The sequence below is a fragment of the Lysobacter sp. 2RAF19 genome (assembly GCF_052115395.1).
In the GTDB taxonomy this organism is placed as follows: domain Bacteria; phylum Pseudomonadota; class Gammaproteobacteria; order Xanthomonadales; family Xanthomonadaceae; genus Noviluteimonas.
Genome location: NZ_JBFRGO010000003.1, coordinates 53,520 through 166,132, shown reverse-complemented (window position 1 = coordinate 166,132; position 112,613 = coordinate 53,520). Strand labels below are relative to the sequence as shown.

At 67.3% G+C, this 112,613-nt stretch carries 102 protein-coding genes (2 of these 102 cut by a window edge); 38 read left to right on the top strand and 64 right to left on the bottom strand.

All coding sequences use genetic code 11. The features are described 5' to 3' along the window. Positions 1 to 1,878, top strand: partial view of a M2 family metallopeptidase gene (locus AB4059_RS12160; protein ID WP_498979247.1) — the 3' portion only. 102 nt of this gene lie to the left of the window's left edge; the window shows 1,878 of its 1,980 coding nt (coding positions 103-1,980); its start codon lies off the left edge, out of view; it ends in the stop codon at positions 1,876 to 1,878. 1 nt (position 1,879) lies between these two features. On the opposite strand, the gene AB4059_RS12155 is transcribed toward AB4059_RS12160, so the two are convergent. Further along, entirely contained in the window at positions 1,880 to 2,539 is a 660-nt protein-coding gene (locus tag AB4059_RS12155) for a protein-L-isoaspartate(D-aspartate) O-methyltransferase (RefSeq protein ID WP_498979246.1), read from the bottom strand. Positions 2,540 to 2,637: 98 nt separating this feature from the next. Between AB4059_RS12155 and AB4059_RS12150 the strand changes: the two genes are divergently transcribed. The 3 genes from AB4059_RS12150 (at position 2,638) to AB4059_RS12140 (ending at position 5,423) form a co-directional block, all read left to right on the top strand. Continuing rightward, positions 2,638 to 3,741 carry an aromatic ring-hydroxylating oxygenase subunit alpha gene (locus AB4059_RS12150; protein WP_498979244.1) on the top strand — a complete coding sequence of 368 codons (1,104 nt, stop codon included), beginning with the start codon at positions 2,638 to 2,640 and terminating at the stop codon, positions 3,739 to 3,741. A 126-nt stretch (positions 3,742 to 3,867) separates the two neighbouring features. Beyond that, positions 3,868 to 4,161, top strand: coding sequence for a hypothetical protein (locus AB4059_RS12145; protein ID WP_498979243.1), 294 nt, complete (start codon positions 3,868 to 3,870; stop codon positions 4,159 to 4,161). 2 nt (positions 4,162 to 4,163) lie between these two features. Continuing rightward, positions 4,164 to 5,423: a multidrug effflux MFS transporter gene (locus tag AB4059_RS12140; RefSeq protein WP_498979241.1), complete on the top strand. Its 1,260-nt coding sequence runs from the start codon at positions 4,164 to 4,166 to the stop codon at positions 5,421 to 5,423. 29 nt (positions 5,424 to 5,452) lie between these two features. On the opposite strand, the gene AB4059_RS12135 is transcribed toward AB4059_RS12140, so the two are convergent. The 19 genes from AB4059_RS12135 to rlmE form a co-directional block, all read right to left on the bottom strand. After that, the gene (locus tag AB4059_RS12135) at positions 5,453 to 7,534 is read right to left on the bottom strand and encodes a mechanosensitive ion channel family protein (RefSeq protein WP_498979240.1); all 2,082 of its coding nucleotides are present in this window, start codon (positions 7,532 to 7,534) and stop codon (positions 5,453 to 5,455) included. Between the two features lie 111 nt (positions 7,535 to 7,645). Beyond that, a complete protein-coding gene (locus AB4059_RS12130) occupies positions 7,646 to 10,303 on the bottom strand; it encodes a M1 family metallopeptidase (RefSeq protein ID WP_498979239.1) in 2,658 nt (885 codons plus the stop codon). A 126-nt stretch (positions 10,304 to 10,429) separates the two neighbouring features. Beyond that, positions 10,430 to 12,940: an excinuclease ABC subunit UvrA gene (gene uvrA / locus AB4059_RS12125; protein WP_498979238.1), complete on the bottom strand. Its 2,511-nt coding sequence runs from the start codon at positions 12,938 to 12,940 to the stop codon at positions 10,430 to 10,432. A gap of 45 nt (positions 12,941 to 12,985) precedes the next feature. After that, positions 12,986 to 13,783, bottom strand: a complete 798-nt coding sequence (locus AB4059_RS12120; RefSeq protein WP_498979237.1) for a hypothetical protein — start codon at positions 13,781 to 13,783, stop codon at positions 12,986 to 12,988. A 107-nt stretch (positions 13,784 to 13,890) separates the two neighbouring features. Beyond that, positions 13,891 to 14,424 (bottom strand): hypothetical protein, encoded by a 534-nt coding sequence (locus tag AB4059_RS12115; RefSeq protein ID WP_498979236.1) that lies wholly within the window; start codon positions 14,422 to 14,424, stop codon positions 13,891 to 13,893. A 122-nt stretch (positions 14,425 to 14,546) separates the two neighbouring features. Beyond that, on the bottom strand, positions 14,547 to 15,764 hold the full coding sequence (locus tag AB4059_RS12110; RefSeq protein WP_498979235.1) for an NAD(P)/FAD-dependent oxidoreductase: 1,218 nt from the start codon (positions 15,762 to 15,764) through the stop codon (positions 14,547 to 14,549). Between the two features lie 36 nt (positions 15,765 to 15,800). Beyond that, positions 15,801 to 17,093, bottom strand: a complete 1,293-nt coding sequence (locus AB4059_RS12105) for an adenylosuccinate synthase (RefSeq protein ID WP_498979234.1) — start codon at positions 17,091 to 17,093, stop codon at positions 15,801 to 15,803. Positions 17,094 to 17,220: 127 nt separating this feature from the next. Beyond that, positions 17,221 to 18,084: a protease modulator HflC gene (hflC, locus tag AB4059_RS12100; RefSeq protein ID WP_498979233.1), complete on the bottom strand. Its 864-nt coding sequence runs from the start codon at positions 18,082 to 18,084 to the stop codon at positions 17,221 to 17,223. Beyond that, positions 18,081 to 19,175 (bottom strand): FtsH protease activity modulator HflK, encoded by a 1,095-nt coding sequence (hflK, locus tag AB4059_RS12095; protein ID WP_498979232.1) that lies wholly within the window; start codon positions 19,173 to 19,175, stop codon positions 18,081 to 18,083. The genes hflC and hflK overlap by 4 nt, the downstream gene beginning before the upstream one ends. Positions 19,176 to 19,265: 90 nt before the next feature. Continuing rightward, positions 19,266 to 20,594, bottom strand: coding sequence for a ribosome rescue GTPase HflX (gene hflX, locus AB4059_RS12090; RefSeq protein ID WP_498979231.1), 1,329 nt, complete (start codon positions 20,592 to 20,594; stop codon positions 19,266 to 19,268). 42 nt (positions 20,595 to 20,636) lie between these two features. Continuing rightward, a complete protein-coding gene (gene hfq / locus AB4059_RS12085; protein WP_498964427.1) occupies positions 20,637 to 20,918 on the bottom strand; it encodes an RNA chaperone Hfq in 282 nt (93 codons plus the stop codon). 150 nt (positions 20,919 to 21,068) lie between these two features. Beyond that, positions 21,069 to 22,016 (bottom strand): tRNA (adenosine(37)-N6)-dimethylallyltransferase MiaA, encoded by a 948-nt coding sequence (gene miaA / locus AB4059_RS12080; RefSeq protein ID WP_498979230.1) that lies wholly within the window; start codon positions 22,014 to 22,016, stop codon positions 21,069 to 21,071. Positions 22,017 to 22,019: 3 nt separating this feature from the next. Beyond that, positions 22,020 to 23,525: a sodium/proline symporter PutP gene (gene putP, locus AB4059_RS12075; RefSeq protein ID WP_498979229.1), complete on the bottom strand. Its 1,506-nt coding sequence runs from the start codon at positions 23,523 to 23,525 to the stop codon at positions 22,020 to 22,022. 171 nt (positions 23,526 to 23,696) lie between these two features. Beyond that, positions 23,697 to 26,180, bottom strand: a complete 2,484-nt coding sequence (locus AB4059_RS12070; protein ID WP_498979228.1) for a TonB-dependent receptor — start codon at positions 26,178 to 26,180, stop codon at positions 23,697 to 23,699. 94 nt (positions 26,181 to 26,274) lie between these two features. Next, a complete protein-coding gene (locus AB4059_RS12065) occupies positions 26,275 to 28,302 on the bottom strand; it encodes a tetratricopeptide repeat-containing sulfotransferase family protein (RefSeq protein ID WP_498979227.1) in 2,028 nt (675 codons plus the stop codon). A gap of 102 nt (positions 28,303 to 28,404) precedes the next feature. After that, entirely contained in the window at positions 28,405 to 29,304 is a 900-nt protein-coding gene (folP, locus tag AB4059_RS12060; RefSeq protein WP_498979226.1) for a dihydropteroate synthase, read from the bottom strand. A gap of 17 nt (positions 29,305 to 29,321) precedes the next feature. Next, on the bottom strand, positions 29,322 to 30,962 hold the full coding sequence (locus AB4059_RS12055) for a TPR end-of-group domain-containing protein (RefSeq protein ID WP_498979225.1): 1,641 nt from the start codon (positions 30,960 to 30,962) through the stop codon (positions 29,322 to 29,324). A gap of 87 nt (positions 30,963 to 31,049) precedes the next feature. After that, positions 31,050 to 32,942, bottom strand: a complete 1,893-nt coding sequence (ftsH, locus tag AB4059_RS12050) for an ATP-dependent zinc metalloprotease FtsH (protein WP_498979223.1) — start codon at positions 32,940 to 32,942, stop codon at positions 31,050 to 31,052. A gap of 34 nt (positions 32,943 to 32,976) precedes the next feature. Continuing rightward, positions 32,977 to 33,639 (bottom strand): 23S rRNA (uridine(2552)-2'-O)-methyltransferase RlmE, encoded by a 663-nt coding sequence (rlmE, locus tag AB4059_RS12045; RefSeq protein WP_498979222.1) that lies wholly within the window; start codon positions 33,637 to 33,639, stop codon positions 32,977 to 32,979. 67 nt (positions 33,640 to 33,706) lie between these two features. On the opposite strand from rlmE, the gene yhbY reads away from it, so the two are divergent. Next, positions 33,707 to 34,018, top strand: a complete 312-nt coding sequence (yhbY, locus tag AB4059_RS12040) for a ribosome assembly RNA-binding protein YhbY (protein ID WP_498979221.1) — start codon at positions 33,707 to 33,709, stop codon at positions 34,016 to 34,018. Positions 34,019 to 34,035: 17 nt separating this feature from the next. Continuing rightward, positions 34,036 to 34,410 carry an Mth938-like domain-containing protein gene (locus tag AB4059_RS12035; protein WP_498979220.1) on the top strand — a complete coding sequence of 125 codons (375 nt, stop codon included), beginning with the start codon at positions 34,036 to 34,038 and terminating at the stop codon, positions 34,408 to 34,410. Between the two features lie 3 nt (positions 34,411 to 34,413). Here the strand turns inward: AB4059_RS12035 and AB4059_RS12030 are convergent, their stop codons facing one another. The 4 genes from AB4059_RS12030 to surE are packed head-to-tail and all read right to left on the bottom strand — an operon-like array spanning position 34,414 to position 37,273. Then, complete coding sequence (locus AB4059_RS12030) at positions 34,414 to 35,184, bottom strand: peptidoglycan DD-metalloendopeptidase family protein (protein ID WP_498979219.1); 771 nt, start codon at positions 35,182 to 35,184, stop codon at positions 34,414 to 34,416. Next, positions 35,181 to 35,795: a YqaA family protein gene (locus tag AB4059_RS12025; protein WP_498979218.1), complete on the bottom strand. Its 615-nt coding sequence runs from the start codon at positions 35,793 to 35,795 to the stop codon at positions 35,181 to 35,183. Before AB4059_RS12025 ends, AB4059_RS12030 begins: the two co-directional genes overlap by 4 nt. Before the next feature lie 3 nt (positions 35,796 to 35,798). Then, positions 35,799 to 36,494 (bottom strand): protein-L-isoaspartate(D-aspartate) O-methyltransferase, encoded by a 696-nt coding sequence (locus AB4059_RS12020; protein WP_498979217.1) that lies wholly within the window; start codon positions 36,492 to 36,494, stop codon positions 35,799 to 35,801. Next, a complete protein-coding gene (gene surE, locus AB4059_RS12015; protein WP_498979216.1) occupies positions 36,491 to 37,273 on the bottom strand; it encodes a 5'/3'-nucleotidase SurE in 783 nt (260 codons plus the stop codon). The genes AB4059_RS12020 and surE overlap by 4 nt, the downstream gene beginning before the upstream one ends. A 59-nt stretch (positions 37,274 to 37,332) precedes the next feature. On the opposite strand from surE, the gene AB4059_RS12010 reads away from it, so the two are divergent. Then, on the top strand, positions 37,333 to 37,890 hold the full coding sequence (locus tag AB4059_RS12010) for a Smr/MutS family protein (protein WP_498979215.1): 558 nt from the start codon (positions 37,333 to 37,335) through the stop codon (positions 37,888 to 37,890). On the opposite strand, the gene truD is transcribed toward AB4059_RS12010, so the two are convergent. From truD to pyrG, 7 genes are read right to left on the bottom strand one after another with little or no spacing between them, the layout of a single operon-like run. After that, positions 37,887 to 38,891, bottom strand: coding sequence for a tRNA pseudouridine(13) synthase TruD (gene truD, locus AB4059_RS12005; protein WP_498979213.1), 1,005 nt, complete (start codon positions 38,889 to 38,891; stop codon positions 37,887 to 37,889). The genes AB4059_RS12010 and truD overlap by 4 nt on opposite strands. Before the next feature lie 2 nt (positions 38,892 to 38,893). Continuing rightward, positions 38,894 to 39,373 (bottom strand): 2-C-methyl-D-erythritol 2,4-cyclodiphosphate synthase, encoded by a 480-nt coding sequence (gene ispF / locus AB4059_RS12000; RefSeq protein ID WP_498979212.1) that lies wholly within the window; start codon positions 39,371 to 39,373, stop codon positions 38,894 to 38,896. Then, on the bottom strand, positions 39,370 to 40,083 hold the full coding sequence (gene ispD, locus AB4059_RS11995) for a 2-C-methyl-D-erythritol 4-phosphate cytidylyltransferase (protein WP_498979211.1): 714 nt from the start codon (positions 40,081 to 40,083) through the stop codon (positions 39,370 to 39,372). Before ispD ends, ispF begins: the two co-directional genes overlap by 4 nt. Further along, positions 40,080 to 40,448, bottom strand: a complete 369-nt coding sequence (ftsB, locus tag AB4059_RS11990; RefSeq protein ID WP_498979209.1) for a cell division protein FtsB — start codon at positions 40,446 to 40,448, stop codon at positions 40,080 to 40,082. Before ftsB ends, ispD begins: the two co-directional genes overlap by 4 nt. A gap of 7 nt (positions 40,449 to 40,455) precedes the next feature. Then, complete coding sequence (gene eno, locus AB4059_RS11985; RefSeq protein WP_498979208.1) at positions 40,456 to 41,739, bottom strand: phosphopyruvate hydratase; 1,284 nt, start codon at positions 41,737 to 41,739, stop codon at positions 40,456 to 40,458. After that, positions 41,739 to 42,575 carry a 3-deoxy-8-phosphooctulonate synthase gene (gene kdsA, locus AB4059_RS11980; RefSeq protein ID WP_498979206.1) on the bottom strand — a complete coding sequence of 279 codons (837 nt, stop codon included), beginning with the start codon at positions 42,573 to 42,575 and terminating at the stop codon, positions 41,739 to 41,741. Before kdsA ends, eno begins: the two co-directional genes overlap by 1 nt. Next, positions 42,572 to 44,257 (bottom strand): CTP synthase, encoded by a 1,686-nt coding sequence (gene pyrG / locus AB4059_RS11975; protein WP_498979204.1) that lies wholly within the window; start codon positions 44,255 to 44,257, stop codon positions 42,572 to 42,574. The genes kdsA and pyrG overlap by 4 nt, the downstream gene beginning before the upstream one ends. Positions 44,258 to 44,378: 121 nt before the next feature. On the opposite strand from pyrG, the gene parE reads away from it, so the two are divergent. Beyond that, positions 44,379 to 46,277 (top strand): DNA topoisomerase IV subunit B, encoded by a 1,899-nt coding sequence (parE, locus tag AB4059_RS11970; protein WP_498979202.1) that lies wholly within the window; start codon positions 44,379 to 44,381, stop codon positions 46,275 to 46,277. A 98-nt stretch (positions 46,278 to 46,375) separates the two neighbouring features. Continuing rightward, positions 46,376 to 48,361 carry an alpha/beta hydrolase family protein gene (locus AB4059_RS11965; RefSeq protein ID WP_498979201.1) on the top strand — a complete coding sequence of 662 codons (1,986 nt, stop codon included), beginning with the start codon at positions 46,376 to 46,378 and terminating at the stop codon, positions 48,359 to 48,361. A gap of 344 nt (positions 48,362 to 48,705) precedes the next feature. Here the strand turns inward: AB4059_RS11965 and hutG are convergent, their stop codons facing one another. The 4 genes from hutG to AB4059_RS11945 form a co-directional block, all read right to left on the bottom strand. Next, positions 48,706 to 49,488 carry an N-formylglutamate deformylase gene (gene hutG / locus AB4059_RS11960; protein WP_498979199.1) on the bottom strand — a complete coding sequence of 261 codons (783 nt, stop codon included), beginning with the start codon at positions 49,486 to 49,488 and terminating at the stop codon, positions 48,706 to 48,708. 17 nt (positions 49,489 to 49,505) lie between these two features. After that, complete coding sequence (locus AB4059_RS11955; RefSeq protein ID WP_498979198.1) at positions 49,506 to 50,771, bottom strand: NAD(P)/FAD-dependent oxidoreductase; 1,266 nt, start codon at positions 50,769 to 50,771, stop codon at positions 49,506 to 49,508. Positions 50,772 to 50,845: 74 nt separating this feature from the next. Beyond that, entirely contained in the window at positions 50,846 to 52,315 is a 1,470-nt protein-coding gene (locus tag AB4059_RS11950; protein ID WP_498979197.1) for a DUF418 domain-containing protein, read from the bottom strand. Between the two features lie 86 nt (positions 52,316 to 52,401). Then, positions 52,402 to 52,896: an FKBP-type peptidyl-prolyl cis-trans isomerase gene (locus AB4059_RS11945; protein ID WP_498979196.1), complete on the bottom strand. Its 495-nt coding sequence runs from the start codon at positions 52,894 to 52,896 to the stop codon at positions 52,402 to 52,404. Positions 52,897 to 52,979: 83 nt separating this feature from the next. Between AB4059_RS11945 and AB4059_RS11940 the strand changes: the two genes are divergently transcribed. Both AB4059_RS11940 and AB4059_RS11935 read left to right on the top strand, forming a co-directional pair. Further along, positions 52,980 to 53,564, top strand: a complete 585-nt coding sequence (locus tag AB4059_RS11940) for a C40 family peptidase (protein WP_498979195.1) — start codon at positions 52,980 to 52,982, stop codon at positions 53,562 to 53,564. A 196-nt stretch (positions 53,565 to 53,760) separates the two neighbouring features. Then, positions 53,761 to 54,366 (top strand): C40 family peptidase, encoded by a 606-nt coding sequence (locus tag AB4059_RS11935; RefSeq protein WP_498979694.1) that lies wholly within the window; start codon positions 53,761 to 53,763, stop codon positions 54,364 to 54,366. Between the two features lie 51 nt (positions 54,367 to 54,417). Here AB4059_RS11935 and AB4059_RS11930 read toward each other — a convergent pair whose 3' ends face one another. Further along, on the bottom strand, positions 54,418 to 54,882 hold the full coding sequence (locus AB4059_RS11930; protein ID WP_498964367.1) for an acyl-CoA thioesterase: 465 nt from the start codon (positions 54,880 to 54,882) through the stop codon (positions 54,418 to 54,420). Positions 54,883 to 55,001: 119 nt separating this feature from the next. Here AB4059_RS11930 and AB4059_RS11925 point away from each other — a divergent pair, with 119 nt between their 5' ends. After that, positions 55,002 to 55,433, top strand: a complete 432-nt coding sequence (locus AB4059_RS11925; RefSeq protein WP_498979194.1) for a hypothetical protein — start codon at positions 55,002 to 55,004, stop codon at positions 55,431 to 55,433. An 11-nt stretch (positions 55,434 to 55,444) separates the two neighbouring features. Then, a complete protein-coding gene (gene bla, locus AB4059_RS11920; protein WP_498979193.1) occupies positions 55,445 to 56,341 on the top strand; it encodes a subclass B3 metallo-beta-lactamase in 897 nt (298 codons plus the stop codon). A gap of 412 nt (positions 56,342 to 56,753) precedes the next feature. Here bla and AB4059_RS11915 read toward each other — a convergent pair whose 3' ends face one another. Both AB4059_RS11915 and AB4059_RS11910 read right to left on the bottom strand, forming a co-directional pair. Then, complete coding sequence (locus tag AB4059_RS11915; RefSeq protein ID WP_498979192.1) at positions 56,754 to 57,200, bottom strand: GNAT family N-acetyltransferase; 447 nt, start codon at positions 57,198 to 57,200, stop codon at positions 56,754 to 56,756. Continuing rightward, complete coding sequence (locus AB4059_RS11910; RefSeq protein WP_498979191.1) at positions 57,197 to 58,525, bottom strand: dicarboxylate/amino acid:cation symporter; 1,329 nt, start codon at positions 58,523 to 58,525, stop codon at positions 57,197 to 57,199. Before AB4059_RS11910 ends, AB4059_RS11915 begins: the two co-directional genes overlap by 4 nt. Before the next feature lie 118 nt (positions 58,526 to 58,643). On the opposite strand from AB4059_RS11910, the gene AB4059_RS11905 reads away from it, so the two are divergent. Then, positions 58,644 to 60,266 (top strand): alkaline phosphatase, encoded by a 1,623-nt coding sequence (locus tag AB4059_RS11905; RefSeq protein ID WP_498979190.1) that lies wholly within the window; start codon positions 58,644 to 58,646, stop codon positions 60,264 to 60,266. A gap of 9 nt (positions 60,267 to 60,275) precedes the next feature. Here the strand turns inward: AB4059_RS11905 and AB4059_RS11900 are convergent, their stop codons facing one another. Continuing rightward, positions 60,276 to 60,866 carry a methyltransferase gene (locus AB4059_RS11900; RefSeq protein ID WP_498979189.1) on the bottom strand — a complete coding sequence of 197 codons (591 nt, stop codon included), beginning with the start codon at positions 60,864 to 60,866 and terminating at the stop codon, positions 60,276 to 60,278. 18 nt (positions 60,867 to 60,884) lie between these two features. Between AB4059_RS11900 and AB4059_RS11895 the strand changes: the two genes are divergently transcribed. Continuing rightward, positions 60,885 to 61,319: a CopD family protein gene (locus tag AB4059_RS11895; protein ID WP_498979188.1), complete on the top strand. Its 435-nt coding sequence runs from the start codon at positions 60,885 to 60,887 to the stop codon at positions 61,317 to 61,319. A 9-nt stretch (positions 61,320 to 61,328) separates the two neighbouring features. Here AB4059_RS11895 and AB4059_RS11890 read toward each other — a convergent pair whose 3' ends face one another. From AB4059_RS11890 to AB4059_RS11880, 3 genes are all read right to left on the bottom strand, one after another. Continuing rightward, positions 61,329 to 62,252, bottom strand: coding sequence for a sensor domain-containing protein (locus AB4059_RS11890; RefSeq protein WP_498979186.1), 924 nt, complete (start codon positions 62,250 to 62,252; stop codon positions 61,329 to 61,331). Continuing rightward, the gene (locus tag AB4059_RS11885) at positions 62,249 to 62,629 is read right to left on the bottom strand and encodes a PadR family transcriptional regulator (RefSeq protein WP_498979184.1); all 381 of its coding nucleotides are present in this window, start codon (positions 62,627 to 62,629) and stop codon (positions 62,249 to 62,251) included. Before AB4059_RS11885 ends, AB4059_RS11890 begins: the two co-directional genes overlap by 4 nt. A gap of 86 nt (positions 62,630 to 62,715) precedes the next feature. Then, positions 62,716 to 63,417: an arylesterase gene (locus AB4059_RS11880; protein WP_498979182.1), complete on the bottom strand. Its 702-nt coding sequence runs from the start codon at positions 63,415 to 63,417 to the stop codon at positions 62,716 to 62,718. Positions 63,418 to 63,484: 67 nt separating this feature from the next. On the opposite strand from AB4059_RS11880, the gene AB4059_RS11875 reads away from it, so the two are divergent. The 4 genes from AB4059_RS11875 (at position 63,485) to AB4059_RS11860 (ending at position 67,999) form a co-directional block, all read left to right on the top strand. Continuing rightward, entirely contained in the window at positions 63,485 to 64,168 is a 684-nt protein-coding gene (locus AB4059_RS11875) for an ABC transporter ATP-binding protein (protein WP_498979181.1), read from the top strand. Then, entirely contained in the window at positions 64,165 to 66,663 is a 2,499-nt protein-coding gene (locus AB4059_RS11870) for an ABC transporter permease (protein ID WP_498979180.1), read from the top strand. Before AB4059_RS11875 ends, AB4059_RS11870 begins: the two co-directional genes overlap by 4 nt. A 37-nt stretch (positions 66,664 to 66,700) precedes the next feature. Continuing rightward, positions 66,701 to 67,615, top strand: coding sequence for a peptidylprolyl isomerase (locus AB4059_RS11865; RefSeq protein WP_498979179.1), 915 nt, complete (start codon positions 66,701 to 66,703; stop codon positions 67,613 to 67,615). An 87-nt stretch (positions 67,616 to 67,702) separates the two neighbouring features. Beyond that, positions 67,703 to 67,999, top strand: coding sequence for a hypothetical protein (locus AB4059_RS11860; RefSeq protein WP_498964338.1), 297 nt, complete (start codon positions 67,703 to 67,705; stop codon positions 67,997 to 67,999). 3 nt (positions 68,000 to 68,002) lie between these two features. Here AB4059_RS11860 and AB4059_RS11855 read toward each other — a convergent pair whose 3' ends face one another. The 6 genes from AB4059_RS11855 to AB4059_RS11830 all read right to left on the bottom strand — a co-directional run bounded on the left by AB4059_RS11855 (position 68,003) and on the right by AB4059_RS11830 (position 72,734). Next, positions 68,003 to 68,842, bottom strand: coding sequence for a hypothetical protein (locus AB4059_RS11855; RefSeq protein ID WP_498979178.1), 840 nt, complete (start codon positions 68,840 to 68,842; stop codon positions 68,003 to 68,005). A gap of 11 nt (positions 68,843 to 68,853) precedes the next feature. Further along, positions 68,854 to 69,636, bottom strand: a complete 783-nt coding sequence (locus AB4059_RS11850; RefSeq protein WP_498979176.1) for a hypothetical protein — start codon at positions 69,634 to 69,636, stop codon at positions 68,854 to 68,856. Positions 69,637 to 69,703: 67 nt separating this feature from the next. Then, positions 69,704 to 70,552, bottom strand: coding sequence for a hypothetical protein (locus tag AB4059_RS11845; protein ID WP_498979175.1), 849 nt, complete (start codon positions 70,550 to 70,552; stop codon positions 69,704 to 69,706). Positions 70,553 to 70,563: 11 nt separating this feature from the next. Then, entirely contained in the window at positions 70,564 to 71,382 is an 819-nt protein-coding gene (locus AB4059_RS11840; protein ID WP_498979174.1) for a hypothetical protein, read from the bottom strand. Positions 71,383 to 71,405: 23 nt separating this feature from the next. After that, positions 71,406 to 71,747, bottom strand: coding sequence for a hypothetical protein (locus AB4059_RS11835; RefSeq protein WP_498979173.1), 342 nt, complete (start codon positions 71,745 to 71,747; stop codon positions 71,406 to 71,408). Positions 71,748 to 71,849: 102 nt separating this feature from the next. Further along, positions 71,850 to 72,734: a DUF2785 domain-containing protein gene (locus AB4059_RS11830; protein ID WP_498979172.1), complete on the bottom strand. Its 885-nt coding sequence runs from the start codon at positions 72,732 to 72,734 to the stop codon at positions 71,850 to 71,852. 95 nt (positions 72,735 to 72,829) lie between these two features. Here AB4059_RS11830 and AB4059_RS11825 point away from each other — a divergent pair, with 95 nt between their 5' ends. After that, positions 72,830 to 74,638, top strand: coding sequence for a DUF885 domain-containing protein (locus tag AB4059_RS11825; RefSeq protein ID WP_498979171.1), 1,809 nt, complete (start codon positions 72,830 to 72,832; stop codon positions 74,636 to 74,638). A 21-nt stretch (positions 74,639 to 74,659) separates the two neighbouring features. Here AB4059_RS11825 and AB4059_RS11820 read toward each other — a convergent pair whose 3' ends face one another. Together AB4059_RS11820 and AB4059_RS11815 are read right to left on the bottom strand one after the other, a co-directional pair. Further along, on the bottom strand, positions 74,660 to 77,617 hold the full coding sequence (locus tag AB4059_RS11820) for a DUF748 domain-containing protein (RefSeq protein WP_498979170.1): 2,958 nt from the start codon (positions 77,615 to 77,617) through the stop codon (positions 74,660 to 74,662). 82 nt (positions 77,618 to 77,699) lie between these two features. Continuing rightward, on the bottom strand, positions 77,700 to 79,337 hold the full coding sequence (locus AB4059_RS11815; RefSeq protein WP_498979169.1) for a serine hydrolase: 1,638 nt from the start codon (positions 79,335 to 79,337) through the stop codon (positions 77,700 to 77,702). Positions 79,338 to 79,427: 90 nt separating this feature from the next. Here AB4059_RS11815 and AB4059_RS11810 point away from each other — a divergent pair, with 90 nt between their 5' ends. The 3 genes from AB4059_RS11810 (at position 79,428) to AB4059_RS11800 (ending at position 84,303) form a co-directional block, all read left to right on the top strand. Further along, positions 79,428 to 80,270: a DUF72 domain-containing protein gene (locus AB4059_RS11810; RefSeq protein ID WP_498979167.1), complete on the top strand. Its 843-nt coding sequence runs from the start codon at positions 79,428 to 79,430 to the stop codon at positions 80,268 to 80,270. Between the two features lie 65 nt (positions 80,271 to 80,335). Continuing rightward, complete coding sequence (locus AB4059_RS11805; protein ID WP_498979166.1) at positions 80,336 to 82,951, top strand: DUF2339 domain-containing protein; 2,616 nt, start codon at positions 80,336 to 80,338, stop codon at positions 82,949 to 82,951. Further along, entirely contained in the window at positions 82,948 to 84,303 is a 1,356-nt protein-coding gene (locus AB4059_RS11800) for a DUF3999 family protein (protein ID WP_498979165.1), read from the top strand. Before AB4059_RS11805 ends, AB4059_RS11800 begins: the two co-directional genes overlap by 4 nt. Here AB4059_RS11800 and AB4059_RS11795 read toward each other — a convergent pair whose 3' ends face one another. Continuing rightward, positions 84,304 to 85,197 (bottom strand): DMT family transporter, encoded by an 894-nt coding sequence (locus AB4059_RS11795; RefSeq protein WP_498979163.1) that lies wholly within the window; start codon positions 85,195 to 85,197, stop codon positions 84,304 to 84,306. 111 nt (positions 85,198 to 85,308) lie between these two features. Between AB4059_RS11795 and AB4059_RS11790 the strand changes: the two genes are divergently transcribed. Beyond that, complete coding sequence (locus AB4059_RS11790) at positions 85,309 to 86,193, top strand: LysR substrate-binding domain-containing protein (RefSeq protein ID WP_498979162.1); 885 nt, start codon at positions 85,309 to 85,311, stop codon at positions 86,191 to 86,193. Here AB4059_RS11790 and AB4059_RS11785 read toward each other — a convergent pair. Then, positions 86,190 to 86,540: a TfoX/Sxy family protein gene (locus AB4059_RS11785; protein ID WP_498979161.1), complete on the bottom strand. Its 351-nt coding sequence runs from the start codon at positions 86,538 to 86,540 to the stop codon at positions 86,190 to 86,192. The genes AB4059_RS11790 and AB4059_RS11785 overlap by 4 nt on opposite strands. 17 nt (positions 86,541 to 86,557) lie before the next feature. On the opposite strand from AB4059_RS11785, the gene AB4059_RS11780 reads away from it, so the two are divergent. The 6 genes from AB4059_RS11780 to AB4059_RS11755 all read left to right on the top strand — a co-directional run bounded on the left by AB4059_RS11780 (position 86,558) and on the right by AB4059_RS11755 (position 93,581). Continuing rightward, a complete protein-coding gene (locus tag AB4059_RS11780; RefSeq protein ID WP_498979160.1) occupies positions 86,558 to 87,541 on the top strand; it encodes a DMT family transporter in 984 nt (327 codons plus the stop codon). A gap of 33 nt (positions 87,542 to 87,574) precedes the next feature. Further along, the gene (locus AB4059_RS11775; RefSeq protein ID WP_498979159.1) at positions 87,575 to 89,185 is read left to right on the top strand and encodes an AAA family ATPase; all 1,611 of its coding nucleotides are present in this window, start codon (positions 87,575 to 87,577) and stop codon (positions 89,183 to 89,185) included. A gap of 6 nt (positions 89,186 to 89,191) precedes the next feature. Beyond that, complete coding sequence (locus AB4059_RS11770) at positions 89,192 to 89,857, top strand: general secretion pathway protein GspB (RefSeq protein ID WP_498979158.1); 666 nt, start codon at positions 89,192 to 89,194, stop codon at positions 89,855 to 89,857. 131 nt (positions 89,858 to 89,988) lie between these two features. Continuing rightward, entirely contained in the window at positions 89,989 to 90,384 is a 396-nt protein-coding gene (locus AB4059_RS11765; protein ID WP_498979157.1) for a DoxX family protein, read from the top strand. Between the two features lie 12 nt (positions 90,385 to 90,396). Beyond that, positions 90,397 to 92,613, top strand: coding sequence for a M1 family metallopeptidase (locus tag AB4059_RS11760; protein ID WP_498979156.1), 2,217 nt, complete (start codon positions 90,397 to 90,399; stop codon positions 92,611 to 92,613). Then, positions 92,610 to 93,581 (top strand): hypothetical protein, encoded by a 972-nt coding sequence (locus AB4059_RS11755; RefSeq protein WP_498979155.1) that lies wholly within the window; start codon positions 92,610 to 92,612, stop codon positions 93,579 to 93,581. The genes AB4059_RS11760 and AB4059_RS11755 overlap by 4 nt, the downstream gene beginning before the upstream one ends. Positions 93,582 to 94,288: 707 nt before the next feature. On the opposite strand, the gene AB4059_RS11750 is transcribed toward AB4059_RS11755, so the two are convergent. Further along, a complete protein-coding gene (locus AB4059_RS11750) occupies positions 94,289 to 96,073 on the bottom strand; it encodes a DEAD/DEAH box helicase (RefSeq protein ID WP_498979154.1) in 1,785 nt (594 codons plus the stop codon). A 76-nt stretch (positions 96,074 to 96,149) separates the two neighbouring features. Between AB4059_RS11750 and AB4059_RS11745 the strand changes: the two genes are divergently transcribed. Beyond that, positions 96,150 to 96,368 (top strand): RNA-binding S4 domain-containing protein, encoded by a 219-nt coding sequence (locus AB4059_RS11745; protein WP_498979153.1) that lies wholly within the window; start codon positions 96,150 to 96,152, stop codon positions 96,366 to 96,368. 4 nt (positions 96,369 to 96,372) lie between these two features. Here AB4059_RS11745 and AB4059_RS11740 read toward each other — a convergent pair whose 3' ends face one another. Together AB4059_RS11740 and AB4059_RS11735 are read right to left on the bottom strand one after the other, a co-directional pair. After that, positions 96,373 to 97,827, bottom strand: coding sequence for a hypothetical protein (locus AB4059_RS11740; RefSeq protein WP_498979152.1), 1,455 nt, complete (start codon positions 97,825 to 97,827; stop codon positions 96,373 to 96,375). A 43-nt stretch (positions 97,828 to 97,870) separates the two neighbouring features. Then, a complete protein-coding gene (locus AB4059_RS11735; RefSeq protein ID WP_498979151.1) occupies positions 97,871 to 99,025 on the bottom strand; it encodes a COG3904 family protein in 1,155 nt (384 codons plus the stop codon). Between the two features lie 147 nt (positions 99,026 to 99,172). Between AB4059_RS11735 and AB4059_RS11730 the strand changes: the two genes are divergently transcribed. Then, positions 99,173 to 100,483, top strand: a complete 1,311-nt coding sequence (locus AB4059_RS11730) for an aminotransferase class V-fold PLP-dependent enzyme (protein ID WP_498979150.1) — start codon at positions 99,173 to 99,175, stop codon at positions 100,481 to 100,483. Between the two features lie 3 nt (positions 100,484 to 100,486). Here the strand turns inward: AB4059_RS11730 and AB4059_RS11725 are convergent, their stop codons facing one another. Beyond that, positions 100,487 to 100,951, bottom strand: a complete 465-nt coding sequence (locus tag AB4059_RS11725) for a hypothetical protein (protein ID WP_498979149.1) — start codon at positions 100,949 to 100,951, stop codon at positions 100,487 to 100,489. Positions 100,952 to 101,182: 231 nt separating this feature from the next. Beyond that, a complete protein-coding gene (locus tag AB4059_RS11720; RefSeq protein WP_498979147.1) occupies positions 101,183 to 101,377 on the bottom strand; it encodes a hypothetical protein in 195 nt (64 codons plus the stop codon). Between the two features lie 224 nt (positions 101,378 to 101,601). On the opposite strand from AB4059_RS11720, the gene AB4059_RS11715 reads away from it, so the two are divergent. Continuing rightward, positions 101,602 to 102,141, top strand: a complete 540-nt coding sequence (locus tag AB4059_RS11715; protein WP_498979145.1) for an EF-hand domain-containing protein — start codon at positions 101,602 to 101,604, stop codon at positions 102,139 to 102,141. Positions 102,142 to 102,153: 12 nt separating this feature from the next. Here AB4059_RS11715 and AB4059_RS11710 read toward each other — a convergent pair whose 3' ends face one another. Then, positions 102,154 to 103,377: an alkaline phosphatase family protein gene (locus AB4059_RS11710; protein ID WP_498979144.1), complete on the bottom strand. Its 1,224-nt coding sequence runs from the start codon at positions 103,375 to 103,377 to the stop codon at positions 102,154 to 102,156. Between the two features lie 44 nt (positions 103,378 to 103,421). On the opposite strand from AB4059_RS11710, the gene AB4059_RS11705 reads away from it, so the two are divergent. Genes AB4059_RS11705 through AB4059_RS11695 form a run of 3 tightly spaced genes read left to right on the top strand, consistent with a single transcriptional unit; the run spans position 103,422 to position 106,155 of the window. Then, positions 103,422 to 103,949, top strand: coding sequence for a YybH family protein (locus AB4059_RS11705; RefSeq protein WP_498979142.1), 528 nt, complete (start codon positions 103,422 to 103,424; stop codon positions 103,947 to 103,949). 36 nt (positions 103,950 to 103,985) lie between these two features. Beyond that, positions 103,986 to 105,656, top strand: coding sequence for a urocanate hydratase (gene hutU / locus AB4059_RS11700; RefSeq protein ID WP_498979141.1), 1,671 nt, complete (start codon positions 103,986 to 103,988; stop codon positions 105,654 to 105,656). A gap of 10 nt (positions 105,657 to 105,666) precedes the next feature. Beyond that, positions 105,667 to 106,155 (top strand): OsmC family protein, encoded by a 489-nt coding sequence (locus AB4059_RS11695; protein ID WP_498979139.1) that lies wholly within the window; start codon positions 105,667 to 105,669, stop codon positions 106,153 to 106,155. Here AB4059_RS11695 and AB4059_RS11690 read toward each other — a convergent pair. The 3 genes from AB4059_RS11690 to AB4059_RS11680 form a co-directional block, all read right to left on the bottom strand. Further along, entirely contained in the window at positions 106,112 to 107,101 is a 990-nt protein-coding gene (locus tag AB4059_RS11690) for a transglutaminase family protein (RefSeq protein WP_498979137.1), read from the bottom strand. The genes AB4059_RS11695 and AB4059_RS11690 overlap by 44 nt on opposite strands. 68 nt (positions 107,102 to 107,169) lie before the next feature. Further along, positions 107,170 to 107,832: a dioxygenase family protein gene (locus tag AB4059_RS11685; protein WP_498979135.1), complete on the bottom strand. Its 663-nt coding sequence runs from the start codon at positions 107,830 to 107,832 to the stop codon at positions 107,170 to 107,172. 88 nt (positions 107,833 to 107,920) lie between these two features. Further along, positions 107,921 to 109,264, bottom strand: a complete 1,344-nt coding sequence (locus AB4059_RS11680) for a formimidoylglutamate deiminase (RefSeq protein WP_498979134.1) — start codon at positions 109,262 to 109,264, stop codon at positions 107,921 to 107,923. Positions 109,265 to 109,309: 45 nt separating this feature from the next. Between AB4059_RS11680 and hutI the strand changes: the two genes are divergently transcribed. Together hutI and AB4059_RS11670 are read left to right on the top strand one after the other, a co-directional pair. Then, positions 109,310 to 110,536 carry an imidazolonepropionase gene (hutI, locus tag AB4059_RS11675; protein ID WP_498979133.1) on the top strand — a complete coding sequence of 409 codons (1,227 nt, stop codon included), beginning with the start codon at positions 109,310 to 109,312 and terminating at the stop codon, positions 110,534 to 110,536. Positions 110,537 to 110,564: 28 nt separating this feature from the next. Next, complete coding sequence (locus AB4059_RS11670) at positions 110,565 to 111,740, top strand: dipeptidase (protein WP_498979132.1); 1,176 nt, start codon at positions 110,565 to 110,567, stop codon at positions 111,738 to 111,740. A 76-nt stretch (positions 111,741 to 111,816) separates the two neighbouring features. Here AB4059_RS11670 and AB4059_RS11665 read toward each other — a convergent pair whose 3' ends face one another. The 3 genes from AB4059_RS11665 to AB4059_RS11655 all read right to left on the bottom strand — a co-directional run. Further along, positions 111,817 to 112,038, bottom strand: coding sequence for a 30S ribosomal protein THX (locus tag AB4059_RS11665; protein WP_498964828.1), 222 nt, complete (start codon positions 112,036 to 112,038; stop codon positions 111,817 to 111,819). 46 nt (positions 112,039 to 112,084) lie between these two features. After that, a complete protein-coding gene (locus AB4059_RS11660) occupies positions 112,085 to 112,492 on the bottom strand; it encodes a MerC domain-containing protein (protein ID WP_498979130.1) in 408 nt (135 codons plus the stop codon). A gap of 69 nt (positions 112,493 to 112,561) precedes the next feature. Then, positions 112,562 to 112,613, bottom strand: partial view of a transcriptional repressor gene (locus AB4059_RS11655; RefSeq protein ID WP_498979128.1) — the end only. The gene runs 428 nt beyond the window's last position; the window shows 52 of its 480 coding nt (coding positions 429-480); its start codon lies beyond the right edge, outside the window; the stop codon is at positions 112,562 to 112,564.

Genomic DNA, 112,613 nt, shown 5'->3' with positions numbered 1-112,613 from the left:
GTCGCCCCGGCCCCCAAGGGCGAGACCGCCGACCAATTCGTCGCGCGCGTGAACGCCGAGATGAAGAAGGACTACCCCGAACTCGCATCGGCGCAGTGGCTCTCCTCGACCTACATCAACAGCGACAGCGAACTGGTGTCGGCGAAAGCCGAAGAACGCAACCTCACGCAACTGCGCGGCTGGATCGAACAATCGCGCAAGTACGAAGGCGAACAACTCTCCCCGCAGACCGCGCGCGCCATCCAGCTGCTCAAGCTGCAGGCCGACATGCCGCCGCCGAAGGACCCGCAGCAACTCGAAGCCCTGACGAAACTGGCCAGCAAACTCGAAGGCATGTACGGCAAGGGCACGTACTGCAAGGGCACCGGCACCGCGAAGTCGTGCCGCGACCTGGGCGAACTCGAAGACGTGCTGCGCACCAGCCGCGATTACGACGAACAACTCGACGCCTGGCAGGGCTGGCACACCGTCGCCCAGCCGATGAAGGCCGACTACGTCAAGTTCGTCGAACTCTCCAACACCGGCGCGCGCGACCTGGGCTACGCCGACACCGGCGAATTGTGGCGCTCGGGTTACGACATGACGCCCGCGCAATTCGCCGCGGAAACCGATCGCCTGTGGGGCCAGGTCAAGCCGCTCTACGAGCAGCTGCATTGCTACGCGCGCACGCAACTGGACGCCAAGTACGGCGATCGCGGCGAAGTCGCCGGCGGCATGTTGCCCGCGCACCTGATGGGCAACATGTGGCAGCAGGACTGGAGCAATTTGTGGGACATCCTCCAGCCCTATCCCGATGGCGGCGACCTCAACATCACCGAAAAGCTGCAGGAAATGGCGACGCAGGACTACAACCTGGCGCTCGCGCAGCATGACGGTTCGCCGACGGCCGAAGACCTCGCCGACATGCGCGCCATCGGCCAGCTCGCCACCGCCAAGCACATGACCGAGCGCGCGGAAGACTTCTACACCTCGCTGGGCATGCCCAAGCTGCCGGCGTCGTATTGGGAGAAGTCGCAGTTCATCAAGCCGCGCGATCGCGACGTGGTCTGCCATGCGAACGCCTGGTCGATGGACATGGCCGACGACGTGCGCACCAAGATGTGCATCAAGCCGAACGAGGAAGATCTCACGACGATCTACCACGAACTCGGACACGTCTATTACTACACCGCGTACAAGCACCTGCCGCCGATTTTCCAGACCGGCGCGCAGGACGGTTTCCACGAAGCGATCGGCGACACGATCGTGCTGGCGATGACGCCGCAGTACCTGCAGTCGATCGGGCTGGTCGGCGAACAGCAGCAGAGCGACCAGGCGCTGATCAACGCGCAGATGCGCATGGCGCTGGCGAAGGTGTCCTTCCTGCCCTTCGGCCTGATGATCGATCGTTGGCGCTGGGGCGTGTTCGATGGTTCGATCCGGCCCGACCAGTACAACAAGGCGTGGTGGGACCTGAAGGCGAAGTACCAGGGCGTCGCACCGACGACCCCGCGCGGCGAGGAATTCTTCGATGCCGGCGCGAAGTACCACGTGCCGGGCAACACGCCGTACACGCGCTACTTCCTCTCGCACATCCTGCAGTTCCAGTTCTACAAGGCACTGTGCGACGCGGCCGGCTACAAGGGCCCGCTGCATGCGTGCAGCTTCTACGGCAACAAGGTCGCCGGCGCGAAGTTCCAGGCGATGCTCGCCCATGGCGCGAGCCAACCGTGGCAGGCGACGCTGAAGGAAATGACGGGCAGCGACAAGATGGATGCCGCGCCGGTCCTGGAATACTTCGCGCCCCTGCAGGATTGGCTGAAGAAGCAGAACGAAGGCAAGACCTGCGGTTGGAATGCGACGCCAGCCGCGGCGGCGCCGGCGAAGAAAGCGGGTTGACCTACACCGCGTCCTCCGCCCAACCGTAGGTGCCGATCAGCGGTACGAACGCGACATCGTCGAACTCCCGGATTTCGAACGCCAACGCATCGGTGCGCATCACGCGCACCAGGCGTTGGTGATGCAACGAGCGCCCCACCGGCATGACCAGGCGTCCGCCGATCGCGAGTTGTTGCTTCAGGGTCTCTGGGATATCGGGGCCGCCGGCGGCGGCGATGATCGCGTCGAAGGGCGCATTCTCCGGCCAACCATGCGTGCCGTCGCCGGTGCGCACTTCGATGTTGTCGTAATGCAGATCCGCGAAGCGCGCGCGTGCGAGTTCGGTCAATTGCCCATGGCGTTCGATCGCGTAGACGCGCGATGCGATCTGCGCCATCACCGCGGACGCGTAACCTGATCCCGCGCCGATCTCGAGCACGCGCTCGCCGAGCGCGACGCGCGCGAGCTCGATCATGCGCGCGACGATGTAAGGCTGCGAAATCGTCTGCCCCGCCGCGATGGGCAGCGGCCCGTCTTCGTAGGCGAAGTCCTGCATCGAGGCATCGACGAAACGCTCGCGCGGCACGCTGCGCATCGCCGCCAGCAGGGCCGGATCGTCCACCCCGCGGGCGGCGATCTGGCGCCGGACCATGGATTCGCGTTGGGGGCCGAAGTCGGGCATGCGTGCCCCGTGCATGAACGTCGCAGTTCGCCGCAACCCTAACGAGAACGGGGTCGAAGCGACGTGACCCGCCCCATGCGCGGGCGTATCCTGCGTGGATGAACGAGACCACCCCCCGCGCGAAGGTCCCTGCGCCCGCCGACCTCGCCCCGCAGCCCCTCGACCACGCCACCGCCCTGCCCGCGCGCTTCTACGCCGACCCGGCGTACGCAGGCGTCGAGCGCGCGTTGATCTTCGATCGCGGCTGGCAGTTGATCGCGCACGTGTGCCAATTGCGCAACGCGGGCGACCATGCGATCGGCAATTTCGCCGGCTTGCCGGTGATCGCCGTGCGCGGTGCGGACGCGGTCATTCGCGTGTTCCACAACGTGTGCCGCCATCGTGCCGGTCCGCTCGCACAGTGCGATGGCCTGGGTGCGAAGGCCTTGCGTTGCCGCTATCACGGTTGGACGTACACGCTCGACGGCACGCTGCGTTCGGCGCCGGAAATGGGCGATGCACCGGACTTCGACGTGAGCGAGGTGAAATTGCCGCAGCTCGCCGTGCGCGTGTGGCAAGGCCTGGTGTTCGCGTGCGTGGATGCGCAACGCGCGCCGGACTTCGATGCGTTCGTCGAAGGCATCGATGCACGCATCGGCGCCGAACGCGGGCTGGAACACTACGGCCATCATCACCGCGTCGCGTACGACGTCGGCTGCAACTGGAAGGTCTACATCGACAACTACCTGGAGGGTTACCACGTTCCGCACGTGCACCCCGGGTTGAACAAGTTGCTCGACTACCGCAGCTACGTCACCCAGACCGCGCGCTGGTATTCGTTCCAGTGGAGTCCGCTGGAAAGCGGCGACACGCTCTACGGCAACGGCGATGCGCTGTATTACTGGATGTGGCCGAACACGATGCTCAACATCGTGCCCGGGCGGCTGCAGACCAACCGCGTCGTTCCGCTGGGCGTGGACCGCTGCCGCGTCGAATTCGATTTCTACTACGCGATGGACGACAGCGCCGCTGGCCAGGCACGTCGTGCAGCCGACCTGAGCTTCAGCGACGAAGTGCAGGTCGAGGACCTGACCATCTGTGAAGACGTGCAGCGCGGGCTGTCCTCCGGTTCCTACGTGGCCGGCCGCCTGAACCCCCTGCGCGAGAACGCGGTGCACCACTTCCACGAGTTGTTGCGCGCCACCTACCGCGACGGGGCCTGACCCCGGACGGCACGAAACCCGCGCCGCTGCGCGCGCGTGACGGCGTTCATGTCGCGGCACGCGGCCGGTTCGTAGAATGCGGCGCGCTGGATCGCCAGCGCTTGCTTCCGACCAGGGGTGTCCTCCATGCGCCTGACCGCCGTGTCCCTCGCCATCTCCGCCGCCCTGCTCGCCGCGCCCATCGCGCACGCGCAAGACGCCCGCAAGTCCTTCACCGCCCAGGGTGCGGACCAAAAGACCGCCTGCGCCGCGGCCAACAAGCAGGCACGCGACTGGGCCAAGCAAGGCAAGTCGCAGGGCCGCGCGCGCGAACTGCTCGACGAAGGCAAGTGCACCTGCACCGCCGCGGCCGGCGCGCAGTCGTGCACGCTGGATGTCGCCGTGCGCGATGAGCAGCACGAGGAAGAAGAGGAACGCTGATCGTGGATGCCGCGCCAGGGAAGGCGATCTCCACGCGGCGCCTCGCACTGTTGCTGGGCGGGCTGGCGATGTTCGGCCCGTTCTCGATCGACACGATCTTCCCCGCGTTCCCGCAGATGGGCGCGCAGCTGGCGGCCGACAAGGTCGCCATGCAGCAGACGATCTCCGTCTACCTGATCGCCTATGCGCTCATGAGCCTGGTGCACGGGCCGTTGTCCGATGCGATCGGGCGCCGGCGCGTGATCCTCGGCGGCCTGTTCGTTTTCGCGCTCGCCTCCGCCGGTTGTGCGCTCTCGCGCGACCTGACGACGCTGCTGTGGTTCCGCGCGTTGCAGGGATTGAGCGCGGGCGTCGGGCTTATCGTCGGGCGCGCGGTGATCCGCGACGTGCTGCAAGGCAACGATGCGCAGCGCCTGATGAGCCAGGTTTCGATGATCTTCGGCATCGCGCCGGCGATCGCACCGGTGATCGGCGGCTGGATCCTCGGTTGGTCGGCATGGCCGGTGATCTTCTGGTTCCTGGTCGCCTTCTCGATCGTGTTGTGGTTCGCCACGTTGTTCGCGCTGCCCGAAACGCATCCGCAACCGGCCCGCCTGCCCTTGCACGCGCGGCCATTGCTGCGCAACTACGTCGCGATCTTCCTCAATCCGCGCTTCCAGCGGCTGGCGGCGGCGGGCACGTTCAACTTCGGTGCGTTGTTCCTCTACATCGCCTCCGCACCCGCCTTCGTGCTGGACCTGCTGCACCTGGACGAACGCAGCTTCGCCTGGTTCTTCGTGCCGATGATCAGCGGCATGATGCTCGGCGCGTTCACGTCCGGCCGCATCGCGGGAAAGGTCGATGGCACGACGCAGGTGCGCATCGGTTTCGCGTGTTGCGGCCTGGCCGCGGCCTTGAACATCGCCTACAACCTGTCCTTCGATGTCCCCACCGTGCCGTGGGCCGTGTTGCCGATGATGCTCAACTCCTTCGGCATCGCGCTGGTGTTTCCGATTCTGACGCTCGCGATCCTCGACATGTATCCGCGCCAGCGCGGCAGCGCCTCGTCCCTGCAGGCCTTCACGGGCCTGGTGTCGAACGCAGTGATCGCCGGCGTGCTGTCGCCCTTGCTCAGCCACCATGCGGTGACCCTGGCCTTGGGCGCGGCGGTGTTCTCCTTGCTGGGATGGGCGTTCTGGCGATGGGAAATGCAGGTCAATGCGCGGATGCGGGTATGTCCGCCAGCGGAAGTCGCGGGGCTCGAGCCGACCGAGCGGTTGTAGCCTGTCGCTCGCGGCGCACGCGGTGCGCTCTAACGCAGGAGCGACGGCGGCGGTGCCATCTTGATGCCGGCCTCTTCGAACGCGCCCAGCAACATCATGCGCAGGTCGCTGGCGATGCGCCGGCGGTCCATGCCGGGCACCAGTTCGATCCAGTAATGCAGGGTGAAGCGCAGTCCGTTGTCCGCGAAATCCTCGAGCAGCACGGTGGGTTCGGGATCTTCCACCAACTGCCCGTGGCGTTGCGCCGCCGCGCGCATCGCATCGATCACCGCGCGTGGCTCGGAGTCGCCGTCGAGCACGACACTCAGGGACTGGCGCTGGATGCGCGTGCGATAGGTGATGTTCTTGACGTTCTCTTCCATCAGCACCGAATTCGGAATCAGGGTGTCGGCGCCATCGGCGTCGCGCACCACGGACGTGCGCAGGTCGATGTCGACGACCATGCCGCGCAAGGTGCCGACTTCGATCACGTCGCCGAGGCGGAACGGGCGTTCGACCAGCACGAGCACGCCGCTGATCAGGTTCTTGAACAGCGCCTGCATGCCGAAGCCGATGCCGATCGCCACCGCGCCGCCGATGAAGGCGAAGGCCGCGAGCGGAATCCCGGCGATCGCCAGGCTCGCCAGCACGCAGGCCGCGATGAGCAAGGCCAGCGCCCAGCGCCGCATCAAGCGCGCGCGCCCTTCGTCCAGCCCGCGGCGGCGATGCAACCAGCGCTCCCACCACGACGTGAGTTTCATCGCCGCGAACAGGCCGATGACCAACAACAGCGGCGCCTGCACGACCTTGCCCACGGTGACGCCGCGCGGCACTTCGGTCTTGCGGCCTTCGACCTCGACGGTCTGGTTGACGGTGAACAATTCGAAGGACCATGCGCGCGCGATCGCATCGCGGGCGAAGGCCCAGGCCAGGCTGAGCCGCTCGCGCCATCCATAGGCGCTCGCGCGCGCGTCGAAGTCCTCGCGCATGCGGCCGATCAGGTCGATCAGGCGCGATTCGTCGAAGCGTGCCCGCTGCACCATCTGCAGGCGCCGGTCGAACACGTCGCGCAGGGCGCGCTTGTCGGCCGCATCCGGTGCCGTGGGATTCTGCGCAAGTTCGGTCGACAGGCCACCGCTGCGCGCGAGCACCTGGTCGGACATGGCCGCCAGGAAATCGCGACGTCGCTCGAGCCGTTCGACGAGCGTCGGCCCGTAGCGGCGCGCTTCGACGATCGCGCTTTCGTCGTGGTCGCGATAGATGCGGATCGCCATCTGCCAGGCGAGTTGTTCGGTCGCCAGGTTGGTCAGGGCTTCGCGCGTGAGTTCGATGTCGATGTCGGCATTGGCGACGCGCTCCTTCATCGCTTCGAGTTTCAGCGCCGATGCGCCGGTGTCGGCGGCCGCCAGATCGGCGCGCGCGCGTTCGCGTTCGGTCGTCGCCGCGGCCATGCGGCGGCGCAGCGCATCGCCGGAGGCGCGCAGCCGCGCATCGACCGCGGCGGCGTCGTGCGGCGTCACGCCGACGTTCTTCTTGCTAGACGAGGCGAGCACGCTGGTGATCGCATCGCGTTGCGTCTGCGCCAACTTCTGCTGGAGGGCGAGCAGGCGCAGCATCTGGTCGACTTCGGCGGTCGCCGATTCGGTCAGCGCCGTTTCCAGTTTCGCCAGCGCGATCGCATCGGCGTCGGCGCGTGCATCGATCAAGGTCCTCTCGGCCGCCACCTTGTCGGTCAGCTGCGTGGCGGTGGACGTGCGCTCCTGTTCGAGCAGTGCGATGCGACGGCGTCCGCTGGCCAGGTCGGCGTCGAGGCGCTGGATCTCGCGCCGCAGGTCATCCAGCGCGAGCAGGCTGTCCGGCCGCGCCACTGCCCCGGGCTTCACCGACAGGCGTTCGACGTCGGCCGTCGCGCGCACCATGTCCTGTCGGCGTTCGAGCGAGGCGAGCAACTGGCGACGGAGGAAGTCGGCGCGGTCCTCGGTGAGCGCGTCCGTCGGTGGCCCCAGCTGCGTGCGCAGGGCCTGCGCCTGTGCGGCGAGCGCGCGCGTGGACGCGGCCTGCGGCGCCTGCGCGTGCGCCATGCCTGCGCAGAGCAAGGCAAGAAGCGTGAGACGACGGAGCGTGGCGTTCATGACAGTGAGGAGGGCCCCTCGCCAGAACGGATTGGCTATTTATAACGAGAAACGGGAAACGAGGGGTCCACCCCCGTTTCCCGCTCCCGGATTCCCGTTACCGCGCTGGGATCAGCCGCCGTTCTTCCCCAGCCACGCGTCGATCTGCGCCAGGCGTTCGGTGCGGATCTTCATGCGGTACTCGATGTTCGCGATCGCCGTGTCCGTCGGGCGACGCGAGCTGGCCGCGATGTTCTTGTCGGCGTACGCACGCAGCTTGCCGACCATCGCCGGATCCAGCGAGGAACTCGCCAGGCCCGGGTAGTAGCGGCTCGACGAGGTCGAATCCACGCGCTTGCCGACTTCGGCCTGGTGCGCCATGGCGAAGTCGAAGGCCTGGTCGGGGTGCTCGCGCGAGACCGCGCTGATCATGCCGGCGCTGTTGGTCTCGCCCGGTTCGTCGGTGAGCGCCAGGTCCAGCGCGCGCTGCGAAATCGCCGGGTCCTGCGCGATGGAGAGCATCGTGTACAGCTGGTCGCGCACGAGCGGCGTCTTTTCGGCCTTCGCCATCGCGTGCAGCTTGTCCCAGGTCGCGGCATCGGCGTGTGCGGCGACGACGCCGAGGATCGTGCGACGCAGCGGCGCCGGCATCGCGTTCGGATCGCTTTCCGATGCGGCGAAACGACGACGCGCTTCATTCACGACCTGCTCGTCGCCCAGCTGCGACAGCGTGCCGATCAAATCGGTGCGCAGGATCGCGACCGGGTCGGACTCGCCCGCCTTCGCTTCCCAACCCACGCGTTCCATCACCGGGCGCAAAGTCTTGATCGCGAACTTGCGGTAACGCGCCTGGCGCTGCGCATCGCCCGCGTAATAGCGGTCGAGCGAGGCCAGGCTGTCGGCGACATCGCCCCAGATCTGCGGGTCGGCATCGGCCGGGACGCGCATCGCCAGGTCCAGGAAATCGGACGAGGACTGCAGGCCGGCCATGCCGAGCGACCACACGTCGTTCATCACGCCGAGCTGGTCGATCGGCGCGAGCTTGGTGAAGCCGTCGCGCAACTGCGCGAACTGCTGCGGCGTGTACAGCGTGCGGTAGTAACCGCTCTGCCCCGCGTTGACGACGACCGGGCCGCAACCGGGCACTTCCAGCGAGGCCGCGCCGCCCTGCACGAGCGTGCGCACCGGCTGACCGCCGATGCTCTGCGCGATCACCGGCACGCGCCAGGTCAGCGGCTGCTTGTCGGCGCGATCCTTGGTGAACTCGCCCTGCTTGAGTTGCAGCGTGGTCTTGCCGGCCTTGCACGTGGCCGATTCCACGCGGATCAGCGGAATACCCGGCTGCAACGTGAAGTCGTGCGCGATGTCGACGATCGGCACGCCCGAGGCGGTCTGCACCGCGTTCCAGAGATCGTCGGACTTGGTGTTGCCGTAGGCGTGCGTCTTCATGTACGCACGCACGCCGTCGCGCCATGCATCGCCGCCGACGTAGCCTTCGAGCATGCCGATCACGGCGCTGCCCTTCTGGTAGGTGATCGAGTCGAAGGCCTGCGCGGCCTGTTCGACGGTTTCGACCTTCTGCACGACCGGGTGCGTGGTGGCCACCGAGTCCAGGCCCATCGCCGCTTCACGCTGCCCGACCTTGCCGAGCACCGTGTTCCATTCCGGATGCAGCTTCTGCGTGGTGCGCGCGGCCATCCACGTGGCGAAGCCTTCGTTGAGCCACAGGTCGTCCCACCAGCTCATCGTGACCAGGTCGCCGAACCACTGGTGCGCCATTTCATGCGCGGCGATCGAGAACACGCCCTGCTTGTCGGACTGCGTGGAGATCGAGGGATCGAGCAGCAGCGCGTATTCGAAGGTGTAGATCGCGCCCCAGTTTTCCATCGCGCCGAAGAACTGGCTGCGGCCCGGCGAAGCGACGTTGTCGAGCTTGGGCAGCGGATAGGGCGTGGCGAAGTAGTCGTTGTATTCCTTGAGCACGTCGGCCGCCGAATCCAGCGCGAACTTCGCCTGGTCCGACACGCCGCGCTGGGTGACCACGCCCAGTTCGGTGACGCCCTGCATCTTCGTGGCGCGGTCGAAATCGCCCACGCCGAAGAACAGCAGGTAGGTCGACATCTTCGGCGACGTCTGGAACTTCACGCGCTTCAGACCGTTGCCCAGGTCCTTGGATTCGGCGATGGGCATGTTGCTCACGGCCATCTGCTTGGCCGGCACGTCGGCGCTCAGGTCGAACACCGCCTTGTGGTTGGGCTCGTCGAAGGACGGGATGAACTTGCGCGCGTCGGAGGCTTCGAACTGCGTGTACAGCGCGCGCTGCTTGCCGTCCTTGTTTTCGTAGTCGATCGCGAACAGGCCGTTGGCCTGCGTGCCGATCTTGCCGGTGTAATCGGTCGACAGCAGGTACTGCCCGGCGGGCAGCGGCTTGTCGAAGGTGAAGGTCGCGGTCTGCGACGCGGCGTCGATGCTGACCTTGGGCTTCTGCACCTTACCGTTGCGCGGATTCAGGACCGAATTGGCGAAGGTCATGTCGACCGCGTTGAGCACGATCTTGTCGGTGGGTTCCAGCACCTCGACGGCGATGGAGATCTTGCCGTCGAAGGTCATCTTCTCCGCGTGCGGCACGATGGCGATGGTGTAGTTGGTCGGACGCACGTTGCGCGGGAGCTGCGTGGTCGCGTCGGTGACGGGCGGTGCGACGTGGGGAGGCGCGGCGGTTTGCGCGGCGGCGTCGAGGGTGGCGCCGGCCAGGGCGATCGCGATGGCGGAAACGAGAAGACGACGCATGCGTGGATCCTTGGGGATTCGGGAATCCGCCCCCTGCGGGCGGAACAGGTCGATGGTGAAGGGGCGGACGGATCGGCCCCACCGCCGGAAGTCATGTTTCACGCGACCTTGATCCGTAAGTCCTTGTTACCTCGCAATTAGGGGCTCGAGTGCGTGTGCAAGGTAGGGGGCAGTCCGGCTGCGTTTGGCCTTCGCCACCACCTCCGGCGTCCCCGTCGCGACAATCCGCCCCCCCGCCTCCCCTGCCCCCGGGCCCACGTCGACGACCCAATCGGCGTCGGCGACCACGCGCATTTCATGCTCGACGACGATGACGGTATTGCCCGCATCGACGAGCCCGTGCAGTTGTCGCATCAGCCGATCGACGTCGGCCGGATGCAGGCCCGTCGTCGGTTCGTCGAGTACGTACAGCGTGTCGCCGCGCTGGCTGCGTTGCAGTTCGGTCGCCAGTTTGATGCGTTGCGCTTCGCCGCCGGAGAGCTCGGTCGCCGGTTGCCCGAGGCGCAGGTAACCCAGGCCGATGTCGTGCAGCAGCGCGAGCGGTTTGTGCAGGTGCGATTCGTCCTTGAAGAAGGCGAGCGCTTCGTCGACCGTCATGTGCAGGACTTGCGCGATGTTCTTCCCCTGCCACTGGATCTCCAGCGTTTTCTTGTCGTAGCGCGCGCCGTGGCAGGTCGGGCACGGCGCGAAGACGCTGGGCATGAACAGCAATTCGACGCTGACGAAGCCTTCGCCTTCGCACGTCGGGCAACGGCCCTTGGCGACGTTGAAGGAAAATTGGCCGGCGTCGTATTTGCGCGCCTTCGCGGCCTTCGTCGCGGCGAACAATTTGCGCACGTGGTCGAACAAACCGGTGTAGGTGGCGAGGTTCGAGCGCGGCGTGCGGCCGATGGGCTTCTGGTCGACGTTGACCAAACGCCGGATCGCCTCGGCGCCCGAAGCAATGCGACCTGTCGTTTGCTGCACGACGGTGGGCACTTCGCTTTCCTCTTCCTCCGCTTCGGGTGCGGTGCCCAGGTGGGCGGCGATGAGGTCGACCAGCGCCTGACTGACCAGGCTGGATTTGCCGGAACCGGAAATGCCGGTGACCGCGGTGAACACGCCCAACGGGAAGCGTGCATCCAGCGCATGCAGGTTGTTGCGCGAAACATGCGCGAGTTCGAGCCAGGCTTGCGGCGCGCGGCGATCGCGATGCACGGGAATCGCTTCGCCGAACAGATACCGCCGCGTGTGCGACGCCTTGATCTGCGCGAGGCCTTCAGGCGGACCGCTGTAGAGAATCTGGCCACCGTGCTGCCCGGCATCCGGCCCGACGTCGATGAGCCAATCGGCGCGACGCATCATGTCGAGGTCGTGTTCGACGACGAAGATCGTGTTGCCCGCCGCGCGCAACTGGTCGAGCGCCTTGTGCAGGGCTTCGCTGTCCGCCGGATGCAGGCCGGCCGAGGGTTCGTCGAGCACATACACCACGCCGAACAGATGCGAGCGGATCTGCGTCGCCAGGCGCAGGCGTTGCAACTCGCCAGGCGACAAGGTCGGCGTCGTGCGATCCATCGCGAGGTAACCCAGCCCGAGCGCCTGCAGCGTGCCGATGCGATCGACGAGATCTTCGGCGAGGCGCTGCGCAGCGATGCGCTTTTCTTCCGACAGGCGCGCCACGCCCTTCACCGCCGGCTTCAGTGCGTCGGCCATGCGGTCGAGCGACAGCGCGGTGAGTTCGGCGATATCCAGCCCGGCGAACTTCACCGACAGCGCCTCGCGCTTCAAGCGCTTTCCTTCGCACACCGGGCACACGCTGCCGACCATGAAGCGCGCGACGCGCTTCTTCATCGTCGCGCTCTGCGTCGTCGCGAAGGTGTGCCGCACGTATTTACGCGCGCCCATGAAGGTGCCCATGTAGGCGGGCTCCTCCTTGCGGCGCACGGCGGCGCGCGTTTCCTTCGGCGTGAAGCCGGGATAGACCGGCGCGACGGGTTGCTCTTCGGTGAACAGGATCCAGTCGCGGTCTTTCTTCGGCAGATCGCGCCATGGGGTGTCGACGTCGTAGCCGAGCGTCACCAGGATGTCGCGCAGGTTCTGCCCGTGCCACGCGGGCGGCCACGCGGCGATCGCCTTCTCGCGGATGGTGAGCGAGGGATCGGGGACCATCGACGCCTCGGTCACCGCGTAGACGTTGCCGAGGCCATGGCACTCGGGGCACGCGCCCTGCGCCGTGTTCGGCGAGAAGTCCTCGGCATACAACATCGGCTGCTTCGCCGGATAGTCGCCGGCGCGCGAGTACAACATGCGCACCAGGCTCGACAAAGTCGTGACGCTGCCGACGGACGATCGCACGCTCGGCGTCCCGCGCTGCTGCTGCAACGCGACCGCCGGCGGCAGCCCTTCGATGCTGTCGACGTCGGGAATGCCGACCTGGTCGATCAGCCGCCGCGCGTAGGGATTGACCGATTCGAAATAGCGCCGCTGCGCTTCGGCATACAACGTCCCGAACGCGAGCGACGATTTGCCGGACCCCGAGACACCGGAGAACACGACGAGCGCATCGCGCGGCACGTCGACGTCGATGTCCTTGAGGTTGTGTTCGCGCGCGCCGCGGACGCGGACGAAGTCTTCGGGGGAGCGTTTGCTTCGAGCCATGTGGTCATGGAAGCAGCCAGTGCCGGAGCTGGGAGTGAAGCACGCCTAATGCAGTCGATCCAGCGAAGCATGCAAGCTCGACTGCATCGGACCGTCTCCCCACCCTTGCCTGTCGTACGCCACCACGCGACCTTCCTGAAGAAAGAAGAAGGCAGGCATCGAGTCGAACGCGATGCCCGGCCAGGCGCCATTACGCCACGCCACCCGCATCGGCTGATCCGGTAACGCGGCATTCCATCCCGCTGCGGCAGACATCGCCGAAGCATCTGCCAGCCAAACCACACCCACGCGCTCCAGCTTTTCCACCAGCAGCGGGTCTTTCGCGATGGCGGCGACGGCCTTCGCCGAAGTCGGGCAACCAATGACGGCGACCATGCCGACGTCGGCGAGTGCAATGTTTTCGACGTGCCACGCGCCATCCGCCTGCCGTGTCATGGCAGCAGGCGCGTTGCCCTGGAAATCCTCGGCGAATCGCAGTGTCGGCACCGCCAGCACATGCAGGGCCGGATTTGCCTCGCGCAACGCGCGCGCTTCGTCGAAACGTCGAAGTGTCAGCAGGTGCGCGAATACTTTTGCGGTTTGTTCGACCCCGCCCGCATCGCGTTGGCGCAGCTCGGACGCGATGTCCGCAAGTCGATCGAGCCAGCGGTCCGCCGCCCCGTCGCCTGCGAGCGTGGCGTAGAACAGCAGCATGTCCGTGGCGTCGAAGGCTGCTTCCAGGCTGGCGTCGGACGCAGCCTGCAGGTTGTCGAACAGGGGAGCGAACCCATGGGTCCACGCCTCCGACAATCGCTGGGCCTTCACTTGAAGCGTCGCCTCCCGATCCGCGTTGATCTCGGCCATTGCGGATGTCGCATCGGAAGTCTCCGCCACACGCGTCGAAGCACCACCGCAGCCTGCGATGAAGCAAGTCATCAACAAGGCGAACGTGAACCGATGTTGCGGTTCCCTCATTTGTCGCACGCCCGCGAGCAGTTGCTGCCGTACTGGGGCGCGCAGCTGCGCGACGCGCCGTTGACCACGCAAATCCCGTGCGCCCAGCTCGGCATCGCCGCCATTGTCGAAATGTCGGAGACGTCCAGCATGGCGCTCTCTGCCTCGGTGGCAGGGTCCAGATTACCAATCGCCGCGATGGACGATTGCGCGCCAAACAACGCCAGCACGCGATAGACCTCGGTCACGCTCAGGCCCGCCTCCAAGGGGAGGAAGGAGTAGGAAGCGAGCCCCTCCGGCGCGAACACCAGGCTTGCGAGGAACCGCTCGCGCTGCGCCGGGGCGAGGCGATGAAGGGGAGAATGCATTTCACGCTGCAGGTGTGCGCGAAGGTCCTCGCGGCTTCGAATCGGCGCGAGGGCCGTGTCGATCTGCGACTGGCGTATCGCAACGTCAGCGGCCCAGGCCTGGGGCGAAATCGTGGCGCTGTCGGAGGCGTGGACAAGCGTCGACGCAAAAGCCAGTGCGAAAAAAACCATCAATGACTTCATCGTTGGCTCATTCGTTGATGAAGCCCGACCATCTCGCATCGACTGGCGATCTCGCAATCATTGGGCGAGGCCGCAGAGTTTTCCTTCTGGATTTGCAGACGCGAGCGCGAACTGCGCGTCGGTCAGGCCTTCAACCGCTCAAACCCGAACAACCGCTTCAACGGATGCGCCCGCCGCTCCACATGCGCGCGCAACAATGCCCCACCCAGCACCGAATACGTGATCCCGTTGCCGCCATAGGCCATCGCGAATTGCACACGCGGGCCGAGCGACGGATGCGGACCGAAGAACGGCAGGCCGTCCTTCGTTTCGGCGAAGGTGCCGGCCCAGGCGAATGCGGGGACGAGTTCCGGCAGATTCGGCATCGCCGCTCGCACGCCTTTCACCAACTTGCGCGCCTTGGCATCGACGCGGCGATCGCGGCGTTGCGGGATATCGATGCGATCGTCCTGCCCGCCGACGAGAACGCGACCATCCTCGGTGCTGCGCATGTACAGATACGGGCGCGCGGTTTCCCAGACGACGGTGTCGGCGATGCGCCCCAGCCCCGCGGCGTCGAGCGGATCGCTGATGAAGGCATAGCTGCTGCGATTGGCCGCCACGCGTTGCGGGATCCATTGCTGCGCGGCGTAGCCGGCGGCGACGATGACGTGGTCGGCAGTGATGCGGGTGTCGTTCGCGATGTCGAGCACGACACGACGCGACGTCGGATGCAGTTCGCGCACCGTGGTCCGGTCGTAGATCGCCACCCCCCGCCCCGCGAGGCGTTGCAGCAAGCGCGAGGCCATGCGATAGGGATCCACGCGCGCGGCGTGTCCGCTCAGCAAGGCGCCGGGTGCGTCGATGCCGTAGTCGGCCTGCAGGCGCTCTTGCGACAGCCACCGCACGTCGATGCCGATTCGGCGCCGTGCATGGAGTTCGTCGCGCAGGCCGCGCACGTGCCGGGCCTTGCTCGCGTAATACAGGGACTGCGTGCGTGCGAATCCGACGTCGCGAATTTCGCGCGCGATGTCGGTCACTTCGTCGACTGCCTGCACGCATGCGTGATAGGCGAGCGCGGCGTCGTCTTCACCGTAGCGCTTCGTCAGCTCGGTGAGATGGGTGTCGATTTCGTATTGCAGCAACGCGGTACTCGCCGCCGTGCTGCCCCAGCCCACGTCGCGGTGTTCGACGATGCAGGTGTCGTATCCGCTCGCGGCGAACACGCGTGCGATCAATGCGCCGGTGATGCCCGCGCCGATGATCGCCACGTCGCAGCGCACGTCGCGCTGCAACGCGGGGAATGTCGCCATCAGGCCGTTCTTGACGGCCCAATACGGATAACCGGATTTGAGGTCCATCGGCCGAGCCTGCGGGCCCGGCCGTGAGGACGATGCTTACGCGAAGGGATCCTGCAACACGATGGTCGCATCGCGGTCCGGGCCGGTCGACACGATGGCCAGCGGGCAACCGGCGAGTTCTTCCAGCGCGCGCAGGTAGGCACGTGCGGCAGCCGGCAGCTTGTCCCACTCGGTGATGCCGTGCGTGGACTCGTCCCAGCCCGGGAACTCGAGGTAGACCGGCGTGCATTCTTCCCAGCCGGCGGCATCCAGCGGCGCGTATTCGGTGCGCTTGCCGCGGTATTCGTAGGCGATGCAGATCTTCAGCTTCTCCATCCCGTCGAGGATGTCGAGCTTGGTGATGCACAGGCCGGTGATGCCGTTGATCGCCACCGCGCGCTTGAGCGCGACGATGTCCATCCAGCCGCAACGACGCGGGCGGCCGGTGGTGGCGCCGTATTCCTGGCCGCGATCGCGGATGCCCTGGCCGACGGCGTCGTCGAGTTCGGTCGGGAACGGGCCGCCGCCCACGCGCGTGGCGTAGGCCTTCGCGATGCCGAGCACGTAGTCGATCGCATCGGCGCCGACGCCGGTGCCGGCGAGCGCACCGCCGACGGTGGTGTTGGACGAGGTCACGTAGGGATACGTGCCGTGGTCGATGTCGAGCAGCGAGCCCTGCGCGCCTTCGAACATCACGCGCTTGCCCTGCTTGCGCAGCTCGTGGAGGATGCCGGCGACGTCGGACTTCATCGGGTCGACGTATTCGCCGAAGGCGAGCGCTTCATCGAGCGTCTTCTGGAAGTCGACGGGTTCGACCTTCAAATACTGCGTCAACACGAAGTTGTGGTAGTCGAGCGTCTCGCGCAACTTCTCCGCCAGTTCCTTCGGATAGCTCAGGTCGGCCACGCGGATGCCGCGGCGCGCGACCTTGTCTTCGTATGCCGGGCCGATGCCGCGGCCGGTGGTGCCGATGGCCTTGCCGCCGGCGGCCTTTTCGCGGGCCTGATCCAGCGCGATGTGGTACGGCATGATGATCGGCGTGGCGGGGCTGATCTTCAGGCGCGAACGCACGTCGACGCCCGTGGCTTCGAGTTCGTCGATTTCCTTGCGCAGCGCGCCGGGATGCAGCACCACGCCGTTGCCGATCAGGCACAGCGCATCGGGGCGCAGGATGCCGGACGGAATCAGGTGCAGGACCGTCTTCTTGCCGTTGATGACGAGCGTGTGGCCAGCGTTGTGGCCGCCCTGGAAGCGCACGACGGCGCCGATTTCCTCGGTCAGCAGGTCGACGATCTTGCCCTTGCCTTCATCGCCCCACTGGGCCCCGAGTACGACAACTGACTGGCCCACGGCTTCGCTCCTTGGTTTAACCGGTCCGCTTTTCACGGAAAAAGCCGGAGGGCTGTGGGCCCGTCCGGCTTTTGTGGATTATCCGGGATTCGGCGGCTCGCCGTAACCCCGGATTCGTGACGACGCCTTAACGGTCGTCTTTCATGTACTGCAGGAAGGGATCGTCCTTGTCGAGCGAGATCACCGTCGAGCCATCGCGGAACGCGGCCCGGTAGGCCTCCAGGCTGCGCTGGAAGGCGAAGAAGCCCGGGTCGCGGTTGGCGGCCTCGGCGTAGAGACGTGCGGCCTCGGCATCGCCTTCACCGCGCAGCTTCTGCGCATCGCGCTCGGCGTCGGCCACCAGCACCACCTGGTCGCGGTCGGCGTTGGCGCGGATCTGGCGCGCCTGCTCCTCGCCCTCGGCGCGCAGGCGGCTGGCCACCTGCTGGCGCTGGGCGCGCATGCGGCTGTAGACGTTGCCGATGACTTCGCTGTCGGTGGGCAGGTCGATCTTCTTGATGCGCAGGTCGACGATGCGCACGCCGAGCGAGGCGGCGCCGCGGTTGATCACGGCCAGCTGGCTGCCGAGGATCTGCGCGCGGTCGCCCGAAACCACCTGCGAGAGCGTGCGCGAGTTGATCTCGTTGCGCAGCGAGTCCTTGATGATGGGCTTGAGGCGGTCCACGGCGGCGGACTCGTCGCCATTGGTCGCGCGGTAGTACGTGCGCAAGTCCTCGATGCGGCCGATCACGAAGAAGTCGACGCTGATGTCCTTTCGCTCGATCGTCAGGTAGCGCTCGGGCTCGGCGTCCAGGACGGTCAGGCGACGGTCGAAGATCAGCTTGGATTCGACCAGCGGCCACTTGAAGTGCAGGCCCGGGCCGATGTCGGTACGCACCACGCGCCCGAGGTTGAGCACGATCGCCGCCTCGCCTTCGCGCACGGTGAAAACCGAGCCGAGCAATGCGAGCAGTGCGGCGACGGCCAGGGGGACCCAGATGGGGAATTTCATCGCGATTCCTCCTCGCGGCCGGTGCGCGGATTACGCGTCGGGCGGCCTTCGGGGCCGAGCGTTTCCACGGCCGGCGCCACCGATTCCATCGGGACGACGACCGGCGGCGTTGCGTTGCCTGCAGGCGCGTTCTGCGCACCCAGCGGGACGTACAGCAACTGGCGGCCGTCGCCGACGATCTTGCGGTTCTTCGTGAACACTTCCTGCAGCGTTTCCAGCCACAGGCGCTTGCGCGTCACTTCCGGCGCGCCCTTGTACTGGTCGACGAGCAGCGAGAACCGCGTCGCGTCGCCGGTGGCGCGCGCGATGATCGCGGTGCGGTAGCCCTGCGCACCGGTGCGGATCTGCGCGGCCTGGCCGCGCGCTTCGGGCACGACCTTCGCGGCGTAGGCCTCCGCTTCGCTCGTCGCGCGGTCCTTGTCCTGCTGCGCGCTGTTGACGTCGTCGAAGGCCGGCTTCACTTCATCCGGCGGACGCGCGTTGGGCAGCGAAAGCTGGGAGACCACCAACCCGGTGTTGTAGGCATCCAGCAGGGTTTGCAGGCGCTTGGCGGCCGCCGAGGACAGGTTGGCGCGCGCACCGAGCACGGTGTCGAGCGTGGAGCGGCCGACCTGTTCGCGCACGGTGCTGAGCGCGGCCTGCTCGAGCACGCGGGACGCGTCGCGCGTACTGAACAGGTACAGCCGTGCGTCGGACACCTTGTACTGCACGTTGATTTCCACGCGCACGATGTTCTCGTCGCGGGTGAGCACCGGCACGGTCTCGTTGAAAGTGCGGATCTGCGTGGCTTCGACCTTGGTGACGCGTTCGATCGGCCAGGGCCACTTGAAGTGCGGGCCCGGCGTCAGCACGCGGGCGAACTGGCCGAAGCGCAGCACCACGCCGCGCTGCTGTTCGGTCACCAGCACGAAGGTGTTGAAGGCCAGCCACAGGACCAGCAGGACGGCGATCCAGCGGCCGATGCCGCCGCCATTGCCCCCGAAGAGGCCGCGCAGGGGTTCCAGGTAACGGTCGAAACCGCCGCCGCCACGCTTCTGCCAGGGGTTGCGACCGTCCTTGTTCGACGGACCGCCGGGGGTATTCCAGGCCATGCACGCTCCTGTGGGCCGCGGGGAGACTCCCCCGCCGGAGGCCGGCACGCGTTTTGCGCGCGCGAACCGGCCGATTCTATCGGACCCGACCTACGTTGGGGCCGAGACGCCCTCAAGCAAGAGCGGCCGTAAGGGTTCCCCATAGGCGTGGGCCACGATGCGCTCGGCATCGGCCTGCGCGAGGTCCAGGCTCAGGGTCCAGCCGTGTTCGTCGTGATGCTCGGCGAGCACTGCCCCGAGTTCGTGCAGGCGCGCCCGCAGCCGCCCGGCGCCCGCGGGCAGTTGCACTTCGCCCGAAACGCGGCGCAGGCCCAGGCGCGCGCCGAGGGCGTCGCGCAGCAGGTCCAGGCCGTCGCGGTCGCGCGCAGAGAGCCACACTCGTTCGCGCGGGGCGCGGGGATGGGCGTGGTCGTGGCCATCGGTCGGCAGGTCGTGGCGCGCTTGCGCGCCTTCGATGCGATCGATCTTGTTGTAAACGAGCAATTGCGGGATCTCGCCCGCGCCGATTTCTTCGAGCACCGAGTCGACCTGCGCGATGCGTTCGTCGCGCAGCGGGTCGGCGGCGTCGATCACGTGCAGCAGCAAGTCGGCTTCGCGGGCTTCGGCCAGGGTCGAACGGAAGGCGGCGACCAATTCGTGCGGCAGGTCGCGCACGAAGCCGACCGTATCGGCGAGCACGACCGAACCGCCCGGCAGCGCGATGCGGCGCACGGTGGGATCGAGCGTGGCGAACAACAGGTCCGCTGCATACGCATCGGCGCCGGTGAGCGCGTTGAACAGCGTCGACTTGCCCGCGTTGGTGTAACCGACCAATGCCACGCGCGGCAGCTCGCTGCGCACGCGCGCACGACGCATCTGCGTGCGCTGCACTTCCACTTTTTCCAGGCGCTTCTGCAATTGTTCGACGCGCTTCTGCAGCAGGCGACGGTCGGTTTCCAACTGCGTTTCGCCGGGGCCCCGCAGGCCGATCGAACCACCGCGCTGGCGTTCCAGGTGGGTCCACCCGCGCACCAGGCGCGTGGCCATGTGGCGCAATTGCGCAAGCTCGACCTGCAGCTTGCCTTCGTGGCTGCGCGCACGCTGGGCGAAGATGTCCAGGATCAGGCCGGTGCGATCGACGACGCGTCGCTCCAGCGCTTTTTCCAGGCTGCGTTCCTGCCCGGGCGTCAGCGGATGGTTGACGAGCACCAGGTCGGCGCCGGTCGCGTCGGCCGCGGCCTTCACCTCTTCGAGCTTGCCGCTGCCGATGAGGGTGGCGGGATTGGGCCGGTCGATGCGCGCGGTGAGCATGTGCGCCACGCGCGCCCCGGCCGAGCGCGCCAGGTCGGCGAACTCTTCCACGGCGCCTTCGTCGGGCGGGCCACCGGCATGCGGCTGGATCAGCAGGGCGGTCTCGCCCTTCTTGCTACGTTCGAACATGCAGGGGTTTTACACCACATCGTGCGAAATCCACGGCAGTGTTTACTGTTCCTCGTCCGCGCCGGTGTCTTCGGTGCTGCCGTCGGCGGCCTGCACGTACCCGCCGCCCGGGCCCACGCGCACGTTGCGCGCCGGCACGACGGTCGAGATCGCGTGCTTGTAGACCATCTGGCTGACCGTGTTGCGCAGCAGGACCACGAACTGGTCGAAGGACTCGATCGTGCCTTGGAGCTTGATGCCGTTGACCAGGTAGATGGAGACCGGGACGCGCTCGCGGCGCAGCGCGTTCAGGAAAGGATCCTGCAAAGATTGGCCCTTGGACATGGGTGTTTCCCCAATTGTTGTTGTCAGTGTGCCGAACGCGGCAAACCGCCGCGCATCGCCCGACCCGCAACTCCCCGCGGCGGCGACAGCCGAATCCTACACGCACAGCCGGTTGCGGCGCGCATGACGGAGGTCCCGGAATGGAGGCCGTCAGGCCAGGAAGGATTCGGTCAGCTCGCGCAGATCGCGCTGGTCGGTCGCCGGATCGCGCCAGACCGCGTCGAGCTCGCCCCGCAGCCAGGTCCATTGGCGCTTGGCGAGTTGGCGGGTGGCGGCGATGGCGCGTTCGCGGAACGTGGCCGCATCGCCCTTCCCGTCCAGGAATTCCCAGGCCTGTCGATAGCCGACGGCGCGGATCGCCGGAAGATCCAGCGGCGCCGGATGACGTTGGAGTTCCGGCATCGCCGTCAGCGCGCGCACCTCGTCGAGGAAGCCGGCCTGCAGCATCGCGTCGAACCGCGCGGCGATCCGCGCATGCAACACGGCGCGCTCTCGCGGCGCGAGCACCAGCTTGAACACGCGCACGGGCAGGCGGTCGCCGACATGCGTGCGCTGCCATTCGGAAATCGGGCGACCGCTCGCGCGATATACCTCCAGCGCGCGCTGGATGCGCTGCGGATCGGTGGCATGGATGCGATGCGCGGCGTCCGGATCCACGCGTGCGAGTTCGGCATGCATCGCCGGCCAGCCCACGCGCGCGGCCTCGTCCGCGATCGCCGCGCGCAACATCGGATCGGCCTCGGGCATCGGCGCCAGCCCGTGCAACAACGCATGGAAATACAGGCCGGTGCCGCCGGCGAGGATGGGCGTCTTTCCGCGCGCGAGGATGTCGTCGATCGCCACGCGTGCATCGCGTGCGAAATCGGCGGCCGAATACGTTTCCCACGGATCGCGCACGTCGATCAGGTGATGCGGCACGCGCGCGCGCTCATCGCGCGTCGGCTTGGCCGCGCCGATCTCCAGACCGCGATAGACCAGCGCCGAATCGACGCTGACGATTTCGCCGTCGAACCGCGCCGCGCATTCCAGCGCGAACGCGGTCTTCCCCGATGCCGTCGGCCCCGCGATGGCGAGCGCGCGCGGGCGGCGGTCTTCCATCGCTCAGTAGCCGTTCTCGCCCAGCGCGGCGTGCACCTGCGCGTGCGTGGCGCGCACCGATTCCACCGGCAGGCGATCGAGCAGGCTGGCGAGCACGATGGCGACCGACGCCGCGGCGAAGCCCGGCACCATTTCGTACAAGGCGCTGCCGTACTGATTCACCGCGATCTGCTTCCACGCGATGACCGTGACCGCACCGACGATCATGCCCGCGAGCGCGCCGTTGCGCGTCATGCGCGACCAGAACAGCGAGAACAACACGACCGGCCCGAACGCCGCGCCGAAGCCCGCCCACGCATAGCTGACCAGGCCGAGCACGCGCGAGTCCGGATCGCGCGCGATCCAGATGGCGAGCAAGGCCACCGCGAGCACCATCGCGCGGCCGAACCACACCAGTTCGCGCTGCGTGGCCTTCGGCCGCAGGAAGCCCTTGTAGAAGTCTTCGGTCAGCGCGCTCGAACACACGAGCAACTGGCACGAGAGCGTGCTCATGATCGCCGCGAGGATCGCCGACAACAGCACGCCGGCGATCCACGGATTGAACAACAGGTTCGACAACACGATGAAGACGCGCTCGGGGTTGGCCGTCACCGGTTCCACGCCCGGGTGGCCGGCGAAATACGCCACGCCGAAGAAACCCACCGCCATCGCGCCGAACAGGCACAACACCATCCAGGTCATGCCGATGCGGCGCGCCTTGGGAATCGTGCGCAGGTCGTCGGCCGCCATGAAGCGCGCCAGGATATGCGGCTGCCCGAAATAGCCCAGGCCCCAGGCCAGCAGGGACACGATGCCGACGAAGCCGATCGCGCCGCCCTTGAACGGATCGAGTTTCGCCGGATCGATCGAACGGATCAGCGTCATGCTCTCGTCGAATCCACCGGTGCCGATGATGACCACCACCGGCGTCAGCACCAGGGCGAAGATCATCAGCGTCGCTTGCACCGTGTCGGTCCAGCTCACCGCGAGGAACCCGCCGACGAGCGTGTAGAGGATCGTCGCCGCCGCGCCCCACCACAGCGCTTGCGCGTAGGGCACGCCGAACACGCTTTCGAACAGGCGCGCGCCGGCCACGATGCCGCTGGCGCAGTACACGGCGAAGAAGACCAGGATCACCAGCGCCGACAACACGCGCAGGATGCGCGAGCGATCGTCGAACCGGTTGGTGAAGTAATCGGGCAGCGTGAGCGCGTTCTTGGTGCGCTCGGTGTACACGCGCAACGGCCCGGCGACGAATTTCCAGTTGGCCCACGCACCGAGGATCAGGCCCAGGGCGATCCAGCCTTCCGACAATCCGCCCAGGTACAGCGCACCGGGCAGGCCGAGGAGCAACCAACCGCTCATGTCGGACGCACCGGCGGACAACGCGGTGACGTAACTGCCCAGCGAACGCCCGCCGAGGATGTAGTCGTCGAAACTCTTGGTCGAGCGCCACGCAACCACGCCGATGGTGACCATCGCGAGCAGGTAGATGGCGAAGGTGACGACGAGCGGCGTGCTGGCGGTCATGCGGGACTCCCCTGTGGTGCGGGGAGTGTAGGGGCGCGCGGGGACGACTGCACCCCACCCCGGCCCTCCCCTGCAGTTGCAGGGAGCGAGCCGGCGCGTTTACGTGCTGCCCTATCGGCAGCACGTGCGCCGGGGAGCCCGCCAGCTTTGCTGGCGGGGTTCGAACTCAAATCAGAAATCGCGCGACCAGCGCACGCCGAACGTCCGCGGCGGGGTGCTGACCGTGTACGGCTCGGCGCCGCACACCGCGATGTTGCACTCGGCGAAGTGGGCCAGGTCGCCCATCTCGTTGGTGACGTTGCGGACGAAGAAGTCCAGCTTCCACGCACCGCGCTGGAAGCCCGCCGACACATCCAGCGTGGTGTAGGCATCCAGGTGCTGGTACGGGGTGAAGCTGAAATCGTTGCCCAGCACGCCGCGCTCGAGATCGCGCAGGTCCACCGTGCGATCGCCCACGTGGAAGAGCGCACCCTGCGCGTAGGCTTCGTACTGCCCCACGTCCCAGGTGTAACGGCCCGTGAGGTTGCCCTTGAAGCGCGGCGTGATCGGCAAACGATCGCCCTTCACCGCCTGCGGGCCGATGGTGTTGATATCGCCCGTCGACGGGATGATCGAGCCCGGCGGACAGGCGCTGATCGGGTTGCCCGCAAGATCGCCGTAACCGCAGTAGTCCTCGGACAACTTCGCGTCGTAGAACGCCACGCCGCCGGTGAGCATGAAGTTGTAGGTCATGGCCCACTGCAGTTCCATTTCCAGGCCGTCGATCTTGGCGGCACCGGCGTTGCGGATTTCCGTCAGCCCGTTCGCGCCCAGGTAGGAGAACTGGAAGTCGTCCCACTTCTGGTGGAACACCGCGCCGTTCCAGGCCAGGCGCTTGTCCAGCCACATCGTCTTCCAGCCCAGCTCGTAGTTCTTCAGGTAATCCGACACGTACGGCGGCACCGAACCGCGGCGGTTGATGCCGCCCGGGCGGTAGCCTTCCGAATACGTGCCGTACACCAGCTTGGTATCGCTGATGTCCCAGGTCACGTTGAAGCGGCCGAGCGAACCGGACTCGCGCACTTCGCGATCGTTGACCAGGCAGGGCGCCCCTTCGTACGGCACCCAGTTCGCGCGATCGGCCCCGTATTGGGCCACGCACGCGCCTTCGCCATACGGCGGATCGCCGCCCGAGGAGTAGCCGATGCCGAAGCCGTAATAGCCCTTCAGGCTGTTGCGCGCGCGGAACCAGCGGCCACCGGCGGTGACGTGCAATGCCTTGGTGATGTCGAAGGTGAGTTCGCCGAACACCGCTTCGTCCTGGTCTTCGCGATCCTGTTCGGTCAACCAGATCGTGTCTTCCCAGCCGCCGACCGACAGCACGGTGGCCAGCCCGTCGATCTTGTAGCGCTGTTCGATGTCGTGCTTGTGCTGCTGCCAGAACAGGCCGCCGACGAAGCGCAGGCGATCCTCGCCGGGCGAGGCGATGCGCAGCTCGTGGCTGGTCATGCGATACGCATCCTTCGCCTGGATGTACTGCGAAGGATTCACCAGCGCGCCGTCGTCGTCGTAGAAGTACGACCCGTAACCGCGCAGCGTGTCGTACCAGAAGCCGTAGTCGCTGTAATCGGCTTCCGATTCGACGTTGCGATTCAGATGTCCGAAGGCGTAGGTGATGTCGAAGTTGCCGATCTTGCCCTGCACCGTCAGCGAGGCCTGGTTCCACTTGTCTTCCGAGGATTCGGGATAGGCGTGGTTGACCTGCAGCTTGCCCACGCTCGGATCCCAGCCGGTGCTGCCGCGGGCCGTCTGGCGCTGGCCCATGAGCATCGGCGTGATCGACCAATCGTCGGTGATGTCCCACTTCAACGCGACGCGCGCGCCGGTGGCGCTGGCTTCGTTGTAGTTGTCGTCGGCCAGGATGTCGTTGTTCTGCACGATGCCCGAGGTCGGGAACACGCGCGTGCCGGGGCGATTGTCGACGTAACCGGCGTCATGGCGGTTCCAGCCCACCACGCGCACCGCGGCGTTCTTCGCGATCGGCACGTTGACCATGCCTTCGAGCACGTGGCCCAGGCCGCCGTCCTGCACCACGTTGACTTCGGCCGCGGTGCTGGCGGCGAAGCCCGAGGGATCGGGCTTGTTGGTGATGATGCGCAGCGTGCCCGACTGCGAGCTCGCGCCATACAGCGTGCCCTGCGGGCCGGCGAGCGCTTCGACGCGCGCGATGTCGTACATGTGGACGTCGAGCGCGCCAGTGATCGTGGTGATCGGCTGCTCGTCCAGATACACGCCGACGCTGGGCTGCGAACCGGAATGGTTGCCGTCGCCGCCGCTGGCCACGCCGCGCATGTACACCTGCAGGAAGCCCGGGCCGGAGAACACGCCGCCGCCGGCGGTGCCGAAGGTGACGCTGGGCAGCAGCTTCACGTAATCCTGGAAGTTGGAGACCTGGTGTTGCTCCAGCGTCTCGCTGCTGATCGCCTGGATGCTGATCGGCACCTTCTGCAGGTCTTCGGCGCGCTTCTGCGCGGTGACCGTCACCGTCTCCAGCGTCGCGGTTTTCGATTTGCCGGGCGCGGGGGTCGTAGTTTGCGCTGCCTGGTCGGCCGGCGCGGTTTGCGGCGCATCCTGTGCGAAGGCGATGCCTGTTTGACAGCCGATGATCACCGCCATGGCGAGTGCATGCCTCGCGAGCGGCCGGCGCGCGGGTGCGCGTCGCGTGTTCGAAATTCCCATTTCCCCTCCCCTCCCTTTGGTGTGAACGCAATCAGTCGAGCAGGTGCGGCGGCACCGATGGATACGCCGCGAGCACCGGCCCCAAGGCTTCTTCCAACGGGCCCAGCCACGGCGCGTAATGGCGCCACTGGTCCAGGCCTTCGCGATAGATCGGTTGGCGCACCTGCTCCGAACTCGCCGTCCGCACCGGACGGTCGTTTTCGAAGAAGCGCAGGCACGCGGGGTCGAACGGCAGGCCGCAGTAATCGAGCAGGCGACGCACTTCCTGCTCGGTGTCCTCGACCATGGTTTCGTAATGCACGCGATGCACGCGGCCGGGCAGCACCGCGTCGAAATGGGCCATCAACGCGACGTAATCGCGGTAATACAGGCCGATGTCTTCGAGGCGGAAACTGAAGTCCTGCCCGCGCGCGAATTGCTGCTTGAACAACGAGAACCCGCACGCCAGCGGATGCCGGCGCGCGTCGATGATCCGCGCGTTCGGCAAGGCCAGGTGGATCAGGCCGACGTGCTGGAAGTTGTTCGGCATCTTGTCGATGAACAGCGGCGCGCCCGCCCTGCGATGGATGCGCGTGCGTTCGAGGTATTCCTCGCCGATGGCGCGGAACTCGGCGATGTCCAGCGTGGGCAGCACGTCGTGGTAATGCCGTGCGCCCATCGCTTCGCCGCGACGGCGCAAGTCCTTGGTCATCGACAGCAGGTCGGGCAACTCCATCGTCCCTTCGACGTCGGGATGGCTGGAGAGGATCTGTTCGACCAGCGTCGAACCGGCGCGCGGCATGCCGACGATGAAGATCGGGTCGCGCGCATCGCTGCCGCTGCCGGCGCGTTCACTGAGAAACGCCGGCGTGTACGTGGCGATCGCCTTGCGCACGCGCGCGGTGTTGTCCTGCGCCGCCCACGGGATCATCGCGACGCGTTGGGTGTTGCCGCGCCGATAGTGTTCGAAGGAGGCGGCGTATTCGCCCGCGTCTTCCAGCGCCTTGCCGAGCGCGAAATCCAGGTGCAGGCGATCGTCGGGCGTGAGTTCGCTGCGCGCCAGCTGCGCGCGGATCGTCGCAAGATCCTCGGGCGTGAAGCGGAAGGTCTTGAGGTTGGCCAGGCTCCACCACGCATCGCCGAAGCGCGGTTCGATGCGCGCGGCTTCGCGATAGGCTTCGATCGCACGCGCCGAATGGCCGGCGGTCTTCAACGCATGGCCGAAACTGAGCCACAAACGCGCCTGGTGCGGATATTCGCGCACGAGCGCTTCGTAGACCGGAAGCGCAGCCTCATAGTCGCCCGTGCGGCACAACACCACCGCACGCAGGTTGCGATAGCCGGCGTTGGCCGGATCCTTGGCGAGGAGTGCATCCACTTCGGCCAGGGCTTCGACGGGTTTGTTGGCGCGATGGAGCACCATGGCGTAGTGGTGGCGCGCGGCGTCGAAGCCCGGGACCAGTTCCAGGCAGCGTGCGAGCAGGGACTCGGCTTCGTCGATGCGGCCCATGCGCGCCTGCGTCTCGGCGAGCATGCGCAGCGCGGGCGCATCGGTGGGCGCGGCGCGCAGGTGCTCGCGCAACCGGGCTTCGGCTTCGGGAATGCGATTGGCCTGCAGATCGGCGGCGGCCTGCAGCAGTTTGGGTTCGCGCACCGAATGCACCAGGTGCGTGGCGTAGGCCGCCTGCGCGCCGGACAGATCGCCGACCGCGGAGAGGTGGTCGCCGAGCGCGAGCCACGCGCGCGGCAATTCGGGTTTCAGCGCGACCGCACGACGCAAGGCCGCGACCGCTTCGTCGCCGCGGCCGCCACGGCCGAGCGCGATGCCCAATTCGAGTTGCACCGCCGGCGAGGCGGGTTGCTCGCGCGCCAGCGGTTCGAGGATGCGCGTGGCGGCCTGCGCATCGCCGCAGGCGCTGTGCGATGCGCCGAGCAGCAGCAAGGCGACCGGATGGCCATCGACGACGCGCAGGATTTCCTCGGCCTGGCGGCCGGCGAGTGCAGGATCGGTCGACAGCAGGCGCGAGGCGTGCGCCAGCGCGGCGTCGACCGAAGCCGTCGGCTCGTGCGCGGATGTCATCCCTCGACCATGGACATGCGACCCCCCACCGGGTGATGCCCGAGACTAGGCCGCGTACGCCTGCGCACGCAAGGGTCGGAAGCGGTTACAGCGCGAATCGGATCAATCGTCGTCGGGCCAGCGAATCGCAGGTTTCGCCTCCCGCGCCCGCACCGCCGGCTGCGCCTGGACGGCCGCCCAGACCTTCAACGCATCCACCGTGGGCGCCACGTCGTGCACGCGCACCAGGCGCGCACCCCGCTGCGCGGCCACCAGGTGCGCGGCAACCGAGCCGGCGACGCGATCGTGCGGATCCGCACGACCGGTCAGATCGCCGATGGTCTTCTTGCGCGACAGACCCGCGAGCACCGGCACGCCCAGCTCGGCGATCGTCTCCAGCCGCGCGAGCAGGGCCAGGTTGTGGTCGCGGTTCTTGCCGAAGCCGAAGCCCGGGTCGACCACGATGCGCGCCTTCGCGATGCCCGCCATCTCCGCCGCGAAGATCCGCTCTGCGAGGAAGCGATGCACGTCGGCCACGACGTCGTCGTACTGCGGCGATTCCTGCATCGAGCGCGGCTCACCGAGCATGTGCATCAACACGACCGGCACACCGAGCGATGCAGCCGCATCGAGCGCACCGTCGCGACGCAAGGCGTACACATCGTTGATCATCCCCGCGCCCGCGGCGACCGCCGCGCGCATCACTTCGGGCTTGGAGGTATCGACGCTGATCGGGACCGACGTCGCGCGCACCAAGCCTTCGATCACCGGGATCACGCGGCGCAGCTCTTCCTCGAGCGGCACCTCGTCGGCGCCCGGCCGCGTGGATTCGCCGCCGACATCGAGGATGTCGGCGCCCTCCCCGGCCAGGCGCACGCCGTGTGCGATCGCGGCTTGCGTGGTCGCGTGCTCGCCGCCGTCCGAAAACGAATCCGGCGTGACGTTGACGATGCCCATGACGCGGGTGCGGTCGAGCCGCACGATGCGTCCGTTGCAATCCAGCTGCGGGGTGGTATCGAACATGGAACGGTTTTAAAGGCTCAACCGCCGCCACGCAACTGCGCGACGATCGCCTCGAACCGCGGATACGGGCGGAGCGACCACAGATCCGAGTCGTGTTCGATCCACGCCAGCGAGCCTTCGCCATGCTGCACGGCGCGTTCCAGCAACTCGATCGCACGGTCGGCATCGCCGTCGAGCGCGTGGAAGCACGCGCCGTTGTAGAGGACGTCGAAATCGTTCGGGCGGATGCGCAGCGCGTAGGCCATCTCCGCGTGCCCGTTGTCGCCCACGCGCAGGTGCTGCATCAGGCCGGCGGTCATGTAATGGGCGCGCGCGTTTTCCGGATCGATCTGCGCCTGGTGGCTCGCGCAGGCGAGGCCTTCGATGGCGAGTTTCTGCTTGCGCTCCTGGTCGCCCGCGGCATCGGCGGCGTTGACGGCGAGCGCGAGGGCCTGGAATTCGTCGGGTTGCACGCGGTGCGCGGCGACGAACAGGTCCACGGCGCGCGCGTAGTTGCCCTGCGTATAGCAATGGCGCGCGTAGAAGTAGTAAGCGACATACAGCTCCGGGTCGAGCTTGAGCGCATGTTCGAAGGCTTCGGTCGCGCCATCGTGGTCGCCGGCGATCATGAGCGAGTGACCCTTGGCGACGTGCGCTTCGGCCAGGTCGGGGTCCAGTTCCAGCGCACGATGCGCCGCGCGCCGCGCCTCGTCGAGCGCACCGCTGTCGGGATTCACCATGCGCCAGAGCATCAGCTCGCACAACGCGTCGGAAAGGCCCGCATGGGCCTGCCCGTATTCGGGATCGAGCTCGATCGCGCGGCGGAACATCGAGGGCGCCTGCTTCATTCCGACGTCGGTCATGCGCGCGCTGGACTGCCGGCCGCGCAGGTAGAACTCGTAGGCACGCATGTCGCGCGGGGCGCGCTTCTGCAGGTCGAAGGCGACCGGCGCCTGCAGCGTGGGCCGCACGGCGTTGACGACGTTGCGCGCGATCTCTTCCTGGATGGCGAAGATGTCGGCGAGGTTGCGGTCGAAATTCTCCGACCACAGGTGATACCCGTTCGATGCGTTGACCAACTGCGCGGTGACGCGCACGCGGTCGCCGGCCTTGCGCACGCTGCCTTCCATGATGGCCGCGACGTGCAATTCGCGGCCGATGTCGGCGGGCGTCGCGGTGCCGTCGCGGAAGCGGAAGGAGGCCGTGCGCGAAGCGACATGCAGGCCGCGCACTTTCGCCAGCGCGTTGAGGATTTCCTCGGCCAGGCCATCGCAGAAATAATCCTGGTCGCCCGCCTCGGACATGTCGGAGAAGGGCAGGATCGCGACGGACGCCTCCGGCGGCGGAAGCTCGACCGCTTGCGCGGGCTGGTCGCTCGCGCGGCGCGCGGGCACTTCCCCTTCGAGCGCGTTGGCATCGGGCAAGGCGGGCGTGCGTTCGATGCCGTGCGGCTGGATGTCGTAGATCCACGCGAGCGCGCAGGCCAGCACGAAACCCAGCGCGAGCAGCACGATCAGCAGGCGCGAGGCCCACGCCGGGAAACCCAGCGGTTCGAAGGTCGCATCGGCGACCTGCACCAGGACCCAGCCGACGATCAGGTACACCGCGGCCACGCGGAACACACGGCGGCGCCGGAATTCCGAAATGGTGGTGCGCAGGCGGGCGGCGATGTCGGGCATGCGAACTCCGCGGAAACAACAAGGGCCCCCGTGGGAGCCCTGTCTTTCGATCAACGTGTTTGCCGTACCGGTGCGGCCGCGCCGGGTTCAGGTCTGCGCCGCCGGACCGCCGATCGGCGGCAGCGGGCGCGCCTCGCCCTTGTTGTTGCGCGTCCACCCCATCGGCGGCGGCGGTTCGCGGCCTTCCATGATCGCGTCGATCTGCGGCACGTCGATGGTTTCGTACTCCAGCAGCGTCTTGGCCATCACGTGCAGCTTGTCGAGGTTCTCGGTCAGGAGCTGCTTGGTGCGGGCGTAAGCCTTGTCCAGGATCTTGTGCACGACCTCGTCGATCTTGCGCGCGGTGTCGTCCGAGACGTTCTTGTGCTGCGTGACCGAGCGGCCCAGGAACACCTCGTCTTCTTCCTCGCCGTAGGCGATCGGGCCCAACTCGTCGGACAGGCCCCACTTGGTGGCCATGTTGCGCGCCATCTTGGTCGCGCGTTCGATGTCGTTGGACGCACCGGTGGTGACCTTGTCGTTGCCGAAGATCAGCTCTTCGGCGACGCGGCCGCCGTACAGCGAGCACAGCATCGATTCGATGGCGGTGCGGTTGTACGAATACTTGTCGCCTTCGGGCAGGTACATCGTCACGCCCAGCGCGCGGCCGCGCGGAATGATCGTGACCTTGTAGACCGGATCGTGCTCGGGCATCAGGCGGCCGACGATGGCGTGGCCTGCTTCGTGATACGCGGTGAGCGTCTTTTCCTGCTCGCTCATCGCCATCGAACGGCGCTCGGTGCCCATCAGGATCTTGTCGCGGGCGCGATCGAAGTGCTCCATGCGCACGTCCTTCGCGTTCTCGCGCGCGGCGAACAGCGCCGCTTCGTTCACGAGGTTGGCGAGATCTGCACCGCTGAAGCCCGGCGTGCCGCGCGCGATGGTCATCGCTTCGACGTCGTCGGCCAGCGGCACGCGGCGCATGTGCACGCGCAGGATCTGTTCGCGGCCCTTCACGTCGGGCAGGCCGACGGTGACCTGGCGGTCGAAACGGCCCGGGCGCAGCAGCGCCGGATCGAGCACGTCGGGGCGGTTGGTCGCGGCGATGACGATCACGCCTTCGCCGCCTTCGAAACCGTCCATCTCGACCAGCAACTGGTTGAGCGTCTGCTCGCGCTCATCGTGCCCACCGCCGAGGCCGGCGCCGCGATGGCGGCCGACCGCGTCGATTTCGTCGATGAAGATGATGCACGGCGCGTGCTTCTTGGCCTGCTCGAACATGTCGCGCACGCGGCTGGCGCCGACGCCGACGAACATTTCGACGAAATCCGAACCGGAGATCGAGAAGAACGGCACCTTGGCTTCGCCGGCGATCGCCTTGGCGAGCAGCGTCTTGCCGGTGCCCGGGGGACCGACCATCAGCACGCCGCGCGGGATCTTGCCGCCGAGTTTCTGGAACTTGCCGGGGTCGCGCAGGAACTCGACGAGCTCGGCGACTTCTTCCTTCGCCTCGTCGCAACCGGCGACGTCCGCGAAGGTGGCCTTGGTCTGGTCTTCGTTGAGCAGCTTGGCGCGCGAACGGCCGAAGGACATCGCGCCCTTGCCGCCGCCCTGCTGCATCTGGCGCATGAAGTAGATCCAGATGCCGATGAAGAGCAGCAACGGACCGATGTTGATCAGGATGCCGAGCAGCGAGAAGCCGCTGGACGGCGGCGCCTGCTTGATCTCGACCTTGTGGTTGATCAGGTCGTCGACCAGGCGTTCGTCTCGACGCGGGGCAACGGTCTTGCCCTTGGTGGTGTCCTTGCGCTCGAACTCGATCGTCTTCTCGTCCTCGCCGATGTCCACCGACTTGATCTTGTCGTTGACCACATCGGCCTGGAACTGGGAATAGACGACCTCGGTTCCACCCCCCATCTTCGGGCTGAAACTCTGGAACACCACCATCAGCACGACGGCGACGACCACCCACAACATCAGATTCTTGGCCAAGTCGTTCATCCTGTACTCCGCGACGGCGTCGCGATCACATCATTCAGTTGGCCGGCGTTCCGGCCAGCTTGCCCTGCGCCAGGGCGTAAACCTCCGGCGACCGCTTGCGCGAAGCCTCCGGTTTGCGGATCGCCACCTTGGCATAACGCCGCCGCAGCTGCCGCACGTATTCATCGAACCCCACGCCCTGGAACAGCTTGATCAGGAACGTACCGCCGGGCTTGAGGTGGCCGTCGGCGAATTCCATCGCCAGCTCGGCCAGATGCATGCCCCGCGGTTGGTCCACCGCATCCACGCCACTTTTATTGGGGGCCATGTCGCTCAGCACAAGGTCGACGGGCTTCCCGCCCAGGGCCTGCTCCAGTGCCGATAACACGGCATCCTCCCTGAAATCGCCATGAAGGAACTCCACGCCGGCCAGGCCGGGCATCTCCAGAATGTCCAGCGCGATCACGCGGCCGCGGTCCTGGGTGCCGTTGTGCGACAGCCGGTCGAGCTCGGCGCGCACCCATTGCGACCAGCCGCCGGGCGCCGCGCCGAGGTCCACGACCACCATGCCCGGCTTGAGCAGGCGGTCGCGTTCGACCAGTTCCTCCAGCTTGTAGGCCGCGCGCGAGCGCAGGCCCTCGGCCTGGGCCTTCTTCACGAAGGGGTCGGAAAAATGTTCCTTCAACCAGCGCTGGCTGGACTTGCTGCGGGTGGCCATGCGCGGGGGGTCCTCTGGGTGGCCATGATACCCTGCCCCTCCCCCGTTCAGCCCCCGCGATTGTCCAATGCCGTCCGCAGTTCAGTTGACCAGCGCGCAGACCCGTTTCCTCCGTGGCCAGGCGCACGAGCTCAATGCCATGCTCCAGGTCGGGGGCAAGGGCATCACCGACGCCCTGGTGACCGAAGTCGTCAACGCCCTGGAGCAGCACGAGCTGATCAAGGTGAAGGTGGCCGCCGAAGACCGGGAAGCCCGCGACGCGATGATCCAGGACCTGGCGCAGCGCGCCGGCGCGGCACTGGTGCAGCGCATCGGCCACACCGCCGTCCTGTATCGCCCGAGCAAGGACAAGCGGCAGATCGTGCTGCCGCGCGGCTGACACCCGGTTCGCGCACCATGCAGCTGAACCTCGAACGCCCCGATTACACCTGGTACCTGCGCGGCGCCGATGGCCGCCACGCGCTGGTCAACGAACGCGAAATCATCGCCAGCTTCGTGATCGCCCCCGAGGCGCTGGTCGAAGACTGGCCGGTCACCGACGCCAAGGCGATGGAACCGGGCGATCTCGCACCGCTGTTCGCGTTGCAACCCGAATTGATCCTGCTGGGCACCGGCCCGCGCCAGGTGTTTCCCCCGGCGCTGGTGATGCACGCCTGCCTGTCGCAGGGCATCGGCCTGGAAGTGATGGACAACGCCGCGGTCGCGCGCACCTACAGCGTGTTGGCGGGCGAAGGGCGGCGGGTGGTCGCGGGGTTCATGTTCCCGCGTTGAGATTTACCGCTTCGGCAGATACGTCTGCGGATCCACCGGTTTGCCGTTGTAACGAATCTCGAAGTGCACCATCTCGCGCGCCGCGCCCGTGCGGCCCATTTCCGCGATCTGCTGCCCCGCCTTCACCAGTTGGCCTTCGTTGACCAGGCGCTTGCGGTTGTGCCCGTAGGCCGAGAGCCACGCGTCGTTGTGCTTGACGATGATCAGCTCGCCGTAACCGACCAGCCCTGCGCCCGAATACACGACGACGCCATCGCCTGCCGCGCGCACGGGGTCGCCGGCGTTGCCGGCGATGTCGATGCCCTGCTTGGTCGGTTCGCCTGCGACATAGCTGTTGAGGATCGTGCCGTTCGCCGGCCACGTCCACGCGATCGGACTCGCCACGGGCGCGGGCGGCGGCACGGGACGCGGTGCGGGCTGCGTGACGGGTTTCGGCGAAGTCGTTTGCGGCGACGTCGGGCGCGAAGGCGTCGTCGTGGCGACCGACGTCGACCCCTTCGGGAACAGGCGCAGATGCTGCCCCGGATAGATCGTGTAAGGCGCGCCGATGCCGTTCCATGCCGCGAGATCGCGCACGTCGATGCCGTTGCGGAACGCGATGCCGTACATCGTGTCGCCCTTGTTCACGACGACCGTCTTGCCCGGCTTGGGCGTCGAAACACGCGGCGCCGGCGACGCGGGCGCCTTCGTGCGATACACGGTGCTGCTGCCGCAGGCCGACAGCGCGAGTGCGCAGGCCGCAGCGATGCCGACTCGAAGGATCGAAGGATTCATCCGCCGCGCGCCTTCCACACCACGAAACCGACCACGGCCGCGAGCAACACCAGCGCGACCCAACCGATGGGCTCGATGTACTTGTGCAGGATGCGTTCGGCACGCTCGCCGCCCAGGCGGATGAGCAGCGCCAACAGGAACACGCGCTTGCCGCGGCCGACGAACATGCTCGCAAGGTAAGGCAGCATCGGCACGCCGACCACGCCCGAGGACCAGGTGAACACCTTCATCGGGATCGGCGAGAAACCGGCGAGCACGAGCATCCAGAACACCGCCCAAGGCGACTGGATCATCTTCGCCTGGATCAAGGCGATGCCCGACTCGATGCCGTGCAACATCCCGAGTGCGGCGAACATGGGCTTGAGCGCTTCGAACGCGTAATGCCCGAGGTAATAGCCGATCACCGCGCCGACCATCGAACCGGCCAGGCTCACGGCCGCGAACCAGAACCCGCGCCGCGGCGCCGCCACGCACATCGGCAGCAGCATCACCTCCGGCATGATCGGGAAGATGATCGCTTCGAAGAAACTCAACACGGCCAGCCATGTCGTCGCGCGCTTGTGGCGCGCGAGCGCGATCGTGCGTTCGTAGAGCGGTCCGAACAACTTCATGCGTCAGTCCACCATCCCTGGCAACAACGGCACGAACACGACGGGCGCGAGCTGCGCTTCGTCGACGATGCCGGCTTCATCCTTGCGCAGGCGGATCAGCGTTTGACCGCTGCTGCCGCCGACGGGGCACACGAGCGTGCCGCCCGGCGCGAGCTGCGAAGTGAGCGCATCGACCAGCGCAGGCGCGGCAGCGGTGACGATGATCGCGTCGAACGGCGCGAGTTCCGGCCAGCCGATGCGGCCGTCGTCGTGCTTGCTGCGGATGTTGAAGCCGAGCGAACGGAAGCGCTTGCGCGCGGTGCGCAGCAATTCGCCGATGCGTTCGACGGTGAAGACTTCCAGGCCCAGCGCGGCGAGGATCGCGGCCTGGTAGCCCGAACCGGTGCCGATCTCCAGCACCCGCATCGGCGGCGAACCGGCGGGGCGCGGCGCTTCGAGCAGCGTCTCCGTCATCTTCGCGACCACCCACGGCTGCGAAATCGTCTGCCCGTGGCCGATCGGCAGCGCGGTGTCTTCGTAGGCGCGCGTGGCGAGTGCTTCATCGACGAACAGATGGCGCGGCACCGCGCGGATCGCGTTGAGCACGCGGTCGTCGGAAATGCCGGTGGCCTGCAGGCGTTCGATCAGCCGATCGCGCACGCGCTGCGAGGTCATGCCCATGCCGATCGCTTCGGGTTGCAGGCGGATGCGCGCGGTCACTTGCGATCCTCCTGCAACGCGGCGGCCAAACCGCCGACCCAGCTCGCGACCTGTTCGAGCGCCTGGTAGCGCGTGAGGTCGACGTGGATCGGCGTGATGGAGATATGCCCGGTGCGCACGGCGTGGAAATCGGTGCCGGGGCCGGCGTCCTGTTCGGGGCCGGCCGCGCCGATCCACCACCACGTGCGGCCGCGCGGATCCTTTTGCGGCACGCATGGTTCGGCGCGATGGCGGTTGCCCAGGCGCGTGACTTCGAAACCGCGCACGTCTTCCCACGCGATGTCGGGCACGTTCACGTTGAGGATCGTGTCCGCCGGCAGCGGATCGACCTTCAGGCGCGCGATGATCTCCACCGCGGCGCGCGCGGCGGTCGCGTAATGGCGGCCGTCGTGGTCGGAGGATGCGAGCGACATCGCGACCGCCGGCAGGCCGAGGAAGCGGCCTTCCATCGCGGCGGCAACGGTGCCCGAATAGATGACGTCGTCGCCCATGTTCGCCGAGGTGTTGATGCCGGAGACGACCAGGTCGGGTTCTTCGTCGAGCATGCCGGTGATGGCCACGTGCACGCAGTCGGTCGGCGTGCCGTACACCTTGAAGCGACCGTCCTCCATCGCGACCACGCGCACGGGGCCGTCGAGGGTGAGGGAATTGCTGGCGCCGCTGCGGTCGCGATCGGGCGCGACCACGGTGACGGCATGCCCCGCATCGCGCAGCCCCTGGGCGAGGATCCGGATGCCGGGGGCGTCGACACCATCGTCGTTGCTGACCAATACGCGCAAAGCAGTTGTCCTTCCGGCGTCCACCGCATCATAGCCGATGACTGAAGTAGGCTTGCGGCATGGTCCGCAAGTCGCATCCCCCGCCGCCGCCAGAACCGGTCGACGACGCCGCGCTGTTCCGCGACGCAATCGGCCCGGTGCGCGAATTGCCCGCGCAACCCACCCCGCCCTCCAGGCCGCGCCCGCGCCCGGCCGCGCGCATGGCCGCGCGTGACGAAGCGCAGGCCTTGAGCGAATTCCGCCGCGCGATGTCCGCCGATGCGCTCGAAGCGGGCGATGCCCTGTCGTATCGGCGCGAATCGGTCCCGCCGCGCACCCTGCAGCGCTTGCGTCGCGGGGAATACGCGGCGCAGGAAGAACTGGACCTGCACTGGACCGACGCCAGACACGCCGAAGCGATGCTGCGCGAGTTCCTCGTGCATGCGCGGCAACATGGCCTGGGGTGCGTGAAGATCATCCACGGCAAAGGCCTGAACAGCGACAGCAAGACGCCGCCGCTGAAGAACCTCGTCGACCGGATGCTGCGCCATCGCGCGGAAGTGCTGGCCTTCGCCTCGGCACCGACGAACCAGGGCGGCACCGGCGCGGTGCTGGTGTTGCTGGCGCCGAAGCGTTAGCTGATCTCGCCGACCTGCCCCAACACCGTCGTCGCGTAACTGCCCGGCGGCAATTCGAAGGTCAGTTGCAGGGCATCGTGCGCCGGCCATTCCCAGGCCATCGTCTGCGGCCGAAGGCGCAACGCGCGACGTTCCTGTTTCAAACGCGCCCCTTCGAGCCCGGCACGCACGGCGCGTGATTCGGCATCATCCAACGCCGCTTCTTCCAGCGCACGCGCCGCACCCGTCGTGCGCAAGTCGCCCTCGCCCCACAACGGACCCGTGGGATGGATGTCGAAACTCGCCAAGCGCGCAGACAGCGCATCGTCGAATGGCTCGGGCCCGAACACACTGCGCGAACCCTCGAGCATCCAGACATCGCCGTCGATCCCGCGATCCCAGGTGTCCTCGCCCACGCGCCGCTCCAGCACGCGATTGAACAGCGCCGAGCGCGCGGCCGACAACAACAGCGTGCGTTGTTCCCGCTTCACGCGGCGGCCTTCGAACATCTGCAAGGCCTGCGCCACGTTGTCGCCTTCGCGGCCGAAGCGTTGTTCGCCGAAGAAATTCGGTACGCCACGTGCCTGGATCGCACGCAGGCGGTCTTCGATCGCGGCGTGTTCGCCCTGCACGTCGCGCAGCGTCAGCACGAAACGGTTTCCCGCCAGCGCACCACGCGGCAACTTGCGCGAATGCCAGGTCGAATGCAGCACCTGCATGTCGTCGGATTCGAGCGCGGCCAGGTCCGGCGCGACCTTCTTCGGCAAGTGCACGCTGAAACGCTGCGTGGTCACCGCGTGGCGATCCTTCAAGCCGGCGTAGCTCACGCCCATTTCGGCGATGCCGGCCCATTGCGCCAGGCGTTTGGCGGCGAAGGCCGTGTTCATGCCGCGCTTTTGGATCGTCAGCAGCAGGTGTTCGCCCGCACCGCTCGCTTCGAAGCCATCGAGTTCGTCGACGCGGAAATCCTCCGGCGTCGCGCGCATCCGCGCCCGCAGCACGGGCGCGCCGAAAGCATGCACGCTCACTCGCGCACGAGCAGGCACACCGCCTGCGCGGCGATGCCTTCCCCGCGGCCGGTGAAGCCGAGCGTCTCGGTGGTCGTGGCCTTGATCGAAATCGCATCGACCGCCACGCCGAGGTCGGCGGCGATCAGGCCGCGCATCGCGCCGGCATGCGGGCCGATGCGCGGGCGCTCGCAGATCACGGTGATATCGGCGTTGCCGAGCGACCAACGATGCTCGGCCAGCAACGCGCGGCAATGGCGAATGAACAGACGGCTGTCGGCGTCCTTCCAGCGCGCGTCGCTCGGCGGGAAGTGCTTGCCGATGTCGCCCAGCGCCATCGCGCCGAGCATCGCGTCGCACAGCGCGTGCAGCACGACGTCGCCGTCGGAATGCGCGATCACGCCGCGATCGTGCGGTACACGCACGCCGCCGAGCGTCAAATGATCGCCCGGGCCGAATGCGTGGACGTCGAACCCGCTGCCGATGCGGACGTTCATGGTGTGGCCCCGGGGATGCGACGTTCGCGCGCCAGGCGCAGGAGGAATTCGGCGAGCGGCAAATCCGCCGGCGTGGTGACTTTCAAATTGTCGTCGCTGCCTTCGACCAGCAACGGCCGATGGCCCTGGCGTTCCATCGCCATCGATTCGTCGGTGACCACCACGCCTGCGTTGCGCGCCGCTTCGAGCGCGCGCGTGAGTTGCAGGCGGCGGAACAACTGCGGCGTCAATGCACGCCACAGATGGTCGCGCGATTGTGTCGAATCGATGCCGCCGTCGTTGCCCGCGCGCTTGAGCGTGTCGCGCACGGGCGCGGCGAGGATCGCGCCGACCGGGTCGCCGCGGCCGAGATCGAGCAGGCGTTCGAGGTCCGACGCACGCAGGTGTGGGCGCGCGGCATCGTGCACGAGCACGAAATCATCGGGACGCACGTCGTCGGGCAATGCCGCAAGGCCCGCGAGGACCGAATCACAACGCTCCGCGCCACCGATGCAGGTGCGCACCGGCTTGCCGTCGATTTCCGTCCAGCCCGGCCACGACGCATCGTCTTCGGACAACACCACCATCGCGCCGCCGACCGACGGATGCGAGAGCACCGCGCTGATCGAATAGGCGATCAGCGGTACGCCCGCGATGTCGAGGTATTGCTTGGGAACTGCGCCACCGTAACGCGAGCCGCGCCCGGCGGCGGGCACGATGGCCCAGATCATTGCCCGCCCTCGTCTTGCTCGGGCGGATCGCCGACCGCCGGCGCAGCGGGTGCGCTCGTCGCCGCGGTCGGTTCCACCACGCGATAGAAGGTTTCGCCCGGCTTGATCATGCCCAGCTCGCTGCGCGCGCGCTCTTCCACCGCGGCCTCGCCCGATTTCAGATCCTCGACTTCCGCCGCGACCTCGCCGTTGCGCTGGCGAAGCCCCGTGTTGTCGCGCGCCTGGTGTTCGACCTGCGCCGACAGCGCCTGCACCTGGCCGGCGCCGCCCTGCCCGAACCACAGCTTGTACTGCAGCCACGCAAGCAACACCGACAGCAGCACGATGAGCGCCAGGATCACACGCGAGGTGCCGCCGACGCGCATCGCGGCCTCAGCGCCTCAGCGACACGAAGGCGTTGCGGCCCGCGTAGCGCGCCGCATTGCCGAGCTGCTCTTCGATGCGCAGCAACTGGTTGTACTTGGCCACGCGATCGGAGCGGCACAGCGAGCCGGTCTTGATCTGCGTCGCGGTGGTGGCCACCGCGATGTCGGCGATCGTCGTGTCCTCGGTTTCGCCCGAACGGTGCGAAACGATGGCCGCATAACGCGCCTTGTCGGCCATCGCGATGGCTTCCAGGGTTTCGGTCAGCGTGCCGATCTGGTTGACCTTGATCAGGATCGCGTTGGCCACGCCCTGTTCGATGCCGTCCTTGAAGATGCGCGGATTGGTGACGAACAGATCGTCGCCGACCAGCTGCACCTTTTCGCCCAGGCGCTGGGTGAGCTGCTTCCAGCCGGCCCAGTCGTGTTCGCCCATGCCGTCTTCGATCGTGATGATCGGGTACTGCGCGCACCAGCCGGCGAGGAAATCGACGAACTGCTCGGAGGTCAGGCGCTTGCCTTCGCCGGTGAGGTTGTACTTGCCGTTCTCGAAGAATTCGCTGGAGGCCACGTCCAGGCCGAGCAGCACGTCTTCTCCCGCGCGATAACCGGCCTTGCCGATCGCTTCGAGGATGGTTTCCAGTGCTTCCTCATTCGAACGCAGGTCCGGCGCGAAGCCACCTTCATCGCCGACGGCCGTGCTCAGGCCGCGGCCCTTCAGCACCGACTTGAGCGCGTGGAAGATCTCGGTGCCGGCGCGCAGCGATTCGGCGAAGGAATCGAAGCCGACGGGCAGCACCATGAATTCCTGCAGGTCGACGTTGTTGTCGGCATGCGCGCCACCGTTGACGATGTTCATCATCGGCACGGGGAGTTCGACGGCCGCGCCGTTGGAAAGCGACTGCCACAAGGGCATCTTGCGCGAGGCGGCAACTGCGTGCGCGTTCGCCATCGACACGCCGAGCAGCGCATTGGCGCCCAGGCGGCCCTTGTTCTCGGTGCCGTCCAGGTCGATCAGGCGGTGGTCGAGCGCGGCCTGGTCGCCGTCGAAGCCGTGCAGCGCGTTGGCGATCGCCGTGTTGACATTGGCGACGGCGGTCTTCACGCCCTTGCCGAGGTAGCGCGTCTTGTCGCCGTCGCGCAGCTCTACCGCTTCCTTGGTGCCGGTCGAGGCGCCCGAAGGCACCATCGCGCGGCCGAAACTGCCGTCGGCCAGCGTGACTTCCGCTTCGAGGGTGGGATTGCCGCGGCTGTCGAGGATTTCGCGCGCGTGGATCTTCGAGATGGTAGGCATCAGGTCAGTTGGTTTTCCAGGAATCCGTTTTTCTTCGTGATCCGGTCGAGCTCCATCAGCGTCTCGAGCAGCGCGCGCATCTTCGGCAGCGGCCACGCGTTGGGGCCGTCGCTGAGCGCCTTGTCCGGATCGGGGTGCGTTTCCATGAAGATGCCGGCGATGCCCACGGCCATCGCCGCGCGCGCGAGCACCGGCACGAATTCGCGCTGGCCGCCGCTCTTGCCGTCCGCGCCGCCGGGCAGCTGCACCGAATGGGTGGCGTCGAACACCACCGGGCAATTGGTATCGCGCATCACCGACAGCGAACGCATGTCGCTGACCAGGTTGTTGTAGCCGAAGCTGGCGCCGCGCTCGCAGACCATGATCTGCTCGTTGCCGGTTTCCTTCGCCTTGTTCGCCACGTGCTTCATTTCCCACGGCGAGAGGAACTGGCCCTTCTTGATGTTCACCGGCTTGCCGGCGCTGGCGACGTTGCGGATGAAATCGGTCTGGCGGCACAGGAAGGCCGGCGTCTGCAGCACGTCGACCACGCTCGCCACCTCGTTCATCGGCGTGTATTCGTGCACGTCGGTGAGCACCGGCAGGCCGAGCTGGCGCTTCACTTCGGCCAGCACCTTCAGGCCTTCTTCCAGGCCGGGGCCACGGAAACTCGTGCCCGAGGTGCGATTGGCCTTGTCGAAGCTGGACTTGAAGATGAAGGGAATGCCGAGTTCGCTGGTGATTTCCTTCAGCGTGCCCGCGGTGTCGAGCTGCAACTGCATCGATTCGATGACGCAGGGACCGGCGATGAGGAAGAACGGTTTGTCGATGCCGACCTCGAAATGCGCGAGCTTCATGCGCTCGCCTCCTTCAGCAGGCGGCCGCCGGCCTTGTGCTCGCGCGCGGCGCGCACGAAACCGACGAACAGCGGATGGCCATCGCGCGGCGTGGACAGGAATTCCGGGTGCGCCTGGCACGCCAGGAACCACGGATGCGTGGCCTGCGGGAGTTCGACCATCTCCACGAGCAGGTCGTCCATCGACTTCGCGCTGATGACCAGGCCGGCGTCTTCCAACTGCGTGCGATAGCGGTTGTTGAACTCGTAGCGATGGCGATGGCGTTCGCCGACGACGTCCTTGCCGTAGAGCTTGTGCGCGAGCGTGCCGGGTTTGACGCGCTGGTCCTGCAGGCCAAGGCGCATCGTGCCGCCCAGGTCGCTTTCTTCGCTGCGGCGTTCGACATCGCCCGTCGCCGTGCGCCATTCGGTGATCAGGCCGATCACCGGATGTTCGCTGCGCTTGTCGTTCTCGGTGGAATTGGCGTCGGCCAGGTTGAGCACGTGGCGCGCGTAATCGACCACCGCCGCCTGCATGCCGTAGCAGATGCCGAAATACGGGACCTGGTGTTCGCGCGCGTAACGCGCGGTCATCACCTTGCCTTCGAAACCGCGATCGCCGAAACCGCCGGGCACGAGGATGCCGTCGACGCCTTCCAGCGCCTTGGCGCCGTCCTTCTCGATCTCGGAGGATTCCATCCACTTCAGGCGCACGCGCGTGCGCTGGCGCAGGCCGCCGTGCTTGAGCGCCTCGGCGAGCGACTTGTACGCGTCCTGGTGGTCGACGTACTTGCCTACCACGGCGATGGTGACGTCATCGACCGGATGCTCGGCGGCATCGACGACGGCTTCCCATTCGGAGAGGTCGGCTTCGGCCTTCGCCTTGGCCGACAGGCCCAGGCGTTCGACCACGATCCGGTCCAGGCCCTGGGAATGCAGCCACATCGGGATCTTGTAGATGTTGTCCAGGTCGACGGCGGAGATGACCGCTTTCTCCGGCACGTTGGTGAACAGCGCGATCTTGCGGCGCTCGCCGTCGGGCAGCGGCTGCTCGCTGCGGCACAGCAGGATGTCGGGCTGGATGCCGATCGAGCGCAATTCCTTCACCGAGTGCTGCGTCGGCTTGGTCTTCAGCTCACCGGCCGCGGCGATGTAGGGCACCAGGGTGAGGTGCATGAACTGCGCCGCTTCGGGCCCGCGTTCGGTGCGGATCTGGCGGATGGCTTCGAGGAAGGGCAGCGACTCGATGTCGCCCACCGTGCCGCCGATCTCCACCAGGCCCACGTCGAAGCCGGCGGTGGCCTCGTCGATGCACCGCTTGATCTCGTCGGTGATGTGCGGGATGACCTGCACGGTGCCGCCCAGGTAGTCGCCGCGGCGCTCCTTGCGGATCACGTTCTCGTAGATGCGGCCGGTGGTCACCGAGTGGCGGCGCGACAGGCGCACGCGGATGAAGCGCTCGTAGTGGCCGAGGTCCAGGTCGGTTTCGGCGCCGTCGTCGGTGACGTACACCTCGCCGTGCTGGAACGGGCTCATCGTGCCCGGATCGACGTTGATGTAGGGGTCGAGCTTCATCATCGTCACGCGCAGACCGCGCGCTTCGAGGATGGCGGCCAGCGAGGCCGCGGCGATGCCCTTGCCGAGCGAGGACACCACGCCGCCGGTAACGAATACGAGCGGCGTCCTGGAAACTGGAGGCGTCATGGAAAAGGGGGCTTCCGGAAAGCCGTAGTCTACCGGTAGCGGGCCCCAGCCGCGACCCCGGCGTGGCGTGGGCCGTTCACGCTATCCTGCTTGCCGATCGTCCCCCGCAGACCCGCACGCGATGAATTCCCGCTACAACGCCGCCGACATCGAAGTCCTGTCCGGGCTCGATCCGGTCAAACGCCGCCCCGGCATGTACACCGACACGGCGCGCCCGAACCACCTTGCCCAGGAAGTGGTCGACAACGCCGTGGACGAAGCGCTGGCCGGCCACGCCGACGCGATCGAGGTCGTGCTGTACGCCGACGGCAGCGCCGAGGTGGCCGACAACGGCCGCGGCATGCCGGTGGACATCCACCCCGAGGAGAAGATCCCCGGCGTCGAACTGATCCTCACGCGCCTCCACGCGGGCGGCAAGTTCAGCAACAAGAACTACACCTTCTCCGGCGGCCTCCACGGGGTGGGCGTGAGCGTGGTCAACGCGCTGTCGAAGAAGGTCGAGGTCTTCATCAAGCGCGACGGCAACGAGTACCGGATGGCCTTCGCCGACGGCGACCGCACCTCGAAGCTGGAAGTCGTCGGCTCGGTCGGCAAGAAGAACACCGGCACGCGCCTGCGCTTCTGGCCCGACGCGAAGTATTTCGACACCAACAAATTCAACCTGCGCTCGCTCAAGCACCTGCTGCGCGCCAAGGCCGTGTTGTGCCCGGGCCTGTCCGTCAGCCTGTTCGACGAAGCCTCGGGCGAACGCGTGCAGTGGCTGTACGAGGATGGGCTGCGCGATTACCTGCGCGGTGAGCTCAATGCCGAAGGCCAGCGCGAGATCCTGCCGCCGGAGCTGTTCGTCGGCTCGCTGAAGAAAGACACCGAGGTCGTCGACTGGGCCGTGGCCTGGCTGCCCGAAGGCGAGCTCGTGCAGGAAAGCTACGTCAACCTGATTCCCACCGCGCAGCACGGCACGCACGTGAACGGCCTGCGCACCGGCTTCACCGACGCGCTCCGCGAGTTCTGCGATTTCCGCAACCTGCTGCCGCGCGGCGTGAAGCTCGCGCCGGAAGACGTGTGGGACCGCGTGGCCTTCGTGCTGTCGGTGAAGATGACCGACCCGCAGTTCAGCGGGCAGACCAAGGAACGCCTGTCCTCGCGCCAGGCCGCCGGTTTCGTCGAAGGCGCCGCGCACGATGCGTTCTCGCTCTGGCTGAACCAGCACACCGAGATGGGCACGCGCATCGCGCAACTGGCGATCGAACGCGCCAGTGCGCGCCTGAAGACCGAAAAGCAGATCGTCCGCAAGAAGGTCACGCAGGGCCCCGCCCTGCCCGGCAAGCTCGCCGACTGCATTTCGCAGGATCTGTCGCGCACCGAACTGTTCCTGGTCGAAGGCGATTCGGCCGGCGGCAGCGCGCGCCAGGCCCGCGACAAGGACTTCCAGGCGATCCTCCCGCTGCGCGGCAAGATCCTCAACACCTGGGAAGTGGCCTCCGGCAGCGTGCTGGCCTCCACCGAAGTCCACGACCTCGCCGTGGCCATCGGTTGCGACCCGGGCAAGGACGACATCAGCGGCCTGCGCTACGGCAAGGTCATCATCCTGGCCGACGCCGACTCCGACGGCCTGCACATCGCCACGCTGCTCACCGCGCTGTTCCTCAAGCACTTCCCGTCGCTGGTCGGCGCCGGGCACGTGTTCGTCGCGATGCCGCCGCTGTTCCGCGTCGACGTGGGCAAGCAGGTCTTCTACGCGCTGGACGAAGAGGAAAAGCGCCTGCTGCTGGAGCGCATCGAACGCGAGAAGCTCAAGGGCGCGGTGCACGTCACCCGCTTCAAGGGCCTGGGCGAAATGAACCCGCAGCAGTTGCGCGAATCCACGATCCACCCCGACACGCGCCGCCTGGTGCAGCTCACCGTCGACGACGACGGGGAGACGCGCTCGCTCATGGACATGCTGCTGGCGAAAAAACGTGCGGGCGATCGCAAGACCTGGCTCGAACTCAAGGGCGACCTGGCCACCCTGGAAGTCTGATCCGCTACCGGAAGCGCACGTGCCCGGCATGGCCTGCGGCGCCGGGCTTCGGTAACCTGCGCAGGCCTCGGGGAGAGGCTCAAGCACAGGAAGTCGCAATGCAACGCACCACACTCGCGCGCTGGTTCGGCGCGCTCGCGCTCGTCGCCGCACCGGCGATGGCCCAACAGATTTCGGTCGAGGATTTCGCCAAGTACCCGGAGATCGACGAAGTCGCGCTCTCGCCAACCGGCGAATACCTCGCCTTCGCCCTGCCCTCGGCCGACGGCAAGGAAACCAACCTGCAGGTCGTGCGGCTGTCGGACAACTCGACGGTCAAGGTCCTGCGCTTCGGCCAGAATTCGCACGTGATGGACGTGACCTGGACCGACGACGACCAGATCACGGTGCAGCGCGCCAAGCGTTTCCCGCTCCAGCAGTTCAAGAGCAACCTCGGCGAGCTGATGTCCACGAACATCACCGGCGACAAGCAGCGCACGTTGTTCGCCTTCATTCCCGACGACGGCGCGCGCACCGGCCGCAACAAGGACATGGGCTGGGCGTTCATGTCCGGCCCGCTCGACAAGGAACCGGGCAAGGCGCTGGTGAAGTTCTACTGCTGGCCCTCGCAGTGCGGCGAAGACGGCGACACGGTGGTGTTCAAGGTCGACACCCGCACCGGCGAGCGCCACGAAGTGGAGCGCATCAAGGACGGCGACGTCGACAGCTCGCTGGTCTACGACCACGACGGCATCGCCCGCGTGGCCTTCTCCGAGGCCAAGGACGGCACGCCGCGGATGTCCTACCGCCCGACGCCCACCTCGGCGTGGACGCCCCTGCCCAAGTCGATCGCCGGCTATTCGATCGAGGAAGGCTACATCGCCGAAGACAACAACACGTTCTACGCGGCGATCTCCGACGCGCAGGAAGCGACCACGTTGTACAAGGTGGACCTCGCTGCCGGCACGCGCACGAAGATCATCAACCGCGACGGCGTGAATGTCGGCGGCATCATGGTCGGCGGCCGCAAGGGCGTGCCCTTCGGCGTGACGTTCGAAGCGCCGGGTCCGGCCGTGCAGTACTTCGACCCCAACAGCGAGTGGGCGAAGTTGCACGCCGGCCTGATGCAGAGGTTCAAGGGCCAGATGGTCCACTTCCTGCAGTTCACGCGCGACGACCAGAAGGTGTTGTTCTCCGCGCTCAGCGATCGCGTGCCAGGCAACTACTACCTGCTGGATCGTGCGAACAACAACAAGATCGTGCAGATCGGTTCGCGCATGCCGTGGTTCGACGGCAAGCAGGTCGCGTCGATGAAGCCGATCGAATTCACCACGCGCGATGGCGCCAAGCTCTACGGCTACTACACCGCACCCGTGGGGGCCGCTCCGGGCCCGCAGGCGCTGGTGGTGATGCCGCATGGCGGCCCGTACGGCCCGGCCGACGAGTGGGAATGGAACGCCGACGTGCAATTCCTGGCCAGCCGTGGTTACGGCGTGCTCCAGGTGAACTACCGTGGTTCCGGCGGGCGCGGCACGAGCTTCTCGAACCAGGCCTTCAAGCAGTGGGGCGTGATGATCCAGAACGACATCACCGACGGCGTGAAGTACGCGATCGACCAGAAGTTGGCCGATCCCAACCGCATCTGCATGTACGGTGCTTCGTTCGGCGGTTACTCGGCGATGATGCAGCCGATCCTCAATCCCGGCATGTACAAGTGCGCCATCGGTTATGTCGGGGTGTACGACTTGCCGTTGCTGAGCAAGAGCAAGGAAGCCGATTCGGAGGAGATCGAGCGCTGGTATGCGCGTTCGCTCGGCACCGACATGGCGGCGCTGGCCACGCAGTCGCCGGCCAAGCGCGCGGGGGAGATCAAGGTGCCGGTGATGTTGGTGCACGGCAAGTCCGACGACAATGTCGGCATGAATCAGTTCCGTGTGATGGAGGGTGCGCTCAAGGACATCGGGCAGTCGCCGGAGGTCATGTTGGGGAGCGGCGAGGGCCACGGTTTCTCCAATCCGCAGAATATCGCGGAGCTGTATCGCCGCATGGAAACGTTCCTGGACAAGTACATCGGGCCGAATGCGAAGGTCGCTACTTCGCCGTAACGGTTGCGGACGCGAGACAAAGACAAGGGCGGCCTTCGGGTCGCCCTTTTTGTTGGCTGCTCGGAACAGCAAGAGCGCGACCTTCGTCATTGACGCGCCGCCCGAACGTCGTGGGTTCCAAATTTTTTTGGGAAAAAAATTTGAAACCCACAACGCTGGGGCATCAACTTTCGTGCGTTGGCTCTCGATCGGGGGATTCGCTCGAGCATTCGTTCTGCCGGTGCGAAGCGCGCTTCGCACTGCCCCGATTGTTGTCGAAGAGGCCGCCATCTCAGGTCAGGTGAAGCGTCGCCGCGTGGCGAGGCGTCGGTCAGAAGTGACGTCCTCGAAGAGCGTTCGCGCTGCTATCCGATCGCCGCTTCCAGCAGTTTTCGGATCACGGCCTGCGCGCGCGCCGCGCGCACCGGCGCGTAGTCGAACGTGTCTTCGTCCATGTACAGGCGCTGGCTCATTTCCAGTTGCACGGCGTCGATGCCCTGCGTGGGCGCGGCGTAGTGGCGGGTGATGTAGCCGCCCTTGAAGCGTCCGTTGGCGACCCAGTCGAATTCGGTCTGTGCGGCGAGGACGCCTTCGAGCTTGCCCTGCAGCGTCGGTGAACAGCTCGCGCCGCCCGAGGTGCCCAGGTTGAGGTCCGGCAGTCGTCCTTCGAACAGGAACGGCAAGGCGCTGCCTTTGATGGTGTGGCCTTCCCACAGCACAACGCGGCCGTGCGTTTCATGCAGGCGGCGCAGTTCGCCTTGCAGGGCTTCGTGGTACGGGCGCCAATAGGTGTCGACGCGTTGGGCGACTTCGTTTTCGTCGGGTGCCTGACCTTCGAGGTAGACCGGATCGCCGGTGAATTGCACGGCCGGGCACAGGCCGGTCGTGTTCTGGCCCGGATACAGGGACACGTCGTCGGGCGGGCGGTTGAGGTCGACGACGTAACGCGAGTATCGCGGCCGCAGGATCGAAGCACCGAGTGCGTGCGCGACTTCGTACAGGCGCGCGACGTGCCAATCGGTGTCGGGTGCGATGCGCGCGCGTTCGACCATGCGTTGCGCGAGCGCGGGGGGAATTTCGCTGCCATCGTGCGGCAGGCTGACCAACAGCGGCGCGGTGCCGCGATGCAGCGCGAAGATCGTGTCCATGGCGCCGGAGTTTAGGCCTATGCGAAGCGCGAGGGCGCGTACGGCGCCGGATCGATCGCAGGCGCACGGCCGGTGACCAGGTCCGCGATGAGTTGCCCGGTGCCCGTGCTCATGCCGATGCCCATCATGCCGTGGCCCGTCGCGAGCCAGATGCCGTCGCGGCGCGGCACCGGGCCGATGATCGGGATGTCGTCGCAGGTCATCGGGCGCCAGCCGAACCAGCGCTCGCGCACGACCGGGCCGACGGGTTCGTGCAGGTATTCGGCGGCGCCGCGTTCGAGCGCCGACAGGCGGCGGTCGTTGAGTGTGTCGTCGAAGCCGGAGAACTCCATCGTGCTGCCGAGGCGGTAGCCGCTGGGCCACGCGGTCACGCAGACCTGGCGTTCGCGCAAGACCAATGGATGCTTCGGAACGCGCGCGGGCGGATCGTAGGTGATCGAATAGCCCTTGCCCGGTTGCATCGCGCCGCGCAGGCCGGACAGGCCGATCGCATCGGCCAGGCGCGGCGTCCATGCACCGAGCGCGCACACGATCTCGCGCGCGCGATAGGTGCCGGCCGATGTGCGCACGCGCCAGGCATCGCCGTCGCGTTCGATGGTTTGCAACGCGCAGCCTTCGACGATCTCGCCGCCCTTGGCGCGGAAGGCGCGCGCGAGTTCGTCGACATAACGATCGGGGCGCAGCGCGGCATCGCCCGCGAAACGGATCACGCCGGCGACGCCGGGTTTCAACGCCGGTTCGAGTGCTTCGTAGTCGGGGCCGTCGAACACGTCGACCTGCACGCCCAAGTCGCGCAGCAAGGGCGCTTCGCCGTAGTCGTGCGCCATGCGGTGCGCATCGCGGAACACGTAATCCTCGCCGGATTCGACGAATTCGCATTCGAGCGACAAATCGCGGATCCATTCGCCCAGGCGCACGCGGGAATCGTTGAGCAATGCGCCCTTCGCGCGTGCGCTGTGTTCGAAATCGCGCACGTTGCAGCGCGCGGCGAAGCGCAGCAACCAACGCCACAACACCGGATCCACGCGCGGGCGGATGTACAGCGGTGCGTCGGGCTGCAACATCATGCGCAGCGCGGTCTGGATCATGCCCGGCTGCGCGAGCGGGCCGGCGTGGCTCGGCGTGATCGTGCCGCAGTTGCCATGCGATGCGCCCGCGCCGATGTGCGTGGCTTCGATCAGGCGGACACTGCGGCCCGCGTCCAGCAGCGCGATCGCGCACGCAAGACCGACGGCGCCGCCGCCGGCTACCAGGATGTCGTCGTCCCGAGTCGTCCCCTGCATCGTGTCGCGTGATCCCTTGCCGCGGGCCTTCCAAGGCCTGACAGCATGCCACGCGACGCGCCGAACGTCTTGCCTCAGGCGGGCGCGAGGCGCTCCTGGCGCATCGACGGCGCGCGCAGGTAGGTGATCGCGCGCCACGTCCATTCCAGCGGGCCGTAGCGGAAGCGCTTGAGCCACAGGTTCGCCAGCACGAGCAACACCGCGAACACCGCCACGCACCAGAGCAACTGCCACGCGCGGCCCATGCCGTAGTGGCCCAGGCCATACCCGTAGAAAAACAGCGTGCCGACCACGGACATCGAGATGTAAACGCTAAGCGCCATGCGCCCGGCCTGCGCGAAGGGCGCCACGAACCCGCGCAAGCGCGGCGAATGGAACATCAGCACGATCGCCGCGACGTACCCGAGGCACGCAGGCAGCGAGGCGATGAGCATCAGGCCCTGCGAGAAGGTGAACAAGGCATCGTTGATGCCGCGCACGTGCGTGGAGGCGATCGCCGCGCCGACGATCGACAGGCCGATGCCGAACGGAATGCCGAACAAGGCCATCTTCCGGTAGAAGTCCAGGTACGCGGCCGGTTGCGTCATCAGGCCCGATCGGATGAACCACGCGCCGATCAGGAACATGCCCAGCACGAAGGTCAGCGAGAAGGGAATGTGGCTGACCGCGTCCTGCGGCCATTCGCGCAGGCGGAACGCGACGTTGTCCGCGTACGTACCGCTCGCGTTGAGGCGACGCTCGGTCGCGACCTTGTCGTCGTGTTCCTTGTAGGCCTTCGCGCGCTCGTCGAGCGATTTCTTCAGCTCGGCGCGTTCTTCCGGTGTCTTCGCATCGACCAACGCGGCGCGGTCGCGTTGCGCTTGCGTGGTCTGCGGCGTCGCCAGGCCGCCGATCAACAACCCGACACACGGCAGCAGGAACAACACCAAGCCCGCATTGCGCAGCCCGTTCGCCGGCCATTTGCCGATCGCGCAGGCGATCACGCCGAGGACGAGTACCGGCCCACCCAACGCGAGCGACGGCGCCCAGATCTTTTGTTCGTGCCCGAGGAAATACGCGGCGCCCGACACCGCCGCGACACCGAATGCAATCCCCGCGACCCACAGCAACACCTTGGGCCTGGCGTGGAAGACGATCAGCAGGAAGGCCGCGGCCATCGCGTAATCGAAGAGGATGTCGCCGTTCCAGAGGAACACGCAATGCAGGAAACCGAACAGCGCCAGGGCGAGCGTGCGGCGCACGTAAGGCGCCAGGAACGGCCGCCCCGCGGCCTGCGCGCGGCCGAGCATCACCGCGAAGCCCATGCCGAACAGCAGCGAGAACATCGTCCAGAACTTGCTGCGGATGAACACGTGGACGAACCACCCGGCCCAGAAATCGATGCCGGTGATTCCGCCCGGCAGGCCGATGTCGAGCTGGCTGATGGGCCGGTTGAAGAACTCGACGTTCATCAGGAGGATGCCGAACAGCGCGACGCCGCGGATGACGTCGAGCGTCGTGATGCGGTCGTTCGTGCCGATCGGCGTGAAGCGTGTTTCGGTCATGGTGCCCTCCGGGTGGCGCGATTACGCCACGCGGAGGGCCCGCCGGTCAGGGCCGGAAGTCAGTGGGACGACAGGCCCGAGCCGTTTTAATGATGGTGGCCGCCATCGCCGTGCACGTGGCCGTGCTCCAGCTCTTCGGCGCTGGCTTCGCGCACGTCGACGATCTCCACGTCGAAGTGCAGGTCCTTGCCGGCCATCGGGTGGTTGAGGTCGACGTCGACCACGCTCATGCCGACCTTCTGGATCGTCACCGCGCGCGGGCCGAAGTTGGTGTTGAGCACCACCTGCATGCCCGGGGCCAGGCGCTGGTTGCCGAAGTGCTTCTTCGGCACGCGCTGGCTCAGGCCTTCCTTGATCTCGCCGTAGGCATCGGCCGCGGCCACGTCCACGCCGAACTTGTCGCCGGCCTCGTGCCCTTCCATCGCCTTCTCCAGGCCCGGGATGATGTTGCCGTGGCCGATCAGGATCGCGAGCGGGTCGCGGTCGGCCGAGGACTCGATCGGCGTTTCGCCCGCTTCGTGGGCGGTGCGCTCGTTGACGGTGTAATGGAAGCGGACGACGCGGTCTTTTTCGATCTTCATCGGGGTTCCGGTGGCCTGGCGATGCGCAGGCACGATGGGGGCGCTTGCTAGCGCCGCGTGAAAGCGGCCAAACTCGCCGGCGAATGAACGCCGAACGCAGCACGGCCCGCGGGGTCGCGCATTATCCGGGCATCCCGGCACCCGCGCCAGCGCGGGTCCGCCCACTCCTTCTTTTGTTGGCGACGGTGCTGCTCGCGTCGTGCGGCGGCGGGCCGGCGGTGCGCGCGCCCGCGCCGAGCGCGCGCGTCGCGATGCCGCGCAGCTGGCCGGTCATCGAACCGGCCGATCCGGCCCGCGCCAACGCCGTGTTGATGCGCGCCATCGGCCTGGTCGGCACGCCGTATCGCTGGGGCGGCAACACCCCCGAAGGCGGCTTCGATTGCAGCGGCCTGGTCAATTACGTCTTCCACGACATGGCGGCGGTGCAGTTGCCGCGGACCTCGCGGGATCTGGCCGCATCGGGCGGGCCCAAGGTCGACGTCGATCGCCTGGCCGCGGCCGACCTGGTGTTCTTTTCCAGCGGCAGCACGGTGACGCACGTGGGCATTTATGTCGGCGAAGGGCGCTTCGTCCACGCCCCGAGTACCGGTGGCACGGTCCGCCTGGACCACCTCGACGGCCCTTACTGGGCCCAGCATTACGCCGGTGCCCGCCGGGTCCTGCGCTAGGGCGCATTCAGAAAATCAAGCGGCCGTGGCACGTGGATGAATACGAAGACCGGTCACGAATCTTGCATGGGTTCACGCCGCGCTAACGATTTTTGAACCTTCACCCGGTCGTCAGCCGGTAAGGTCGCCCGGACTTCGATTCAGTGATGGCTTCGTGACGACCAACGCGACAACTGGCCAAACCGCCACCACCGCCCTGCGCATCCGCGCGGGCGCGCTCCGTTTCCTGTGTGCCGCCGCGCTTTGCGTCGCCGCCACCAATGCTTTCGCCCAGGACGCCAATGTCGTGGCGGCCGGCACGCAATCGGCCGTGCAGCTCGATACCCCGATCAAGATGGCCGCGCCCCTCAAGGTGCGCCCGATCTTCGGCGACTTGGCCGAACTGGATCCCAACGCCGTCCTCGACCAGCAGCAGAAACCCAAGCTGACCGAACGCATCTCCGGCGTCCTCAGCAAGGCGATGTCGCTGCTCGGCACGCCCTATCGCTGGGGCGGCGAGTCCACCGACGGTTTCGATTGCAGCGGCCTGGTCGGCTACGTCTATCGCAGCGTGCTGGGCATGGAACTGCCGCGCGTCTCGCGCCAGATGGCCACCACGGGCGAAGCGGTCGATCGTTCGTCGCTGGCGCCGGGCGACCTGGTGTTCTTCGGCCTGCGCGGCCGCGTGACCCACGTCGGCATCTACGTCGGCGAAGGCCGCTTCCTGCACGCGCCGAGCCGCGGCAAGGACGTGCGCGTGGACAGCCTGGCCTCGAGCTACTGGTCGGGTCGTTACCTGCAGGGCCGCCGCGTCGCGATGTGATCGCATCGCGCAACCCGCATCGAAGGCCGCCGGAAGGCGGCCTTCTGCATTTCAGGGGGGCGCCGCCGGGTCGCGCACGGCCTGCATCATCCGGTCGGCTTCCTCGGCCATCGCGCGGTCCTCGTCGGTGGCCGGCACCCACGGCGGCACGGGCACCGGCTTGCCTTCGACGCCATCGAGCGCCACGAACACGATGATGCAATGGGTACACAGGCGCCCTTCCCCGCCCATGGGGTCGCGGGCGCGCACGTCGACGGCGAACTGCATCGAACTGGTGCCCGTGCGCGCGAGCGTCGCCGACACCGTCACCAGGTCGCCGATCCGCACCGGCGCGACGAAGCGGATGCCACCGACCGCGACGGTCACGCAGTACTTCCCGGCCCACCCGACCGCGGCGGCATAGCCGGCCTGGTCGATCCACTTCATCACCACACCGCCGTGCACCTTGCCGCCGTAGTTGACGTCGGAGGGTTCGGCGAGGAAGCGCAGGTTGAGGGTGCGTTGGTGTCCGGCCATGGTGCGGGGATCCGATGACGGAGGCGACGGCGAGTCTACGCCGCTCCGTGCGAAGGACGTCTTGCAGGCCGCGCGGGCGCACGTGCATGCTGATGCCACTGCGTGCGGAGTGACGAGGAATGGGCAAGGCGATCGTGCAATGCGTGCTCGGCGTGCTCGCCGGCCTGGTGGTGATGTACATCGTCATCGCGGGCGTCGAATACGGCAGCCATCTGCTGTATCCCCCGCCGAAGGGCTTGGATCCGACACAGACAGCCAATCTCGCCGCGATCCTTGCGGCCGCGCCGTTCGCAGCGCTCGCCATGCTCGTGCTCGCGTGGGTCGCCGGCGCATTCGCCGGCGGTTGGGTCGCCGCGAAGATCTCGCGCGCATGGCCGCGCACCGCATCGGTCGTCGTCGCGCTCTTCGTCCTGCTCGGCGTGATCGGGATGATCCTGATCGTGCCGAATCACCCGACGTGGGTGGCGATCCTCGGCATCGTCCTGCCCGTTCCGATGGCCTTGCTGGGCGCGCGGATCGCGCGTCCGCGGCAAGCTGTTTCCGTCACCTGATTCCCATCTCCATGCAGACTCTGTTTCGCGCGACGCGCATCGCCGTCGCCCTGCTGTCGTTTTCGACGCTGTCGTCCTTCGCCGCCGACGCCCCGCCGCGCGAGAAGCCCTTGCCGCAGTCGGGCGCGTACGAAGTGCCCGATGCCTGGCGACAGCCGATCGCACCGCTGCAATTGGCGGACCACACCTGGTACATCGGCACCGAATCGATCAGCGCGATCCTGGTCGTGACGCCCGAGGGCGCGCTGCTGATCGACGGCGGCATGCCGCAGGCCGCCGAGATGTTGCTCGCCAACATGCGCAAGGTCGGCGTCGCACCGAATCAGTTGCGCTGGCTGCTGGTCTCGCACGCGCACGCCGACCACGCCGGCCCGGTGGCCGCGCTGCGGCGCGCGACCGGCGCGCGCGTCGTCGCCAACGCCGAATCCGCGGCGATGCTCGCCAGGGGCGGCACCGACGACATCCATTTCGGCGACGGCATCACCTTCCCGCCTGCGCAGGTCGATCGTTATCTGCAGGACGAGGAAGTCGTCGAGTTGGGCGCCATGCGCCTCACCGGGCATTTTACGCCGGGGCACACGCCGGGCAGCACGAGTTGGACGTGGACGGACACGAAGGACGGCAAGCCGCTGCGGATCGCGTACGTCGACAGTCTCAGTGCGCCTGGTTACAAGTTGATCGGGAATGCGCGGTTTCCGCGGATCGTGGAGACGTACAAGCACACGTTCGATGTCGTGCGTGGGTTGCCGTGCGATGTCTTGTTGACGCCGCATGCGGATGCGAGCGGGTGGGCGCCGGCGGATGCCGCGCATCCGCATCCCTCGCCCATGTCTTGTGTCGAGTATGCGGATGGGGCTGAGGCTAAGTTCGATGCCGAGGTTGCGAAGCAGCGTTCTGCGACTCGCTGAGGATTCGTGGTAGAGCGCGCCTGGAACCGATTGGCGCGCCGCCGGGAACGTGGAGAGTTCCAAATTTTTTTGGGAAAAAAATTTGAAACTCTCCACGCTGCGGCATGACCTTGCGGGTCGCTTCGATCAAGGGGTTTTCGCCCGAGCCGTCACTGGGGGCTGCAAAGCAAGCTTTGCAGGGAGCCGATCGTTTTCGTCAAAAAGCGAAGGGCCGCGCTTCGCTTCGCTCTCAATGATCGGCTAGTGCGAAGCTTGCTTCGCACTCAAGAATTAACGCTCGAGCGAAAGCGCCCTGATCGAAGCGACCCTGATGGTGATGCCCCAGCGTGGGGAGTTTCAAATTTTTTTCCCAAAAAAATTTGGAACTTCACACGTTCGGGCGGCGCGCCAATGATCCTGAAGCGGGCGTTCCCTACAACCCCAGATGCCGGTAGCTCTTAAGCCCCCCAGCCTCCATCACATACTCCATGTTCACCGCAACAGGCGCGCTTTCAACGAACCCGAACTTCGCATAGAGATACTTGGCATCCCCATCGGCCACCAAAGTGACATAAGCCGACGGCGGCACATTCCCCAACAACCAGGCATCGAGCGCAGCCATCACCCGCCGCCCCAACCCTTGCCCCTGCAACTCCGGAACGATCGCGATATCCACCACGGTGAAGAAACACCCGTTGTCCCCGATCACCCGCCCCATCCCGACGACTTCGCCGTCGCGCTCCAACCGCACCCCGTACAACGTATTCGGCAACGCACGCTCCGCCGCATCGCGCGACTTCGCATGCATCCCCGCCGCCGCGCGCACGCGCAGGTAATCGTCGACATCAGGAAACCGCTCGACGAGAACGATGTCACTCATGTCGGCTCCCGAACCGCATGCTCCACCCCGACATTGCTCGACGCCGCCTCGTACACCGTGCGGTCGAGCAAGCCCGTTTCCTTCGCCACCAACACCGGCACCAACATCTGGCCGGTGACGTTGGTCATCGTGCGCATCATGTCCAGCACCCGGTCGATCGCGTACAGATAGCCGATCGCCTCCAGCGGCAAGCCCGCGGCGCTCAACACCACCGTCGCCATGATCACGGCCGTTCCGGGCACGCCCGCCGTGCCGAAGCTGCCGAGCACCGACGCCAGCGCGATCGTCACGTACGTGCCCGCGTGCAACTCGATGCCCGAATACTGCGCGATGAACACCGCCGCCAGCGCCGGATAGATCGCGCCGCAGCCGTCCATCTTGATGCTTGCGCCGAGCGGCACGGCGAAGGCCGCGTAATCCTTGTCGACGCCGTGGTTGTGTTCGACCGCGCGCAGTGAAACGGGCATCGCCGCGAAACTGCTGGAAGCGATGAAGCCCACCTGCATCGCGGGCGCCGCGCCGCGGAAGAACTTCAGCGGGTTGAGCCCGTGCAGGAGCAGCAGGGCGCCGTAGACGACCACGATCTGCACGATGCACGCGATGAACAGCGCGATGACGAAATTCCCCAGCGGCAGCAGCTTCTCGAAACCGTAGGCGCCGACCAGGCCCGCGATCAGGCCGAAGGTGCCCAGCGGCGTGAACTCCAGCACGAAGCGCGTGACCTGGATCATCGTGTCGTTCGCTTCGCGCGCGAGCAGGCGCAGGTTCGTCGCCTTCTCGCCGAGCTTCACGAACGCGAAGCCGATCAGGCCCGCGAAGAAGATCACCTGCAGGATCGTGGAATTGCTCGGCACGATGACGCTGGTGCCGTCGGCCGTCTTGCCCGCGGCGGTGGCCGACAATGCGCGGAAGGGATTCTGCGGCACGATGTTGAGCAACACGTCGAGCGGGCCGGGCACGTCTTTCGGCGTGTAATCCGATGCGATCGCCAGTGCGCCGACGCCGACGCCCGGCTGCACGATCCAGCCCACCGCCAGGCCCACGGCCACCGCGAGCACGGCGGTGATCGCGAACCACGCGAAGGTGCGCCCCGCGAGCGCGGCGATCGACTTCTGCCCGTGCAATGCGCCGACCGCGTTGATCACCGCGAACAACACCAGCGGGATCGCGATCATCTTGATCAGGTTGACGTAGATATCGCCCAGCGGTTGGAACCACCGCTCGGCCGCGGGCCCCAGCAGCCAACCGGCGAGCGCGCCGAGCACGAAGCCGGCGAGCACGCGCTGCCAGAAGGGAATCCGCAACCAGCCTGCAACCAGTGCCATTGCACCATCCACGAAAAAGTCGAACGCCGACCATAGCCGAGCGGCCGTCCCGGTCGCGAGAGCATGGGCGGAACACCGGCGTTCCGTATCATCGCCTTCCCTCATCGCCGCTCGCCCCATGCGCCTATCGCCCCTCGCCCTCGCCGCGCTCCTCACCGCCTGCGCCAGCACGCCCGGCACGCCACCGGCCGTGGCCGTGCCGCACGCCATCGACGTCCCGCAGGTCCGCCATCCCGACGGCGAAACGGCCGCCTGGTGGTATCGCGCCGGCGCCGCGCGCGCGGCCGGCAACGGTGCGATGCGGGGCCATGCGCGCAACGTGATCATTTTCCTCGGCGACGGCATGAGCCTGCCGACGGTGGCCGCCGCCCGCATCCTGGCGGGCCAGCGCGCGGGCAACCCCGGTGAGGAAACGCTGCTGTCGTTCGAGGAATTCCCGAACACCGCGCTCAGCCGCACTTACAACACCGACTACCAGACGCCCGATTCGGCCGGCACGATGACGGCCATCGCCACCGGCGTGAAGACGCGCCTGGGCGTCATCGGCATCGGGCCGGGCAACGCACGCGGCGATTGCGCCGCGGTGAAGGACAACACGCTGTTGAGCATCGTCGAACTGGGTGAGTCGGCGGGGCTGTCGACCGGCGTGGTCACGACCACGCGGCTCACGCACGCCACGCCGGCCTCGGTCTTCGCACACGGGCCCGATCGCAATTGGGAAGACGACAGCTATCTTCCGGCGGCGAAGGCGGCCGCGGGGTGTCGCGACCTCGCCGCGCAATTCGTCGACTTCGATTTCGGCGACGGTATCGACATCGCACTCGCCGGCGGCCGCGCGAAGTTCACGCCGAACACGCTGCCCGATGCGCTCGATCCCGCGCTGAAAGGCATGCGCAAGGACGGCCGCAACCTGGTCGACGAATGGAAGGCGAAGTATCCCGACGGCACCTATGTCGTGGATTCGACGCAATTGGCGCAAGCCGGCGATGCACCGCGCGTGCTCGGCTTGTTCGCGCCGCAGCATCTGGCGTACACGGCCGATCGCAAGGTCGGCGGGCCGGAGCCGACGCTCGCGGACATGACGCGCGCGGCGATCGCGCACCTGCAACACAATGCGAAGGGCTACGTGCTGCTCGTCGAAGGCGGGCGCATCGACCACGCGCACCACGACGGCAACGCGCGCCGCGCGCTCGAAGAAACCATCGCGTTCTCCGACGCCGTGCGCGCCGCCGACGAAAACACCAGCGACGACGACACGCTGATCCTGGTCACGGCCGACCACGCGCACACGCTATATTTCGCGGGTTACCCCAAGCGCGGCAATCCGATCCTCGACAAGGTCCGCGGCATCAGCGGCGAGGATTCGGCGGGCAGCGAATACGCCGTCGACAAACTCGGCCAGCCCTACACGACGCTGGGCTACGCCAATGGCCCGGGCGCGCCGAAAGCCGGTGCGCCGCGGCCGGACCTGGACGATGTCGACACCGAAGCGGTCGATTACCTGCAGCAGGCGCTGGTGCCGCTCGGCGCGGAAACGCACGGCGGCGACGATGTCGGCGTGTGGGCGAAAGGCCCGGGCGCCGACGCAGTGCGCGGCAGCGTCGAGGAAAACGTGTTGTTCCACTTCCTCGTGCAGGCCACGCCCGCATTGCGCGAACGCCTGTGCGCGGCGAACACCTGCAATGCCGATGGCGTCCCGGTGGAACTGCCGAAGCCGGCGGACTTCAAGCCTGCGCGATAAGCGCCGGCGCTAGCCGATCTCCAGCGCCGTCGCGCGTTCTTTGAGCGACGGCGACAACCACAGGTGCGACCCCACCTGGGCGAAACCCAGCGCGTCGAAGCGTTTGCGGTAGAACGACGCCGGCCGATCCTGGAAGTCGTGCTCGTCGCCCACCGCGTGGTCTTCGCGCGCGAAGGTTTCCAGGAACGCGACGCCGCCGCACAGGTCCGCCAGGCCTTGCAGGCCGCGATCGAGTTCGCGCGTGGGCAGGTAGTGCAGCACGTCGCTGCAGACCAGCAAGTCGGCCGGCGCGCAGGGCCGCAGGTGTTCGAAGTCGCCGAAGCGCGCCATGTGCAGGTTGCGGCTGCGGCCGTAGCGACGCACCGCGTAGTCGCTCGAATCGAAGGCGAGATAGCGCAGGCCGGGCCGCAGCTTCAGCAACGGTGCGCGCCAGACGGCTTCGCCCGCGCCGATGTCGAGCACGGTGCGGATCGGGCGCTCGAGGTGGTATTCGGCGGCCGCGACAGCCATTGCCACCTTGCGTGCGAGACGGGCCCGATCGCCGATGCCGCCCCGGCGGTACCAGCGATCGAAGTATGCTTGGTCGTAATTCTTTTCCATCCCGCGATGCTAACGCCCATGACCCACGATCTGCTCATGTACAACGTGACGAAGACCGCCCACCTGGTTTTCGTCATGGCCTGGATGGGCGGCGTGTTCTACCTGCCGCGCATCCTGGTGAACATCGCCGAAGCCGGGGACGCGCCCGCCGTGCGCGAGCGCCTGCTGTTGATGGGCCGGCGCCTGTACCGCTTCGGGCACGTGATGTTCGGCCTGGCCTTCGTGCTGGGCCTGACCTTGTGGCTGCACTTCCACATGGCCGGCGGCTGGCTGCACGCGAAACTCACCCTCGTCGCGCTGATGCTGCTGCACTACTCGTTGGCGGGGCGTTGGCTCAAGGGCGTGGCGAAGGGCAAGCCGCTGCCCTCCCCGACCGCGTTGCGCTGGTTCAACGAAGTGCCGGTGTTCCTGTTGATCGGCATCGTGTACCTGGTGCTCGCCAAGCCCTTCTGAAGCCGGCGATCACGCGTACTGCGCGCTTTTCACCAGCAGGTGCTTGGCGAGCAGGCCGTGCATCTTGCCGATGCCGCGCGCCAGGTGCAGCGTGCCGAAGAGCAGCGCGATGCCGGTGACGAACACGATCGGGTATTGCCACCAGCCCAGCGTGTAAGTCAGGTCCAGGTGGTTGATGTACCAGTTGTCGAACGCGCCGAAACCGAACGCCAGGGGCGCGAGCACGAGCGACACCGCCACCGTCAGCAAGGTCACCATCAGGGTGAAGTACAGGATCCCGAGCGGCAGCATCGCGACCATGTAAAGCAGTGTCGACCACGTGCGCGGATCGGAGAACATGTCGTTGATGCGGTCGATCCAGCCCTTCCCGCGCGCCGAATACAGCGGGCGGCGCGGCATGCGTTCGCCGAGCATGGTTTCGACGATGCGGCCTTCGACCAGCGAGAGCACGCGCACCGAGCCGAGGAACAGGATCGCAACGGGAATGCCGATGATCAGGATCGACAGGCCCGCCGAAAGCGACAGCCCGACGACGACCCACGTGAAGTAGAAGATGCCGGTCGCCAGCGCGAGGACCGAATAGAACAACGCGCCGTAGGTGCGCGGATCGGCGGCCACGCCGAAGAACTTGCCGAGCGCCGATTCCCGCGGCGCCGGGCGCGGCTGGCGCAGTGCGGTCTGCACGCGCACTTCGGTGTCGCGGTAGATGTCGGCGACCTCGTGCGGCGCACCGTAGCTGCCGGCGACCGACGCGATGATGTCGGCCTCGGGCATGCCGGGGTTTTCGGCGAGTTCCGAGCGCAGGTATTCCTCGGCGTCGTACAGCGCGTCCTGCACCAGCGCGGGGTCGGACCCGGCGAGCGCTTCGCGCAACTGCTCGAGATATTCGGGGATGGAATGCGGCAGGCGTGCGCTGGAGTCGAACGCGTTCATGGCAAGAGTCCTTCGAGGACGGAGTCGACGGAAGTACGGGTGGCGCGCCAGGCGGCGGTCCATTCGGAAAGCGCGGTGCGGCCGGTGGGCGTGATCGCGTAATAGCGGCGCGGCGGGCCGGCCACCGAGGGCTCGACATGGCTGGCGAGGAAGCCGGCGTTCTCGAGATTGCGCAGCACCGGGTACAACGCGCTCTGCTTGCCGCTGAGCACGCCCTCCCCGCTGCGTTCGAGGGTCTTGGCGATCTGGTAGCCGTACATCGGCCCCGGCGCGGTGGCGAGCACGGCCAGCAGGGCGAGCGAAACGGTGCCCGCGCTCAGCTCGCGCTGGAACTTGCGCAGGGCTTGGTCGAGGGCATCACGGTCGGGGGTGTCCATCGCTGGCCGGTGGTCACTAGGTTGAAGCGCAGACTAGTGCGCAGTTCGATCTAGTGAATGTGCCACTAGTCACCCACCCCGGGGGACTACTTCAGCATCGGCCCCAGGGTCTTCCACACGTGGTCCCGCAGCTTGGGTTGTGCGCTCGCCACCGGGTGGAGGTTGTCGTCCTGGAAATTCGCGCGGTCGCCGGCGATGGGTTCCAGCAAGAAGGGGACGAGCGGTACGGCGTACTGCTTGGCGAGCGCGGTGTAGTTGCCTTCGAATCCTTGCGTGTATTCGCGGCCGTAGTTCGGCGGCATGCGCATGCCCACCAGCAGCACCTGCGCGCCGGCGGTCTTCGATGCCTTGATCATGCGTTCGAGGTTGACCCGAGTCTGCGCCAGCGGCAGCCCACGCAGCCCGTCGTTGGCCCCGAGCGCGATGACGACGAGCCTGGGTTGCACGCGCTTGAGTTCGCCGTCGATGCGCGCCGCGCCACCGGCGGTGGTTTCGCCGCTGATGCTCGCGTTCACCACGCGCCAGGCGGGCTTTTCCTTCGCGATGCGGCCGGCGGTCAACGCCACCCACCCTTGCGACGCCGCCAGGCCATAGGCGGCCGACAGCGAATCGCCCATCACCAGGACCGCGCGCTGTGCCGTCGCCGACGTCTTCGCGGGCGCGGCGGCATGCAGCGGCGCGAACACGCCCAGGCACAGGGCCAACGTCGCGAACATGCGGGCGAAGCTGCGCGAGGGACCGATGGCCCATTGATTCACGCCGATGGCTGCCGCATAAGCTTTGAACATCCCCCGCTCCTTCGCATGGTTCGCACCCAGCATGGCCGATTCCGTTGGACTGCGCGCTGAAAGCCGCATGCATGCCCCCACCTCCCCCGTTGCGCTCGATGTCCGTGGCCTCGGCAAGACCGTCCCGCTGCCCGACGGCGCGCTGACGATCCTGGAGGACGTGTCCTTCACGGTCGAACGCGGCGATGCGGTCGCGATCGTCGGTGCATCGGGTTCGGGCAAGAGCACGCTGTTGTCGCTGCTCGCGGGGCTCGACACGCCCAGTTCGGGCAGCGTGCACCTGGACGGCCAATCGCTCTCGACGCTCGACGAGGACGGCCGCGCGCGCGTGCGCGGCGAAAAGGTCGGCTTCGTGTTCCAGGCCTTCCAGTTGCTGCCCACGCTGACGGCGCTGGAAAACGTGATGCTGCCGCTGGAACTGCGCGGCGATGCCGATGCGCAGGCCCCCGCGCGGCGCATCCTCGAAAAAGTCGGCCTGTCCGCGCGCCTCGGGCATTACCCGCGGCAACTCTCCGGCGGCGAGCAACAGCGCGTCGCACTCGCGCGCGCATTCGTCACGCAACCGGCGCTGCTGTTCGCCGACGAACCCACGGGCAATCTCGACACGCACACCGGCCAGGCGATCATCGACCTGCTGTTCGCGCTCAACGCCGATGCGGGCACCACGCTGGTGCTGGTGACGCACGACGAACACCTCGCGTCGCGCTGCCGCCACCAGATCCGGCTCGACAGCGGGCGCCGCATCGCATGAATCCGCTCGTGCTGGCGTGGCGACAACTGCGCCGCGATTTCGCCTCCGGCGACGTGCGCATCCTCTTCGTCGCGCTCATCCTGGCGGTGGTCGCGATCACCTCGGTGGGCTTCGTCACCGATCGCGCGGGCCGCGCACTGGCGCAGGAAGCGAACCGTTTGCTCGGCGGCGATGCCGTCGTGCGTTCGGATGCGCCGATCACCGGTGCGGTGCGCGCTGCGGCGCAAGCGCCGGGGTTGCAGCACGCACAAACCGTCGAATTGCGCAGCATGGTGCGCGTGGGCGAGCGCCTGCAGCTCGGCGAGTTGCGCGCGCTGGATTCGCAGTTCCCCTTGCGCGGCACGTTCCGGCTCGTCGACCGCATCGGTGGCCCGGAACGCGACGCGCGCGGCGGTCCCGCGCCCGGCACGGCGTGGATGACCGTCGCCGGTGCGCAGACGCTCGATGCCAAGGTCGGCGATGCACTCACCATCGGCGATGCGCACTTCCGCATCGCCGCACTCGTCGCGCAGGAACCCGACGCCGCGTTCGACTACTTCAACACCGCACCGCGCGTGGCGATCCACCTCGCCGACCTCCCGAAGACCGGCCTGGTGCAGGAAGGCAGTCGCCTCGGCTATCGCCTCGTTGTCGCGGGAGACGGGCCTTCGGTGGCGCGCTTCCTCGAAACGGCGCGCACGCATCGCGACCGCGGCCAGCGCATCGAAACGATCGAAGACGCGCGGCCGGAGATGCGTTCTGCACTGGATCGCGCGGGGCGCTTCCTCGGGTTGGCGGCGCTGGTGTCGGTCATCCTCGCGTCGATCGCCGTGGCGATGGCCGCGCGCCGGCACAGCGCACGGCATCTCGACGGCAGCGCTGTCATGCGTTGCCTGGGCGCGCAACAGCGCACGCTGGTCGCCGTGCACCTGGGCGAATTGACGTGGCTGGGGTTGATTGCGTGCACCGTCGGCGTCGCGATCGCGTTCGCATTGCAATGGGCGGTCGGCGAATGGCTCGCGCGCGTCCTCGCCATTGCGATCCCGCCAGCCGGGTGGTTGCCGGCCTTGCAGGGTTACGCCGTGGGGATGATCGTGTTGATCGCCTTCGGTGCGCCACCGGTGCTGGCATTGCGACGCGTCCCGGCGCTGCGCGTGTTGCGCCGCGATCTGGATCCGACAGAACCGAGTGCGTGGATCGTGGGCGTGGCCGCGTTCACCGGTCTTGCGGCGCTGCTGTGGTGGAAAGCCGAATCGCCGACGCTCGCCATCGCGATGCTCGGCGGGATCGCGGGCACCTTGCTGGTGCTGGCCTTGCTCGCCTGGGCGATGATCTTCATCGTGCGCAAGGTGCGCACGCGCCTGCGCGGCAGCCTGCGCTACGGGCTTGCGAACGTGGGGCGCCGCGCGGGCACGGCGGTCGCGCAGGTTTCGGCGCTGGGCCTTGGCTTGATGGCCTTGTTGTTGCTGACCTTCGTGCGCACCGACCTGCTCGATCGCTGGCAACTTTCGCTCGCCGAAAACGCGCCGAACCGCTTCATCCTCAACGTGCAGCAGGACCAGCTCGCGCCGGTGCGCGAGTTCGTCACCTCCAGCGGGCTCGCCGCGCCGACGCTGTATCCGATGGTGCGCGCGCGCCTGCTGGATCGGAACGGCAAGGCGGTGAGCGCGAAGGACTACCCCGACAAACCCGACATGCAACGCCGCGTCGAACGCGAGTTCAATCTCTCCTTCGGCAGCGCACTGCGCGACGACAATCGCCTGTCGGCCGGCACGTTCTGGGGCGATCGCGTTCCGAAGTCGCCGGAGTTGTCGGTCGAACAGAACTTCGCCGATTCGCTGGGATGGCGACTCGGCGACCACGTCACCTTCGACATCGCCGGCCAACCCTTTTCCGCAAGGATCACGAGTTTCCGCGAAGTCAGTTGGGACAGTTTCCGGCCGAACTTCTTCGTGCTCGTTTCGCCCGGCGCACTCGACGGCTATCCGGCGAGTTGGATCACCGCCGTGAGCGTGCCCAAATCGCAGCCGCGCTTCACCGCGCAGCTCGTCGAGCGTTTTCCGAACCTCACCGTCATCGACATCGAAGCCACGCTCGCGCAGGTGCGCGCCACCGCCGACCAGGTCTCGGTGGTCGTGCAGGTGGTGTTCTGGTTTTCGCTCGCGGCCGGCATCCTCGTGTTGCTCGCTGCGATCAGCGCCAGCCAGGACGAGCGCCTGCTCGAAGGCGGCGTGATGCGCGTGCTCGGCGGCAGCCGCAGGCAATTGCGCCTGGCGCAGGCCTCGGAGTTCGCGGCCATCGGGTTGCTGTCGGGGCTGGTGGCGGCGATCGCCGCGTCGGTGCTCGCCGGCGTGCTGTCCGAGCGCGTCTTCGGGCTGCCGTGGGAACCCAATTGGGCGCTGGCCGCGGCCGGCGGCGGCATCGGCCTGGTCGCGGCCCTGGTCACGGGGCTGGCCGCCACGCGGCGCGTGGTCGACGTGCCGCCCTCGGTCGTGTTGCGGGAACTGCAGCAATAGCCGCAGACTCCGGCGAACACTTACGCCGGAGTTCCGCATGCGCTTGCACGTCAGCTCGCTGGCCCTGTCCCTGTCGCTCGCACTCGCCTGCGCGGCCGCGCACGCCGCCGATGCACCGGCGAAGGTGCCCTCGATGCAGGAGATCCTCGACGCCTCGCCGAAGTCCGACTGGCGCACGCTGGATCCGGATCGCACGCTGTACATGCAGTTGCCCGCCGGCCGCGTGATCATCGAACTCGCGCCGACCTTCGCGCCCGAACACGTCGCCAACATCCGCACGCTCGCGAAGGAAGGTTACTGGGACGGCCTGTTCGTCATTCGTTCGCAGGACAACTACGTCGCGCAATGGGGCGACCCCGAAGAAGACGCGGCGAAGCAGCGCAAGCGCGGGACCGCCAAGCCCAAGTTGCCGGCCGAGTTCGAACGCAGCGCGACCGGCCTCTCCTTCGACCGCCTGGCCGACAGCGACGGTTGGGCGCCGCAGGTCGGGTTCTCCGAAGGGTTTCCCGCCGCGCGCGACCCGGCAGCAGGCAAGGCGTGGCTCGCGCATTGCTATGGCATGGTCGGTGCCGGGCGCGACGTGGCCGCCGACAGCAGCGACGGCACGTCCCTGTACGCGGTGACCGGCCAGTCGCCGCGCATGCTCGATCGCAACATCACCCTCGTGGGCCGCGTGGTCCAGGGCATCGAGTTGCTGAGCGTGCTTCCGCGCGGCACCGGGCCGCTGGGCTTCTACGAAGACCCGAAGCAGTACGTGCCCATCGCATCGGTGAAGCTCGCCAGCCAGGTGCCCGAAGCGGAGCGCACGAAGCTCGAGCTGTTGCGCACCGACAGCAAGACCTTCACGACCCTGGTCGAATCGCGCCGCAACCGGAAGGACGAGTGGTACAAGCGCCCCGCCGGCCACATCGATCTGTGCAACGTGCCCCTGCCGGTGCGTGCGCCGAAGTAGCCCGCTTTCGCAGGCCGGTCGTCACGCGTTTTTAGCTTCCGGCTCCCTAGCCTCATCGGCAGTCCCCCACTGCCCCAGAGGCCAGCGATGCCTACCATGCGACTGCGTGTCACCGGCAGCGAAGACGACGCGCGCGCGATCATCAACCTGCTGCAAAGCCTCGATGGCATCGAGCATGTCGAGGAAGTGGCGGACCTGATGCCGCACATGGACGACGCCGACTCCAGTTCGGCCGGGCTGAGCGACCTGCGCAGCGGCGCGGACGTCCACGAAGTCGAGATCGAAGCGCCGAACGACTCGACCGCGCGCAAGGTCCGCGAGACGGTGGAGGCGCTGGCCTTCGACCTGGATGTCCTCGCCGAATTCGACGAGGACGAAGACTGAGCTTCAGTCGTTGATGATGTCGAACAGCAGCGGCGCGATCGCGTCGCTCGCGCTGCATTGCGTCGCGTAGTCGATTTCGTCCTCGCCCGAGAAACTGCTCGCCGACGTGGCGCGGTCGCAGGACATCGCGCAACTGCCCGAGGCGCCGGCTTCGCTCGAGAGGATTGCATCCGGCGGCAACAGATTGTGCAGGTATTGATCGGGCACGAAACTCGACGCGATCGTATCGGCATGGATGTAACTTCCGTTGGCAGCGGCGGCGCCCTCGACGAGCGCGCCGTTCTCGAGCCACACCGACGTCGCGCTGATGATGCTCGTCGGAAGCACCCGGCTTGAAACGACCGCCTGTTCGCCGAGGATCGGCCGCGTGTACAGCAGATACTCCAGTGCGTTGGCATGTTCCGGTGCATAGCCTGCCCGGTTCTCGCGCCCGGCGTCGATGGCGCTGTAAAAGGCCCCCGGCACGCTGATGAACGACGGGTCGGCGCGAATGGCGTAGATGTGGACGGCGCGTATCTGCGTGGAGCGCCGATGTTCGAGGTGGCGCTGCGCGAACCGCAGCGCCTGTTCGCGATCGGCCGTCGTGCTCACCCACGCGACCCCGATGACCTGGGCGGTACTGGTGCAGGGCGCACCGGACGTCAGCGTCAGGAGGCTTTCGTTGCTGCCGCGCGAGTTGAACCCCGCGCCGAACGCAATCGCGGGCGTTGTCGTGTGAACCCGGTACACGATGCGGATCTGGGTGGACGGATCGAAGCCGGGGTTGATCTGCGCGGCGGCCGGCAACGCCATCGCGCACACCAGGAGCGCCAGTAACGAACGGAAGACCGAGGACACTTGCATCGCACGATTCCTCAGTCGTTGATGATGTCGAACAGCAGCGGCGCGATCGCGTCGCTGGCGCTGCATTGCGTGGCGTAGTCGATGTCGTCTTCGCCGGAGAAACTGCTCGCCGAGTTGTTGCGGTCGCAGGACATCGCGCAACTGCCCGAGGCGCCGGCTTCGCTCGACAGGATTGCGAACGGTGGCAAAAGACTCGGAAGGCGGTGATCGGGCACGACGCTCAACGCGGCCGTATCGGCAGCGACGTAACTTCCGTTGGGAATGGTAGTGCCTTCGACGAACGCGCCGCTGTCGAGCCAGAACGGGGTCCCGCTGATGATGCTTATCGGATGCACCCGTGCGGCGACGACCGCCTGTTCGCCGAGGATCGGACGCGTGTACAGCAGATACTCGAGCGCGTTCGCATGTTCGGGCGCGTAACCGGCACGGTGCTCGCGGCCGGCGTCGATCGCGCTGTAGAAGGCGCCCGGCACGCTGATGAATGATGCATCGGCGCGGACGGCGTAGACGTAGACGGCTTGGCGCGCCGTCGAGCGTCGATTTTCGAGGTGTCGCTGCGCGAAGCGCACCGCTTGCGCGCGGTCGGCGGTCATGCCCACCCACGCGGTCCCGCTGATCGGAGACGTACTGACGCACGAATCACCCGCCGTCAGCGCAAGGAGGTTTTCGTTGGCGCCGCGTGCACGGAACCCCGATGCGAATACGCTCGCCGACGAGGTCCCCTGGACGCGGTACACGATGCGGATCGGCGTCGAGGGATCGAAGCCGGGATTGATCTGCGCCGTGGCAGGCATCGCCGTCGCGCAGAAAAGCACGGCCAGGAGCGGCCGGAGAGCCAAAGACAGTTGCAAACGCAATTCCTCAGTCGTTGATGATGTCGAACAACAGCGGCGTCATCGCGTCGCTCGCGCCGCAGACCGCCGCGTAGTCCATCTCGTCGGAGAGCGAAAAACTGCTCGCCGACGTCGCGCGATCGCAGGACAGGGCGCAGCTGCCCGACGCCCCGGCTTCGCTCGACAGGATCGCGGCGTGCGGCAACAGCGCCGGCAGATTCCAATCGGACACGATGTTGATCGCAGCCGTCGAAGGATCGTTGACGTAACCGAAGTTGACGGTAGGCGCGCCATCCTCGACCAACACGCCGTCCTCCAACCGCAGTGGCGAGGCCATCGAGATGTTGCGTCCGCGCACGCGCGGGGCGACGACGCCCCGTTCGCCGAGGATCGGTCGGGTGTAAAGCAGGTACTCCAGCGCGTTCGCATGCTCCGGCGTGTAACCGGCGCGCGCCCCGCGCCCAGCGTCGATCGCGCTGAAGAAGGCGCCGGGAACGCTGATGAAGTCGGCATCGGCGCGAATGGAGTAAAGATAGACGGGATTCCCGCGCGCGCCCGGCGGCAAGCTTGCGAGGTGCCTGCGCGCGAACCGGAGCGCCTGCGCGCGATCGGTCGTCATGGCCACGAAGGCCGGGGCTTGCGGTGTGGGCGCGTTGTTGCACGGCGCGCCGGATGTCAGTGAGAGCAGGTCTCCCACCGTGCCGCGCGGAGTGAAGCCATCCGTGAACGCGTCGTACGGCGATGTGAAATCAACACGGTACACAACCCGGATCGGCGTCGCGGGGTCGAAGCCTGGGTTGATCTGTGCGGCTGCCTGCAACGCTGTCGTGAATAGCACCAGCGCCAGGAACGAGCGGAGGAAAATACACCGTTGCATCGCGCAATTCCTCAGTCGTTGATGATGTCGATGAGCAATGGCGTGAACCCGCGACGCACCTTTGATTGCGCGGAAGGGGACGCGGCTGCGTGCTGGCTGCGCGACTGGACTCCCGCGCCATCGCAGGTCATCGAGCAGGAGCTATTGCTGTCGGAGTCGCTGCCGCTGTCGTAGCCCACGCGAATCGACGCCGCGGGAACGAAGACCTGCAGGTCGGCGACGACATCGCTGGCCTCGGTGTCGAGCGGCCGGTACCGGGTGTTGAAGACAGCCGGCTCTTCGATGAAATCGTCGCTCGCATCGAAGAACACCCTTTCCGCACTGAAGATGTTCGCGGGCGCCACGTGATGCGCGACGACTTCTTCCTCGCCGCCGATCACGGTGGTGTACAGCAAATGTTCGAGCGTCCGTGCCTGCGCCGCGTCATAGCCTTGTTGCCCCGCATGGCCGGCGGCCACGACGCGACGCATGACCCCACGCACGTCGACGTAGGTGTGGTCGGCGCGGATCGTGTAGATGTACATCGCGTGCTGCGGGCCGCTCCCGGGGATGCCTTCCAGGTGGCCCATCGCGAATCCGGTGGCAGTCTCGCGTCTGGCGCTCGTGCTGACCCAGGTGCTGGCGCGCGCGGGATCGGTTTCCTCGCACGACCCGCCCAGCGTGTGGGCGAGCAGATCCATGTTCGCGCCACGGCCCTGGAAGCCCGTGTCGAAGATCTCGTGCGGTGGCCGCGAGTCCGCGCGATAGACGCGCGTGATCGGTTGTGCGAGGACGCCGAATGCGGAGAGCAGCAGGCAAGCCGCCAGCATCTTCGAAAGAATACGGGACATGGCGGCGGGATCCGTCGTTCGTATCAGCGGTAGATGTGCAGTTCGTCGATGTCGTCGCAATAGGGGTAGTTGTGGTCGTAGGCGCGCACCCTGTAGCCACCCGCCATCGCCGTCATCAGCAATTTGTACATGGCCTGGCCGCGGGGCCAGTCCAGGTTGTAAGACCTGTTCAGTGAATATTGGTTACCGTTGTCGATCTTGAAATAGATCGCGTCGCCGCCATCGGGCCCCAAGCCCCAGATGTCGACGTAACCGATCTTGACCTCCGCTACACGGCGATCCTGGAAGCACATCTGCTGCGCCTGCGCCGAAAGCACAGGCCAAATCGCGAGGGCCACCACAAACAAAATCAGGATCCGCTTCATCGATCTCTCCGTGACGATGTGTAAGGTGCACACATCGTGCGGAGGCCGCATCACTCCCTCAACGCGCTAGCGTCTTGCGAAGCGCGCGATTCGTCCCTCGCGTTACGGTATCGCTTTCAAGCCCGCGACGACCGGTGCTTCGAGCGCCTGCAGTTGCGGGTCGTCGCTGCGATCGGTTTCGAGATACAGGGACGTCAGGAAGGCCAGCAGGTCGTGTCGGCGCAGCAGCCATCCGTTGTCGTTGAACTCTTTCGAGTCGCCGAGCCGGCCCGCCAGCGCGACGAACCACGCTTCCCACTCGGCGGCCGTATGCAGCTCGCGCTTGGCGATGAACATCACCGGCCGCGCGAGGCGCCCCGGTTCGCCATAGATGTACGCGTGCGAGGAAGTAGGCACTACCTGCGTCGCGATGGCCGCGAGCATCCTGTCGAGTTGGCCGCGATCGAGCGCCGGATTCAGCGCGAGCTGCATCAGCCAATCGCTGCCGTGCGCGACGCCGTGCCGCCAGCCTTCCTTGTCGTCGAACCCACGATAGTCGCTCACCGATTCGAGGAAACGCGACGCGGCTTCCACCATCGCGCCGCGTTCTTCCGGCGTCATCCACGGCTTGATGCGATCGGTGCGCGCGACTTCCGACAACACCAGGGCGTCGAAGGGTCGGCGGAAGCCATCGGCATCATCGCCCTGCAGCCCGGCATACAAACGATCGCGCAGCGCACGCAACCCGGCTTCGTCGATCTCGCCCGCACGCATCCAATGCGCGAGCGCTTCGTATGCGATGCCGTCGCGCAAGGCCGGATCGGCCTCGCCGAGGCAATCGACCAGGCCTTCGGCAAGCGCCTGTCGTTCGGCCGCATCGGGCACGGTCCACTTCAGGACCTTGAGCGCCTCGAGCTGCTCGCGTGTCTTGCCTTCAGGAGGACAGTCGGCGCGCGCCGGCGCGATGCACACACCGAACAACAGGACGACGGCCAGCAATGCACGCATGGAAGGCTCCCCGAGTTTGCGGCCAGCCTAGCAGCCGATGCGCACGGGCGCGCGGGCCTTTATGCTCGGGCCCTCCCTCCTGCCGGCCCTTCTCCATGCGCCACAGCCTGATCGCCGCTGCCGTCCTTTCCGCCACCCTCGCCGCCTGCCAGGGCCAGGCGCCCACCGCACCGGCGGACGGCAACGCCGCAACGGCGGCCTCCACCGAACAGGCCGACGCGAAGTTCCATGCGCTCTCCAAGCGCTGGCTCGACGAATGGATGCGCCTGAACCCGGTGAGCGCCACGCAGATCGGCGACCACCGCTTCGATGCGACGCTCGACGATTACTCGGCCGCCGGCCGCCAGGCGCAACTGGACTTCAACAAGAAACTGCTCGGCGAACTGGACGCGATCGACCAGAAGGCGCTCTCGCGTGACATGCAAGTCGACTTGTTGTTGCTGAAGAACCAGGTGCGCGGCGACATCTTCACGCTCGACACGCTGCAAGCCTGGGCCTGGGATCCGCAGCTATACAACAACCTCGCCGGTGGCGCGCTGTACAACCTGATGGCGCGCGACTTCGCGCCGATGCCCGAGCGCCTGAAGTCGGCGACCGCGCGCATGGAGAAGCTGCCGGCGTTGTTCGCGCAGATGCGCGAGAACCTCGACCCGGCGCGCGTGCCGAAGATCCACGCCGAAACCGTGGCGAAGCAGAACGCGGGTGTCGTCGACCTCGTCGATCAGTTCATCGTGCCCGCCGCCGGCCAGCTGCAGGGCGAAGACCGCAAGCGCCTGGACGCCGCCATCGTCGGGTTGCGCAAGGCCGTCGCCGATCAGCAGAAGTGGCTCGACGCCATCCTGGTGCCCAACGCGAAGGGCGACTTCCGCATCGGCGAAAAGCTGTACGACCAGAAGTTGCAGTTCGCACTGATGTCCTCGCTCTCGCGCGCGGAGATCAAGCAGCGCGCGGAATCCGAACTCAAGCGCGTGCGCGGACAGATGTACGGCATCGCGCGCACCGTGCTGAAGGACAAACCCAACGCGCCCGCGCTGCCGGAAGCGCCGACCGACGATCAACAGCAGAAGGCCATCGAAGCCGCGCTCGAACTCGCCTACGCCGATCGCCCCAAGCGCGAGGACGTGGTCGCCTTCGCCAAGCAGGCGGTGGCCGACGCGACGAAGTTCACGCGCGAGAAGCAACTGGTCACCGTGCCCGATGCACCGGTCAAGGTCATCCTGATGCCGGAATTCCAGCGCGGCGTGTCGGTCGCGTATTGCGACTCGCCGGGCCCGCTCGACAAGGGCCTCGACACGTATTACGCGATCTCGCCGATCCCCGACGACTGGACGGCTGCGCAGGTCGATTCGTTCCTGCGCGAATACAACAGCCGCATGATCCACCTGCTGTCGATCCACGAAGCGATGCCGGGGCATTACCTGGAAGGCGCGCATTCGGGCGAAAACAAGGATCTGCTGCGCGGCGTGCTGCGCTCGGGCCTGTTCGCCGAGGGCTGGGCCGTCTACACCGAAGACATGATGGCCGACGCGGGCTACATGAATAACGATCCCCTCTTCCGCCTGGTGCAGCTGAAGTTCTACCTGCGCACCATCGGCAACGCGATCCTCGACCAGGGCGTGCACGTCGAGAACTGGTCGCGCGAGCAGGCGATGGACCTGATGATCCGCCAGACCTTCCAGCAGGAACGCGAAGCGGCGGGCAAGTGGGTGCGCGCGCAATTGACGTCCGCGCAGTTGCCGACCTACTTCGTCGGCGCCTCGGAACACTTCGACCTGCGCAAGGCGTGGGAAGCCAAGCAGGGGGCGAAGTTCAACGCGAAGGCCTACCACGACCAGGTGTTGTCCTACGGCGCGCCGCCGGTGCGCTTCGTCAGCGAGCTGATGCTGGACAAGCCGATCGAGTAATCGCCCGCGATGGGCTGGCGCTCACTCGAGCGCCAGCTCCATGCGCATCTTGCCCTTCTCGTCCTGCGTCGACTTCGTCGCGTCGAGGAACACGCGCACCGGGTCGACCTTGCCATTCGCCAGCAACGCATCCTGCACGGCCGATGCGCGCGCCTTCGCAAGTTGGTCGGCGGCGGTGGCATCGGCGCGATAACGCGGGCGCAATTGCGATTCGAGCCATGCGACTTCCGAGGAGCGCCGCTGCGCCTTGCGTTCGCGACGCGTCGGGTTCGGATTGTCGAGCACGAGTTCGACCTCCACCGGCACCGACGTCGACGGCGGCACGTCCTGCGCCTGCATCGCCGCGGCATCCGGCGGCTGTGGTCGCTTGCCGAAATCGCGCCGGTACATCTGACTGAGCACGTCGGCCTTGTCCTTGTCGTCGAGCTCCGCGTACGGCGTCTCCGCGTCGCGCTGACCGGCCCGGAATTCCGCGACCGCGGCCTGGAAACGCTGATCGTCGAGCGCGGCCTTGTCGGCGGGACCGACCGGCCCGGCCGGAATGTCCAGGCGCAACTCGGGACGTTCGGCGAGGCTGTCGGCGAGTTTGGGCAACGCGCCCTTCGCCTTGTCGGGCAACGCGGGCGAGCCCGGTGCGAAGTCGACGTATTGCGCATCCTCCGCGCCCTGGAACATCGCCGCGAGCAATTTGAACGGCGCGCTGACGATCTTGACGACGATGTTCTTCACGATCTGCCAGATGATCGGCCACAGGCGGAACTTCGGGTCGTCGAGCGTGCCCGTCACGGGGATATCGAGTTTGATCGTGCCGTGGCTGTCCTTGAGCAGCGAGGTCGCCAGGCGCACGGGCAGGCTCACCTTCTCCTTGCTGTCGGTCGCCTGCCCCCACTTGAGTTGGTCGATCACGATGTGGTGCTCGGCGACCAGCCGGCGATCGTTGATCGTGTAATCCAGCTGCGTGGTCAATTTGCCTTTCGCGATCGCATAACCGGCCCACTTGCCCGAATACGGGTTGAAGATCGGCAGCTCGATGTTGCGGAACTGCATCGCCAGGTGCGTCTTTTCGTCGTAGGCGAGCAGATTCGCCGATCCCTTGATGGTCACCGGCGAGTAGCGGTTGATGACGTGGCCTGTGAGATCGATCTGGCTCACGGTCCGCGGCGCGGTGGAAATGTTCGCGATGCGTCCCTGCAGCGCTTCGATCTTCGCCTGGAAGTTCGGCTGCACGGAGAAATCGGCGAACTGCATCGTGCCCGCGGCGATGCGCACGTCGCCGACTTTCAGCGGCGGCAGCGTGGAGGCGTTCTTCGCGGGCGTCGCGCGCGCTTGCGGCGTGGCAGGCGTCGCCGCGCCGAGCGTGGTCGCAAGGTTGAGCTTGCCGTCGCGTGCGATGACCACGCGCGCGACCGGGCGCTGGACCTTGATCGAACGAATCGCGATGTGGTCCGGGGCGGCGGCGTAATCGATGCCTGCGACATCCACGCGCGCCCACGACAGGAAGGGTTGCTTGCTCGCTTTGTCGATCAGGTCGAAATGCGCGATGCTCGCGTCGCCGTCGTATTCGAGTTCGGGGCCCGGGGCGTCCGCGGGGCGCAGCACGACCTGGCCCTTCGCGCCGACGTCGCCCGATCGCAAATCGAGCGACGGATAGTCGGGCAAGTAGGCGATGACATCGCGCATCGGCAGGTCGGAGACCTCCACGCGCAGGTCGGCGGAGAACGGATCCGGAACGACGTCGCCTTCCAACTTCAACGGCGCCTTGCCGTTGACGGTGGCCGTCACGGTGATCGGCACCGCGTGGGCCATGTCGAAGCTCAAGTCTCCGGCCGTCGCGTTCACCGAGGAGAGCGCGAACTTCACGGCGGGCTTCATCGTGCGGTCTTCCAGCGCGAGTTTGGCGTTGCCGATCCGCGCCTGCCCGACGCGCACGTGCCACTCCTCGCCCGGCGTCGCCTTCGACGCGGCGATGACCTGTCCCGTGAACAGGCGCCCGAGGCTGATCGTGCCATCGGGTTCCATCCACGCTTCGACCTGCGCGCCGTCTGCCTGCAATGCGCCGATCGAAACATCGCGACGCCCGAGCGACAGCCGCGTATCGGTCACCGTCGCCGACGGTACGACGACCCAATCCGCGTCCACGCCCTGCGCGCGCAACCGCAGATCGCGCGCCTCGATCTTCGGAAGCCGCGCGTCGAGCGTCACCCCGCCCTGCTTCGGCACTGCGAAGGTGTAATCGCCGCCCAGGTCGACGCGGCCCTTCATCAGGCGGAACGGCAACAGGTCCCCGACGAAGTCCGCGATCGTCTTCGACTGCAGGCCGCGCAGAGTGAATGCACCGCGCGAAGCGACCGGCGCGAGCGACACCTGCCCCTTCCAAGCCAGCGCTTCACCATCATCGCTGCGCGCCTGCAACTGCGCGCGGCCGCCTTCTGCCGTCGTGCGGAAATGGTGCAGGTCGAAGGCGATCGGCGCGAAGACCTTGGTCGGCGCGCGTCGCGTGCGCGCATCGGTGAAGTCCACGCGGCCGCCGCCGATCGACAGGTCTTCGATCAACGCGTTCGGCAGCGGTTCGTTCGGATCGGTCTTCGGCAACAGGTCGACGAGGTTCAGCGACCCGTCGGCGCGCAGGACCGCGCGCGCGTACGGCCGGTCGAGCGTCACTTCGCGCAGGATATGCATGCGCTTGAACAGCGACGCGGCCTGGTAGTCGGCCAGCAGATAACGCATGCCGAGCAGCGGCTTGCCGCGCTCGACGATCATCGCGTCGCGCAACGTCAATTTCAGATTGAAGGGATTGAACGTGACCTCGCCCAGCTGCAACTGTCGATGCAGCGTGTCGCGCACGTAGGCCGTCGCCTGCGAGCGCACCAGCCACGGCACGCCCCAGAAGCCCAGCGCCGCGTAGGCGGCCAGGGCGAGCACGAGCAGGAGCGGCACCAGCACGAAGGGTGCCAGCAACACCTTGCGCAGCGCGGCCATGCGCCTGATTGGCGCATGACCGGTTACGCCCGCGTGAGTGTTTCGTTCAACGTCCGGTTGCGCGCGAACGTTGCGTTCTTGCTTATTCCTTCGCTTCGACCGGCTTCAGGCGCAGGTCCTGGAAGTCGAAGCTGAAATCCGTCATCGGCGACATCGCGTCCATGCGCACTTCCTGGATCTTGCCGTCGGCATCGAGATTGAAATTCACGAAGGCATCGGCGTTCAACCAGCGCTGGCGCCAACGCACGACGAACGTATCGTGCTGCCACGGCTCCATGTCGCCCACCAGGTCCGGCGTCCTGGTGAAGCGCAGAACGAGCTTCCCGCCTTCGTCCTTGATGGCGACATCGCCGTACCACGGATCGCGATATGTGCCCGCATACGACGCCACCGGCAACGACGGCTTCGCGTTGGCGTCGCGCGCCGCCACGTGTTTCTGCATGTCTTCATCGGCGTTCGCCTTCGACTTCGCGACCGCCTTGCCGTAGGCATCGAGCCAATCGTGCCTGGGCGTCTGCAGCATCGCGTCGAGCGCCTGCATCGTCACCGCGTTGAACGCCGCGCCCACTTCCTGGCTCGTCAGCACGATCACGCCGATCTTCTTGTCGGGCACCATCGTCAGGCGCGAGACCATGCCCGGCCAACCGCCGGTGTGCCACACCAGCTTGTTGCCGCTGTAGTCGGAGAGTTGCCAGCCTTCGCCATAGCCGAGGAAGTTCGGCTTGGCCGGCCGCAGTTCGGCCACCGAAGGTTCGTTCACCGGAATCGGCGTGACGATCGTCCACATGCCCTGCTGGCGCTTCTTGCTGACGAGCTGGTGTTCGACACCCTTTGCGTCGGTGTACGTGCCGCCGGCAAGGTGCATGTTCATCCACTTGCTCAGATCGTGGACGCTCGAATAGATGCCGCCGGCGCCCGACACGTTGTGCCAGGTCATGCGCGGCGCCGGTTCCAACGTCTTGAAGTCCGCAAGCGCATAGCCGGTGGCGACGTTGTCGTTCGGCTTCAGCTTGTCGCTGTTGAAGCGCGTTTCGTTCATGCCCAGCGGCGTGAAGATGCGCTGGCGCAGGAAGTCTTCGTACTTCATGCCGCTGGCTTGCTCGATCACCAACTGCGCCACGCCGAACAGGATGTTGTCGTACGCGTACTGCCCGCGGAACGAGCCGCCGAGCGGAACGTCCTTCAGGCGATGCGCGACTTCTTCGGTCGAGTAGGTCGTCGTCGGCCAATACAACAGGTCGCCCGCGCCGAGGGTCAGGCCGCTGCGGTGCGCGAGCAGGTCCTTGATGCGCATCTCGCGCGTGACGTACGCATCGCTCATGCGGAACCACGGCAGGTGGTCGATCACGCGGTCCTCGAGCGAGAGCTTGCCTTCGTCGGCCAGCATCGACAGCGAGGTCGAGGTGAAGGCCTTCGTGTTCGACGCGATGGCGAACATGGTGTGTTCGTCGATCTTCGCCGGCTTGCCCACTTCGCGCGGGCCGAAACCGCGCTCATAGACGATGCGCCCGTCTTCGACGATGGCCACCGCGATGCCCGGGACCTCGAACTGCTTGCGCACCGCGTCGACGTAGGCGTCGAAGCCCGCCAGGCGGGGATCTTCGGCCTGCGCGGTGACGGCGGGCTTCGCGGCGGCGGCCTGCGCATGCGCCAGGGTCGGCAGCGCGAGGGCGGCGAACAGCGCCAGGCACAAGGTCGAGCGGGTCATCGGTCGGGTCATGGGCAAGGATCCGGAACGGAAACCGCGAGTCTCCCGCAGCGTGGAGGCCGCGTCGATGTCCCGGTCGTCATGTCGCGCTACCCTCACGGCATGGCCACCCCCCGCGCGAAGGATGCGGACCTCGGGCTCGTCGCGCCCGGCGCGATCGACGGGATCCGCGTGGGCGTGGGTGGGTGGACCTATGCGCCCTGGCGCGAAACCTTCTTCCCCGAAGGCCTGGTCCAGCGCCGCGAGCTCGAATACGCGAGCCGGCGCCTGAGCGCGATCGAAATCAACGGCACCTACTACAGCGCGCAGAAGCCCGACACCTACGCCCGCTGGCGCGACGAAACCCCGGAGACCTTCGTCTTCACCGCCAAGGCGCCGATGCGCATCGTGCAGGCGAAGGTGCTGGCGAACACCGCCGGGCAGGTCGAGGCCTTCGTCGGCGGCATCGCGACGCTGGGCGCGAAACTCGGCGCGATTTCGTGGCAATTCGAACGCAAGCTGGATCGCGAGGATTTCGCGCGCTTCGTCGACGGCTTGCCGACGACGGTCGATGGCCGCGCCGTGCGGCACGCATTGGAAGTGCGCGACGCCGATTCGGTGGATGCGGCGCTGGTCGAATTGGCGCGCAAGAAAAACGTGGCGCTGGTGTTCACCGATTCGACCGACTGGCCGTCCTTCGCCGACGTCACCGCCGATTTCGTCTATGCGCGGTTGATGCGCGCGCGTTCGAACCTCGTCACCGGTTACACGCGGCCCGAGCTCGTCGCCTGGGCCGAGCGCGCGCGCATCTGGGCCAAGGGCGGCGACCCCGAGGACCTGCCGCGGCTGACGGGCGCATCGCCCAAGGCCAGGCATCGCGACGTCTTCGTGTTCTTCATCAACGCCGACAAGGAACGCAATCCCGCGGCGGCGACGACCCTGATCGAATTGCTGGGCACGCCCTGACCCGATTTGCCTTCCGGCCCGCGCGCGGATTCAATGCGGGGGTCATCCAGGGGAAGGGGACGTCCGTGGGCAGTCTGCTGGGTTTGGCCGCGCTCGTGCTGGCCATCATCGCGATTTCCAACAACGGCACCGCGAACAAGCGCATGGCGGCGCTGGAGCGCGAGGTGCAACGGCTCCTGGCGTTGCTGTCGCAAGGCCCCGAGAGGCCGTGGGAACAGCCGCAGGCCGCGCCGCCCGCGGCCGAACCGGTCGCGCCGCGCGAAGCAGCACCACCGCGTCCGGCCCCCGCCCCGCCCTCGCCCACGCGCGCGGTGTTCGACGTGCAGGGGCCTTCGGTCGAAACGCCGCGCCCCGAATTCGATCGACCCGCGACGCCGGACTTCATCGGACAGGGCGTGGCCCGGGTCAAGCGTTGGTTCACCGAAGGCAACGTGCCGGTGAAGATCGGCGTGCTGGTGTTGTTCGCCGGCGTCGCTGCGCTGCTGAAGTACGCGACCGACCAGGGCTGGCTCGACGCGCCGATCTCGCTGCGCCTGGCGCTCGTCGCCGGCGCCGCCATCGCCGCGCTGGTGTTCGCCTGGCGCAAGCGCGACGCCAATCGCGTGTTCGCCTTGAGCCTGCAGGGCGGCGCGATCGGCATCCTGATGATGGTGGTCTTCGCCGCCTTCAAGTTGTACGCGCTGGTGCCCGGGAATGCGGCCTTCGCGCTCACCATCGTCCTCGTGTTCGGCGCGGGCGTGCTCGCCGTGTTGCAGGATGCCAAGGCGCTGGCGTTCTTCGCCGTGCTCGCCGGCTTCCTCTCGCCCCTGTGGCTGTCGACGGGCAGCGGGAATTACGTCGCGTTGTTCTCGTATTACGCGGTGCTCAACACGGCGATCTTCGCGATCGCGTGGTGGAAGTCGTGGCGCGTGTTGAACCTGCTGGGATTCGTCTTCACCTTCGGCATCGGTGGTGCGTGGGGCGTGCTCGATTACTCGCCGGACAAATTCGGCACGACCGAACCTTTCCTGCTGGTGTTCTTCGCCTTCTACCTGCTGATCCCGCTCGTGCATGCGATGCGGCAGCCGATTCAGCGGCGCGATTTCGTCGACGGCACGCTGGTGTTCGCAACGCCGCTGGTCTGTTTTGCACTCCAGGCCGGTTTGCTGCGCGGTGCGCGAATGCCGCTCGCGTTCGATGCGCTTGCCCTGGCGGCGATTTATGCGGCGCTTTCGTGGTTCGTGTTCCGGCGCGGCGCGAACCGCGTGCTCGGCGATGCGTATGCCTTGCTGGCGGTGGGCTTCGCGACGCTGTCGGTGCCGCTCGCGCTGTCGGCGCGCGCGACGGCGGGCGTGTTCGCACTCGAAGGCGCGGCGCTTGCGTGGCTCGGCGTGCGGCAGCAGCGCGTGATTCCGCAGATCGCCGCCTTCGTGTTGCATCTGATCGCAGCGGGCGCATGCCTGTATGCCTTCGACGCCGATCACGGCGTCGTCGGCCCTGTCATCGCGAACGGCCAGTTCATGGGCTTGCTGATCGTCGCCGTGGGCGCGCTCGCGACGTCCTGGGTGTACCGACGCGCGGAGAAACTGCCGCAATTCTCCCTGTACTACGCGTGGGGACTGCTCTGGTGGATCGGCGCGATCACGCGCGAGATCATCGAATTCGCGCCGGGCAATTCCGAGCCGGATTTCCTGCTCGCCGCTTACGCCGCCACCGGTTGGTTCGCGGCCGAAGCGCATCGTCGCCGGCCGACGACCTTGCTCATCGCAACCGCGCTGCTCGCAATCGCATCGGCCGTGCCGATGGCCGTGCTGCAGACGATCGCGCACGAGCAGCCTTTCGCCGAATACGGCGCGCTCGCCTGGATTGCGTACGCGGTCTTCGGCATCCGCAGCCTGCAGTGCCTGCGCACGGGCGAACATCGCCTCGCGTCGTGGGCGCAGTTGCTGTGGTGGCTGGTTTGGCCCTTCGTCGCCTCGCTTACGCTGTACTGGGTCGTCGACACGCTGCACCTGGCGCAGGGTTGGGGCGTGGCGGGCCTCGCGCTGCCGTGGTTGGCGATGGCGACGGTCGCGCAATGGCGTTGGCCGTGGCTCGCGGCGCCCTTGCGCGAGCGCTTCGACAACATGGCGACCTTGTTGCCGGGCCTGGTGTTCCTCGCGCTCGCGATCCTCTGGGTCTGCAGCCTTGCGCTGCCCGGTGGCGCCAGCCCGTTGCCGTGGCTTCCCGTGCTGAATCCGATGGAAGTCGTGCAGTTCGCGTCGCTCGCGCTGCTGTGGCATTGGTGCGCGCATGGCACCGCGCCGGCATGGCTGGCGCGCGTGCGTGTGCTGATGACGGCCTTCGCGGGCTTCGCCTGGATCACCTCCGTCGTGCTGCACGCGGTGCATCACTGGGGCGGCGTGCAATGGGATCCGAGCCTGCTCGGCACGAGCCTGGCGCAAACGTCGCTGACGGTGGCGTGGAGCGTGCTCGGCGTCATCGCCTGGGTGCTGGGCTCGCGGCGCGGGCAGCGTGCCCTGTGGCTCGCGGGTGCGTTGCTGATGGGCGTGGTGCTGCTGAAGCTGGTGTTGATCGATCGCCACAACCTCGGCAACGCGCTCGGCATCGGTTCGTTCATCGCCTTCGGCCTGCTGTGCACGGTGGTGGGTTACTTCGCGCCGGCGCCGCCGCGCGCGCAGCCTTCGGAGGCGACGGCATGAAGCGTTGGGCGTTGGTGATCGCATTGGTGCTGCCGGTTCTCGCCGCGGCGCAGGTGCGCGGGGATTACGCGAAGCAATGGTCGATCGCCCTGCCGGATGCCGACGCGGGGGCCTATCGCGTCGAACTGGATGCCGACGTGTATCGCGCGATCACCTCGCCTGCGTTGCGTGACGTGGATGTCGTCGATGCGCAAGGCAAGCCGGTCGCGGCCGACGTGTTCGGGCCGGATGCGCCGCTGGCCTCACCGCCACGTTTTGCATCGGTGCCTTGGTTCGTCGTGCGAACGCCGCGCGGCGAGGACGACGGCGGACTGGCGTTGATCGCAAGGCGCGATCCCACCGGCCGCATCCTGTCGGTCGAGGCGCAGGTCACCAACGGCAACGACGCGGCGGCGCCGCGTGCGTTCCTGCTCGATCTGAGCCGTTGGTCCGAAGGCGTGGATGCGCTCGTCTTCGACTTCCCGACGGGCGCCGACGTGCAGGCGGCCTTCCGCGTGGAGACCAGCGACGACCTGCAGGTATGGCGCACGCTCCTTCCGCGGTTGCATTTGCTCGCCCTGCAGCAGGCGGGCAGCCGCCTGTCGAAGAACGACATTCCGCTCGGCATGCCGGCGAAATACGTGCGCCTGGTGCCGCTCGGCGACGAGGCCTTCGCATTCGACGACGTGCGCGCACGCATCGCGACGCCCGCGAGCGAACGCACCTGGGCGTGGGAAACCGTGCAGGGGCGCGAAGCGCGCGATCACGGCCGCGTGGTTTACGAATTCGACTCGCCGGGCCGTTTCCCGGTGGAGCGCGCCGATGTGATCGCCAGCGGCAACGCGGCGGTGGAATGGCGGCTGGAGAGTCGCGACGACGACGATGCGCCGTGGACCTGGCGCGCAGGCCCGTGGGTGGCGTTCCGCGTTTCGGCCCGCGATGGCGCGACGACGTCGGCGCCCGCGTCGATCGGTGGCGCGCCGGTGCGCGATCGCTTGTGGCGCCTGGTCGCCGAATCGGGCACGCCCGCCTCGCCACCGGCGCTGAAACTCGGTTATCGGTCGGAAGTCGTGGTGTTCCTCGCACAAGGCACGCCGCCGTATTCCCTGGTGGCGGGCAGTGCGCGTGCGATGCGTGGCGATGCGCCCTTGCCGAGCCTTGTGGACGCGATGCGCGCCTCGAAGGGCGAAGATTGGCAGCCGATGTCCGCCACGCTCGGCGAGCCGAGGGAACTGGAGGGCGCCGCCGCGCTGGAGCGAAGGACCACGCCCGAAGACTGGAAGCACTGGTTGCTGTGGCTGTTGCTGATCGCAGGGGCCGCGGTGGTCGCGGGCTTCGCGATCACGCTGTTGCGCAAACCGCCGGTGCGTTGATCACTTCGCCTTCTGGCTGAAGGCCACGCTGCCGAGGATCAATGCGCCGGACGCCAGCATCGTTCCGGTCACCGATTCGCCGAGCAGCAACCACGCCCACAACACCGCGAACAGGGGCACCAGGTACGTCGTCGTCGCCGCGCGCGCAGCACCCACGCGCGCGATGAGGCGGTAATAGAAGACGAACGCGAACCCGGTGCACATCACGCCCAGGCCCGCGGCTGCGCCCCACGCCTTCGCGGAAATCGCATGGTCGGGCCATTGTGCGAGCGCGAAAGGCAGCACCAGCAAAGTCGATGCACCGAGCGTGGAGGCCGCCACCGCCGCCGCCGGCAAGCCGGTGACATGGCGACGCACCAGGTTGATGCCGAAGCCGTACAACACCGCCGCGCCCGTGCCCGCGGCGACGGCCCAGCCGATGCTCGCGCCGGCGGTCTTGCCGCTCGCGAGCACGACCACGCCGGCGAACCCGACGAGCAAGGCCATCGTGCGTCGCAAGCTGATCTTTTCGCGGAAGAACAGGAACCCGACGAGGGCGGTGAACAAGACCGTCATCGAATTGCAGATCGCGCCGACGCCCGCGGGCGAACGTTGCGCGGCCCACGCGAACAACACAAACGGCACCGCCGAATTGATCGCGCCGATCAAGGCCAGCTTCGGCCAGATCCGCGGCGGGAATTGCGCGCGCGAGCGCCACAGGAAGGGCAGCAGCACGAGCGCACCCAGGGCCAGGCGCACTTCGACCAGCGCCGCGGCGCCGAACTCGGGCGCGGCCACGCGCATGAACAGGAACGAGGCGCCCCAGATGGCACCGAGCAGGCCGATCTCGGCGGGGGTGATCCAGGCCGGCGTGGTGCGCGCATCGAAGACGGGGGAGGACGCGAGCGTGTTCATCCGGGGCAGCCTCAAAATTGGCTCTTGGCAGGCAGCGCATTTTCCGCTTCCATCAATCTGTCGCAAGCGCATACTTTCGGCGCCAGACACAAACCAGATTTGAGGCTCGCCATGGTCCTGCGCCCCGATTGGCTCCCGGCCCTCTCCGCCTTCGAATCCGCCGCCCGCCATCAGAACTTCGCCCACGCGGCGGAAGAACTGAACCTCACGGCCAGCGCGGTCAGCCACCACGTGCGCAAGCTCGAAGCGCGCCTGGGGGTTTCGCTCTTCCAGCGCCATGCGCGCGGGGTGACGCTCACCGCCGAAGGCCGGCGCCTGGCCGATGCCTCCGGCAGCGCACTCGCCGACATGGAGGGCGCGCTGCGCACCCTGCGCGGCGACCGCGACGAGGAACACCGCGTGCGCATCACCACCCTGCACTCGCTGTCCTATACCTGGCTGCTGCCGCGCCTGCCCGACTTCGCACGCAAGCATCCCGACATCCGCCTGGCCTTCGATACCGAAACCGCGTTGGCGCGCTTCGACGACGGCGGCCCCGACCTCGGCGTGCGACACGGCCCCGGGCATTGGCCGGGGTTGTCGTCGCTTCGCTTGATGGACGAAGCGCTGTTCCCCGTGGCCTCGCCGCGCATGCCGGGCATCGAAACGATCCGCACGCCCGCCGACATCCCGCGCGTGCCGCTGATCCTCGACCACGCGCGCCAGGGCTGGCACGACTGGCTGCGCTTCGCCGGCGTGCATGGCGCCGCACTCGACGAGCGTTACAGCTTCAGCGATACGACCGATGCGCTGCTCGCCGCCGCGAACGGGATCGGCGCGGCGCTCGCGCGCGAACGCATCGTGGTGCCCTACCTGCGCGACGGGCGCCTAGTCGAACTGCCGGGGCCGCGCATGGCTGCGCGTTGGGGTTACCACATCGTCTATCCGGCGCATCGGCGATTGCGGCCGGCGGCGCAGGTGTTCGTGGATTGGTTGCTGTCGGTGTCCCCGGACTAACGCTTCGACTTGCGTGCGCGCTTGATCGGCTTGCGCAGGGCGGCTTCGTTCGCGCGCCGGGCCCACGGCAGGAAGGCCTGCGCCGAATCCATCGCCTCGGCGGGCAGCGACCAGTAGGACATCGGCACCGGCTTGCCCCTGGACTCGTAGACGAAGGGCGCGCAACCGGCGGCCTCGAAGTCCGGGCGCGTCTGGTCGTCGACTTTCACGTACAGCGCATCGTCGACCACGATGCCGATGATGCGGCCTTCGAAATACACGCCGTGCCCGCCGAACATCGCGCGCGTGGAGATCGGGCCGAAGTCCGCGGACAACTCGTGGAGATAGTCGAGGAAGTCGTCGCTCACGCCGCCATAATAGCCGCATGCCCCACGCCCCCGCCCTCTCGCCCGAAGCGCGCGCCGCGCGTTCCAAAGCCTTCTTCCAGATCCACCTGTGCGTGGTGCTCTGGGGGTTCACCGCGATCCTCGGCAAGGCGATTTCGCTGCCGGCATTACCGCTGGTGTGGTGGCGCATGCTGCTGGTCGTCGGTGCGCTGCTGCTGATCCCGCGCGTGTGGCGCGGCGTGCGTGCGATGTCGTGGCGCTTGCGCGGCGCGTATGCGGGCATCGGCGTGCTGGTCGCGCTGCATTGGCTGACGTTCTATGGCTCGATCAAGTTGTCGAACGCTTCGGTGGGCGCGACATGCATCGCGCTGGCCACGGTGTTCGTCGCGATGATCGAACCGTTGGTCGCGCGCACGCGCTTCTCCAAGCGCGATCTGTTCCTCGGCATCGCGGTCCTGCCCGGCGTGGCGCTGGTGGTCGGCGGCGTCCCGGCGGGCATGCGCGCGGGCATCGCGGTGGGCGCGCTGTCGGCGTTCTTCGTCGCGATCTTCGGCGCGCTCAACAAGCGGCTGGTCGAACACGCCGATCCGCTGACCGTCACCACGCTCGAGCTCGGCGCGGGCACGATCGCGCTGACCGCGCTGATTCCGGTGCTGCCGCTGATCCCGGGCACGGCCGGCGCTTTCGCGGGCGATGTCTTCGCCGTGCCGGGTACGCGCGACCTGACGCTGCTGCTCACGCTGTCGCTGGCCTGCACCTTGCTGCCCTTCGCCCTGTCGCTGGTGGCGCTGCGCCACATGAGCGCGTTCGCGCAGCAATTGGCGGTGAACCTCGAGCCGGTCTACGCGATCGTGCTGGCCATCCTGCTGCTCGGCGAGCAGCGCGAGCTCACGCCGGCCTTCTATGCGGGCGTGGCCATCATCCTGGCCGCCGTGTTCATCCATCCGCTCATGGGCACCTCCCGGCCGCTGGCCCATCCCGAAGTCCTGGCCGCCTCCGAATCCAAGGGCGCGGCCGAATAGCACGCCTCCCCCGGTTTCTGGCACGCTGCCGGCATGTACCTCGAGCATTGGTCCCTGCGCGAACCGCCGTTCTCGATCACGCCCGACCCGCGCTTCGTGTTCCTCAGCGAGCGCCACCGGGACGCACTGGCGCACCTGTTGTTCGGCATCGGCCAGGGCGGCGGCGGCGGGTTCGTGCAGCTCACCGGCGAAGTGGGCACGGGCAAGACCACGCTGTGCCGCCTGTTGCTGGAGCAACTGCCCGAGAACACGCGGGTCGCGCTGATCCTCAATCCGCGCCTGTCGGCGATCGAACTGCTCCAAACCCTGTGCGAGGAACTGCATCTCGACATCGCACACGCACGCGGCAGCACCAAGGCGTTGGTCGATGCGTTGAACGCGTACCTGCTCGACGCCTACGCCAAGGGCCTGCGCGTCGTGCTGATCATCGACGAAGCGCAAAACCTCTCGGTCGACGCACTCGAACAGGTGCGCTTGCTGACCAACCTGGAAACCGACACCCAGAAGCTGCTGCAGATCATCCTGCTCGGCCAACCGGAACTGCGCGAGAGCCTCGCGCGCAGCGACATGCGCCAACTCGCGCAACGCATCACCGCGCGCTATCACCTGATGCCGCTGGATGCGAACGAAACCGCCGCCTACGTGCGGCATCGCTTCCGCATCGCGGGCGGCTTGCATTCGCCGTTTTCCGCGAGCGCGATCGCGCGCATCCACAAACATTCCGGTGGCGTGCCACGGCTGGTGAACGTGATCGCCGAGCGCGCGTTGCTCGGCGGCTATGCGCACGATGCGCTGGCGATCGAAGCCGGCGACATCGATCGCGCGGCGCGCGAGGCATTGGCACCGAGGCGTCGTGATCCGCATCCCTTGCGCTGGGCGGCTGCGGCGAGCGTCCTGATCGCGGCCACGGCCGCGTGGTTCTTCTGGCCGCGCACGCCGCCGGCCGAAGCGCGCGCCACGCCGGTCACGAAGGCGGTCGTCGCGAACACGCCGTCCAACAGCGGCGCGCCCCCGCAGTCGCCGTTCAAACCGATCCCGGTGCCGACGCTCGCCGCCGATGCACTCGCCGCGCGCGTGCAGGCGACCGATGCGAAGGATGTCTCGGCGTGGCAGGAGCTGCTGTCGCAATGGCAATCGAAGGCCGATGCGACGCTCGCGGCGAAATGCCCGCCCGCGATCGAGCCCGGCCTGTATTGCCTGCGGGGCACGGCGAGCCTGGACAAGTTGTTCGCGCAGGGGCGGCCGGCCTTGCTGCGCTTGCGCGCCGATCGCACGTCGGCATGGGCGCTGTTGCTCGGCGCCGATGCATTGCGCGCACGCGTGCGCATGGGCAAGGACACCTTCGACATCGAGCGCGTCGCCTTGCAGGACGCATGGACCGGCGAATACGCGGCCCTGTGGCGCGGGCCGGAAAGCCTTGTCGACAAGCCTTCTTCCGATGGCCGCGGCCCCGCCGTCGATTGGGTGCATGCGCACCTGCCCGGTTACGCGGGTCCGGCCATGCTCGACGAGGCGATGCGCGCCGCGGTACGCGGCTTCCAGCAATCGCGCGGGCTCGCCGCCGATGGCGTCATCGGGCCGGAAACCTTGCTCGCCCTGTCAGCGCGCGACCCCGGCCCCCGACTTCGCACGACCCTGGACTGAAGGCCGATGTCGCTGATCCTCGAAGCGCTGCGCAAGTCCGAAGCCGAACGCCGTCGCGCGGTCGTGCCCGACCTGCTGGCCGAACCTGCCCTCGCCGCGCCGATCGCGAAGGCGTCGTCGCAGCGGTGGCCGTGGATCGCCGGCGGCTTGGCGATCGCCGCATCCCTGGCCTGGTTCGCGATGCGCGACCGCGCGCCTGCGCCGATCAGCGTGATTCCGGCGAGAGATGCTCGGGCGGTCGCGCAGCCTGCGCCCGCCACGGCGGCCCCGATCGACACACAACGCGCGGCGCCGGCCTTGCAGCGGCCGATCGTGGTCGCGCCGCCCGCGCCGCCCGCGCCTGCGAAGCCGGCCCCGGTCGCGGACGCACCGCCGCCGGTGATCGCGCCCCCGCCGCGCATCGAACGCACGCCCGCACCCGCGCCGGCGCCGGTCGCGATCGACACGACCGAGCGCGTCTCCGACCTCGGGGTCGAAGAGCGCAAGCAACTCCCGCCGCTCAAACTCAGCATGCACATGTGGAACGATGTTGCATCGCAGCGCTTCGTGATCATCGACGGCACGCGGCTGCGCGTCGGGGATCGCCTGGGCGCGCTGGTCGTCGCGGACATCCTGCCCGACGGCGTGCTGCTCGACTGGAACGGGCGGGCACTGAAGCTGCCGTTGCAGTAGCGGGCGCAGGGCGCACTGCAGGCCACACCCCGACACGCATGCGACAGCGGGCGCGGCCGGGGCTATGCTCGGCAGGTAGCCGTCCGGCAGGGGCGTCGGGACGGCTCGCACATTCCATCCAAGGGGGAGCGATGAACCAGAACACCCAGAATGATTTCGGGCGATTGATCCTGCGCGTCGTACTCGGCCTGTTGATCCTGCTGCATGGCATCGCGAAGTTGCGCGGTGGCATGGGCGGCATCGTCGGCCTGGTCGAATCGCACGGCCTGCCGGGCGTGCTCGGCTACGGCGTGCTGATCGGCGAAGTGCTCGCGCCGCTGATGCTGATCGCGGGCTTCTACGCACGCATCGGCGCGCTGCTGGTGGCCGCCAACATGCTGTTCGCCTTCGCGCTCGTGCACATGGGCGACATCGGGCACCTCAACGCGCAAGGCGGTTGGGCGCTCGAACTGCAGGGCATGTTCCTGTTCACCGCGATCGCGCTGGCCCTGCTCGGGCCCGGGCGTTACAGCGTCAACGGCCGCTGAGGGCACCAACACATGAAGCCATCCATCCGTTTCCCGCGCTGGGCCGTCGGCCTGGCGCTCACCGGCGCGTGCGTACTCGTCGCCACCGCGCAGGTCGCGACCGCGCCGGCCGCACCCGCCACCGACACAACCGTTGCCGATGACATCCCGTTCGCTTCGGCCAATCCCACCGCCGTCACGGTGCCGAGCGCGCCGAACGCGTGGGGCGGCGCCCGCACCGGCAGCGAGGAAACACTCTCCGACCGCGTGGTGACCTACAAGATCGACGCCACGCTCGATCCGAAGAAGCACACCGTCGAAGGCAAGCAGCAACTCACCTGGCGCAACCGCAGCGACCGCCCGGTGAAGTCGGTCTACCTGCACCTGTACCTCAATGCGTTCGAAGGCCCGGGCAGCACGTTCAACACCGAGCAGCGCAACAACCACTTCGGTTTCCGCAGCGAAGTGAAGACCGAAGAAGGCGGCTACGGCTACACGCGCCTGACGAAGGTCGCGCAGAATGGCGCAACGGTGCCGTGGTCCTACGTGCATCCGGACAACGGCCCGTCGACCGACCGTACCGTCGTGCGCCTGGACCTGCCCGAAGCCGTCGCCGCCGGTGGTTCGACCACCATCGACATGGACTTCTTCGACCAACTGCCGCGCGTGGTCGCACGCACCGGTTACTTCGGCACGTTCCATCTGGTGGGCCAGTGGTTCCCGAAGATCGGCGTGCTCGAGTTGCCGGGCGAACGCGGCGCGACCGCCCCGCGCTGGAACGTGCACGAGTTCCACCTGCACAGCGAGTTCTACGCCGATTACGGCCTGTACGACGTTTCGATCACCGCACCGAAGGATTACACCATCGGCGCGACGGGTGAGCTGCAGGGCACGCCGGTCGAGAACAAGGGCCAGCTGACGCATCGCTACGTGCAGGGCGACGTGCACGACTTCGCATGGACCGCCGACAACCGCTACGCCAAGCCGCTCGACGGCGTGTACAACGGCGCCAACGGCCCGGTGAAAGTGCGCGTGCTCTACCACCCGGAATACGCGAGCAACGCCAAGCCGGTGCTGGATGCGACGATCGAATCGCTGACGTACTTCTCCAAGACGCTCGGCGACTATCCGTACAAGACCGTCACCGCCGTGATCCCGCCCTACAACGCGGGCGAAGCCGGCGGCATGGAATATCCGACGTTCTTCACTTCGGAAAGCTACAAGGACGTGACCAAGGGGCGCCTGGAACAGTACGCGCTGGATTTCGTGACCATCCACGAATTCGGCCACGGTTATTTCTACGGCATCCTGGGTTCGAACGAGTTCGAAGAGCCGATGCTCGACGAAGGCCTCAACGAATATTGGGACCATCGCCAGATCGTCGCCGCCAACCAGCACGCCACCGCGCAGACGTGGCTGACCAAGCTGGTCGGCGTGGATATCGGCCTGGGCGAGTGGGAACAACAGCGCCTCGGCGCGATGACCGGCGAACCGGCCGATCCGATCGGCAACAGCTCGTGGGACCGCATGTCGAGCAACAGCTACGGCACCGTCTACGCACGCACGGCCACCGTGATGCACGACCTGGAACAGCAGGTCGGCAAGGAAGCGTTGGAACACGCGTTCAAGCAGTACTACGCGCAGTGGAAGTTCCGCCACCCCTCGATCGCCGACTTCCGTGAAGCGATGGCCGAAGGCACGGGGCAGCGCGCGCTGGTGGAGAAGGTCTTCGCCGAGCAGGTCTACAACGTGCGCAAGGTCGACGACCGCGTCACCGAGTTCGAAAGCGAAGAAATCCTGCCCGAGCCGGGCCTGGTCGAAGTGAACGGCAAGGTGGTCGAGCGCAAGCCGTCGGAAATCGACGAGTCGATCGAAGACGCACGCGCTGCGTTCAAGAAGGCGCATCCGAAGGCGAAGGACAACGAAGGTCCGTTCGACTACGCCACCTACATCGTCGTTCGCCGCGCCGGTGCGGTGGTGCCGCAGACGGTACTCGTGCGTTTCGAAGACGGCTCCTCGCAGACGCTGCGCCTGCCCGGCACCGGTGACAAGCGCTGGGCGCGCTGGCGCCTGGTGACCAAGAGCCAGGCCAAGTCGGTCGAGCTGGATCCGGAGCGTCGCGTGTTCCTCGACAAGGACAAGCTCGACGACAGCCGCACGCGCGAGCCCGACGGCACGGCCTCGCGCCGCTGGACGGCGGACATCGCCGCGTTCTTCCAGTCCCTCCTTGCCCTCCTGGTGACCGCATGAACACGAACGATCGCAAGCTGGGCGCATTCGGCGCCCTGATCGGCGGCCTGGGCCGCGCGTTGCAATGGCGCTTGCTGTTGCTGTGGGCCGTCGGCCTGTTGCTGCCGACGCTGGTGGCGGTGCTGCCGATTTCGATGGCGCTGTCCGAGCGTCTGGATTACTCGGTGCACGCGAAACAAATCGCGGAGCGGTTCGACCTGGCGTGGATGCTCGAGGTCTTCGCGCCGATCGTGAAGGACCAGAGTGCGGCCATCAACGCGGCGGGGATCACCGGCGTGGTGATTGCGCTGCTGTTGTCGCCGTGGCTGACGGGCATGGTGGTCGCTTCGATCCGCGCGGGGCAGTCGTTGCGCTTCGGCAATCTGTTGCAGTTCGGCTTGCGCGAGTACGGTCGCATGGCGCGCATGTTGGCGTGGGCGGTCGTGCCGATGGGCATCGCGTTCGGGCTGAGCGCGCCGCTGAGCAAGTGGGCGCAGCACCAGGGTGAGACGGCGGTCCTGCAGTCCAATGCGGACAATGCGTCCTTGATCGCGACGGTCGTGCTGGCGGTGTTGGTGGTGCTCGCGCATGCGACGGTGGAATCGGGTCGCGCGATGTTGGCGATCGATCCGGCGCGTCGTTCGGCGGTCAAGGCGTGGTGGCGCGGGGTGAAGTTGTTCTTCCGTCGTCCGGTCGCGGTGTTGGTCGTTTATCTGGGCACGCTGCTGGCGGGCGAAGGGCTGGCGATCGTTCTCGGTCTGGCGCGCACGCGCGTGAGTGCGGTGTCGGTCGGCGGGATGGTGCTCGGGTTCTTGCTGGTGCAGTTGGTGGTGATGGCCGTTGCGTGGGGGCGCGTTGCGCGTCTCTACGGGTTGTCTGCGCTGGCGCGGGATACGGTGGAGCGCACGGTCGCGAAGGCGCCGAAGGTGGCGCCGCCTCCGCCGCCTGCTGTGGCCGAGGCCGCTAACGAGTCGATGGCGGTTGCTTGATGGCTCACGAAAAACCCCCGCGAAAGCGGGGGTTTTTTTGTGTCGTGTTGCTGCGCCACCAGATGGGCGCATCGGCACGTCGTATTGGAGGTCCTTTTGACTCCGCTGAAAAGCAAACGCTCCGCAAAAGGACCTCCAACACGACGCACCGCTGCGCTCGCGGCTGAGGGTCTCGCGACAGCACCTGGGGAATGTGTCCGTCGTCGTTGATCGATTCGCGCCGACTGCCAGCACTCCAGATGGACGGAACGTCGCCCACCTCGGCGCTCGCGTCGTCGCGCATGGTCGCCTCTGGCAGGCGACGTTCCTCGCAGCGATCTGAGGGAAAAGCGGACGACGACGCTGCAAATTCTCGCAGCGCATCCGCTTCACCCATCAAATCGCCGCGAAGGCGCCGATGCCCGAGAGAGGACATCGCGCTTGCGAGGACCAGCACCCACGCGAGTCGAGATGTCCTCGACGGGCGAGGCGCCGGCCCGTCTGGTGTGCTGGCTGTAGGCGCGCAGGCCTAAATTCGCGACGCCCCCATTCCCCACAGTGGTGTCGCGCAACCTGACGCCTGGTGCGCGGTGGTCGTCGCGTTGGAGGGCCTCATTGCGGAGCGTGAGCTCTTGCGGAGCAATGAGGCCCTCCAACGCGGCGGCACGCCGCGCCAATCTGGTGGAGTCGACCCCAACCAACCGCGCAACCTTCAACGCACCCGCTTCTCAGCGCCGAGGAGGCGGCCCCTTCCGATGCGGCCGAGGCGCAGGCCGATGCGCGGGCAGCGGCGAATCCCCGGCCTTCGACAAACGCATCATCTGCCCAGCCACCCGCACCTTCTGTAGATGCGACATCAACTCCGGCGGCATCCCTTCTGGAAGATCGAGCAACGAAAAATCATCGTGGATATCGATCCGCCCGATGAACTTGCTCTCCAGATCCGCCTCGTTCGCGATCGCGCCGACGATGTTGCCGGGCTTCACCCCGTGCCGATACCCGACCTCGATCCGATAAGTCTCCATCCCCTCCGCAGGCGCCTGCCGCGGACCGACATCGCGCTTCTCGCGCGGCGCACGCTCCGGACGATCCCCGCGCTCGAACGCCGGACGCTGCGGACGCTCCCCGCGATCGAACGCAGGACGCTCCTCGCGCGCCGCACGCGGCTTCTCCGGCGCGAGCAACAAGGGCGAACGCCCCTGCACCATCTTCGCCAACGCCGCGGCGATGTCGCCGACCGGCACGTCGTGCTCGCGCTGGTACTTCAGGATCAGATCGCGGAACAGATCCAGCTCGTTGCCCTCGACCTTCAACGCATCGGTGATGCGTCCGAGGAACTTCGCCACGCGCTTGTCGTTGACCGCTTCGACGCTCGGCAACTGCATCTCTTCGATCGGTTGGCGCGTCGCGCGCTCGATCGAGCGCAACATGCCCTTCTCGCGCGGCGTCACGAACAGGATCGCTTCACCGCTGCGGCCCGCCCGGCCCGTGCGGCCGATGCGGTGCACGTAACTCTCGGTGTCGTAGGGAATGTCGTAGTTCAACACGTGGCTGATGCGCTCCACGTCCAGGCCGCGCGCGGCGACGTCGGTGGCGACCAGCACGTCCAGGTCGCCATCCTTCAGGCGCTGGATGGTGCGCTCGCGCGTCTTCTGTTCGATGTCGCCGTTGATCGCCGCGGCGGCCAGGCCGCGCGCCGACAATTTTTCCGCGAGCTCCTCGGTCGCCATCTTCGTGCGCGCGAACACGATCATCGCGTCGAACTTCTCGGCTTCCAGGATGCGCGTCAACGCATCGAGCTTGTGCATGCCGGCGACGAACCAATAGCGCTGGCGAATGTTGGCGGCCGTGCTGGTCTTCGACTGGATGGTCACTTCGACCGGATCGCGCAAATAGGTCTGCGCGATGCGACGCACCTGCGAGGGCATCGTCGCGGAGAACAGCGCGATGCGGCGGCCTTCCGGCGTCTTCTTCAGGACCGCCTCGACATCGTCGATGAAGCCCATCCGGAGCATCTCGTCGGCTTCGTCCAACACCAGGGATTTCAGGTTCGACAGATCCAGCGTGCCCTTGTCCAGGTGATCGATCACGCGACCGGGCGTACCGACCACGACATGGACGCCGCGGCGCAGGGCCGCCAGCTGCGGCGTATAGCTCTGCCCGCCGTAGATCGGCAGCACGTGGAAGCCCGGCATCTTCGCGGCGTACTTCTGGAAGGCCTCGGACACCTGGATGGCCAGCTCGCGCGTGGGCGCCAGCACCAGCGCCTGCGGCTTGGTCTGGGTGAGGTCCACCTGCGCGAGGATCGGCAGCGCGAAGGCGGCCGTCTTGCCGGTGCCGGTCTGGGCCTGGCCCAGCACGTCGCGGCCCTGCAGCAGCGCGGGGATGGTGGCCGCCTGGATGGGCGAGGGAGATTCGTAACCGACCGCATCGACGGCCGCCATCACGGCGGGAGGCAGGCCGAGATCGGCGAATCGCAGGGACGGGGCGGCTTCGCCGGCGGGGGTCGACATGGGCACTCCGGCCTCTTGGGGGGCGCTATTGTGCGCCCTTGGCCGTGACAGTGCCTTCTCCGCCCCGAGGACCCCGATGCAACGCCTTCAATTCGCCCTGGACGGGCACGACTACGTCGAGCTCCACCAACTGCTGAAACTCGTCGGCATCGTCGACAGCGGGGGCGCGGGCAAGCACCTGGTCGCCGAGGGCGAAGTCGAGGTCGATGGCGTCGTGGAGTTGCGGAAGAGCTGCAAGATCCGCGCGGGGGCGCGGGTGACCGTGGGCGAGGTCGGGATCGATGTGATCGCTTGAGGCCTTACTGGATCAACGTCGCCCGCAGGAACGCTTCGCGCGAAATCCGGTAATCCGCACTGCCGCCCGGCATGCGCGCACGCACGTGCGCTTCGTTGGCGTCGACCGAAATCAACAGCGCGGTGCGCGGCGCGTTGTGCATCGTGAACACCTGCAGCATGTGCCCCTGCATCGCCGGCAGATCGTCCCACGCCAGGCGTCCACCCGGCGCCACCGCCGGCGTGGCCGTCGGCAGCGACGAGGCGTATTGCGGCTGCACCTCGGCCGGCGCATTGCCCGCCACCGGAGAAGCGACGATGGCCGACTTGATCGTCGACACATTGCCGACCGACGGCACGGTCCCGCCGTTTTCCTTCGTCAAGGCGGCGAACGTCGCGCCGTCCCCCGCGTCGAGCGGCCGCGGCGCGGTCCCGCTGAACACCACCTCGCCCTGCTGGCTGCCGTGCTCGAGCCGGGCCGCCATGCGCAACAACGCACTGCCATTGCGCCGGGCCTGCTCACGTTCGCTGCTGTGCAAGGGCGTGGCATACGTGCCGCCGAACGCAAGCTGCCCACCATTGGTGGCGAAATCGCGATACGCCGCGACCGACTGCGCATCCGCCTGCAGCCCGCGCGTCTCCAGCAAACGCTGCACCGACATCATGTGCCGCGCGACGAACGTCGCCTCGTCGATCCCATCCTGCCGCGCGCAGAACGCGTTGCGCGCATGCACGAAGCCCTGGTCGCTCACGTCCCAACGCTCGGAAACGGTGGACGTGGCCGCTTTCCCCATCTGCAACAGGCTCGTCGGCGCGGCGAGCGTTTCGGCGCGATCGTATTGCAGGCGCGAAACACCCGGCGTATCGAGCACCAGCCGCGTTTCGATGCGGCTGTCGGCTTCGCGCAGATTGATGTCGAACGCGGTGGGGCCGGCCTGCAGCCCCATCGTGCCCAGTTCCTCGCGCACGAAGAAGGCATGGCGGGAGCAACCTTCGCTTTCGAAGGGCGAGGCGCTCATCGCGCCGACCGGCCCCAGCGTGCCGAGCGAAGGATCGAAGCCCGCGCGCGTGGTGAAGCCTTCGAAGGCGATATGCCATTCGGACAACTGCGCCTCGTGGAGCTTCGGGTCGAGCAGGTTGCGCACGTAGAACATCCAGCCGTCGGGCGCGTGCACGCGCATGCGCTCGAAGCGCAAGGTGTTGGTGTCGCCGGCGAAACTTTCGGAGCTGGTGTCGGCCGAGAGGGTGGGCGTGCTCAGGTACACCGCGATGTCGTCGACGATGACATCGCCGCTGGGATCGAACCACACCCGGCCCATCGTGGTGTCGCCGTCTGCGAACACCTGCGCCAGGCTACGCGCCGCGAGTTGCCGCGCCTGCGCGTACACCATCCATCCGGCGCCGCCGAGCGCGAGCGCACCGGCCAGCAGGACCCAGCGCGCGCGCCCGCCGCGCGCCTTCTTCGTCGCCTTGCGCCCCATCGAAAATCCCCTGCTCCCCCCGGAACGGGGCACACGCTAGCACCTATTCACGGTGCTTTGCGGGACCGACTTCCGATTCCTTCACATCCTCGGCCTTGGTCGCGACTTCCAGGGCCTTGTGCTCGGCATCCTTGTCGACGGTGCCATCGGCCGGCTTGGCATCCAGGGCCGCCAGGGGGCTGTCGGCCGGGCATTTGTCGTCGGGGAAACCGAACTTCGGCCGCAACGCGCGGCCGCAGTCGTTGATCGCGTCCACGCCGGTCTCGAGCGTCGCGCACTTCTCTTCGTAGGTCCGGTAGAAGCCGTCCAGGCGGCGCGCGAAGTCCAGGCCGCAGCGGCGCACCAGCCGGATGCGGTCGAGATCTTCCTGCGCCGCGTTGCGCCCGGTCAGGCCGTATTCGTTCAACTCGTCGGGCGTCAGCAGGCGCAGGCTGCGGTTGGGCACGGTCATCATGAAGTCGGCGATCGCCACGCCCGCACCGTTGCGCTGCAGGTAGTCCTTCATCGCTTCGTGGACTTCGTGCAGTTCGGCGCTCAACTCGGCGCGCGAGGAGGCTTCGGACTGGATGCGGATGATGCGGTGGATCCCGACCGCACCGGAGATCACGCGATCGTCGCCGCCGGCGAGCAGCAGCACGCACGCGCTGTGGCAGACCGCGTTTTCGCGCACCCAGATGGTCCAGCCGGCTTCGGCCATGATGTCGCCGGCGCGGATCGCATCTTCGACCTGGCCGCCGCTGGAATCGATGTCGAGGATGCGCTGCGGGATGTCCATGCGCGCGGCCATGTTGCCGACGCGCTCGATGAGCGAGGTGAAATCCCCTGCGACGCGGCCGCGATACCGCAGGCGCACCACGCCGGCGTCCTTGCACGGCAGCATCGCGTCGAGCACGGAGAAGAAGGACAGGTCGGAGAAGGTTTCGCCATCGCCCTGTTCGACGTACTCGGTGCTGCAACTGATCGATGCGGTGCCCGAGGTCAGCTTCGCCTCGGGCCACTCGGTGGTGTTGGCGATGTTCGCCTTTTTCTTCGGCGGCGGTGGCACGTCGACGGAAACCGCGCCGAAATCCTGCGTGTTGTCGGCGCTGGTCTGCGTGTTCGGCGGCTTTGGCGGCCCCGCATGCTCGGCCGTACAGCCCGCAGCCACCAGGGCGGCGGCGAGGACGGCGGAAAACAGCGGGAACCAGCTCGGGCGCATGACGGGAATCGAAGCAGAATTGATTGCGTCCAGTGTAGGCGTTGGGCACCGCCGTGGATCGAATCCGGCGTGAACCGCGAGGAGGATTGTCCGTTCCGGCACGAAGCATGCGTTGCCCCGGAGGTCATCGTCCGCCGGAGCGTGTTCATGGACCTCACCCGCCGCCGCTTTCTCGCCGCACCCGTCGCCCTCACGGGCACGCTGGCTGCCGGCTCCCTGCTGGCGGCGCTGGAGGCCGAAAGCACGCCCCTGCCCGATCTGTCGGACTGGGGCGCGGTGCGCGAGCAATTCGCGCTGGATCCGGCGTGGGCGCACTTCGCGACCTTCTTCATCGCCAGCCATCCGGCGCCCGTGCGCGATGCGATCGACACCTGGCGCCGTGCGATGGATCGCGATCCGTTCCACGTCATCGAACACGGCATGTTCGAAGAAGCCGACGCGAACGTGCCGCTCAAGGTGCAATCGACGATCGCCGATTACATCGGCGGCCGCGCCGAAGACGTCGCACTGACACGTTGCACCACTGAAGGCCTCGCGCTGATCTACCACGGCCTGCCGCTGCGCGCGGGCGATGAAATCCTCGCCACCACGCACGATCATTATTCGCACCACGAATCGATCCGACTGGCCAACGAACGCAGCGGCGCGACGACGCGCCGGGTCAAGCTGTACGACGATGCGAAGGACGCGAGCGTCGACAGCCTGGTCTCCAACCTGCTCGCCGGCGTCGGGCCGAAGACGCGCGTGGTCGGATTGACGTGGGTGCATTCGAGCACCGGCATGCGTTTGCCGATCCGCGAAATGGCCAGCGCGTTGAAGGCCAAACATCCCGACGTCCTGCTGGTGATGGACGGCGTGCATGGCATCGGCGCGGTCGACGAAACGCTGGCGACGCTGGGGCCGGATTACATCGCGGCCGGTACGCACAAGTGGATGTTCGCGCCACGCGGCACCGGCCTGTTGTGGTCGAACGCGGAGGGTTGGGCGCGCCTGCGCCCGACGGTGCCGAATTTCACCGACTGGGAGTCGTACAACGCGTGGGCCGAACAACGGCCGCCCAAAGGCCCGACCAATGCATCACGCGTGTCGCCCGGCGGCTTCCATGCCTTCGAACATCAGTGGGCGGCCTCGGCCGCGTTCGAAATGCATGCCGCGATGGGCCGCGCACGCGTGGCCAATCGCATCGCCGAACTCAACACGCGGATCAAGCAACAGCTGGCAGGACATCCGAAGATCCACGTGCATACGCCGCAGTCGCCGGATTTGTCGGCGGGCCTGGTCGCATTCGAAATCGACGGGATCAAGCCCGAAGACATCGTCAAGCGGCTGCGCGAGGAGAAGATCGTCGCGAGCACGAGTCCGTATGCGGTGACTTACGCCAGGCTCGCGGGAAGCTTGGCCAACACACCCGAAGAAGTGGACCGCGCCACGCAGGCGGTGGTGCGGATGGCCGGCTGAGCCTCAGGCGACCCAGCGGCCGTTGCGCAGGCCGGCGAGCAAAGTCAGCGCATCGGGCTCGGCCTGCGATTGGATCGGCGGCACGGGCTTGATGCGCGTGGGCGGCGAGAGCAACCAGTCGAGCGCTTCGGTGGTCGTGGTGAAGCGGCGGAAGCGGAAGTCGCGCGCTTCAGCCAGGCGCTCGACGGCGACATTGATGCGCGCGTTGTCCGGATACAGGTAGGCGATGCGGCAGCCCTTGAGCTTGCGCTCGCCCGCCAGGCGGCGCGCGAAGGCGGCGCTGGTTTCCAGCGAATCGTTGGCGCAACTGGCGCCGATCATGTCGACGAGGATGCGATACGGCCGTCCCTCGTCCAATTGCGCGATGACTTCATCCAGCGCGGCCTGGCGTTCTTCCACCCAGACCAGCCCCCACAGGGTCAGCACGGTCAGGCCCAGGTATTGGTTGACGTCGACTTCGTAAGGCATGCGCAATTCCCGGTGCGCGTCGCCCACCCCCTGCAGACGCTCGCGCCGGCATAGTGTTCCGCTGGGTTTGCGTGAATGCCGCAGGCGCGTCGTGCGCCTGTGCGTATCCGTGCGCTGGCGCACGTTTTGCGTGCACAACTGTGCGCGGCCGCACGCTCTGAGCTGAATGGATTTGATGTCCAACGGTAGCGCTGCGTTGAGCGCTGGTGGCGGTGCGCAAAAGCGCGCGCTTCAGTGCGCCGGATCGGACTCTTTCTCGGCGACCTGCTGCATCAGGGTCTCGCCTGCGGGCGTCAGACTGATGCCCTGCGCGCTCACGTCGACCAGGCCCGATTCCGACAACGCCTGCACGATGAACGGAAAGATGGGCTCCTTCCGTTCGAGGGCGTCGAGGATGAAGAGATATTCGTATTCGGTCGGCGACATGAAAAAAGATCGATCGGCTACGTGTTGGGCCCGAATGTTAGGAATCGCGCGGTGACAGCGAAGTGAGAAAAAAGCGCTGTAAGCGCCTGATATTCAGCCTGAACACGCAGTTTCGCGAACCGCGACGAAGACTGAACGGCACAGCTGCGCGGTCAACTGCGGGGGGGCTGCGGGCGTTCCCGGAACCACGCGCGGCGCCCCTGCCGCGCACGACGGAGTCCCAGATGAAGATCCATGCCCTCGCCGCGGCGGCGCTGATGCTCCTGTCCGCGCTGTCGTTCGCCCAGGCGCCGACGGGCGCCACGCAGGACCATCGCGGCATGCACCACGGCGGCCTCGAACGCCTCGACACCGACAACGACGGCCGCATCAGCCGCACCGAATTCGACGCCGGCCAGGCGCAGCGCGACGCGATGCGTGCCCAGCACCCCGAACGCGCCGCGCGCGCCGAAAAGCGCATGCATGAAGCGTCGACCTTCGCCGCGCTCGATGCCAACCGCGACGGCTACATCGTGCGTTCGGAAGTCACCGCGTACCACGAGCGCATGCGCCCGCAGCGCGCCGCCGAGCGCCAGGCGGCGTTCGACGCACGCTTCAAGGACGCCGACCTGAACCGCGACGGGAAACTCGGCCGCATCGAAGTGCAGGAAAAGATGCCGCGCCTGAGCGACCGCTTCGCGTGGCTCGACGACAACCGCGATGGTTTCCTCACGCGCGCCGAACTCGAAGCCGGGCACGCGGCGATGGCGCACGGCCGCCGTTGAGTGCCGAACGCGTCAACGCAGCGCGGGCGTGAACACGTCCGCGCTGCCATCATGTTCGCCGGGCGGCAGTTGCAGGAGGCGCGCCAGGAGCGGATAGACGTCGACGTTGTCGAACACCGGCAAGCGCATGCCCGGCACGAAGGACGGGCCCTGCGCGATGAACAACGCGCGCATCGACGCCAGCGCGGGATCGTAACCATGGGAACCACGCGCATGCGCGGGGCGTCGGGCCAGCGCATCGCGATAGCCTGCGTCCCAGCCTTCGTCCATCTGGCACAGGATCGGCGGTACGCGCGGATGCGTGCCGAAATGCCAGCGTTGCGGCAGTTCCGATTTGCGCCAGCATTCGTAGTGCGCATGGCGACCGAGCAATCGTTGTTCGGCATCGCGCGCATGTCCGCGTTTCGGCGTGAAGCCGACGACCTGCCCGGTCGAGACGACATCGGCATCGCGCAGATCGACCATGTCTTCGATCGCCACGACGTTGCCCGGCAGCACTTGCGCCATGCCGTGGTCGGAGACGATCACCAGATTGACGCGATCGCGCAGGCCACGCGCCTGCAAGCCGTCGACCAGGCGGCCGATCGAAGCGTCGATCCGCGCGAGCGCGCGGGTCATCTCCGGTGAATCGGGGCCGTCGTCGTGCCCGGTCTTGTCGAGCAGTTCGAAGTACAGCGTCGCAAGCCGGATGCGGGGCGCAGGTTCGGCGAGCCACGCAAGCACCTGGTCGACACGCGCGTCGTCGGGAAACGTGCTGTCGTACGCGCGCCAATGGGTGGGGCGGACACCGTGGATCGCCGCCTGCGAACCGGGCCAGAACATCGTCGCCGTCGCAAGGCCGTGTTTTTCCGCCGTCACCCAGATCGGTTCGGCGCCGTTCCACCAGCGTGCGTCGCCCGCGTTCGCCGCGTTGCTCGCCTTGAAGTCGCCCAGCTCCGCATCGTGCATCGTGTTGTGCACGATGCCGTGCCGATCGGGCCGCAGGCCGGTGACCAGCGTGTAGTGATTCGGGAAGGTCAGCGCCGGATAGGACGGGCGCATGCCCTCGGCGCGAACGCCCTGGTTCGCGATGCGCGCCAGGTTGGGCGTCAGCCCGCGGTCGAGGTCATCGGCGCGAAAGGCGTCGATCGAGACCAGCAGCACGGGCGGCGGCGCCTCCCCCGGCCGGGTGGAGGCACATGCGGTCAGCCCGAAGCTCAGCAGCAGGGCCAGCGCGGCCCGGAACAGGATCCCCATGGCGCAATGATACGGTGCGCGCTTCGCCCACCATGGAGTCGTTCATGCGCCTTGCCCTCGTCGTCGCAGCCCTCGTTGTTTCGTCCCCGGCCGTTGCGCAGGACACCGCGAAATCGCCCACTTTCAGCAAGGCCGAATGCGTGGTGTGGGCGCGCGAGCTCGCCTTCGCCGACAGCGTGAAACGGCACGATGCGAAAGCCTTCGCCGATTTCGTCAACACCGGCGCGGTATTCGGCGTGGGCTCGGGCTCGCCCGTGCGCGGCCGTGCGGCGGTCCTGAAGGATTGGGCCGGCATCATCGACGGGTCGGCGCTGGTGCTGTCGTGGTACCCGACCGCGGTGGCCATCGGCGGCGAAGGCGACATCGCCTACTCCACCGGCCGCGCGTTGCTCGAATCGCCCGCCGGCAAGACCCCCAGGCGGGTTTCGGTGTCGACCTTCGTTTCGACCTGGCATCGCGACAGCGACGGCAAGTGGCGCGTCCTGCTCGATGGCGGCGCCGCACCCCACCCCGCCAGCGACGCCGACGTCGCCTCCTTCCACGCCGAACGCAAGACCTGCCCGCAGGGCTGAGGGATAATCGCGGGTCCCCACGCGCCGGAGCGCTCGATGTCGACCCGCAAGGATTCCAGCCGCACGATCCGCGCCCCGCGCGGCAGCCAGTTGTCCTGCCCGTCCTGGCTGTCGGAGGCGCCGTTCCGCATGTTGCAGAACAACCTCGACCCCGAAGTGGCCGAGAATCCTGCAGAGCTGGTGGTCTATGGCGGCATCGGCCGTGCGGCGCGCGATTGGGAATGCTTCGACGCGATCCTCGCGTCGCTGAAGACGTTGCGCGACGACGAAACGCTGTTGATCCAGTCGGGCAAGCCGGTCGGCGTGTTCCCGACGCACGCCGATGCGCCGCGCGTGCTGCTCGCCAATTCCAACCTCGTGCCGCACTGGGCGACGTGGGAACACTTCAACGAGCTCGATAAGAAGGGCCTGATGATGTACGGCCAGATGACGGCCGGCTCGTGGATCTACATCGGCTCGCAAGGCATCGTGCAGGGCACCTACGAAACCTTCGTCGAGATGGGCCGCCAGCATTACGGCGGCGACCTCACCGGCAAGTGGATCCTCACCGCGGGCCTGGGCGGCATGGGTGGCGCGCAGCCGCTGGCCGCGTCGCTCGCGGGTGCGAGCTCGCTCAACATCGAATGCCAGCAGTCGCGAATCGACATGCGCCTGCGCACGCGTTACGTCGACGAACAGGCCACCGACCTGGACGACGCGCTGGCGCGCATCGAGAAGTACACCGCCGCGAGCGAAGCGAAGTCCATCGCGCTGCTCGGCAACGCCGCGGAAATCCTGCCCGAACTCGTGCGCCGCGGCGTGCGCCCGGATGCGGTGACCGACCAGACCTCCGCGCACGACCCCGTGCACGGCTATCTGCCGATCGGCTGGACGGTCGACCAGTGGCTGCGCATGCAATCGCAGGATCCGGTGCGCGTCAGCGATGCGGCGAAGAAGTCGATGCGCGTGCACGTCGAAGCGATGCTCGCCTTCGAGGACATGGGCATCCCCGTGTTCGACTACGGCAACAACATCCGACAGATGGCGAAGGACGAAGGCTGCACGAACGCGTTCGACTTCCCGGGCTTCGTGCCGGCCTACGTGCGTCCGCTGTTCTGCCGCGGCGTCGGCCCGTTCCGCTGGGTGGCGCTGTCCGGCGACCCGGAAGACATCTACAAGACCGATGCGAAGGTCAAGGAACTCATCCCCGACGACGCGCACCTGCATCGCTGGCTCGACATGGCGCGCGAACGCATCAGCTTCCAGGGCCTGCCCGCGCGCATCTGCTGGGTCGGCCTCGGGCTGCGGCACAAGCTCGGCCTGGCGTTCAACGAAATGGTGCGCAACGGCGAGCTCAGCGCGCCGATCGTGATCGGCCGCGATCATCTGGACAGCGGCAGCGTCGCCTCGCCCAATCGCGAAACCGAAGCGATGCGCGACGGCAGCGATGCGGTCAGCGACTGGCCGCTGCTCAATGCGATGCTCAACGTGGCCGGTGGCGCGACGTGGGTGTCGCTGCACCATGGCGGTGGCGTGGGCATGGGCTATTCGCAGCACTCGGGCGTCGTGATCGTCTGCGATGGCACCGAGGAAGCCGACAAGCGCATCGCGCGCGTGCTGTGGAACGACCCGGGCACCGGCGTGATGCGCCACGCAGACGCTGGCTACGAAATCGCGAAGCAATGCGCGAAGGAACAGGGGCTGAAGTTGCCGATGTTGTCATCGTAAGGAGAGCGACATGGTTGAATTTGCAACGCTTCCCCCCGGCCTCGACGAAGGCGAGGCGCTCGCGCATTCCGACAACACCGGCTTCCGCACCACGCTGGATATCGCAGGCCACGCGCTGGTGGCGGACGAGCCCGTCGCGGTCGGCGGCACCAACGCCGGGCCATCGCCGTACGGGCTGTTGTCCGGGGCGCTGGCGGCGTGCACGACGATGACGCTGCACCTCTACGCGAAGGCCAAGCACCTGGCCGTGACCGACATCCGCGTGCACGTGAAGCACGAAAAAGTGCATGAGGTCGATTGCGAACACTGCGAGCTGGATCCGAATGCGAAGGTGGATCGCCTTTCGCGCACGATCTGGATCGACGGCGCCATCGACGACAAGGGGCGCGAGCGCATGATGCAGATCGCCGACAAGTGCCCGGTCCACCGGACCTTGCAGGGGCAGATCCGGATCGTCACGACGGTGGGACCGGCGGCGGAGCCTCCGTCGGCGGGTTGAACCGCGAACGCGCGCGTTCGATCGCGCGCAGGTAGTCCGCAGTTTCCCCGGGCGTCGTCTGGCGCCATCCCAGCGCTTCGGCTTGCGCGAACAAGGCTGCGTTCGTCGCGCTTCGCTCGCGATACTCGGCGTGCCGCGCGCGCGGCACGTCGGCCGGGTCGGGCCATCGTTGGTGGAAGTCGCGGTCGAGGATGCGGCCGTGGAGGGAGCCCAGGCGCACCATCGCATCGACATCGTTCGGATCGATTTCCAACATGCGCCGGGCGATGCGCATGGCGCCTTCGAAATCGCCACGCCGCTCCAGCGCGGCAGCGACATCGGCGGACAGGACGGCGACCTCTTCGGCACGCGTGAGCGGCCGCAGGTACAGGCCATTGGCCAGCGCGCGTTCTGAAATGCCGGTCTCCCGCACGTACCCCGCATCCGATTTCAAGCCGCCGCCCGTCGCTTCGACGTTGATCCAGGCCCCGTCGTCGTCGCGCACCTTCGCGAACAGGTGGTGCGGTGCCTTGGCGAGCGCGACGGTCAACCCGATGCGCCGCCCGAGGATCGCGAAAAGCACGGGCATCGTGAGGCAATTGCCGCGCCGCGCGTCCAGGTAGGTCGACAGCAAGCGGTTGCGTGGCTGCCGCGCGAAGGGGTCGTCGAAGTCGTAGGTGAAAGGGCGATGCGCGTTCCATTCGCCTGCGACGTACAACACGCGCAATAACGCGTCGATGCGCACGCCGACGGAGGCATCGGGTGCCAGTTCCGCTGCGACGACGCGCTCCAGGTCTTCCACGGCGCGCAAGGCCGACGCGACATCGACGGTGCCATCGATCATCGCATCGAGCGCCAGCTTGGTCCGCGCCAGCCCCACGTCATCGACCAGCAAGGCGTCGACGCGCCCGACCATCGCGCCGGCGGGCATCGCCATCCAGACCAACAGGAGCAGCAGGAATCGCATGCGCGCAGCCTAACCAACGCGTGCGCGCGCAATTCCCGACCGGGTTGGCGAACAGACGCTTCCGCAACTCAGGCGAGCACGATCTCCCAACCGAACAACCATTCGCCCGACGCCATGTCGTCGCTCGGCGGAAGGCGCTGCGCGACCGCCGCCGCTCCGCTCGCACCCAGCGCGCCGTAGATGCGGTCGCTCGCGTTGAGCGCTTCGCCTGGAAAGTACATCTGCGTCACCAGGTGCGTGCGCTTTCCCGCGACGTCGAAATGGATGTGCGGCGTTCGCACGGCGCCGGGATTCATCGGGTTGATCGGATACGCGCCCGGCTTGATCGTCTTGAAGCGATAGCGTCCGTCTTCGTCGGTGCGCAAGCGCGCATAGCCCTGGAAGTTCGGGTCCAGCGGCGCGGGATTGACGTCGCGCGGATGGGCGTAGCGCCCGTGCGCGTTGGCCTGCCAGATTTCGATCGACGCACCGCGGATCGGCTTGCCGTCGACATCCACCACGCGGCCGGCGACCTGGATGATCTGTCCTTCCGCAGGCGCCTTCGCGCCTTCCACGCGCGTGAGATCGGCATCGCTTTCCAGGGGAGGGGGCTGCGGTCGGAACGGCCCGGGAGTCTGCGCAGGCGTCGCCGCCAGCGCGGCGATGGCCTCACCCCAGGGCGATGCGAGCGCGAGAACGCCGACGCCGCTGAGTTGCCCGAGCACGCGTCGACGCGATCCAAACGTAGCCATGGCGCCTCCGCAAGCGCGAACAACACTGGACTCAACGCGGGGAGCCGGGCGTGTCGGACGCCCCGTCCATGCGGATTCGGAGAAGCGCTCAGGCCAGCAACGTGTGCATCGCCGCCTTGAAGCGCGTGAAGATCGCCTCGCGCTCGCGATGCCGGCCTTCATGCACCACTTTCTTTCCGGCGACATGCACTTCGCGGATGTGCGGTGCATTGCCTGCGAACAGCCAGCGGTCGATCGCATCGTCGGTGGTCGCGCCGATGAACTGCGGGGCGTCGCGATCGAGCACCAGCCAATCGGCGCTCGCGCCCTTGTAGAAGCAACCCACCGCATGTCCGGTCGAGGGCTCGGCGCTCGCCAATGCGTCGTGCAGCAACGATTCGCCGGCGCTCGTCGTGGTGGTGCCGACGGCGACGTTGCGATGGTGCGTGGCCAGGCGCTGCCCGTATTCGAGCCAGCGCAGTTCTTCCACCGGCGAGACCGAGACGTGCGAATCCGAACCGATGCCCCAGGAACCGCCCGCCTCGAGGAACGCACGCAGCGGGAACAGGCCGTCGCCCAGGTTGGCTTCGGTCGTCGGGCAGATCGCCACGGTAGCGCCACTCTTTGCGATACCTTCGATTTCCGCCTGCGACAGATGCGTGGCGTGGACGAGGGTCCAGTTGCGATCGACGTTCGCGTTGGCCAGGAGCCATTCGACCGGACGCGCGCCGCGCAAGGCCACGCAGTCGACGACTTCGGGCAATTGCTCGGCGATGTGGATGTGCACGGGCGTTTCGCCCGGCAATTGCGCCAGCACGTCCTGCATCGCGTTGGGCGGCACCGCGCGCAGGCTGTGCAGTGCGATCCCGACGCGCAGGGTGTCGTCCTGCTCGCCCTGCAGCGTTTCGAACAGGCGCACGAAGCTGTCGAGCGTATTGCCGAAGCGCTTCTGGCGATCGGTGAGCGCGCGGCCGTCGAAGCCGCCGGTCATGTACAGCACCGGCAGCAGGGTGAGGCGCATGCCGGTTTCGCGCGCGGCTTCGATCAGTGCGTGCGACATCGCGGCCGGATCGGTGTACGGGCGGCCGTCGGGCGATTGATGGAGGTAGTGGAATTCGCAGACCGTCGTGTAACCGGCTTCGAGCATTTCCACGTAGAGCTGCGCGGCGATGGCCTGCAAGGTATCGGGCGCGAAGCGCGCGGCGAAGCGGTACATCGTCTCGCGCCAGGTCCAGAACGAATCCTGCGGGTGGGTCTGCCGCTCGGCCTGCCCCGCCATCGCGCGCTGGAACGCGTGCGAATGCAGGTTCGCAAGGCCCGGCACCACCCAGGCCGCGCCTTCGCTGGGCTGCGCGCCGGTCAATTCGACGATGCGCCCTGCGTCGTGGGTGAAGCCGGCGTCGATCCGCCAGCCGTCGGGGGTCCAGAGGCGTTCCGCGTGCAGGGTCTCCATGCCGGTCATTCTCGCCCCGTGGCCGTGACCCTACAATCCACGTCGATGCCCAATGCCACCCTCCCCTTCGATGGCCTGCTCCTCGGCGCTTCCCTTGCGACGCTCGCCGAGCCTGCGGGCTACGGCGAGATCGTCGATGGCGCGCTCGCGTGGAAGGACGGCGTGCTGGCGTTCGTCGGGCCGCGCGCCGATTTGCCGGACGCGCCCGAAGCGCTCGCACGCGAGGTGATCCAGGCCAGCGGCTGGGTGACGCCGGCGCTGGTCGATGCGCATACGCACCTGGTGTTCGCCGGCGATCGCGCGCGCGAGTTCGAGATGCGATTGAAGGGTGCGACCTACGAGGAAATCGCGCGCTCGGGTGGCGGCATCCTGTCGACCGTGCGCGCGGTGCGCGAGGCCGACGAGGCGGCGTTGCTTGCGCAGTCGCTGCCGCGTGCGCAGGCTTTGGTGCGCGATGGCGTGGCGACGCTGGAAATCAAATCCGGCTACGGCCTGGATTTCGAAAGCGAGCGCCGGATGCTGCGTGTCGCGCGCGAGATCGGGCGGACGCTGCGCATCACCGTGCGCACCACGTATCTCGCGGCGCATGCCTTGCCGCCGGAATTCAAGGACAACGCCGACGGGTACATCGAAGCTTTGTGCGCCTGGTTGCCCGACCTGCATGCAGAAGGCCTCGTCGATGCCGTCGATGCCTTCTGCGAAAACATCGCGTTTACGCCCACGCAAACGCGCCGCGTGTTCGAGACGGCCACCGCGCTCGGGCTTCCGGTGAAGATGCACGCCGATCAGTTGAGCGACCTGGGCGGCGCGGGCTTGTCCGCGGAGTTCGGCGGTCTGTCGGCCGACCATGTCGAACACACCAACGCCGCCGGCGTGCGGGCGATGGCCGCCAACGGCACGGTCGCGGTGTTGTTGCCGGGCGCGTTCCACGTCCTGCGCGACACCCAGCTGCCGCCGCTGGAGTTGTTCCGCGCGCACGGCGTGCCGATGGCCGTGGCGACCGATTGCAACCCGGGCACCTCGCCGCTGTTGTCCCTGCGCCAGGCGATGCAATTGGCCTGCACCCATTTCCGCCTCACGCCCGAGGAAGCGCTCCGCGGCGCGACCACGCACGGCGCGCGCGCGCTCGGCCTGCGCGATCGCGGCCAGTTGCGCGTGGGCATGCGCGCGGACTTCGTCGCCTGGCACGTGCGCCATCCGTCCGAGTTGTGCTATTGGCTCGGCGGGAATCTCGTCCAGTCCGTCCACGCAGGCGGTGCCCGCATTGCGTGACCTTTACTTCGTCCGGGGAGTGCGTTGCATGCGTCGTTACGTCTTGGCTCTTCTTCCGTTGTGCCTGTTCGGCATCGTGCATGCCGCCGAGCCTTCCGCCGCCGCGCGCAAGCTCGCGCAGGACGCGCTCATCGTCGACACGCACATCGACGCGCCGGAAAACCTGATCGACAGCTGGAACGACCTGACGGTCCTCACGCCCAAGCGCGACTTCGACTATCCGCGCGCGAAGGAAGGCGGCCTCGATGTTCCATGGATGTCGATCTACACCTCCGCCGAGGAAGACCAGGAAGGCAAGGCCTGGACGATCGCGAACCTGCAGATCGACGCGGTGCGCTCGCTCATCGCGCGCGCGCCGGACAAGTTCGCGCTGCTGCTCTCGCCGCAGGATGTCGAGAAGAACGTCGGCAAGGTCATGCTGCCGATGGGCATGGAGAACGGCGGTCCGATCGGCGACGACCTGGGCAAGCTGCAGTTCTTCTTCGACCGCGGCGTCCGCTACATCACGCTGTGCCACGGCGAGGACAACCGCATCGCGGATTCCTCGTACGTCGAAACGCACAAGTGGGGCGGGCTGAGCCCGTTCGGCGAGCAGGTGGTGAAGGAAATGAACCGGCTGGGCATCATCGTCGACGTCTCGCATGTCTCCGACGATGCCGTGCGCGACGTGCTGCGCGTCACCGACGTGCCGGTGATCGCGAGCCATTCGGGGCTGCGCCACTTCACGCCGACCTGGCACCGCAACCTGCCCGACGACCTCGCGGTCGCGATCGCGAAGGAAGGCGGCGTGATCCAGGTGTCGTTCGGCACGGTGTTCCTGTCCGACAAGCAGTCGCGCGAATGGGCCGACAAGCGCGCGCAGATGGCGGCGATGAAGAAGGCCGGCAAGTCGTCGAAGGAGATCGAGGCGTTCGACAGGCAGTTCGCGAAGGACCATCCGGCGCCGGTCCTGCACGTCGACGCGGTGCTCGACCAGATCGATTACGGCGTCAAGCTGGTGGGCGTCGACCACATCGGCATCGGTTCGGATTTCGATGGCGTGTCGGGCGAACTGCCGGTCGACCTGAAGTCGGTGAAGGACTATCCGGTGCTGGTCGATGGCTTGATGAAGCGCGGGTATTCGGAAGCCGACATCCGCAAGATCCTCGGCGGGAACCTGCTGCGCGTTTGGGGGCAGATCGAAGCGAAGGCCGAAAAGCACTGATCGCGACCCGCGGTTCCGAAAAGCAGAAGCCCCGCAATCGCGGGGCTTCTTCGTTCATGGCGCTGACGCGGAAGGATTACTCCTTCGAAGCGGTCTTCTTCGCCACGACCTTCTTCGCCGGGGCCTTGGCGGCCGTCGTCGTCTTGGTGGCGGTCTTCTTCACCGCCGGCGCGCTGGCCGTGCCCGCCGCCTTGGTGGAAGCGCTGGAACGCGCGTTGCCGTAGCTCGCGTTGTAGCGCTTGCCCTTGGCGGTCTTGCGGTCGCCCTTGCCCATCGTGATGCTCCTGGTATCCGGTATCGAAATCTGCGCACAGGTTGCGCGCGAGGGCGCAAAGCCTAGCAGATCAATGGACGCAACTGGCGTTGTGGATGTGCACCAGCCGCAGGTTGGCCAGATGCGCCAGGCCGACGAGCATGCCGCCGGTGGTCATCACCAGCGCATGCAGCACCAGGTTGTGATGGACCTGCGGGAGCAGGATGCCGGACCAGAGCGCGACCAGGCCGGGGATCAGCAGGCCCAGCGCACGGACCGCGCCGTGCCGGCGGTACCCCCAGAACACGCTGAAGCAACCGACCAGGGTCGCGAAGGCGATGAACGCCTGCTCGAATCCATCGTATTTGGCCGAGGCCAGGCCCAGCGCCGGCAGGGCCGCGATCGCCAGCGGCAGCGCGGCGCAGTGGACCGCGCACAGCAGCGAACCGGCTGCGCCGAGGCGGTCGAGGAAACGATGGGAGGCTTGGGCGGGCGACATCGGTGAAACAATATAACATTCCCCGTCAACCGGATTTCAACCCGATGTGAGGACAGCCGCCTGCCCTGTTCAGCCCCGGCAGGCGCTGCAGACGCCGTGCACTTCCAGCGTCTGCGCCTGC

What these genes read in the sequence shown, in the direction of transcription:
- AB4059_RS12135 (WP_498979240.1), bottom strand. Translation starts at nt 7,534, where the DNA reads ATGAACGCCACGCTCCGTCGTCTCACGCTTCTTGCCTTGCTCTGCGCA.
- AB4059_RS11950 (WP_498979197.1), bottom strand. Translation starts at nt 52,315, where the DNA reads ATGACCGAAACACGCTTCACGCCGATCGGCACGAACGACCGCATCACG.
- AB4059_RS11695 (WP_498979139.1), top strand. Translation starts at nt 105,667, where the DNA reads ATGGTTGAATTTGCAACGCTTCCCCCCGGCCTCGACGAAGGCGAGGCG.
- AB4059_RS11885 (WP_498979184.1), bottom strand. Translation starts at nt 62,629, where the DNA reads ATGGACACCCCCGACCGTGATGCCCTCGACCAAGCCCTGCGCAAGTTC.
- hutG (WP_498979199.1), bottom strand. Translation starts at nt 49,488, where the DNA reads ATGGACACGATCTTCGCGCTGCATCGCGGCACCGCGCCGCTGTTGGTC.
- AB4059_RS11840 (WP_498979174.1), bottom strand. Translation starts at nt 71,382, where the DNA reads ATGTCCCGTATTCTTTCGAAGATGCTGGCGGCTTGCCTGCTGCTCTCC.
- miaA (WP_498979230.1), bottom strand. Translation starts at nt 22,016, where the DNA reads ATGGAAGACCGCCGCCCGCGCGCGCTCGCCATCGCGGGGCCGACGGCA.
- AB4059_RS12115 (WP_498979236.1), bottom strand. Translation starts at nt 14,424, where the DNA reads ATGAAGTCATTGATGGTTTTTTTCGCACTGGCTTTTGCGTCGACGCTT.
- AB4059_RS12145 (WP_498979243.1), top strand. Translation starts at nt 3,868, where the DNA reads ATGCGCCTGACCGCCGTGTCCCTCGCCATCTCCGCCGCCCTGCTCGCC.
- AB4059_RS11710 (WP_498979144.1), bottom strand. Translation starts at nt 103,377, where the DNA reads ATGGGGATCCTGTTCCGGGCCGCGCTGGCCCTGCTGCTGAGCTTCGGG.
- eno (WP_498979208.1), bottom strand. Translation starts at nt 41,739, where the DNA reads ATGCCTACCATCTCGAAGATCCACGCGCGCGAAATCCTCGACAGCCGC.
- AB4059_RS12055 (WP_498979225.1), bottom strand. Translation starts at nt 30,962, where the DNA reads ATGCCCGACATCGCCGCCCGCCTGCGCACCACCATTTCGGAATTCCGG.
- AB4059_RS11945 (WP_498979196.1), bottom strand. Translation starts at nt 52,896, where the DNA reads ATGAAGATCGAAAAAGACCGCGTCGTCCGCTTCCATTACACCGTCAAC.
- AB4059_RS12120 (WP_498979237.1), bottom strand. Translation starts at nt 13,783, where the DNA reads ATGGCCGAGATCAACGCGGATCGGGAGGCGACGCTTCAAGTGAAGGCC.
- AB4059_RS11955 (WP_498979198.1), bottom strand. Translation starts at nt 50,771, where the DNA reads ATGCAGGGGACGACTCGGGACGACGACATCCTGGTAGCCGGCGGCGGC.
- AB4059_RS11900 (WP_498979189.1), bottom strand. Translation starts at nt 60,866, where the DNA reads ATGGAAAAGAATTACGACCAAGCATACTTCGATCGCTGGTACCGCCGG.
- AB4059_RS11875 (WP_498979181.1), top strand. Translation starts at nt 63,485, where the DNA reads ATGCATGCCCCCACCTCCCCCGTTGCGCTCGATGTCCGTGGCCTCGGC.
- bla (WP_498979193.1), top strand. Translation starts at nt 55,445, where the DNA reads ATGCAGACTCTGTTTCGCGCGACGCGCATCGCCGTCGCCCTGCTGTCG.
- yhbY (WP_498979221.1), top strand. Translation starts at nt 33,707, where the DNA reads ATGCCGTCCGCAGTTCAGTTGACCAGCGCGCAGACCCGTTTCCTCCGT.
- AB4059_RS11825 (WP_498979171.1), top strand. Translation starts at nt 72,830, where the DNA reads ATGCGCCACAGCCTGATCGCCGCTGCCGTCCTTTCCGCCACCCTCGCC.
- AB4059_RS11750 (WP_498979154.1), bottom strand. Translation starts at nt 96,073, where the DNA reads ATGTCGACCCCCGCCGGCGAAGCCGCCCCGTCCCTGCGATTCGCCGAT.
- AB4059_RS12025 (WP_498979218.1), bottom strand. Translation starts at nt 35,795, where the DNA reads ATGAAGTTGTTCGGACCGCTCTACGAACGCACGATCGCGCTCGCGCGC.
- putP (WP_498979229.1), bottom strand. Translation starts at nt 23,525, where the DNA reads ATGACCGCCAGCACGCCGCTCGTCGTCACCTTCGCCATCTACCTGCTC.
- AB4059_RS11850 (WP_498979176.1), bottom strand. Translation starts at nt 69,636, where the DNA reads ATGCCTGCCACGGCGCAGATCAATCCCGGCTTCGATCCCTCGACGCCG.
- AB4059_RS11810 (WP_498979167.1), top strand. Translation starts at nt 79,428, where the DNA reads ATGGCCACCCCCCGCGCGAAGGATGCGGACCTCGGGCTCGTCGCGCCC.
- AB4059_RS11865 (WP_498979179.1), top strand. Translation starts at nt 66,701, where the DNA reads ATGCGCTTGCACGTCAGCTCGCTGGCCCTGTCCCTGTCGCTCGCACTC.
- parE (WP_498979202.1), top strand. Translation starts at nt 44,379, where the DNA reads ATGAATTCCCGCTACAACGCCGCCGACATCGAAGTCCTGTCCGGGCTC.
- AB4059_RS11925 (WP_498979194.1), top strand. Translation starts at nt 55,002, where the DNA reads ATGGGCAAGGCGATCGTGCAATGCGTGCTCGGCGTGCTCGCCGGCCTG.
- AB4059_RS11915 (WP_498979192.1), bottom strand. Translation starts at nt 57,200, where the DNA reads ATGAGTGACATCGTTCTCGTCGAGCGGTTTCCTGATGTCGACGATTAC.
- AB4059_RS11680 (WP_498979134.1), bottom strand. Translation starts at nt 109,264, where the DNA reads ATGGAGACCCTGCACGCGGAACGCCTCTGGACCCCCGACGGCTGGCGG.
- hflC (WP_498979233.1), bottom strand. Translation starts at nt 18,084, where the DNA reads ATGAAATTCCCCATCTGGGTCCCCCTGGCCGTCGCCGCACTGCTCGCA.
- AB4059_RS11755 (WP_498979155.1), top strand. Translation starts at nt 92,610, where the DNA reads ATGAACACGAACGATCGCAAGCTGGGCGCATTCGGCGCCCTGATCGGC.
- AB4059_RS11895 (WP_498979188.1), top strand. Translation starts at nt 60,885, where the DNA reads ATGACCCACGATCTGCTCATGTACAACGTGACGAAGACCGCCCACCTG.
- folP (WP_498979226.1), bottom strand. Translation starts at nt 29,304, where the DNA reads ATGTTCGATACCACCCCGCAGCTGGATTGCAACGGACGCATCGTGCGG.
- AB4059_RS11820 (WP_498979170.1), bottom strand. Translation starts at nt 77,617, where the DNA reads ATGGCCGCGCTGCGCAAGGTGTTGCTGGCACCCTTCGTGCTGGTGCCG.
- AB4059_RS11965 (WP_498979201.1), top strand. Translation starts at nt 46,376, where the DNA reads ATGCAACGCACCACACTCGCGCGCTGGTTCGGCGCGCTCGCGCTCGTC.
- AB4059_RS11940 (WP_498979195.1), top strand. Translation starts at nt 52,980, where the DNA reads ATGAACGCCGAACGCAGCACGGCCCGCGGGGTCGCGCATTATCCGGGC.
- AB4059_RS11745 (WP_498979153.1), top strand. Translation starts at nt 96,150, where the DNA reads ATGCAACGCCTTCAATTCGCCCTGGACGGGCACGACTACGTCGAGCTC.
- AB4059_RS11690 (WP_498979137.1), bottom strand. Translation starts at nt 107,101, where the DNA reads ATGCGATTCCTGCTGCTCCTGTTGGTCTGGATGGCGATGCCCGCCGGC.
- AB4059_RS11760 (WP_498979156.1), top strand. Translation starts at nt 90,397, where the DNA reads ATGAAGCCATCCATCCGTTTCCCGCGCTGGGCCGTCGGCCTGGCGCTC.
- hutI (WP_498979133.1), top strand. Translation starts at nt 109,310, where the DNA reads ATGCCCAATGCCACCCTCCCCTTCGATGGCCTGCTCCTCGGCGCTTCC.
- hflK (WP_498979232.1), bottom strand. Translation starts at nt 19,175, where the DNA reads ATGGCCTGGAATACCCCCGGCGGTCCGTCGAACAAGGACGGTCGCAAC.
- AB4059_RS11905 (WP_498979190.1), top strand. Translation starts at nt 58,644, where the DNA reads ATGCGCCTATCGCCCCTCGCCCTCGCCGCGCTCCTCACCGCCTGCGCC.
- AB4059_RS11845 (WP_498979175.1), bottom strand. Translation starts at nt 70,552, where the DNA reads ATGCAACGGTGTATTTTCCTCCGCTCGTTCCTGGCGCTGGTGCTATTC.
- AB4059_RS11880 (WP_498979182.1), bottom strand. Translation starts at nt 63,417, where the DNA reads ATGTTCAAAGCTTATGCGGCAGCCATCGGCGTGAATCAATGGGCCATC.
- AB4059_RS12065 (WP_498979227.1), bottom strand. Translation starts at nt 28,302, where the DNA reads ATGACATCCGCGCACGAGCCGACGGCTTCGGTCGACGCCGCGCTGGCG.
- AB4059_RS11790 (WP_498979162.1), top strand. Translation starts at nt 85,309, where the DNA reads ATGGTCCTGCGCCCCGATTGGCTCCCGGCCCTCTCCGCCTTCGAATCC.
- AB4059_RS11830 (WP_498979172.1), bottom strand. Translation starts at nt 72,734, where the DNA reads ATGCGTGCATTGCTGGCCGTCGTCCTGTTGTTCGGTGTGTGCATCGCG.
- AB4059_RS11725 (WP_498979149.1), bottom strand. Translation starts at nt 100,951, where the DNA reads ATGCCTTACGAAGTCGACGTCAACCAATACCTGGGCCTGACCGTGCTG.
- AB4059_RS12150 (WP_498979244.1), top strand. Translation starts at nt 2,638, where the DNA reads ATGAACGAGACCACCCCCCGCGCGAAGGTCCCTGCGCCCGCCGACCTC.
- ispF (WP_498979212.1), bottom strand. Translation starts at nt 39,373, where the DNA reads ATGAACGTCCGCATCGGCAGCGGGTTCGACGTCCACGCATTCGGCCCG.
- AB4059_RS11815 (WP_498979169.1), bottom strand. Translation starts at nt 79,337, where the DNA reads ATGACCCGACCGATGACCCGCTCGACCTTGTGCCTGGCGCTGTTCGCC.
- ftsB (WP_498979209.1), bottom strand. Translation starts at nt 40,448, where the DNA reads ATGCGCGTCGGCGGCACCTCGCGTGTGATCCTGGCGCTCATCGTGCTG.
- AB4059_RS11855 (WP_498979178.1), bottom strand. Translation starts at nt 68,842, where the DNA reads ATGCAAGTGTCCTCGGTCTTCCGTTCGTTACTGGCGCTCCTGGTGTGC.
- ftsH (WP_498979223.1), bottom strand. Translation starts at nt 32,942, where the DNA reads ATGAACGACTTGGCCAAGAATCTGATGTTGTGGGTGGTCGTCGCCGTC.
- AB4059_RS11715 (WP_498979145.1), top strand. Translation starts at nt 101,602, where the DNA reads ATGAAGATCCATGCCCTCGCCGCGGCGGCGCTGATGCTCCTGTCCGCG.
- AB4059_RS11910 (WP_498979191.1), bottom strand. Translation starts at nt 58,525, where the DNA reads ATGGCACTGGTTGCAGGCTGGTTGCGGATTCCCTTCTGGCAGCGCGTG.
- rlmE (WP_498979222.1), bottom strand. Translation starts at nt 33,639, where the DNA reads ATGGCCACCCGCAGCAAGTCCAGCCAGCGCTGGTTGAAGGAACATTTT.
- AB4059_RS12110 (WP_498979235.1), bottom strand. Translation starts at nt 15,764, where the DNA reads ATGGACCTCAAATCCGGTTATCCGTATTGGGCCGTCAAGAACGGCCTG.
- hutU (WP_498979141.1), top strand. Translation starts at nt 103,986, where the DNA reads ATGTCGACCCGCAAGGATTCCAGCCGCACGATCCGCGCCCCGCGCGGC.
- AB4059_RS12035 (WP_498979220.1), top strand. Translation starts at nt 34,036, where the DNA reads ATGCAGCTGAACCTCGAACGCCCCGATTACACCTGGTACCTGCGCGGC.
- AB4059_RS11770 (WP_498979158.1), top strand. Translation starts at nt 89,192, where the DNA reads ATGTCGCTGATCCTCGAAGCGCTGCGCAAGTCCGAAGCCGAACGCCGT.
- AB4059_RS11705 (WP_498979142.1), top strand. Translation starts at nt 103,422, where the DNA reads ATGCGCCTTGCCCTCGTCGTCGCAGCCCTCGTTGTTTCGTCCCCGGCC.
- AB4059_RS11660 (WP_498979130.1), bottom strand. Translation starts at nt 112,492, where the DNA reads ATGTCGCCCGCCCAAGCCTCCCATCGTTTCCTCGACCGCCTCGGCGCA.
- AB4059_RS11720 (WP_498979147.1), bottom strand. Translation starts at nt 101,377, where the DNA reads ATGTCGCCGACCGAATACGAATATCTCTTCATCCTCGACGCCCTCGAA.
- AB4059_RS11740 (WP_498979152.1), bottom strand. Translation starts at nt 97,827, where the DNA reads ATGGGGCGCAAGGCGACGAAGAAGGCGCGCGGCGGGCGCGCGCGCTGG.
- kdsA (WP_498979206.1), bottom strand. Translation starts at nt 42,575, where the DNA reads ATGAAGCTCGCGCATTTCGAGGTCGGCATCGACAAACCGTTCTTCCTC.
- pyrG (WP_498979204.1), bottom strand. Translation starts at nt 44,257, where the DNA reads ATGACGCCTCCAGTTTCCAGGACGCCGCTCGTATTCGTTACCGGCGGC.
- AB4059_RS11890 (WP_498979186.1), bottom strand. Translation starts at nt 62,252, where the DNA reads ATGAACGCGTTCGACTCCAGCGCACGCCTGCCGCATTCCATCCCCGAA.
- AB4059_RS11870 (WP_498979180.1), top strand. Translation starts at nt 64,165, where the DNA reads ATGAATCCGCTCGTGCTGGCGTGGCGACAACTGCGCCGCGATTTCGCC.
- ispD (WP_498979211.1), bottom strand. Translation starts at nt 40,083, where the DNA reads ATGATCTGGGCCATCGTGCCCGCCGCCGGGCGCGGCTCGCGTTACGGT.
- AB4059_RS11730 (WP_498979150.1), top strand. Translation starts at nt 99,173, where the DNA reads ATGGACCTCACCCGCCGCCGCTTTCTCGCCGCACCCGTCGCCCTCACG.
- AB4059_RS11670 (WP_498979132.1), top strand. Translation starts at nt 110,565, where the DNA reads ATGCGTCGTTACGTCTTGGCTCTTCTTCCGTTGTGCCTGTTCGGCATC.
- AB4059_RS11765 (WP_498979157.1), top strand. Translation starts at nt 89,989, where the DNA reads ATGAACCAGAACACCCAGAATGATTTCGGGCGATTGATCCTGCGCGTC.
- AB4059_RS12155 (WP_498979246.1), bottom strand. Translation starts at nt 2,539, where the DNA reads ATGCCCGACTTCGGCCCCCAACGCGAATCCATGGTCCGGCGCCAGATC.
- AB4059_RS11735 (WP_498979151.1), bottom strand. Translation starts at nt 99,025, where the DNA reads ATGCGCCCGAGCTGGTTCCCGCTGTTTTCCGCCGTCCTCGCCGCCGCC.
- AB4059_RS11800 (WP_498979165.1), top strand. Translation starts at nt 82,948, where the DNA reads ATGAAGCGTTGGGCGTTGGTGATCGCATTGGTGCTGCCGGTTCTCGCC.
- AB4059_RS12030 (WP_498979219.1), bottom strand. Translation starts at nt 35,184, where the DNA reads ATGAATCCTTCGATCCTTCGAGTCGGCATCGCTGCGGCCTGCGCACTC.
- AB4059_RS12010 (WP_498979215.1), top strand. Translation starts at nt 37,333, where the DNA reads ATGGTCCGCAAGTCGCATCCCCCGCCGCCGCCAGAACCGGTCGACGAC.
- AB4059_RS12130 (WP_498979239.1), bottom strand. Translation starts at nt 10,303, where the DNA reads ATGCGTCGTCTTCTCGTTTCCGCCATCGCGATCGCCCTGGCCGGCGCC.
- hflX (WP_498979231.1), bottom strand. Translation starts at nt 20,594, where the DNA reads ATGTTCGAACGTAGCAAGAAGGGCGAGACCGCCCTGCTGATCCAGCCG.
- AB4059_RS11930 (WP_498964367.1), bottom strand. Translation starts at nt 54,882, where the DNA reads ATGGCCGGACACCAACGCACCCTCAACCTGCGCTTCCTCGCCGAACCC.
- hfq (WP_498964427.1), bottom strand. Translation starts at nt 20,918, where the DNA reads ATGTCCAAGGGCCAATCTTTGCAGGATCCTTTCCTGAACGCGCTGCGC.
- AB4059_RS11835 (WP_498979173.1), bottom strand. Translation starts at nt 71,747, where the DNA reads ATGAAGCGGATCCTGATTTTGTTTGTGGTGGCCCTCGCGATTTGGCCT.
- AB4059_RS11775 (WP_498979159.1), top strand. Translation starts at nt 87,575, where the DNA reads ATGTACCTCGAGCATTGGTCCCTGCGCGAACCGCCGTTCTCGATCACG.
- AB4059_RS11860 (WP_498964338.1), top strand. Translation starts at nt 67,703, where the DNA reads ATGCCTACCATGCGACTGCGTGTCACCGGCAGCGAAGACGACGCGCGC.
- AB4059_RS11795 (WP_498979163.1), bottom strand. Translation starts at nt 85,197, where the DNA reads ATGAACACGCTCGCGTCCTCCCCCGTCTTCGATGCGCGCACCACGCCG.
- AB4059_RS11685 (WP_498979135.1), bottom strand. Translation starts at nt 107,832, where the DNA reads ATGGCTACGTTTGGATCGCGTCGACGCGTGCTCGGGCAACTCAGCGGC.
- uvrA (WP_498979238.1), bottom strand. Translation starts at nt 12,940, where the DNA reads ATGGCTCGAAGCAAACGCTCCCCCGAAGACTTCGTCCGCGTCCGCGGC.
- AB4059_RS12070 (WP_498979228.1), bottom strand. Translation starts at nt 26,180, where the DNA reads ATGGCGGTGATCATCGGCTGTCAAACAGGCATCGCCTTCGCACAGGAT.
- AB4059_RS11780 (WP_498979160.1), top strand. Translation starts at nt 86,558, where the DNA reads ATGCCCCACGCCCCCGCCCTCTCGCCCGAAGCGCGCGCCGCGCGTTCC.